At 64.7% G+C, this 114244-nt stretch carries 114 protein-coding genes and 2 pseudogenes (2 of these 116 only partly in view); 28 read left to right on the plus strand and 88 right to left on the minus strand.

Translation table 11 applies throughout. The features are described from left to right. The 3 genes in view from ACFYOW_RS15105 to ACFYOW_RS15115 are tightly spaced (each overlapping or abutting the next) and all read left to right on the plus strand, a layout consistent with a single transcriptional unit that may run on beyond the window. Nucleotides 1-323, plus strand: the 3' portion of a protein-coding gene (locus ACFYOW_RS15105; RefSeq protein WP_387288162.1) for a hypothetical protein. 262 nt of this gene lie to the left of the window's left edge; the window shows 323 of its 585 coding nt (coding positions 263-585); the start codon falls outside the window, past its left edge; it ends in the stop codon at nt 321-323. After that, entirely contained in the window at nt 320-979 is a 660-nt protein-coding gene (locus ACFYOW_RS15110) for a cytochrome c oxidase subunit 3 (protein ID WP_387288164.1), read from the plus strand. Before ACFYOW_RS15105 ends, ACFYOW_RS15110 begins: the two co-directional genes overlap by 4 nt. Further along, nucleotides 976-1251 (plus strand): cytochrome C oxidase subunit IV family protein, encoded by a 276-nt coding sequence (locus ACFYOW_RS15115; protein WP_387288166.1) that lies wholly within the window; start codon nt 976-978, stop codon nt 1249-1251. Before ACFYOW_RS15110 ends, ACFYOW_RS15115 begins: the two co-directional genes overlap by 4 nt. A gap of 237 nt (nt 1252-1488) precedes the next feature. Here the strand turns inward: ACFYOW_RS15115 and ACFYOW_RS15120 are convergent, their stop codons facing one another. The 16 genes from ACFYOW_RS15120 to ACFYOW_RS15195 all read right to left on the minus strand — a co-directional run bounded on the left by ACFYOW_RS15120 (nt 1489) and on the right by ACFYOW_RS15195 (nt 17203). Next, nucleotides 1489-1806: an alcohol dehydrogenase catalytic domain-containing protein gene (locus ACFYOW_RS15120; protein WP_387288168.1), complete on the minus strand. Its 318-nt coding sequence runs from the start codon at nt 1804-1806 to the stop codon at nt 1489-1491. A 10-nt stretch (nt 1807-1816) separates the two neighbouring features. Next, entirely contained in the window at nt 1817-2788 is a 972-nt protein-coding gene (locus ACFYOW_RS15125) for a hypothetical protein (protein WP_387288170.1), read from the minus strand. Then, a complete protein-coding gene (locus tag ACFYOW_RS15130) occupies nt 2785-3834 on the minus strand; it encodes a phosphotransferase family protein (protein WP_387288172.1) in 1050 nt (349 codons plus the stop codon). Before ACFYOW_RS15130 ends, ACFYOW_RS15125 begins: the two co-directional genes overlap by 4 nt. 2 nt (nt 3835-3836) lie before the next feature. After that, entirely contained in the window at nt 3837-5072 is a 1236-nt protein-coding gene (locus ACFYOW_RS15135; protein WP_387288174.1) for an enoyl-CoA hydratase-related protein, read from the minus strand. A gap of 92 nt (nt 5073-5164) precedes the next feature. Further along, nucleotides 5165-6160: a lytic murein transglycosylase gene (locus ACFYOW_RS15140; RefSeq protein WP_387288175.1), complete on the minus strand. Its 996-nt coding sequence runs from the start codon at nt 6158-6160 to the stop codon at nt 5165-5167. A gap of 67 nt (nt 6161-6227) precedes the next feature. After that, nucleotides 6228-7253 (minus strand): ABC transporter ATP-binding protein, encoded by a 1026-nt coding sequence (locus tag ACFYOW_RS15145; protein WP_387288177.1) that lies wholly within the window; start codon nt 7251-7253, stop codon nt 6228-6230. Between the two features lie 24 nt (nt 7254-7277). Continuing rightward, nucleotides 7278-7934, minus strand: a complete 657-nt coding sequence (locus ACFYOW_RS15150; RefSeq protein ID WP_387288179.1) for a hypothetical protein — start codon at nt 7932-7934, stop codon at nt 7278-7280. Continuing rightward, complete coding sequence (locus tag ACFYOW_RS15155; RefSeq protein ID WP_387288181.1) at nt 7931-8518, minus strand: hypothetical protein; 588 nt, start codon at nt 8516-8518, stop codon at nt 7931-7933. Before ACFYOW_RS15155 ends, ACFYOW_RS15150 begins: the two co-directional genes overlap by 4 nt. Beyond that, nucleotides 8494-9951, minus strand: a complete 1458-nt coding sequence (locus tag ACFYOW_RS15160; RefSeq protein WP_387288183.1) for an MCE family protein — start codon at nt 9949-9951, stop codon at nt 8494-8496. The genes ACFYOW_RS15155 and ACFYOW_RS15160 overlap by 25 nt, the downstream gene beginning before the upstream one ends. Continuing rightward, nucleotides 9951-11078 carry an MCE family protein gene (locus ACFYOW_RS15165; protein WP_387288184.1) on the minus strand — a complete coding sequence of 376 codons (1128 nt, stop codon included), beginning with the start codon at nt 11076-11078 and terminating at the stop codon, nt 9951-9953. Before ACFYOW_RS15165 ends, ACFYOW_RS15160 begins: the two co-directional genes overlap by 1 nt. Beyond that, nucleotides 11075-12286 (minus strand): MCE family protein, encoded by a 1212-nt coding sequence (locus tag ACFYOW_RS15170; protein ID WP_387288186.1) that lies wholly within the window; start codon nt 12284-12286, stop codon nt 11075-11077. Before ACFYOW_RS15170 ends, ACFYOW_RS15165 begins: the two co-directional genes overlap by 4 nt. After that, on the minus strand, nt 12283-13287 hold the full coding sequence (locus tag ACFYOW_RS15175; protein ID WP_387288188.1) for an MCE family protein: 1005 nt from the start codon (nt 13285-13287) through the stop codon (nt 12283-12285). Before ACFYOW_RS15175 ends, ACFYOW_RS15170 begins: the two co-directional genes overlap by 4 nt. A gap of 26 nt (nt 13288-13313) precedes the next feature. After that, complete coding sequence (locus ACFYOW_RS15180; RefSeq protein WP_387288190.1) at nt 13314-14336, minus strand: MCE family protein; 1023 nt, start codon at nt 14334-14336, stop codon at nt 13314-13316. Further along, a complete protein-coding gene (locus tag ACFYOW_RS15185; RefSeq protein ID WP_387288192.1) occupies nt 14333-15502 on the minus strand; it encodes an MCE family protein in 1170 nt (389 codons plus the stop codon). Before ACFYOW_RS15185 ends, ACFYOW_RS15180 begins: the two co-directional genes overlap by 4 nt. Then, entirely contained in the window at nt 15499-16383 is an 885-nt protein-coding gene (locus ACFYOW_RS15190) for an MlaE family ABC transporter permease (RefSeq protein ID WP_387288194.1), read from the minus strand. The genes ACFYOW_RS15185 and ACFYOW_RS15190 overlap by 4 nt, the downstream gene beginning before the upstream one ends. A gap of 13 nt (nt 16384-16396) precedes the next feature. Beyond that, entirely contained in the window at nt 16397-17203 is an 807-nt protein-coding gene (locus tag ACFYOW_RS15195; RefSeq protein ID WP_387288195.1) for an MlaE family ABC transporter permease, read from the minus strand. A gap of 244 nt (nt 17204-17447) precedes the next feature. Between ACFYOW_RS15195 and ACFYOW_RS15200 the strand changes: the two genes are divergently transcribed. Then, on the plus strand, nt 17448-18521 hold the full coding sequence (locus tag ACFYOW_RS15200; RefSeq protein ID WP_387288197.1) for an MBL fold metallo-hydrolase: 1074 nt from the start codon (nt 17448-17450) through the stop codon (nt 18519-18521). Here ACFYOW_RS15200 and ACFYOW_RS15205 read toward each other — a convergent pair. Further along, nucleotides 18511-19548 (minus strand): NAD(P)H-dependent flavin oxidoreductase, encoded by a 1038-nt coding sequence (locus ACFYOW_RS15205; protein WP_387288199.1) that lies wholly within the window; start codon nt 19546-19548, stop codon nt 18511-18513. The genes ACFYOW_RS15200 and ACFYOW_RS15205 overlap by 11 nt on opposite strands. Nucleotides 19549-19714: 166 nt before the next feature. Between ACFYOW_RS15205 and ACFYOW_RS15210 the strand changes: the two genes are divergently transcribed. Then, complete coding sequence (locus ACFYOW_RS15210) at nt 19715-19846, plus strand: hypothetical protein (protein ID WP_387288201.1); 132 nt, start codon at nt 19715-19717, stop codon at nt 19844-19846. 41 nt (nt 19847-19887) lie between these two features. Here the strand turns inward: ACFYOW_RS15210 and ACFYOW_RS15215 are convergent, their stop codons facing one another. Next, nucleotides 19888-20058, minus strand: coding sequence for a hypothetical protein (locus ACFYOW_RS15215; protein ID WP_387288203.1), 171 nt, complete (start codon nt 20056-20058; stop codon nt 19888-19890). Between ACFYOW_RS15215 and ACFYOW_RS15220 the strand changes: the two genes are divergently transcribed. Then, nucleotides 20014-20673, plus strand: a complete 660-nt coding sequence (locus ACFYOW_RS15220) for a roadblock/LC7 domain-containing protein (protein ID WP_387288822.1) — start codon at nt 20014-20016, stop codon at nt 20671-20673. The genes ACFYOW_RS15215 and ACFYOW_RS15220 overlap by 45 nt on opposite strands. 17 nt (nt 20674-20690) lie before the next feature. On the opposite strand, the gene ACFYOW_RS15225 is transcribed toward ACFYOW_RS15220, so the two are convergent. Next, on the minus strand, nt 20691-21530 hold the full coding sequence (locus ACFYOW_RS15225) for an alpha/beta fold hydrolase (RefSeq protein WP_387288205.1): 840 nt from the start codon (nt 21528-21530) through the stop codon (nt 20691-20693). 157 nt (nt 21531-21687) lie between these two features. Between ACFYOW_RS15225 and ACFYOW_RS15230 the strand changes: the two genes are divergently transcribed. Then, nucleotides 21688-22407, plus strand: a complete 720-nt coding sequence (locus tag ACFYOW_RS15230) for a TetR/AcrR family transcriptional regulator (protein WP_387288207.1) — start codon at nt 21688-21690, stop codon at nt 22405-22407. A gap of 18 nt (nt 22408-22425) precedes the next feature. Here the strand turns inward: ACFYOW_RS15230 and ACFYOW_RS15235 are convergent, their stop codons facing one another. Next, a complete protein-coding gene (locus ACFYOW_RS15235; RefSeq protein WP_387288209.1) occupies nt 22426-22617 on the minus strand; it encodes a ferredoxin in 192 nt (63 codons plus the stop codon). Nucleotides 22618-22765: 148 nt separating this feature from the next. On the opposite strand from ACFYOW_RS15235, the gene ACFYOW_RS15240 reads away from it, so the two are divergent. From ACFYOW_RS15240 to ACFYOW_RS15250, 3 genes are all read left to right on the plus strand, one after another. Continuing rightward, complete coding sequence (locus tag ACFYOW_RS15240; protein WP_387288211.1) at nt 22766-23377, plus strand: TetR/AcrR family transcriptional regulator; 612 nt, start codon at nt 22766-22768, stop codon at nt 23375-23377. A gap of 73 nt (nt 23378-23450) precedes the next feature. After that, nucleotides 23451-24602, plus strand: coding sequence for an acetyl-CoA C-acetyltransferase (locus ACFYOW_RS15245; protein ID WP_387288213.1), 1152 nt, complete (start codon nt 23451-23453; stop codon nt 24600-24602). Nucleotide 24603: 1 nt separating this feature from the next. After that, nucleotides 24604-25752 (plus strand): acyl-CoA dehydrogenase family protein, encoded by a 1149-nt coding sequence (locus ACFYOW_RS15250; RefSeq protein WP_387288214.1) that lies wholly within the window; start codon nt 24604-24606, stop codon nt 25750-25752. A gap of 148 nt (nt 25753-25900) precedes the next feature. Here ACFYOW_RS15250 and ACFYOW_RS15255 read toward each other — a convergent pair whose 3' ends face one another. From ACFYOW_RS15255 to ACFYOW_RS15275, 5 genes are all read right to left on the minus strand, one after another. Continuing rightward, on the minus strand, nt 25901-27064 hold the full coding sequence (locus tag ACFYOW_RS15255; protein WP_387288216.1) for a CaiB/BaiF CoA transferase family protein: 1164 nt from the start codon (nt 27062-27064) through the stop codon (nt 25901-25903). A gap of 278 nt (nt 27065-27342) precedes the next feature. Further along, complete coding sequence (locus ACFYOW_RS15260; protein WP_387288218.1) at nt 27343-28716, minus strand: aldehyde dehydrogenase family protein; 1374 nt, start codon at nt 28714-28716, stop codon at nt 27343-27345. Further along, nucleotides 28713-29978, minus strand: coding sequence for a cytochrome P450 (locus tag ACFYOW_RS15265; protein ID WP_387288220.1), 1266 nt, complete (start codon nt 29976-29978; stop codon nt 28713-28715). The genes ACFYOW_RS15260 and ACFYOW_RS15265 overlap by 4 nt, the downstream gene beginning before the upstream one ends. Nucleotides 29979-30010: 32 nt before the next feature. After that, nucleotides 30011-31555 carry an acyl-CoA synthetase gene (locus ACFYOW_RS15270; RefSeq protein WP_387288222.1) on the minus strand — a complete coding sequence of 515 codons (1545 nt, stop codon included), beginning with the start codon at nt 31553-31555 and terminating at the stop codon, nt 30011-30013. Nucleotides 31556-31594: 39 nt separating this feature from the next. Continuing rightward, nucleotides 31595-31999, minus strand: a complete 405-nt coding sequence (locus tag ACFYOW_RS15275) for an SCP2 sterol-binding domain-containing protein (RefSeq protein WP_387288224.1) — start codon at nt 31997-31999, stop codon at nt 31595-31597. Between the two features lie 246 nt (nt 32000-32245). On the opposite strand from ACFYOW_RS15275, the gene ACFYOW_RS15280 reads away from it, so the two are divergent. Further along, on the plus strand, nt 32246-32806 hold the full coding sequence (locus ACFYOW_RS15280; protein ID WP_387288226.1) for a TetR/AcrR family transcriptional regulator: 561 nt from the start codon (nt 32246-32248) through the stop codon (nt 32804-32806). Here the strand turns inward: ACFYOW_RS15280 and ACFYOW_RS15285 are convergent. Further along, nucleotides 32774-33754, minus strand: coding sequence for a MaoC family dehydratase (locus ACFYOW_RS15285; protein ID WP_387288227.1), 981 nt, complete (start codon nt 33752-33754; stop codon nt 32774-32776). The genes ACFYOW_RS15280 and ACFYOW_RS15285 overlap by 33 nt on opposite strands. Beyond that, nucleotides 33751-34629 carry an HpcH/HpaI aldolase/citrate lyase family protein gene (locus ACFYOW_RS15290; protein WP_387288229.1) on the minus strand — a complete coding sequence of 293 codons (879 nt, stop codon included), beginning with the start codon at nt 34627-34629 and terminating at the stop codon, nt 33751-33753. The genes ACFYOW_RS15285 and ACFYOW_RS15290 overlap by 4 nt, the downstream gene beginning before the upstream one ends. Nucleotides 34630-34704: 75 nt before the next feature. Between ACFYOW_RS15290 and ACFYOW_RS15295 the strand changes: the two genes are divergently transcribed. Next, entirely contained in the window at nt 34705-35862 is a 1158-nt protein-coding gene (locus tag ACFYOW_RS15295) for an acyl-CoA dehydrogenase family protein (RefSeq protein ID WP_387288231.1), read from the plus strand. A 71-nt stretch (nt 35863-35933) separates the two neighbouring features. On the opposite strand, the gene ACFYOW_RS15300 is transcribed toward ACFYOW_RS15295, so the two are convergent. The 4 genes from ACFYOW_RS15300 to ACFYOW_RS15315 form a co-directional block, all read right to left on the minus strand. Then, complete coding sequence (locus tag ACFYOW_RS15300) at nt 35934-37385, minus strand: wax ester/triacylglycerol synthase family O-acyltransferase (protein ID WP_387288233.1); 1452 nt, start codon at nt 37383-37385, stop codon at nt 35934-35936. Between the two features lie 256 nt (nt 37386-37641). After that, nucleotides 37642-38529, minus strand: a complete 888-nt coding sequence (locus ACFYOW_RS15305) for an SDR family oxidoreductase (protein WP_387288235.1) — start codon at nt 38527-38529, stop codon at nt 37642-37644. Nucleotides 38530-38682: 153 nt separating this feature from the next. Beyond that, nucleotides 38683-38916: a hypothetical protein gene (locus ACFYOW_RS15310; protein WP_387288236.1), complete on the minus strand. Its 234-nt coding sequence runs from the start codon at nt 38914-38916 to the stop codon at nt 38683-38685. 57 nt (nt 38917-38973) lie between these two features. Further along, nucleotides 38974-40212: an NAD(P)/FAD-dependent oxidoreductase gene (locus ACFYOW_RS15315; RefSeq protein WP_387288237.1), complete on the minus strand. Its 1239-nt coding sequence runs from the start codon at nt 40210-40212 to the stop codon at nt 38974-38976. A gap of 198 nt (nt 40213-40410) precedes the next feature. Here ACFYOW_RS15315 and ACFYOW_RS15320 point away from each other — a divergent pair. Continuing rightward, nucleotides 40411-40638 (plus strand): annotated as a pseudogene (locus ACFYOW_RS15320) (hypothetical protein); the annotation flags it as partial. 107 nt (nt 40639-40745) lie between these two features. Here the strand turns inward: ACFYOW_RS15320 and ACFYOW_RS15325 are convergent. Continuing rightward, nucleotides 40746-43067, minus strand: a complete 2322-nt coding sequence (locus ACFYOW_RS15325; protein ID WP_387288238.1) for an ATP-binding protein — start codon at nt 43065-43067, stop codon at nt 40746-40748. A gap of 180 nt (nt 43068-43247) precedes the next feature. On the opposite strand from ACFYOW_RS15325, the gene ACFYOW_RS15330 reads away from it, so the two are divergent. Next, nucleotides 43248-44345: a phosphotransferase family protein gene (locus ACFYOW_RS15330; protein WP_387288240.1), complete on the plus strand. Its 1098-nt coding sequence runs from the start codon at nt 43248-43250 to the stop codon at nt 44343-44345. A 28-nt stretch (nt 44346-44373) separates the two neighbouring features. After that, entirely contained in the window at nt 44374-45498 is a 1125-nt protein-coding gene (locus ACFYOW_RS15335; RefSeq protein ID WP_387288242.1) for a hypothetical protein, read from the plus strand. Between the two features lie 154 nt (nt 45499-45652). On the opposite strand, the gene ACFYOW_RS15340 is transcribed toward ACFYOW_RS15335, so the two are convergent. The 18 genes from ACFYOW_RS15340 to ACFYOW_RS15425 all read right to left on the minus strand — a co-directional run bounded on the left by ACFYOW_RS15340 (nt 45653) and on the right by ACFYOW_RS15425 (nt 64035). Then, nucleotides 45653-46960 carry a phytoene desaturase family protein gene (locus ACFYOW_RS15340; RefSeq protein ID WP_387288244.1) on the minus strand — a complete coding sequence of 436 codons (1308 nt, stop codon included), beginning with the start codon at nt 46958-46960 and terminating at the stop codon, nt 45653-45655. A gap of 16 nt (nt 46961-46976) precedes the next feature. Further along, nucleotides 46977-47840, minus strand: coding sequence for an SDR family NAD(P)-dependent oxidoreductase (locus ACFYOW_RS15345; protein ID WP_387288245.1), 864 nt, complete (start codon nt 47838-47840; stop codon nt 46977-46979). 34 nt (nt 47841-47874) lie between these two features. After that, complete coding sequence (locus ACFYOW_RS15350; protein ID WP_387288247.1) at nt 47875-49035, minus strand: acyl-CoA dehydrogenase family protein; 1161 nt, start codon at nt 49033-49035, stop codon at nt 47875-47877. A 9-nt stretch (nt 49036-49044) separates the two neighbouring features. Continuing rightward, nucleotides 49045-49821 carry an enoyl-CoA hydratase/isomerase family protein gene (locus ACFYOW_RS15355; protein ID WP_387288249.1) on the minus strand — a complete coding sequence of 259 codons (777 nt, stop codon included), beginning with the start codon at nt 49819-49821 and terminating at the stop codon, nt 49045-49047. Between the two features lie 99 nt (nt 49822-49920). After that, on the minus strand, nt 49921-51114 hold the full coding sequence (locus ACFYOW_RS15360) for an acetyl-CoA acetyltransferase (protein ID WP_387288251.1): 1194 nt from the start codon (nt 51112-51114) through the stop codon (nt 49921-49923). Beyond that, nucleotides 51111-52472, minus strand: coding sequence for an OB-fold domain-containing protein (locus ACFYOW_RS15365; RefSeq protein ID WP_387288252.1), 1362 nt, complete (start codon nt 52470-52472; stop codon nt 51111-51113). The genes ACFYOW_RS15360 and ACFYOW_RS15365 overlap by 4 nt, the downstream gene beginning before the upstream one ends. Then, a complete protein-coding gene (locus ACFYOW_RS15370; RefSeq protein WP_387288253.1) occupies nt 52472-53668 on the minus strand; it encodes an acetyl-CoA C-acetyltransferase in 1197 nt (398 codons plus the stop codon). Before ACFYOW_RS15370 ends, ACFYOW_RS15365 begins: the two co-directional genes overlap by 1 nt. 69 nt (nt 53669-53737) lie before the next feature. Further along, nucleotides 53738-54994 carry an acetyl-CoA hydrolase/transferase family protein gene (locus ACFYOW_RS15375; protein ID WP_387288255.1) on the minus strand — a complete coding sequence of 419 codons (1257 nt, stop codon included), beginning with the start codon at nt 54992-54994 and terminating at the stop codon, nt 53738-53740. Between the two features lies 1 nt (nt 54995). Beyond that, on the minus strand, nt 54996-55238 hold the full coding sequence (locus ACFYOW_RS15380; RefSeq protein WP_387288257.1) for a hypothetical protein: 243 nt from the start codon (nt 55236-55238) through the stop codon (nt 54996-54998). A gap of 11 nt (nt 55239-55249) precedes the next feature. Next, on the minus strand, nt 55250-55786 hold the full coding sequence (locus tag ACFYOW_RS15385; protein ID WP_387288259.1) for an aromatic-ring-hydroxylating dioxygenase subunit beta: 537 nt from the start codon (nt 55784-55786) through the stop codon (nt 55250-55252). Then, on the minus strand, nt 55786-57018 hold the full coding sequence (locus ACFYOW_RS15390; RefSeq protein ID WP_387288824.1) for a Rieske 2Fe-2S domain-containing protein: 1233 nt from the start codon (nt 57016-57018) through the stop codon (nt 55786-55788). Before ACFYOW_RS15390 ends, ACFYOW_RS15385 begins: the two co-directional genes overlap by 1 nt. Before the next feature lie 104 nt (nt 57019-57122). Beyond that, nucleotides 57123-58829 (minus strand): class I adenylate-forming enzyme family protein, encoded by a 1707-nt coding sequence (locus ACFYOW_RS15395; protein WP_387288261.1) that lies wholly within the window; start codon nt 58827-58829, stop codon nt 57123-57125. Nucleotides 58830-58834: 5 nt separating this feature from the next. Then, on the minus strand, nt 58835-60457 hold the full coding sequence (locus ACFYOW_RS15400; RefSeq protein WP_387288263.1) for a class I adenylate-forming enzyme family protein: 1623 nt from the start codon (nt 60455-60457) through the stop codon (nt 58835-58837). A 15-nt stretch (nt 60458-60472) separates the two neighbouring features. After that, nucleotides 60473-61255: an enoyl-CoA hydratase/isomerase family protein gene (locus ACFYOW_RS15405; protein ID WP_387288265.1), complete on the minus strand. Its 783-nt coding sequence runs from the start codon at nt 61253-61255 to the stop codon at nt 60473-60475. 2 nt (nt 61256-61257) lie between these two features. Further along, nucleotides 61258-62049, minus strand: a complete 792-nt coding sequence (locus ACFYOW_RS15410; RefSeq protein WP_387288266.1) for an enoyl-CoA hydratase/isomerase family protein — start codon at nt 62047-62049, stop codon at nt 61258-61260. Continuing rightward, nucleotides 62046-62849: an enoyl-CoA hydratase/isomerase family protein gene (locus ACFYOW_RS15415; RefSeq protein ID WP_387288268.1), complete on the minus strand. Its 804-nt coding sequence runs from the start codon at nt 62847-62849 to the stop codon at nt 62046-62048. Before ACFYOW_RS15415 ends, ACFYOW_RS15410 begins: the two co-directional genes overlap by 4 nt. After that, complete coding sequence (gene fabG / locus ACFYOW_RS15420) at nt 62846-63586, minus strand: 3-oxoacyl-ACP reductase FabG (protein WP_387288269.1); 741 nt, start codon at nt 63584-63586, stop codon at nt 62846-62848. The genes ACFYOW_RS15415 and fabG overlap by 4 nt, the downstream gene beginning before the upstream one ends. After that, nucleotides 63583-64035: a MaoC family dehydratase gene (locus ACFYOW_RS15425; protein ID WP_387288270.1), complete on the minus strand. Its 453-nt coding sequence runs from the start codon at nt 64033-64035 to the stop codon at nt 63583-63585. Before ACFYOW_RS15425 ends, fabG begins: the two co-directional genes overlap by 4 nt. A gap of 120 nt (nt 64036-64155) precedes the next feature. On the opposite strand from ACFYOW_RS15425, the gene ACFYOW_RS15430 reads away from it, so the two are divergent. The 4 genes from ACFYOW_RS15430 (at nt 64156) to ACFYOW_RS15445 (ending at nt 68035) form a co-directional block, all read left to right on the plus strand. Further along, nucleotides 64156-64767, plus strand: coding sequence for a TetR/AcrR family transcriptional regulator (locus ACFYOW_RS15430; protein ID WP_387288272.1), 612 nt, complete (start codon nt 64156-64158; stop codon nt 64765-64767). Between the two features lie 77 nt (nt 64768-64844). Beyond that, nucleotides 64845-65642 (plus strand): SDR family NAD(P)-dependent oxidoreductase, encoded by a 798-nt coding sequence (locus tag ACFYOW_RS15435; RefSeq protein ID WP_387288273.1) that lies wholly within the window; start codon nt 64845-64847, stop codon nt 65640-65642. A gap of 64 nt (nt 65643-65706) precedes the next feature. Then, on the plus strand, nt 65707-66858 hold the full coding sequence (locus ACFYOW_RS15440; protein ID WP_387288275.1) for an acetyl-CoA C-acetyltransferase: 1152 nt from the start codon (nt 65707-65709) through the stop codon (nt 66856-66858). A gap of 1 nt (nt 66859) precedes the next feature. Beyond that, nucleotides 66860-68035: an acyl-CoA dehydrogenase family protein gene (locus tag ACFYOW_RS15445; protein WP_387288276.1), complete on the plus strand. Its 1176-nt coding sequence runs from the start codon at nt 66860-66862 to the stop codon at nt 68033-68035. Between the two features lie 117 nt (nt 68036-68152). Here ACFYOW_RS15445 and ACFYOW_RS15450 read toward each other — a convergent pair whose 3' ends face one another. Beyond that, on the minus strand, nt 68153-68284 hold the full coding sequence (locus tag ACFYOW_RS15450) for a hypothetical protein (protein WP_387288278.1): 132 nt from the start codon (nt 68282-68284) through the stop codon (nt 68153-68155). A gap of 170 nt (nt 68285-68454) precedes the next feature. Further along, nucleotides 68455-69081 (minus strand): TetR/AcrR family transcriptional regulator, encoded by a 627-nt coding sequence (locus ACFYOW_RS15455; RefSeq protein WP_387288280.1) that lies wholly within the window; start codon nt 69079-69081, stop codon nt 68455-68457. 233 nt (nt 69082-69314) lie between these two features. Between ACFYOW_RS15455 and ACFYOW_RS15460 the strand changes: the two genes are divergently transcribed. From ACFYOW_RS15460 to ACFYOW_RS15485, 6 genes are all read left to right on the plus strand, one after another. Further along, the gene (locus ACFYOW_RS15460; protein WP_387288826.1) at nt 69315-70334 is read left to right on the plus strand and encodes an NAD(P)/FAD-dependent oxidoreductase; all 1020 of its coding nucleotides are present in this window, start codon (nt 69315-69317) and stop codon (nt 70332-70334) included. A 116-nt stretch (nt 70335-70450) separates the two neighbouring features. Next, the gene (locus ACFYOW_RS15465) at nt 70451-71950 is read left to right on the plus strand and encodes an MFS transporter (protein WP_387288282.1); all 1500 of its coding nucleotides are present in this window, start codon (nt 70451-70453) and stop codon (nt 71948-71950) included. Between the two features lie 1020 nt (nt 71951-72970). After that, a complete protein-coding gene (locus ACFYOW_RS15470; RefSeq protein WP_387288283.1) occupies nt 72971-73864 on the plus strand; it encodes an alpha/beta fold hydrolase in 894 nt (297 codons plus the stop codon). Continuing rightward, nucleotides 73861-75093, plus strand: a complete 1233-nt coding sequence (locus tag ACFYOW_RS15475; RefSeq protein WP_387288284.1) for a DUF445 domain-containing protein — start codon at nt 73861-73863, stop codon at nt 75091-75093. Before ACFYOW_RS15470 ends, ACFYOW_RS15475 begins: the two co-directional genes overlap by 4 nt. A 178-nt stretch (nt 75094-75271) precedes the next feature. Beyond that, a complete protein-coding gene (locus tag ACFYOW_RS15480; RefSeq protein ID WP_387288286.1) occupies nt 75272-75619 on the plus strand; it encodes a hypothetical protein in 348 nt (115 codons plus the stop codon). 102 nt (nt 75620-75721) lie between these two features. Next, the gene (locus ACFYOW_RS15485; protein ID WP_387288287.1) at nt 75722-76183 is read left to right on the plus strand and encodes an SDR family NAD(P)-dependent oxidoreductase; all 462 of its coding nucleotides are present in this window, start codon (nt 75722-75724) and stop codon (nt 76181-76183) included. Between the two features lie 17 nt (nt 76184-76200). On the opposite strand, the gene ACFYOW_RS15490 is transcribed toward ACFYOW_RS15485, so the two are convergent. From ACFYOW_RS15490 to ACFYOW_RS15530, 9 genes are all read right to left on the minus strand, one after another. Beyond that, the gene (locus ACFYOW_RS15490) at nt 76201-76905 is read right to left on the minus strand and encodes an acyl-CoA thioesterase domain-containing protein (RefSeq protein ID WP_387288289.1); all 705 of its coding nucleotides are present in this window, start codon (nt 76903-76905) and stop codon (nt 76201-76203) included. A 236-nt stretch (nt 76906-77141) separates the two neighbouring features. Then, nucleotides 77142-77903 (minus strand): enoyl-CoA hydratase/isomerase family protein, encoded by a 762-nt coding sequence (locus tag ACFYOW_RS15495; protein ID WP_387288291.1) that lies wholly within the window; start codon nt 77901-77903, stop codon nt 77142-77144. Nucleotides 77904-78059: 156 nt separating this feature from the next. After that, nucleotides 78060-79664, minus strand: coding sequence for a class I adenylate-forming enzyme family protein (locus tag ACFYOW_RS15500; protein ID WP_387288293.1), 1605 nt, complete (start codon nt 79662-79664; stop codon nt 78060-78062). Next, entirely contained in the window at nt 79661-80494 is an 834-nt protein-coding gene (locus ACFYOW_RS15505) for an enoyl-CoA hydratase/isomerase family protein (RefSeq protein ID WP_387288295.1), read from the minus strand. The genes ACFYOW_RS15500 and ACFYOW_RS15505 overlap by 4 nt, the downstream gene beginning before the upstream one ends. Nucleotides 80495-80534: 40 nt before the next feature. Continuing rightward, nucleotides 80535-81038, minus strand: a complete 504-nt coding sequence (locus tag ACFYOW_RS15510; protein ID WP_387288297.1) for an ester cyclase — start codon at nt 81036-81038, stop codon at nt 80535-80537. Between the two features lie 44 nt (nt 81039-81082). Then, entirely contained in the window at nt 81083-82240 is a 1158-nt protein-coding gene (locus tag ACFYOW_RS15515) for an acyl-CoA dehydrogenase family protein (protein WP_387288299.1), read from the minus strand. Further along, complete coding sequence (locus ACFYOW_RS15520) at nt 82237-83130, minus strand: SDR family oxidoreductase (protein WP_387288301.1); 894 nt, start codon at nt 83128-83130, stop codon at nt 82237-82239. Before ACFYOW_RS15520 ends, ACFYOW_RS15515 begins: the two co-directional genes overlap by 4 nt. Further along, a complete protein-coding gene (locus tag ACFYOW_RS15525; RefSeq protein WP_387288302.1) occupies nt 83127-85301 on the minus strand; it encodes a 3-hydroxyacyl-CoA dehydrogenase NAD-binding domain-containing protein in 2175 nt (724 codons plus the stop codon). The genes ACFYOW_RS15520 and ACFYOW_RS15525 overlap by 4 nt, the downstream gene beginning before the upstream one ends. Nucleotides 85302-85354: 53 nt before the next feature. Then, nucleotides 85355-86584 (minus strand): acetyl-CoA C-acetyltransferase, encoded by a 1230-nt coding sequence (locus ACFYOW_RS15530; RefSeq protein ID WP_387288304.1) that lies wholly within the window; start codon nt 86582-86584, stop codon nt 85355-85357. Between the two features lie 158 nt (nt 86585-86742). Here ACFYOW_RS15530 and ACFYOW_RS15535 point away from each other — a divergent pair, with 158 nt between their 5' ends. Further along, a complete protein-coding gene (locus tag ACFYOW_RS15535) occupies nt 86743-87999 on the plus strand; it encodes a TetR/AcrR family transcriptional regulator (RefSeq protein ID WP_387288306.1) in 1257 nt (418 codons plus the stop codon). A 534-nt stretch (nt 88000-88533) separates the two neighbouring features. On the opposite strand, the gene ACFYOW_RS15540 is transcribed toward ACFYOW_RS15535, so the two are convergent. The 11 genes from ACFYOW_RS15540 to ACFYOW_RS15590 all read right to left on the minus strand — a co-directional run bounded on the left by ACFYOW_RS15540 (nt 88534) and on the right by ACFYOW_RS15590 (nt 99059). Beyond that, nucleotides 88534-89541: an ABC transporter ATP-binding protein gene (locus tag ACFYOW_RS15540; protein WP_387288308.1), complete on the minus strand. Its 1008-nt coding sequence runs from the start codon at nt 89539-89541 to the stop codon at nt 88534-88536. Nucleotides 89542-89652: 111 nt separating this feature from the next. After that, a complete protein-coding gene (locus tag ACFYOW_RS15545) occupies nt 89653-90117 on the minus strand; it encodes a hypothetical protein (RefSeq protein WP_387288310.1) in 465 nt (154 codons plus the stop codon). Nucleotides 90118-90378: 261 nt separating this feature from the next. Next, nucleotides 90379-91344 (minus strand): MlaD family protein, encoded by a 966-nt coding sequence (locus tag ACFYOW_RS15550; protein ID WP_387288312.1) that lies wholly within the window; start codon nt 91342-91344, stop codon nt 90379-90381. Next, nucleotides 91341-92360: an MlaD family protein gene (locus tag ACFYOW_RS15555; protein WP_387288314.1), complete on the minus strand. Its 1020-nt coding sequence runs from the start codon at nt 92358-92360 to the stop codon at nt 91341-91343. The genes ACFYOW_RS15550 and ACFYOW_RS15555 overlap by 4 nt, the downstream gene beginning before the upstream one ends. Then, nucleotides 92357-93418: an MlaD family protein gene (locus tag ACFYOW_RS15560; RefSeq protein ID WP_387288315.1), complete on the minus strand. Its 1062-nt coding sequence runs from the start codon at nt 93416-93418 to the stop codon at nt 92357-92359. The genes ACFYOW_RS15555 and ACFYOW_RS15560 overlap by 4 nt, the downstream gene beginning before the upstream one ends. Nucleotides 93419-93462: 44 nt before the next feature. Continuing rightward, nucleotides 93463-94404, minus strand: coding sequence for an MlaD family protein (locus ACFYOW_RS15565; protein ID WP_387288317.1), 942 nt, complete (start codon nt 94402-94404; stop codon nt 93463-93465). 47 nt (nt 94405-94451) lie between these two features. After that, nucleotides 94452-95429 (minus strand): MlaD family protein, encoded by a 978-nt coding sequence (locus tag ACFYOW_RS15570; protein WP_387288319.1) that lies wholly within the window; start codon nt 95427-95429, stop codon nt 94452-94454. 35 nt (nt 95430-95464) lie between these two features. After that, nucleotides 95465-96451 carry an MlaD family protein gene (locus ACFYOW_RS15575; RefSeq protein WP_387288321.1) on the minus strand — a complete coding sequence of 329 codons (987 nt, stop codon included), beginning with the start codon at nt 96449-96451 and terminating at the stop codon, nt 95465-95467. Nucleotides 96452-96526: 75 nt separating this feature from the next. Further along, entirely contained in the window at nt 96527-97387 is an 861-nt protein-coding gene (locus ACFYOW_RS15580) for an MlaE family ABC transporter permease (protein WP_387288323.1), read from the minus strand. Nucleotides 97388-97390: 3 nt separating this feature from the next. Continuing rightward, nucleotides 97391-98272, minus strand: a complete 882-nt coding sequence (locus ACFYOW_RS15585; RefSeq protein ID WP_387288324.1) for an MlaE family ABC transporter permease — start codon at nt 98270-98272, stop codon at nt 97391-97393. Between the two features lie 610 nt (nt 98273-98882). Then, nucleotides 98883-99059 (minus strand): hypothetical protein, encoded by a 177-nt coding sequence (locus tag ACFYOW_RS15590; protein WP_387288326.1) that lies wholly within the window; start codon nt 99057-99059, stop codon nt 98883-98885. Between the two features lie 108 nt (nt 99060-99167). Between ACFYOW_RS15590 and ACFYOW_RS15595 the strand changes: the two genes are divergently transcribed. Continuing rightward, nucleotides 99168-99713, plus strand: coding sequence for a TetR/AcrR family transcriptional regulator (locus ACFYOW_RS15595; protein ID WP_387288328.1), 546 nt, complete (start codon nt 99168-99170; stop codon nt 99711-99713). 39 nt (nt 99714-99752) lie between these two features. Here the strand turns inward: ACFYOW_RS15595 and ACFYOW_RS15600 are convergent, their stop codons facing one another. From ACFYOW_RS15600 to ACFYOW_RS15635, 8 genes are all read right to left on the minus strand, one after another. After that, on the minus strand, nt 99753-100958 hold the full coding sequence (locus ACFYOW_RS15600) for an NAD(P)/FAD-dependent oxidoreductase (protein WP_387288330.1): 1206 nt from the start codon (nt 100956-100958) through the stop codon (nt 99753-99755). Beyond that, a complete protein-coding gene (locus tag ACFYOW_RS15605; protein WP_387288332.1) occupies nt 100955-101146 on the minus strand; it encodes a ferredoxin in 192 nt (63 codons plus the stop codon). Before ACFYOW_RS15605 ends, ACFYOW_RS15600 begins: the two co-directional genes overlap by 4 nt. A 53-nt stretch (nt 101147-101199) precedes the next feature. After that, entirely contained in the window at nt 101200-102591 is a 1392-nt protein-coding gene (locus tag ACFYOW_RS15610) for an aldehyde dehydrogenase family protein (RefSeq protein ID WP_387288334.1), read from the minus strand. Between the two features lie 7 nt (nt 102592-102598). Continuing rightward, complete coding sequence (locus tag ACFYOW_RS15615; RefSeq protein WP_387288336.1) at nt 102599-103387, minus strand: coniferyl-alcohol dehydrogenase; 789 nt, start codon at nt 103385-103387, stop codon at nt 102599-102601. A gap of 23 nt (nt 103388-103410) precedes the next feature. Further along, on the minus strand, nt 103411-104667 hold the full coding sequence (locus ACFYOW_RS15620) for a cytochrome P450 (protein WP_387288338.1): 1257 nt from the start codon (nt 104665-104667) through the stop codon (nt 103411-103413). After that, nucleotides 104664-106205 carry an acyl-CoA synthetase gene (locus tag ACFYOW_RS15625; protein ID WP_387288340.1) on the minus strand — a complete coding sequence of 514 codons (1542 nt, stop codon included), beginning with the start codon at nt 106203-106205 and terminating at the stop codon, nt 104664-104666. Before ACFYOW_RS15625 ends, ACFYOW_RS15620 begins: the two co-directional genes overlap by 4 nt. 13 nt (nt 106206-106218) lie before the next feature. After that, entirely contained in the window at nt 106219-106620 is a 402-nt protein-coding gene (locus ACFYOW_RS15630) for an SCP2 sterol-binding domain-containing protein (RefSeq protein WP_387288342.1), read from the minus strand. 1000 nt (nt 106621-107620) lie between these two features. Then, a complete protein-coding gene (locus ACFYOW_RS15635) occupies nt 107621-107959 on the minus strand; it encodes a hypothetical protein (RefSeq protein WP_387288344.1) in 339 nt (112 codons plus the stop codon). Here ACFYOW_RS15635 and ACFYOW_RS15640 point away from each other — a divergent pair. Then, a pseudogene (locus ACFYOW_RS15640) lies at nt 107865-108068 on the plus strand (integrase core domain-containing protein); the annotation flags it as partial. The gene ACFYOW_RS15635 and the pseudogene ACFYOW_RS15640 overlap by 95 nt on opposite strands. Nucleotides 108069-108078: 10 nt before the next feature. Here the strand turns inward: ACFYOW_RS15640 and ACFYOW_RS15645 are convergent. The 8 genes from ACFYOW_RS15645 to ACFYOW_RS15680 all read right to left on the minus strand — a co-directional run. Continuing rightward, on the minus strand, nt 108079-109008 hold the full coding sequence (locus ACFYOW_RS15645; protein ID WP_387288346.1) for a VOC family protein: 930 nt from the start codon (nt 109006-109008) through the stop codon (nt 108079-108081). A 3-nt stretch (nt 109009-109011) separates the two neighbouring features. Beyond that, complete coding sequence (locus tag ACFYOW_RS15650; RefSeq protein ID WP_387288348.1) at nt 109012-109872, minus strand: fumarylacetoacetate hydrolase family protein; 861 nt, start codon at nt 109870-109872, stop codon at nt 109012-109014. 1 nt (nt 109873) lies between these two features. After that, entirely contained in the window at nt 109874-111514 is a 1641-nt protein-coding gene (locus tag ACFYOW_RS15655) for a bifunctional 3-(3-hydroxy-phenyl)propionate/3-hydroxycinnamic acid hydroxylase (RefSeq protein ID WP_387288349.1), read from the minus strand. 31 nt (nt 111515-111545) lie between these two features. Next, the gene (locus ACFYOW_RS15660) at nt 111546-112007 is read right to left on the minus strand and encodes an anthrone oxygenase family protein (protein WP_387288351.1); all 462 of its coding nucleotides are present in this window, start codon (nt 112005-112007) and stop codon (nt 111546-111548) included. 2 nt (nt 112008-112009) lie between these two features. Further along, a complete protein-coding gene (locus ACFYOW_RS15665; protein ID WP_387288353.1) occupies nt 112010-112222 on the minus strand; it encodes a hypothetical protein in 213 nt (70 codons plus the stop codon). 91 nt (nt 112223-112313) lie between these two features. Continuing rightward, nucleotides 112314-112871 (minus strand): hypothetical protein, encoded by a 558-nt coding sequence (locus ACFYOW_RS15670; protein WP_387288355.1) that lies wholly within the window; start codon nt 112869-112871, stop codon nt 112314-112316. A 4-nt stretch (nt 112872-112875) separates the two neighbouring features. Further along, entirely contained in the window at nt 112876-113613 is a 738-nt protein-coding gene (locus ACFYOW_RS15675) for a hypothetical protein (protein WP_387288357.1), read from the minus strand. A gap of 262 nt (nt 113614-113875) precedes the next feature. Beyond that, on the minus strand, nt 113876-114244 hold the 3' portion of the coding sequence (locus tag ACFYOW_RS15680; RefSeq protein ID WP_387288358.1) for a pyridoxamine 5'-phosphate oxidase family protein. 180 nt of this gene lie beyond the right edge of the window; the window shows 369 of its 549 coding nt (coding positions 181-549); its start codon lies off the right edge, out of view — the gene reads right to left on this strand; the stop codon is at nt 113876-113878.

The following is a 114244-nucleotide window of genomic DNA, read 5'->3' on the forward strand; positions in this document are numbered from 1 at the left end:
TCACCTGGATGATCCTGTTCACGCCGATCATGCCGTTCATCATTCAAAACGTCGCGATCGGCACCGCGGTGCTGAGCGATAAGCACGCCATTTTCCCGCGCTGGAGCGGCTATCTCAATCTGTGGGTCGCCTTCGCGTTTGTTCCCGACGTGCTCGCGTACTTCTTCCTGTCCGGCCCCTTCGCATGGAACGGCATCTTCGTGTTCTGGCTGGCTCTCGGCGCGTACGGCGCGTTCCTCGTCGGGATGTGTTTCGCTGTCCGCCAAGCGAATTCCTCGCTCGACGTTGCGGCCCTCGGCGAACCGGCGCAGGCAACCGCGTGACAGCGGCAGGATCCTTCGCCGCTGTCGAGCTCCCCGCGTTTGTCTGGGACGAGAGCGAACCGGGGTCGGCGGTCGATACCCCGGAACAACCCGGCAATGGCGATACACCGGGCGAGCTGGGACTGTGGGTTTTCATCCTCGGCGACATGACGTTGTTCGGTCTCTTCTTCGCCGTCTTCCTGTGGGAGAACCGACGCGATCGGCTGGCCTTCGCCGAGTCGGCCGCGCACCTTCATCGCTCGATCGGCGCCGTCAATACTCTTGTGCTCCTGCTGAGTTCCTACCTCGTCGTCATCGCATTGCACGCGCACCGACGGGGATCGACGTCGAAAGCACGCGCCGTGCTGGTCGCTGTTCTGGGGTGCGCCATGGTGTTCGCCGCATTGAAGGTCGTCGAGTACAGCGCGGCGATCACGTCGGGCCACGTCGTCACCAGCAACATGTTCTGGACGTTCTACTTCGTATTGACCGGAATTCATCTACTGCATGTGCTGATAGGCGCGGTTCTGGTGACGCTGTGGCGCAAGAAGTGCCGCTCCGACCGGAGCGCGACCAGCGCCGGTCGGTTCTCCGAGATCGCCGCCGTGTACTGGCACATGGTCGACCTGCTGTGGGTCGTGATCTTCACACTCCTCTACGTGGGATGTTTCGCATGAACGCACTCGATATCCCAAGTAGGACGACGTGGGTTTGGATCGGCCTGGTCACCGCTACCTGTGTTACGTGGTGGTTCGGCGTCGATCACCCACTCGCGTCTATAGGCGTCGAGTTCGCGTCCGCGAGCGCGGTGACCATCGCGTTCGCCAAGGCGTTCTTCATCGGATCGGAATTCATGGAGCTGCGATCGGCGCCCCGGGCGCTGCGGCGGGCGTTCGAGTGCTGGGTCGTCGTGGTCGGCGCAGCCGCCGTAATCCTGTCGGTTTTCTGAACCACGCATGTGATCGCGCGGGCGGCGGCTAACGCCACTTGTTCCGCCGCTCCCGCCGATGCGACATCACCCCTACCATTGTCACCGTACCGGCCACGATGAGGAAGTAGGGCCGCGTACAGGGCGAGCAGTATCGTCATCTCGGGACAGGTAATTCGATGACTGCTTTCCCGATGATCGATCCCTGTTCGAGCGCGGTCAATGCAACGGCCTCGCCGAAATCGAGTTCGGGCGGCTTCACGGTAACCATCTCGGGAGCGGCGGCAACGTATTCCGCGTACCCGCCCAATCCGGGCGGAAGGCCACCACCTCATCGCCCTGGGATACGGCACCTCCGGCAGGTGCGGAGACAACGACACCGGACACTTCCACGCCAGGGACGAACGGCGGCGACGCGCGCAACTGGTATTTCCCTTGCGTCATCAGCAGATCGGGGAAGTTGACGCCCACCGCACGGACGGCGACGAGGACCTTGTCATGGACGACGGGCACCGGCAATGCGGTGACGTGCAGGGCCGACCGACCCGTCAGATCCGTCGCCTGCACGGCCGCCATGAGTGGAACCTCAGACACCGAGACCCACGGGTGAGTCCTTCACGATCTGATCCAGATATTCGCTCATACCGAACAGTTCGGTACCGTCGTCGGTGATCCAGCGAGTCTGGTTTTCGAGAATTCGGGTCAACTGCTCGGTGCCCGAGGCGTCCCGTTTGCGGTGCCGCAGCGGCACCGTGGCACCGACATCGCCGATCATGCGCCAGCTCCTGCCGTCCGCGGCGACGAGCTCTGCCCGAATGCGGCGCGGCGTGTGGTCCTCACCCCGTTCCGTACTGACGCGCACGTCGGTGCAGCAGTGCACATCTCGGCCATCCCAGACGAATCCGCCCATCACCGGCTCGCCGTCTTCGACTCCGAAGAACGCTCCCATGAACCCGAACTGCGGACTCGATCCGTGCAGCCAGCGATAGAACCAAGGCGCTTGCCATGACCGCGGGCCCCACGAGTGATCGCGCAATCCCGCGCCGGCGATCTCGAACACGGTGCCGTCCACGGTGATCGATCCCGCGACGGCCATAATCTGCTCGTAGTGGTTCGGCGCGAAAGCGGGACCGTCGCCATCGAAGTTCTGCGCATAGGGTTCGCTGAGTCGAGTGAAGGTCAGATCCACAGCACACTCGACCAGCGGCGTGCTGGCGAGTCTGCGTGGGTCGGAAAGGATTTCGGGCACATCGAGAAGGTTCACCTCCCCGCGAAAGGTGGCGTGGAGTGTGGTGAACGGCTCCTCGACGTGGAACTCGAGACCGGCGCCCGACATCTTCTCGTTCGTCGTCGCCTCGGGCCGCGCGAATCCGAAGGCCACGCTCCCATCAGGCAGGTAGAGGCATATCGTCCGCTCGCCGCGGCCCTCGTTCGGGCGGTTGGCCAATCTCACGAATCCGCTGATCCGATTTCCCGGCGAGTGAAAATGGAAGTACATGGATTCATTGAAGTTGGGCTCGGTCCCGACCGGATGCGTGTAATCGTCTTCGGGCTTCATTGGTAATCTCCTTGGCCTTTCCGGTGCCTGCCGGGGCGCCCGCCGTGGATCAATGCGGCCGCCTCCTCGAGCAGATAGCCGATGGTCGAATCCAGCTCGACGAGGTCGAGCGAACCGTGTTCGCCCATGGCTCCCGATCGGCGTCGCAGCAGAACGCCTTGCAGCAATGTCGCCGCCCGCCAATGCGTGAAAGCGCGATAGTAGTCAATCGAATCCACATTCAGACCGGTTGCCGCACAATACATCTCGATCAGTTCCGCCCGATTCGGGAAGCCACCGGCGCGCGTCGGGCTCGGCATGATGATCTGCGGTTCGTCGGGACCGCGCCAGTCGTCGAGCAGCCAGGCCAGATCCGCCAGCGGATCACCCAGAGTCGCCAGTTCCCAGTCGAGTACCGCAGTGATCCGGGCGAAGTCGACGAGCAGGTTCGACAGCCGATAATCGCCGTGCGTGATCACCGTCCGCTGCTGCCGGGGCACCCGGTCCGCGAGCAATGACCGGACGTACTGCCAGATCCGATCGTGCGCGGTCTGCTCACCCCACTGTGTCCAGTTCCGGACCGCCCGTCGCATCTGCCGCGGCAGATATCCGGTGTCGGGTCCGAGGTCGTCGAGACCGACGGCCGCTGGTTCGAGCGAGTGCAGGTGCGCGAACACCTCGATCACCTGCCGTCCCAGCGCCGAACGCTGCTGCGGGCTCAGTTCCGCCGCATCGGACTCCGACTCCAGCGGCGCACCGGCCATCCGGGTCATGACGTAGAACGGGCTCGTATCGTCCGTACCGATCACCGTTGGGAGCGGAATACCCGTGTCGGCCAGTGCGTTCAGGATCCGCGCCTCACGTAGCACATCGTGCGCGGTCGGGTCGTGTCCGCCCGGCGGCGGCTCGCGCAGCACCCAGCCGGCTCCCGACTCGTCGCTGATCAAGCTCGTTATGTTCGACTGGCCGAAGCCGATGCGCTCGATCCGCAGCGCGCCGCTCACGTCGGCGCGCTCCGCCAGCCATTTCTGAAGCTGTTCTGCCCGTCCGGCTTTCGTGTTCAGCACCGCTACCTGCCCTCGAAGATCGGCTTGGATTTCGTGATGAAACTGCGTACCGCCCGGGCTGCATCCACCGTCGCCGCAGTGCGAGCCAGTGCGTCGATTTCGGCGGTCAGCTGTTCGGACAGCGTCGAGGATTCGGAATTCCGGAGCAGGGTACGGACTTCCGCGTAGGCACGCGTCGGTCCAGAGGCCAGGGTTTCGGCCCGGTTCAGCGCGATCTCCTCGAGCTGTTCAGGGTCGACGACCTCGGAGATCAAGCCCCACTCGCGGGCTTCGCGCGCATCGAGGACGCGGCCCTGATACAGCGCCTGCGCCCGGCGCATCCCGACCAGGCGGGGCAGGTACCACGAGGTGCCGCCGTCACCGGACAGTCCCAGCGCCGAGAATCCCGTCGCGAACTTCGTTCCCTCCGCAGCGAGCGCGATATCGGCGCAGTAGACCATGCCGAGCCCACCACCGCCAACGGAGCCATGAACGGCGGTCACGACCGGCGCCGGCAGCTCAGCGAAGATCCGGAGGGCTTCGTGGTACGGCGTCACCATCCGCCGCAGAGTTGTCGACAGTTCCTCCGGTTCGGTGTCGGCGAAGACCGTGATGTCTCCCCCAACAGTGAAAGTCGGGCCATTGCCCAGTATCACCAGAGCCCGGAGGTCCGATCGCGCGGCGCAACGTTGCGCGGCCTCATACAGATCGTCGGCCATCGTTTGGTCGATCGCATTGCGCTGGTATGGCCGGTTCAGCCGGAGAACGGCCATCCCGTGCGTCACCGAGAGCTCGACCGCGCGCAGACCACTGTCCGGGGTCAGGGCCTCACACCATCGCTCACTGTCGGTGAGTTGGATCAGCCCGCTGATCCGTCCCTGCGTAAATGTCAGAATGTGGATGAATTCCGCGTCCAGTTTGCCGTGCCCGACCCGTGCGTTGCCGGTGTAGCGGCCGGTGATCGCGAGGCGCCCATCGTCGAGCCAGTTGAATCGCGTCGGCACCGCCCGAGCCGTGTAGTGCTTGGCGATGCGACCCCAGAAATCCCGTCGCATCGCGTCGGGCCCGCGATAGACACCGCCGAGTTCGAATGGGAGCCCCTCGGTGGTCCGTCCTTCGAATCGAGGGTGCAGAAGGGCGACCAATCGCTCCCGATCCCCCGCCGCCAAGGCGTTGTACAAGTCGGCCGCCAACTCCTTGGCCGCGTCCCGTTCGCGCTCCGGCAACGGAGACGTCGAACCATCGCTTTCAGCGTTCATCGTCGAACCCAGCTCTCAGCAAATTTCTTCTAATATAGATTTAAAACCGTAGGTCATGTCGGGTTACCCGGTCAAGCGGCCACCCGTGTCCGTCAGCGTTGATCGGCCGGTGGTGGGCACAGGATGCCACAGGGAATCGGCGGCAGACCGGGGATGATGATCATCGGCTGTTGTTGAACCGGAGGTCCGGGCTCCGACGGAGTTTCCGGCTCGGCTGGCTGGGATTCCGGCGCGGGCTGGGTAGCGTCCGGTTGCGGTTGGTCGGCGTCGGATTGCGGGGACGGCAGTGGAGCCGGTACGGCCGACGGCAGTGGTATACCGCCACCTCCCCCGTAGAAGGCGGACCAGCGCAACACATCCGAGGCATAGGACATCGAGTTGTTGTAACGCAGGACGGCGTGTAACTCCAGGTCCGGATCGCGCAGGTCCGTGCCGCCCGCGCACAGATATCGCCCTGCGGCCAGGGCCGCGTCGAATACATTGTTCGGATCGGCGTATCCGTCACCGTCACCGTCGCTGCCCCAGGCGGCCCACGTGCTCGGCAGGAATTGCATCGGGCCGACGGCCCTGACAAATCCGCCCCGCCCATCGGCGATGGTTTCGTTGCCGGGCAGCCTGCCATCGAGCGCGGGTCCGAGAATGGGCCTGACAGTGGTTCCGTGCGCGTCGACATCGCCGCCGCTGGCATGGCCCGATTCAATTCGTCCGATTCCGGCCAGTAGATTCCACGGCAGGCCGCAATTCGGTTCGGAGCGAGCGAGATTCAGCTCGGCATTGCGATATGCCGCGAGTACTGTCTCCGGGATTCCCCGCACAGTAGGCAGATTCGGTTCCGCCGCCATTTCGGCGGCGATCGACGGCCTGGACATGAGTTCGCTGGAGTCCGAGGTGGGCGCCGCATGCGGGCGGATCGGCCGAGACACCGCGGGCACAATTCCCACGCTCGGGCTCGGCTCGGTCTGCTTCCCTGCGGCCGAATCCCCCAGTGCAAGTAGTTCGGTTCTATGCGGAGGGCTCACCATCGACGAGGTGGACATGAATACGCCGACAATGCTCAACGCGGCGAGGGTGACGCGGTGCAAAGCCATCGCAGCTCACCTGGTCTCGGCCTTGTGTTCACAGCGCGGCGAGGCGGCGCGATAGTGCGGGTTCGGTTCACTGCACATAGCCGACTCCTTCGAGCACGGCGGTCGGCGAATCGGAAACCTGATCAATATCCGCCAGAATCGCTTCCTGCGCGACCGGCGGCAGAGTGTGCAGGATCGAGCGGACGCGCTCCTTGCGGCGAATCACGGCCTGGCGCACCGGCATACCGGGAGTGGCCTGCATCTGCGGAATAATCCCCTCGACCTCTTCGGCGCCACCATGATGGTGTCCGGCGTCCACGAGCGCCTGCTCGCGCGCCATCTGCGCCTCGTCCTTCTCCTCCGACATACCGATCGGACCGATCATCCGGCCGTTGAGGAACTGTTTGACCACCGGCTCCTCCGAGGTCAACAACACCTCGCGGGGACCGAACATCACCAGCGAGCGACGGAACAGCATCCCGATGTTGTCGGGCACGGTGCGCGCCAGGTTGATGTTGTGGGTCACGATCAGGATCGTCGCGTCGATCTGAGCGTTGATGTCGATCAACAGCTGCGACAGATACGAGGTACGGACCGGGTCCAGACCGGAGTCGGGCTCGTCGACCAGGATGATCTGCGGATCCAGCACCAGCGCCCGGGCCAGACCGGCACGCTTGCGCATACCACCGGAGATCTCACCGGGCAGCTTGCCCTCCGCACCGAGCAGACCAGTCAGCTCGAGCTTCTCCATCACGATCTTCTTGATGTCGGATTCGGACTTCTTGGTGTGCTCGCGCAACGGGAACGCCACATTGTCGAACAGGTTCATCGAGCCGAACAGCGCGCCGTCCTGGAACAGCACACCGAACAGCTTGCGGATTTCGTAGAGCTCCTTATTGGAGCAGGTGGTGATATCGGTGCCGTCGATGAAGATCGAACCGCGCTCCGGACGCAGCAGACCGATCAGCGACTTCAAAAACACCGACTTACCGGTACCGGAAGGGCCGAGCAGCGCGCTGACCTCACCCGAGGGCAGCGTCAGAGTGACATCCTGCCAAATCCGTTGCGAACCGAAGGACTTGGTGATGCCTTCGGTCCTGACCTCCACGCCCATAATGAACTCCTTTTCGGGTGAATGTCAGACAGGTGTGATGTCGGCGATCAGCCAAGTTCCCCCGGTATCGCTCATGGTCACCCGTACGCGGCTGCCGTCCAGGCGTGGCCCCTGATACTTGCTGCTGGTGGTCTCCTGGTTGACGAACAGCAGCAGCGTGACCTTGTCGGCGTCGGCCGTGACCACTGAGGAGCCGACCACGGTCGCCTTCGTGATGATCGAATCGCGGTGTGCCGCAGGAATGATCACACTCGAACCGAGCTGGCCGAAGTCGTCACGGAATTTTCCGGTCAGATTTCCCGCGGCCGCCGGAAAATCCTTGTCTATCGTGTTGAAGTCGTACGAGAGCACCTTCGGGACGCGCGATTGCGCGGAGTCGCGTGCCGCCCGCGTCGCCGCGGCGGTGGCGTTGTGATCTGCCGCGCTGAGGGCAAACACAATTGTGGTCGCTGTCGCGGCGCTCAGTAGCAGCCCGAGCACTACCAGGGTCGCGATCGCCGAACGGCGACTCAGCGTCGACAGCCGATGGATGCGGCGGTCAACACCGAGCCCGCCGCGCACGCGAGCCCAACGGGTCGGCGATTCTTCGTGCGGCTCATGGTTTTCCGCACGAGAGGCGGAGACCTCCGCATCCGTTTCCTCGACGTTTTCGATGTCGGCGATGGCGGTGTCGGTGGTCATGCGACGAACTCCACGTTCGAGACGAGCCAATGGTCGTCGGAGTGGTCGAGGGTCATCTTCATGCGGTAAACCCGCTGCTGGCCCTCAGGGGCTTCGGTGTTCTTGACCGTCGAGGTAACCGCGGTCAGCACGGTGGCATGCGCGTCGTCGATATCGACGAGGCCGGATTCTTTGACCTCGCCGGTGGATTGAACCTTGCCGTTTTCCAGCACACTGGCGAAGTTCCCCGAGATTTTCTGCCACTGGTCGCGGAACGAACCGGTCGAGTCGGCCGCGATGGCCTCGAGATTCTGTTTGGCCGAGGAATGATCCAGCGTGACCAATTGCACGGCAATACGGTTGGCCGCAGCCAGCGCCGCGTGATCGCGTGCATCGTTTCGGCTGTTGGCGCGGACATCGAGCCCCAGCGCCCCGCTCACGGCGGCCAGTACGAGCACCGCCACGACCAGCAGCATGATCGTCCACGCGAGCCATGGCCGCGACGGCCGGCCCGGCGAGTCCGCGAGATCGGGGTCGATCTCCCCCGCGAGCGGAGCGTGGACCTCGTCTCTCTCGGTTTCTACTTGATCAGCAGTGATTGCCATCCCTGGTTCTCCTCTCGGTGGGCGGCGCTGCGGGCCGACAGCCCGAGGACATAGGTGAGACCGTCAGGGCCTCGGAAGGTGCCATCGCCTTCGGCATAGGGCACAGCCAGACCCGCCGGTGCGGCGTTGCGTTGTGCTGCAGCGCGCGCGGTGGGCGATGCGGGCGACTGCGGGGTCGCATGCTTCGGGGCGGGGGCAACCGGAACCGGATCCCCCGGATGCGCAAGCATTTCCGGCCATGTGGACGGCACGCCCTTCGGGCAGTCGGCGACATCCTCGGTGCGGACCGCCGGGTCCGTGGCGCAGGGTGTGTTGCGTGCACCGCGGATGACCTTCGGCTCGTCCGGGGCGATCTTGCAGTAGGTGTCCGGCGGGACCTCGGCCGGACCGGTGTCGGACGGATCGCGGCGCTGAGTGTTCTGATATCCCTGGGTGCACGGTGGCGGGTTGAGGGTGTTGCCGAGTTTCACGTCCAGCGGCCCGGCCGGTCCTGGCCGGGTGTCGTTGTACCGGAATCCCCCGTTCACAAAGCTGTAGGTTGTGGCCGCGGCAAGAGCCGGATACACGACCAGGATCTGGCGCAGGCCCGGCACATTCACCCGCAATACCTGACCGACTGTCTGCAGGTCTGCCAGCATGGCCGGCAGCGGTGTGCTCAGATCGGTCAGCGTGCCCGCGACGGTGTCGGCGGCCGAGGGACCTTGATCCAGCACACCGCGCAGGTCGCCGTCGCTGTGTGCGAGCTGGTCTGTGAACGAACCGAGATCGTGTACCGCAGAACGAAGTTCGGTCCGCACCGCATTGCCGGTGTGCAGCAACGGTTCCGCGTCGTTGATCAGGGTCTGGGTCGGGCCGATATCGGCCTGTGCCAGATCGAGCAAGGCGGCCGAGGACTCGATCAGTGAGGCCAACGCGGGTCCGGTGCCGTTGACCGCTTGGAACGTTTCGTCGAGCGTGGTGTGCAGTGAGTCGGTGGAAATCCCGGCCAGCAGTGTTTGCGTCTTGCCGAGTACCTCGCTGGTCGGGATCGGCACCGATGTTCGCGACCGGGGAATCTGCGATCCGTCGGCGAGGTAGGGTCCCCGCTCGTCGGCCGGGACGAGGTCGACGTACTGTTCACCGACCGCCGAGGTGCTCTTGATCGCCGCGGTGGCCGCGGCCGGGATATGCCGGCCGTTGCGCAGTTGCATCCTGACCCGCACGGCGCCGTTGTTCAGATCCACCCCGGTGACCCGGCCGACCTCGACGCCCCGGTAGGTCACCGTGGCCTTTTCATAGATTCCGCCAGCGTCCGCGAAATCGGCTGTCACCGTGTAGGTTCCGATACCGGTGACTCGCTGGATCCCGATGTAGTGGACCGCGCTGTACACCAGGCTGACGACGGCGAGCACCGAGAATGCGATCAGCTGGCCCTTGACCAGGCGTGTCTTCATCACCGGCCTCCGTTCTGGTCGGTGTTCGCGGCCGGCGGCTGACCGGCGGTATCACTCTGTGTCGGTGCGACGAGCGGGTTCACCGCACGGTTGGACATCGGAACGAGGTCCTTGAACGGAATGCTCCCGATGACCTTGTCCCTGATCGTCTCGGCACTGAGGTCCAGGGTGAGGAAAATGTTGATGTAGTCGCCCTTGATGGCTTTGTCGATGGTTCCGACCGGGAAGGGGAAGGTCGCGGCGACCTGCAAGGCGCCGGCGAGATCGGAACCGGAGGCCGCCAATTGGCTCAAAACCGGTTGGAGATTGTGCAGATCGGCGGTGAGGTCATCCCCACTCGCATGCAGCACCTGCGAGGCTTGCTGACCGAACACGCCGACCCGATCGAGCATGGTGACCAACTGCGTCTTCTGCTCGTCGAGGATGTGCAGCGCCGGCTGAATCTGCTCGATGCCGGTACGGAGAGTGTCCTTCTGCCGCGCGAGTTCCCCCGAGAACGCGTCGAGGCTGTCGATGGCGCGCACGATGTCATTGCGCTGGGAGTCGAGCCCGTCGACAAACGTGGCCAGGAGGCTGAACGACCGATTGATGGCGTCCTGATGACCGCCGAGTCCCTTGTTCAGCTCGGTCATGATGGTCTGAATCTGTTGCAGCCCACTGCCATTGAGCACGAGGGACAGGGCGGCCAGCACATCTTCGGTCGCCGGGTACTCCGAACTCGCAGACAGCGGAATCACATCACCATCGCGCAGCACCGTGCTGTCGCCCTTGTCGTGGGGAGTGGTGAGTTCCAGATACTGGGCGCCGAGCACACTGGTCTGCGCCAGTCGGGCCGCCACGGTGGAAGACAGGCGCACACCCTTGTCGATAGCGAGGGTGGCCACGGCGACGTCGTTGCGCACGGCGATCGAGGTGATCGTGCCGACGTTGACGTTGTCGGCCTTCACGAACGAATTCGCCACCAGGTTCTGGGTGTCTCGCAGTTCGACCCGAACCGTGTAAGAACCGTCGTGAATCACATTGCCCGGCAGGGGAATCGAATTGGCGCCGTCGAATCGGCAACCGGCTGTCAGCAATGCGCTCAGTAGCAGGACACTGCCCGCGCGCGTCGTGGTGGAGAGTTTCATCGTCCGCCTCCCGGGACGAGCAGGTCGGTCAGGCCGGGGATGAGCGGCAACCCAGGCGGCAATCCGGGCGGCCCGACAGGCTGGCCGAGCACGGGTGTGAGCGCCCCGCTGCCCATCGCCGCGCGGGCGGCCGCACCGAACAGGTCCCCGAAATGCGCACTGGCACGTGAGCATTCCGCCACGGGCGCGTTCACGGTTGTCAGCAGTGCGCAGATCAGCGAGACCGGGTCCGGGAAGTCCGGGATGGCGAGACCGCCGGTGAGCGTTCGCGAATCCGGATCGTAGATGTTGTAGAAGTTGTCGAGTGCGGTCGGCGCGAGATGCAGGATCGCGGCGAGGTCGTCCTCGCGGTTCACCAGCAGTTGCGTGATGTTCGTCAGCGCTGCGACATTCTTGGTCAGCGCGTCGCGGTTGTCGGCGACGAAGGTACGGACCTCCGGCAGCATCGCCTGCATGGACTGCAGTGCCGCCGCCACCTGGGTGCGGTTGTCGTTCAACAGATTCGATACGCCGGCCAGCTGATCGACGAATGCCTGGACCTGGTCCTCGTTGGCGGCGAGTGCCGAGACGACGATCTGCAGATTGCGAACGGTCGCGAACAGATCCGGCCCGCCATCGGAGAGGGTCCGCATCGCTTGCGACAGGTTCTGCACCGTCTGGTTGAGCGTCGCCCCGTTGCCCTGCAACGCTTTCGCCGCCGAGTCGGTGAACCTCGACAGCGTGCCCGTTGGGTCGCCTTCCTTGGGCCCGAGCTGGTTCGCCAGATCGGTGACCTGGCGCTTGATCTGGTCGTATTCGATCGGCACCGCGGTTCGCTCGAGCGGGATCACCGAGCCGTCGGCGAGCGCGGGTTCGCCACCGGACTTCGGCGTGAGCTGAACGTATCGGCCCGACACCAAGGTCGGCGCGACGATCACGGCGTGGGTGCCGGCGGCGACGGGATGGGAGGCGTCGAAATGCATCTCGACCCGCACCCGGTCACCGGCGGGGGTGACCTCGTCGACATCACCCACCGGGACACCGCGAAGTGTCACTCTGTCACCTGGGTACAGCCCCACCGAGTTCGTGAAGTAGGCGGTGACCCGCACAGTCGAGCTGCGTGTCACCCACCACGTCGCGGCGGTACTCACCAGCGCCACCACGATCAGACCGGCGAGGATCCGTCCAGGCCAGGGAATGCGGGACACGCCCGCACGCAAGGATTTCATCGGTGGCTGCCCTCTCCAGGACTTCCCGGCTGCTGGCCATTGAGGTTCGCCGGCATGATGTTCTGCAGCAACACACCGAAGAACGGCCCGCTGGCTACCGATTCACCGAGCTGGGTGACATACGGGCGCAGTCCGAGAATCGCGGAATTGATGTTGTCGTAATTCGTATTGAGCAGACTCACGACCTTGTCCAGTTCGGCGAGCATCGGTGCGGTGGTCGCGTTGTTGTCTCGCACTACGCCGTGCAGCTCGTCGCTGACGGCCCGGACATTGGCCAGGAGTATCCGAATGACCTCCGCCCGGTCGTTGAGCGCTGCGAACAGCGACCCGCCGTTGGTCATCAACGCGATGAGGTTCTGATTGCGTTGGGCGAGAATGCCGGTGACCGAGTTCGCGTGGCCGAGCAGATCGCGCAGCGCACCGTCGCGGCTGCCGATCGTCGCGGACAAGCGCGACACGCCATCCAGTGAGGACTTCATGTTGTCCGGCAACGTATCGAGCACCTTCGAGAGGCTGTCGACGGCGCCTGCCAACTGTTTCTTGTCCGTGCCTTGCAAGCGGTCGGTGAGCTCGTTCAGCGACTCGTTGAGGTCGAATCCGGATGTGGTGTGGTCCAGCGGAATTCGCTTGACGGTACGGCCGGCGCCGTCGGGTCGCAGTTCGACGAATCGGCGCCCGAGCGCGGTCTCCACCTTGATCGCAGCCGTCGTACGACCGCCGAGGGACTGCCCGTGGGTGTCGATCTTCAAGGCGATGTCGACATGGTCACCGTTGAGCCGGATGGAATCGACACTGCCGACCTTGATACCCGAGATTTGCACCGCGTCATTGGTATTCAGTCCGCTGGCGTCGGCGAACTCGGCCACGATGGTGCTTCGCCCCGGCCACCACGGGAGCTTGTCGTAGTTGAACACCAGCACGAGCAGCACGACCAGTACACCGGTGCAGACGAATCCCAGTCGGATGGGGTTGCTCTCGGAGAATGTCTTTGTCTTCTTCACTGGGGTATTTTTCGATCGGGTCTTTGTCATTTGGTTTGGCACCTGTCGGCGGGAGCGACGAACATCGGCGTGTCCTGGTATCCCCCACCGATGGCGGGGTATCGGATCGCGAGGCCACATACGAACCAGTTGATGAAGCTGCCGTAGCTGCCGACTCGGGTGATCAGTGGATAGATCGTGGGCAACTTCCCCAGCACCAGCGACAGCGTCCCGGAGTCGGCGTTGAGGTTGCCCGCCAACTGCTTCAGTCCGTCGATATCGCCGGCAAGGGCGGGCCTGTTGTCCACCAGCAGCTTCGTGATTTCCGCTGTGCCGGCGTCGATTCGGTCCAGCCCGGTTGTGATGGTGGCGCGATCGTTGTCGAGCCCGGTCACCAGCGACTGCAGGTCGACGACAAGATGGTCGAACTTGTCGCCCGTGTCGTGGATGGCTCCGAGCGCGACGTTCAGATTCTGGATCGTCTCGCCGACCACCTGATCCCGGTCAGCGAGGGTGTTGCCCAGTTCTCCCACCTGCCGGATGAAGTCGGCGATGCTCTGCTGCTGACCGTTGAGTACCGCGATCAAAGACCCGGAGAGCTTGTTGGCCTGATCGGGGTCGAGCCCTTGCAGCAATGGCTTGAAACCGTTGACCAGACTGTCGATATCGAGTGCGGGTTTCGTCTGCGACACCGGAATCGGGTCGCTTTCCGACCGTCGGCCTGAGCCGTCCGGCTGCGCCGTGACCTCGAGGTAACGATCGCCGATGAGGTTCTTGTACCGGATCGCGGCGGTGGAACTGCGCAGGACCTCGATGTCCCGATCGACGGTGAACGCGATCTTCACCTGCTTGTCGGATGCGAACTCGACCGACTTCACTTTGCCGACGGGCACGCCCGCGACCTTGACGTCGTCGTTGGCCTTCATGCCCGATGCCGAGGTGAAATAGGCACTGTAGCTGCGAGTGGGCACGAAGCGAAGGTCGCCGACAACGACGACGAGCATCGCCGAGACGACCGAGGTGATCACAAGGAAGATCGTCAGCTTCAGTCCTGCGTGGCGGGCGGTCATCGGGTGAGTCCGTAGATCAGCGGGGCGAAGGGATTGCCGAGCAGGTCCTCGGGCGATCGGACCGGGCCGTATACCGTAGTGCCGGTGTTGAAATCGGTATGCGGGACCGGTGCGCCGCCGGGTCCGGAATAGGGATACCCGTAGCAGCTGGGCGGGTTGTCGGCACCGTTCACGGGAAGGTCCTTCGCGTAGGTGTACGGCGGGTCACCCATCAAGATGGTGCCCAGGGCGTTCAGGCCCGGCCGCTGACCGGCGAACCCGTTGTCCAAGTACTTTCGCGCCTCGTTGAGCGCGGACAGGAAACATGGGAACGCCGGTGATTGTTCGGCGAGTACGCGGGTCGTCGGTTCCAGCGCTTGCACCGCGCCGATGAGCGGGGTCGCCGAGGAGTCGAGCAACGAGCTGCCGCTGTTGCCGAAGTTCGTGAACGACAGCAGGAAAGCGCTCAGGCTCGCCTGCTTCTCGATGATCGTGGAACTGGTGGTCGATAGGTTGCGCATCGTGGTCATCAGGTCGGGAGTTGTCGCGGCGAAGGTGTCCAGGTTGTCCGCGAACAGGGGAAGATCACGCTGCAAGGTCGGGATCGAATCGTTGAACTGCCCGAGATAGCGGTCCAGGGCCACCATGAGATCGCCGAAACGACCACCGTGCCCGTTCAGCGCCGTCTCCACGGCCGTCAGAGTGGCGTTCACCTTCTGCGGCTCAACGGTTTTCAGGACAGTGAGCAGCGTCTGGAAGGTGTCGTTGATCTCGACGGTCACTTTCGAGCCATCGATCACCGATCCGGCCGACAATGTGGCGGCGGCCGGCTGCTCGGGCGGCAGCAGTGTGACGAACTTACGGCCGAACAGCGTGGTGGGCGCGATCTCCGCGCCGACATTGATCGGGAGAGCACGCGCCCGGTCCGGGTCCAAATCGAGGGTCAGTTTCGCCCGGTTGTTGTCGAGATCGATCGCACTGACTCGTCCGATGACGACGCCCTGCACCTTGACGTCCGATCCGGGCGCCATCATCAGGCCCGCTCGATCGGAATAGAGGTATACCCGTGTGGCGGAGACGAATGTTCCGCTACAGGAAGCCACCGCACCGGAAACGGCCAGTACGAAAACGAACAGAGCGCTCAGGCCCAGGGTCAGTGCGCGGCGACGGGAGACGTCGAGTTTCATCCGGACACCCGCACCGTCGCGTGAATACCGCCGTACACGGCGATGCCGATGATCAGGTCGATGATCATGATCGAGATGAGCGAGGCGCGCACCGCGCGACCCACCGCGACCCCGACACCCGCCGGTCCCCCGGATGCGTGGTAGCCGTGATAGCAGTGCACAGACATGATCACCAACGCGAACGCCAGCACCTTGACCAGCGACCACACCACATCGCTGGGCACCAGGAACACATTGAAGTAGTGCGAATAGGTGCCGGCCGATTGGCCCGACAGCACGACGCTGACGAACTGAGTGGAGGCGTATCCCATGAACACTGCGATCGCGTACAGCGGCACGATGGCGATGAGTCCCGCGAGGATACGGGTGGTGACCAGGTACGGCACGGCGGGCACCGACATCACCTCGAGGGCATCGATCTCCTCGCTCACCCGCATGGCGCCCAGCTGGGCGGTGAAACCTGCGCCGACGGTCGCGGTCAGCGCCACGCCGGCCACGACAGGAATGGCTTCGCGGGTATTGAAGAATGCCGAGATGAATCCTGACAGGGCCTCGATCCCGACTCGGCCGAGGGAATTACTACCCTGCTGTCCGACCTCGTATCCGGCTGCGGCAGTGAGGAACCCGACGATCACGATGGTTCCGCCGATGACGGCCAACGCGCCGGTGCCCAAACTGACCTCGGCGACCAGCCGAATCACCTCGCCGCGGTAGCGGCGAAGTGTGCGCGGGATCCAGCCGATGCCGTGCAGATGAAACGACAGCTGGTCACCGAGTCCCGCAACGCCGTCGACCGGTCTCGACGCGACATTGAACAGCTTGCGCCCCAGAGGTTTACGACGCACAGCGTCTGAAACTCCATACTCACTGGTTGTAGTCATATGGTTGATCCGTTCACTTCAGTGACAGCGTGGTGATGATCGAGTTCGCGAGGAACAGCAGCACGAAGCTGAAGACGACGGTTTGATTCACCGCGTCTCCCACTCCCTTCGGGCCCCCCTTCGCGTTGAGCCCCAGATGGCAGGCCACCAACGCCGCCAATAGCCCGAACACACCGGCCTTCAACTCGCTGACCAGCAAATCCGGGATGCCGGTCAGGATCGGAATCGCCGTGATGAACTGTCCGGGAGTCGCGCCCTGCAGGAAGACCGCGTACAGATAGCCGCCGGTCAAGCCGACCGCGGTGACCATCCCGTTGAGGAAAAGCGCCACCATCGTGGAGGCGAGCACCCGCGGAACGACCAAACGCTGCAGTGGATCGATCCCGAGCACTCGCATGGCGTCGATCTCTTCACGAATGGTGCGCGATCCGAGATCGGCGCAGATGGCGGTCGCTCCGCAACCGGCAACCACCAGAACCGTTGCGACCGGTCCGATCTCGCGGATGACCGCCATGCCCGCACCGGCACCAGACAGGTCGATGGCGCCCACTTCGTTGAGCAGCACGTTGATCTGGAAGATCACCATGACACAGAAGGGAATGGCGATCAGCAGGGTCGGCACGATCGACACGCTGGCGATGAACCACGACTGCTCGATGAATTCCCGGAATTGGAAGGGGCGCCGCGGGATCATCAGCAGCGTGTCGAGCGCGGTTCCGAAGAATTGCCCGACCGCGCGCGGCACGATTGCGGCCTTCTTCGCGGCGCTGTCCCAGCGATCCGGCGACGACCCCTCTATGGGTACAGCGCTGTCCACCATGAATCGAGCCTTCCGCGTCACTTCTGGTCAACTGAACAGAAGTTTTATCTATGTTCGATTAGATTCTGCGACCGAAGCTTTCCCGCGAACCTTGCACGAAGGGTGGTACGCGAAAGTCGTGTCGCGTAAACCAGGGCGGGCACCGAGTGTGCCCCGGATCACATCGGTGATCGTAGCATAAGTCAGCTTATCCGCAAGTGCCGCAGGTCACCGAGTTGCGGAATAATTTTTAATCTATAATAGATTGAAGCTGAAGCCTCACCGCGCGGAGAAAGAGGTGCACGTGCCGCTGATTACCGATCAACCCGAGGACTGGACAGAGCCCGGCGCTCACAAGATCGCGCCCGGAGTCCACCGGATCCCACTCCCCCTCCCCCTCGACGGTCTCGGAACCGTCAACGCGTATGTCCTGGAAGGCCCCGACGGGCTGGTCGTCATCGACCCCGGTTGGTTCTCACCGAAGACCGAGATCGCGATGACCGCAGCGTTGCGCGGTCTCGGCTATCGGCTCGACGACATCGCCACCTGCCTTGCCACCCACCACCATTGGGATCATTACTCGCAGGCGTACGCATGGCGCAGTACGGTCGGGTGCGATCTGATGGTCGGCGCGGGAGAACGACACAGCATTCTCGGTTTCGGCACCGACGCCGGGCGCTTCCCCAACCACGCCTCGATCCTGACCCGCTGTGGCGCACCGCAACTCGCCCAGGAACTCGCCTCCTCCCCCGTACCGGACGAAGAGGCAGGAATCGCATTCGGCCCGCCCGACCGGTGGCTCGAACACGGTGACCGAATCCGGTTGTCCGAGGGCGATATCGAGGTGGTCGCGACTCCCGGACACACCCGGGGTCATGTGGTCTTCCACCACGCCGGCAGCGGTTTACTGTTCTCCGGCGACCATATTCTTCCGCACATCACGCCATCGATAGGATTCGAATGGGCACCCGAAGCCCATCCGCTCCGCTCCTACATCCGTTCGCTCGAGCTCGTGCACGAGCTGCCGGATACGGCCCTGTTGCCTTCCCACGGTCCTGTCGCCGACAGCAGCCATCACCGCGTCGAGGAACTGCTGTACCACCACGAGCACCGACTGGACGAGATCTGCAACGAGGTCGCTGCCGGCTCGTCGACCGCCTACGACGTCGCGCGCGCTTTGCGGTGGACCAGACGAGGACGGCAACTCGGTGACCTTCCGATCGACCACCAGCTCTCCGCCATCACCGAGATTCACGCGCACCTCGATGTGCTGACGATGCTCGGCCGGGTGAGTTACACCGACCGCAACGAGGTGCGGACCTACGCGCTCAGCGCGTAGTCGGTGCCCGGTTCGGCGGACATGTCGTCATGTCCGCCGCGCCATCGGCTCGAGCATTCACCCATGCGGCCGCGGTGATGCCGTCCACGGCCAGATCGTATTCGGCACGCATGCGCGCCACGATCGCCGCGGCGCTCTCGACGCGGTCGACCACACCGATACCCTGACCGGAGCCCCAAACTTGGCTCCACGCTTTCGGTTTCGACCCGTCGGTCGCCGCGCCGAATCGCGCGCCCAGCTCGGCAGGCAGATTGTCCGGGTCCAGTCCGGCGTCGGAAATGCTGCTGCGCAGGAAGTTGCCGTGCACTCCGGTGAAGTAGTTGGAGTACACGATGTCGGATGCCGAGCTTTCCACGATGCATTGCTTGTACTCCGGTGCGGCGTTCGCCTCGCGGGCCGCGATGAACGCCGAACCGACATATGCCAGATCGGCCCCCGCGGCCTGGGCGGCCAGTACCGAACGCCCATGCGCGATCGCTCCCGACAGCAGCAGCGGACCATCGAACCAACGGCGGATCTCTTGGATGAGCGCGAACGGCGACAACGCACCGGCATGGCCACCGGCCCCGGCCGCGACAGCGACCAGGCCGTCGGCGCCCTTTTCGATCGCCTTACGCGCGAAACGATCGTTGATCACGTCGTGCAGGACGACACCGCCGTAGGAATGCACCGCTTCGTTCACGTCTTCACGCGCTCCGAGCGATGTCAGGACCAGCGGCACTCGATGGCGCACACACTGCTCGAGGTCGTCGTCGATGCGGGCATTTGTTTTGTGAACGATCAGGTTGACCGCGAACGGCGCTGCTTTTCGCCCATCGCCGGACGCGGCGTCGCTCTCGGCCAAGCGCTCGGTGATCTCGGCGAGCCAGTCGTCGAGCATGCTCACCGGCCGGGCGTTGAGCGCCGGAAATGATCCGATAATCCCCGCGGCGGACTGCGCTACCACGAGATCGGGGCTCGACACGATGAACATGGGTGCGGCGACGACGGGCAGCACGAGTCGCGAGCAGAGGATATCGGGAAGCATGGCGACCAGCCTTCGTCGTGCGTCCTGGCCATGCACATGAGCCAAGACCATGGTCTTTAATACATATTAGATTAAATGTAGCGCCTCGGACAACCCAGCAGCTACGCATCGGCCCAAGGTACCCACCCTTGGGTAGTCTAATCTAAAGTCAAAACAATAGGAGAGAATGCGCTACGTTGGCGCCGTGTTCAAGGCCAAGATCGGCATTCGAGGCCGCATCCTTTCCATCGCACTGGCACCCTGTCTCGCGCTGCTGGTCACCTGGCGACGCGGGCGCGACGCAACGCCGAGAATCTGATCATCCTCGGCGGCGGCACACCGGGACGCCAATGGCGCACCTCAGGTTTCCGCGTACTTCAACAGTGTCGTCGGCCTGTTCATCGACAGCACCGAGCTCATCGCGCGTGCGGCGCCGAGCGCCTCGCCGGTGTCCGCCACGCCGTTGTACTTTCCACAGACGGCCTGCTGCTCGGTCGCTCGACGGACATGTCCGTCGAAGACGCCGAGCATTTCGCCGCCATGTCATCGGCGGTGCACAGTCTGGCACGCAGCGCGGGGCACCGATTCGATGGCGGCGGCGTCCGGCAGAGCGTGATCGAGCTCGACCGCGCTGTCCTCTTCGTCACCTCCGCCGGATCGAACGCCTGCCTCGCACTGCTCGCCAACGACACCGCCAATCTGGGCATGGTCGCCTACGAGATGAATCAGACCGTGCAGCGTGTCGGCACGTTCCTGTCGGCGGCCCCCGCCAGGCCGACCCGGGCCCGCAAGTCGAGCGGATACGGTAATGACCTGGAATGCACCGCGATTCGACCACGATGCGGGTCCGCTGGTGCGCCTCTATGCCGTGACCCACTTGGCGCCGTCGTCCTGGCCGACACCCGGCGCCTCGAGAGCTCCTTCGCCGCGGTCGACTACTTCGAAAACCGCCGCACGCCTTTCGTTGTCGGCATCAACTGCTTCGACGGCGCCCCGCGATACAGCACTGAGGAAGTCCGGGCGGCGTTGGATCTCGACGATCGGGTCCCGGTCCGGCTTTGCGACGTCCGCGCGCGTGACTCCGCCAAAGACGTTCTGGTGGAGTTGCTCGAGCATCTGATTTCCGTGCAGGCAACCCGCACATGAGACCAGGGAGGGCGGGCCTACGCGGAGCGGCGGGTCCGCCCACACGCCGAATCGACGAATTGCCTGATTTCAGTGGCGATCAGGTCGGAAGCCTCCAGCATCGGTACATGCCCGACCTCCGGCAAAGTCTTCGCCGTGATCGCCGGCATCTCCGCGAGGATCGTCCGGCCGTATCGCGCCGGCGGGATCACGCGATCACGTTCGCAGAACAACACTGTCGCGGGGACATCGACACGCCGCATGGCATCGACGGCGGTAGCAGTGGGATCGTTGGTGACGCTGGCGAAGCAGCGACAGTGCGCCGGGGCCTCGATCGTGACCGCGGCCAGGTCCGCCGATACCAGGTCGGGACGGTGCGCGAAGGACCGAAGTATCGTACGCCGGGCAATATTCGGCACCATCGGATGCGACGCGAAACGCAGACCCGGTGCGAAACGGGAGAAACTACGGAACTTGCGGTGAACCGTCTCCGCCGCAGCATCACTCGGCTGCCACAGCCCGGCCGGCGCCACCGCGGTCACCGAGCGGGCGCGGCCGCGGGCCGCGAGTTCGAGGGCCAGCCAACCGCCGAGCGAGTTCCCGGCGATATGCGCATCGACCCAGCCTGCGGCATCCATGCATGCTTCGAGAAAATCGACGAAATCGGCTATCCGGAGCAGCCGATCCACTTCCGGTCCGCCCCAATGACCGGGTAGTGTCGGCGCCAGCATGTCGAAGTCGGCGCCCAGCTCGTCGATCACTCCGCTCCACGACTGCCAGTTGAGTGTGAACCCGTGAATCAACAGCAGAGGTTCACCCGAGCCTCGCCGGTACGCCGCGGAAGGAACCGCTACTGAACGCTTCGTCGCGCCGCCCATTGTGCATCCCTATGGATCGGAAGCCCGGGTCCCGATTTGGGACAGGCCGTCACAATCTTATAATACAGATTTAAAACTCCCACCGAATCGGACACGCCGAGACCGTTACGGGCGCATCGCGGAGGATGCAGCGATAAGGCTGCCCTATAGTTGAACGGTGGCTAGAAAACCGAAGACGCAGCAAGTTGCGGAGGACGCGGCGTCCGAGACCAAGTCGGCGAAGACTCGTCAGCGCATCCTGGACGCCGCCGCGCACGTGCTGAGCATGAAGGGCTACGCGGGAACGCGGCTCAGCGATGTCGCCGAGTACGCCGAACTCCAGGCACCCGCGATCTACTATTACTTCCCGTCTCGCGAAGAGCTCATCGAGGAAGTGATGTGGAGCGGGATCGCCCACATGGTCAAGCACCTGCAGTCGGTTCTCGATGAAATCCCGAGCGACGTCTCGCCGCTCGAGCGGCTGATGATCGCGATAGAAGCCCATCTGCGCCACGAGCTCGAGCTGTCCGACTACGCGACGGCGGCGATCCGCAACAGCGGCCAGGTCCCCGAACATCTGCGCGCGCGCCAGCTCGCCGAAGAGGCGAACTACGGTTCCATCTGGCGGAAACTGATCAAGGACGCTGCCGCCGAGGGCCAGATCAGAAGCGACCTGGACCTGCACGTCACCCAGATGCTCATCATGGGGTCATTGAACTGGACGGCGGAATGGTGGACGCCACGCCGAGGATCGCTCGAAACCGTCATTCGCACAGCGCAATCGTTGATTCGCACCGGCATCGCATCGGCCGATGCCGCAGGCGAACCGCTATCGCCGCCGCGGCGCCGCCGGGCGCCGCGGAAGCCGACAACCAAGGCCGTGGCCGGGTCCGCCTGAGTACATCGCCCGGACGGATCAGCGAATGATCCGCAGCGCCTCGGTCGGGCATCCCTGCACGGCATCCTCGACGGCGGCGAGCTCGTCGTCGGCGATGTCCTCCTTGAGCTGGATGAGTTCGCCGCTGTCGACGACCTCGAAGAACAACGGGGCAAGCGACTCACAGATGCCCAGACCTGTGCACTTGCTCCGATCGACGACGACCTTCATCACTGCCTCCTCTGTCGGGATTGGGACCGAGGTTTCCGCCACGCACAGGCGCCGGTTTCAACTTCGGATGCTATCTTTTGAATCGAAGATAAATTAGATTACCCCCTCGGTCAATAGAGGAGGAGCCATCAGCACCACCACATCACCGATGAACGCGACCCGAGAGCGCATCCTTACGGCGGCCGCCCACATTCTCAGCCGGCGGGGCGTCGCGGGAACCCGGCTCGCCGACATCGCCGCGCATGCCGAACTGCGCGCACCCGCCGTCTACTACTACTTCCGGTCACGCGACGAGCTGGTCGCCGAGGTGATGAGGGAAGGGCAACGTCGAGTGCGCGAGCACGTCCAGGCGGCGATCACCTCAGCGCCCCCCGGAAGCCCGGTGATCACGCTGATCGACGCCGCCGTGGCGGCACACCTGGAGATCGAACTGGGCTTGTCCGACTTCGCCTCCGCCGTCACCCGCAATGCCGGCCAGTTGCCACCCGAGATCGTGGAGTCGCTGCGCCTGGAAAGCGCGGCGTATCACGCGATCTGGCGCAACCTGCTGGAGCGGCTCGCGGAGGCCGGGCAGTTGCGCCCCGGACTCGATATCGGCATCGCCCGGATGCTCGTCGTGGGCGCCCTGAACTGGACCGCGGAATGGTGGAATCCGGACCGGGACTCGCTCGACAATCTGGTCGCCACCGCGCAATCCATCGTGCGCAACAGTCTGAGCGCGGGGCACGCGAATCCGCCGCGACCGGACGGCCTGCCCTAGGCAGAGGCTGTTCGACACTGTACAAATTTTAGTCTACATTCAATTAATCTGGATCACACGGTAGGAGACTTCCATGCCCGAGGCGTACATCATCGATGCCGTTCGCACCGCGGTAGGCAAACGTGGCGGCGGATTCGCCAACTCGCACCCGGCCGACATGGCCGCCCACACCATCAGCACCGTCGTCGGCCGGCACGACTTCGATCCCGCCGACATCGACGACGTTATCCTCGGCTGTCTGGACAACATCGGGTCGCAGGCCGGCGACATCGCCCGGACCGCGGCGCTCGCGGCGGGTCTGCCGGAGTCGGTCCCGGGCGTCACCATCGACCGGCAGTGCGGGTCGGCGCAGCAGGCCGTGCATTTCGCGGCGCAGGCGGTCATGAGCGGCACCAGCGACCTGATCGTGGCCGGCGGCATCCAGAAGATGAGCCAGTTCCCGATCCTGAGTGCTTTCGTGGCCGGCGAGCCGTACGGTGCGACCGACCCCTGGACCGGTTCGCAGGCTTGGCGGGCTCGTTACGGCACCGAGGAGATCTCTCAGTTCCGTGGCGCGGAGATGATGGCCGAACGCTGGAATCTGAGCCGGGAGACCATGGAGGTATTCGCCTTCGAGAGCCACCGCCGCGCGCTGCACGCCATCTCCGAGGGGTATTTCACCCGTGAGATCACGGAGTTCGCCGGTGTCACCGTCGATGAGGGTCCGCGCGCGGACACCTCTCTCGAGAAGATGTCGACCCTCGCGACGCTGACCGAAGGCAGCCGGCTCACCGCCGCGGTCGCCAGCCAGATCTCCGACGGCGCCGCGGCGCTGCTGGTCGCCTCGGAGTCGGCGGTGGAGCGGTACGGATTCACACCCCGCGCTCGGATTCACCACATGTCGGTGCGTGGCGCCGATCCGGTCATGATGCTCAGTGCCCCGATTCCGGCCACTCAGCACGCGCTGAAGCGGGCGGGCCTGTCCATCGGCGATATCGACGTCGTCGAGATCAACGAAGCGTTCGCTCCGGTCGTGCTGGCCTGGATCGCCGAAACCGGAGCCGACCCCGCCGTCGTCAACCCCAACGGCGGTGCGATCGCCCTCGGCCATCCGATCGGTTGCACGGGCGCGCGCCTCATGACCACGCTGCTGCACGAGCTCGAGCGCACCGGCGGGCGCTACGGCCTGCAGACCATGTGCGAAGGCGGTGGCCAGGCCAACGTCACCATCATCGAAAGGCTCTGACGTGCGCCGGGCTCTGTACGACGCCGACCACGAGGCCTACCGGGAAACGGTGCGCACCTTCCTGGAGCGGGAGGTCGCACCGTACAAGGACAAGTGGGACGAGGATCGGTGGATCGATCGAGCCGTCTACAAGAAGGCGGCAGCGGCCGGGCTGTACGGACTCGAGATCGGTGAGCAGTACGGCGGTTCGGACGTGCACGACTACCGGTATCGAATGGTGGTCTGCGAGGAAGTATCTCGCATCAACGCCTTGTCCTTCAATCTCACGATCAGCCTGCAGGACGATCTCGTCCTGCACTACCTGCTCGATCTCACCGACGGCGAGCAGAAGCAGCGCTGGCTGCCCGGGTTCGCCGCCGGCGAGATCATCGGAGCGCTGGCCATGACCGAGCCCGGCGCGGGCAGCGATCTGCGCGGAATGCGCACCACCGCGGTCCGTGACCGCGATGAATGGATCGTCAACGGGCAGAAGACGTTCATCTCCAGCGGGATCATGGCCGATCTAGCGGTGGTTGCCGCCCGGACGGATCCGAACGCCGGTTCACGGGGATTCAGTCTGTTCGTCATCGAGCGTGATACTCCCGGCTTCGAACGCGGGCGCAAACTCGACAAGATCGGATTGCCGGGCCAGGACACCGCCGAGCTGTTCTTCGAGAACGCTCGCGTCCCGCACGCGAATCTGCTCGGAGAAGAAGGAAAAGGACTGCAGTACCTGATGAGTCACCTGCCCCGGGAACGCCTCGGCGTCGCCGCGAAGGCGCTGGGGACGACACGGGCGATCCTGGATCAGACCATCGAATACTGCAAGCAGCGGCGCGCGTTCGGGCAACCGATCGCCGACTTCCAGCATGTCCGATTCGAGCTGGCCGAGATGCAGACCGAGGTCGACCTCGTCGAGGCGTACATCGACAAGTCGGTGCTGGCCTATAACGCGGGCGAGCTCGATGCGGTCGACGCCGCCAAGGGTAAGTGGTACGTCAGTGAGCTGCAGAAGCGAGTGATCGACCGCTGCCTGCAACTGCACGGCGGATACGGCTACATGACCGAATACCCGGTCGCCAAGGCTTACATCGACACTCGGATCCAGACCATCTACGGCGGGACCACCGAGATCATGAAGGAACTCATCGGCAGAGACATCGTCCGCTGAGACCGATGGCAAGCTCCGAGGGCCCCGAACCATCGATGGTTCGGGGCCCTCGGCGAATTATCGGCCGGTGACGCTGGCGGCCATCGCGGCCCGGACGTGCGCCGATTCCTCTCGAAAACCACACGATCCGGGCCGCTCGGATTCGTGGTCAACTGATGACGCCGCGCTCGTGGAGTGCCTCCACCTCGGCGATTCCCCACTCGGTCAGGACGGCCCGGGTGTGTTCACCGGGTGACGGTGGCGGATTGCCGAGCGCGGTCCGTGACAGCGAAAACCGCGGTGCCGGTGCGGATTGCATTGTGCCGCCGTGGTTCAGAATCGATCCGCGTGCCTCGACGTGGGGGTGCGACGCCGCCTCTCGAAGGCTGACGACAGGCGCTACGCACGCGTCCGACCCGTCGAAGATCTCGCACCACTGCGCCATGGTCCGGGTCGCGAAGGCGCCGGAGATCTTGTCACGGATGACCGGCCACGCACTGCGATCGTGCTGCCGGCGTGGATCTTCATCGATACCCAGTCGTGCCAGCAGTTCAGCGTAGAACTTGCCCTCGATCGCTCCCACCGCCATGTGACGGCCATCGGCGGTCTCGTAGGTGGCGTAGTACGGCGCCCCGCCGTCCAGCATATTGGCGCCGCGCCGGTCGGACCATGCCCCGGCGTTGAGGAAGGCATGGATGCCGGTCAGCAGGTGGGCGGCTCCATCCACGATCGCCGCATCCACCACCTGGCCCATTCCGGTCCGCTCCGCAACCCGCAGCGCGGCCAGGACGCCCACGACGAGATACATTCCGCCGCCGCCGAAATCGCCGACCAGGTTGAGCGGAACCTGTGGTGCGCCATGCGCGTCACCGATCGCATGCAGAGCACCCGTGATCGCGATGTAATCGATGTCATGTCCCGCATTTTGCGCGAGCGGGCCGGTTTGACCCCATCCGGTCACCCGCCCGTAGACCAACCGAGGGTTCCGCCGCCGGCAGACGTCGGGTCCCAGCCCGAGCCGCTCGGCGACCCCGGGCCGGTATCCTTCTACCAGTACGTCCGCGCGCTCGAGCAGCCGCATCACGACCTCTACCCCGTCGGGTCGCTTAAGGTCCACGAGCACCGATCGCTTGCCGCGGTTGAGGAGATCCTCCTCCGGCATACCAGGAAACACGCTGGCGCCCCCCGGCCGATCGATACGGACCACATTGGCGCCGAGATCAGCGAGCAACATCGTCGCGAACGGGCCCGGGCCCAGCCCGGCGAGCTCTATCACGCGGACACCGGTCAGCGGACCGGAAGCTGCTGCCGCGTCGGCGTTACCGACAGTCATTGAGATTCCTTAGGTTTCGTCTGCCCGGCTGACAAGTGCCCCGGGACCGGCGCGGGTTGGGTGGCGCGGGTCCCGGGGCACGTCTTCGAGCCGTGTCTCAGGGGGCTCGACTGTGCGGCTGGGGTTCGGCTTATGCGGACCGGCTAGCCCGGTTAGCACAAGCCGGGGGCGCTCCAGGAACCGACCGGTATCCGTGCGAGAGACTCGGGTCCCATGGGTGCGCCGACCTTGCTGTCGTCGGGAATTCGCCAGCAAAGAGTCTTCTCACACCGACCGCATCAGAAGATCTTCCGGAGGACCTTCATCGCGAAGTCGCTGTAGGGCGGGTAGATCAGACGTAGGTCCGGCCAAAACGACTTCTTCAGAACGGGCTTGCGATGACTCAGCGCCTCGAAGCCCCAGCGGCCGTGGTACGCGCCGATGCCACTGCCGCCGATGCCGCCGAAAGGAAGCTGTGGCACGAGGTAGTGCATCGCGACGTGGTTGATCACCACTCCACCGGCCGGGATTTCATCGACTAGGCGCCGTTGGTCGGCGGCCGATTTGCTGAAGAAGTACGCCGCGAGCGGTTTCGGCCTGCTGTTCACGAAAGCAACGGCGTCGCCGAGACTTTCGTAGGACATGACGGGCAGGATCGGCCCGAAGATCTCCTCTGTCATGAGGGGCTCACCCGGATCGGGATCCACTACCACCGTCGGCTCGATCGACAGGGTCGAACGAGTGGTCATTCCTCCGAGGGCGATGTTCCCCTTCGTCGCCTCGAGGTATCCCGCGAGACGATCGAATTGCCGCTCATTGACGATTCGGCGACCGTCGGTGGACTGACCGCGCTCGAAGTCGCCGATCACCGTGACGATCTTGTCCACCAATCGATCCCGGATCCGGCTGTCGGCGAGAACGTAGTCCGGCGCGATGCAGATCTGCCCGGAGTTCATGCACTTGACCCAGGCCACTCGCCGCGCAACGACGTCCAGGTCGGCATCGGCTGTGACGATCACCGGGCTCTTACCGCCGAGTTCCAGGGTGACCGGCGTCAGCGTCGGGGCCGCCGCGGCCATGATCTTCTTGCCGACCTCCGTGCCACCGGTGAAGATGGCGTGGTCGAACCCCTGCGTCAGCAACTCCTGGGTCACCGCCGCATCACCCTCGACAACCGCGACCGCATCCGCATCGAAATACAGCGGTACCAGCCGCGCGAGCAGTGCCGACGTGGCGGGCGCCAGTTCCGATGGCTTGATCACGGCACAGTTGCCCGCCGCCAACGCCGCGATCAGTGGTCCCAACGTCAGAACGATCGGATAGTTCCAGGGCCCGATGATCAGGACAACCCCGAGCGGTTCGTACTGGATCCAGGCCGAGCCCGGGTACTGCACCAGCGGCAACGGCTGCCGCTGACGTTTCATCCAGCCGCGAAGGTGCTTGATCGCGTAGGCGGCCTCGCCACGGGTAGCGGCGAGGTCACCGAACCATGCCTCCTGTGCACTGCGACCGAGATCTTCGGCGAGCGCTCCCGCGATCTCGGTCTCCCGCTCGTCGAGCAGCCTGACCACATTCCGCAGTTGGCCGAGCCGCCACTCCACATCGCGGGTCCGGCCGGAGGCGAACCCGCGGCGCATCCGCTCCGTGCGGGCAGCGATATCGCCGGCACTCATCGCAGTGTCGCCGGCAGGTGCTTGACCGCGTGAACGAAGTTGCCGACCAGGTAGGACGGCTCCCCCACCTGGAGATCCGGCACCCGGTGCAGCAGTTGGTCGAAGATCTCGCGCAGCTGGATCTTCGCCACGAAGTTGCCCATGCAGTAGTGCGGACCGCCGCCACCGAAACCGACGTGCGGATTCGGCGATCGCAGGATGTCGAAGACGTGCGGGTCGGCGAAGACGGTCTCGTCACGGTTGCCGGAAGAGAAGATGGTGGCGACCCACTCGCCCTTCTTGATCTCCTGTCCGCCCAGCACGGTGTCCTGAGTCGCGGTCCGGCGGAAGGTCATCACCGGCGTTACCCAGCGCACCAATTCCTCTGTGGCCGTGCCGATCCGGCTGTCGAAGTCCTCGAGCAGAAGCGCCTTCTGCTCAGGGAAGTCCAACAACGCCTTGATGCCGAGGGAGATGGTGTTCCGGGTCGTGTCGTTGCCCGCGACCGACAGCAGGACGAAGAACGAGGCGATCTCGTCGTCGGTCAGGCGGACGCCGTCGACCTCGGCCTGCACCAGGTTGGTCATCAGGTCCGCCGCCGGGTTCTTGCGGCGTTCCTGCGCGAACTCGATACCCATCATCAGCAGGCCGACAAGGGAGTCATTGAGTAGTTCGACAGGAGCGCGGCCCGCCGCGACATCCTCGTCCGCCCAGGCGACCATGGCATCGGCCATGTGCGCAGCCTCGTCGCGTTGCGAGGCGGGCAGGCCGAGCATCTCGTAGATCGTCCACATCGGCAGCCGCTTGGACACCTGGTGCACGAAGTCGAATTCACCACTGCCGACCTCGAACAGGTCGTCCACGATCACACGAGCCTGGTTCTTGATCTGATCGTGGATCTTGGCCACCTGCTTGGGCGTGAACGCCGAGCTGATCAGCTTGCGCAGCACCGGGTGGCGGGGTGCGTCCATCGCGAGAAACGACGACGCGGCCTCGAGAATGTCGGACGGCACCTCCTCGAGCTGGATGCCCAAGCCCGAACAGAACACGTCGGGCTGCTTGCTCACCTCGGAGATCAGGCGATGGCTGGTGACTGCCCAGACACCCTCGTTCTCCGGGGGCATCAGCGCGCCCTCGATCGGCGGATGCCAGCTGACCGGCCGTTCGGCCCGCAGCACACGGAAGGTTCTGTCACGCTCATCGGCCGTCTGAGACCAGAACGACAGTGGCGAGATGCTCAGCGGGTCGTATGCCCGCACAGTGGATTCGGTTGCTGTGGTCATGTCAGCTATTCCTTTGAAAAGATTGCGCGTCATCAGTTCTGGGTTGCCGCGGCGCTGTACAGCTGCTCCAGCTCGCGCTTGACCAGCTTGCCGGTGGCGGTCCGGGGCAGGGAATCGACGAAGTCCACAGTCTTGGGCGCCTTGAACCGCGCGACCCGGTCACGTGCGTACTCGATGATCTCCGCTGCGAGCTCGTCGGTCGGCGCCACCGCGGGGTTGAGCTGGACGACGGCCTTGACCTGCTGACCCATCTCGGAATCCGGCACTCCGATCACCGCGACATCGAAGATCGCGGGATGCAGAGTCAGCACGTTCTCCACCTCCTGTGGATAGATGTTCACACCGCCCGAGATGATGACGAACGATTTGCGGTCGGTCAGGAAGAGGTACCCGTCCTCGTCCACGTACCCGAGGTCACCGACCGCGGTCCAGGTCGGATGCTCCGGATGCTGTGCGGCCGCGGTCTTCTCAGGAGCCTTGTGGTAGGTGAAGGGCAGCGTCTCACGCTCGAAGTACACCGTGCCGACTTCGCCCGGCGGCAATTCCTTGCCTTCGTCGTCGCAGATGCGCACCGGCCCGAGGATGCTGCGCCCCACCGATCCGGCCTTGTTCTCCCAGTCGGACGTTGTGATGACGGTCAGCCCGTTGCCCTCGGTAGAGCCGTAGTACTCGACGAGAATCGGCCCCCACCAAGCGATCATGGCGCGCTTGACATCGGGCGGGCAGGGCGCGGCCGCGTGTACGGCCAAGCGCAGAGTCGAGATGTCGTAGCGCTCGCGGACCTCGGCCGGCAACTGGAGCAACCGCACGAACATGGTCGGGACCACCTGGGTGACCGTCACCCGGTACTTCTCGATGGCGCGCAGCATGTCCTCGGCACCGAACTTCTCCATCATGACGACGGTCCCGCCATAGGCGTGCACCGCTCCGCACCAACGCAGCGGGGCGGCGTGGTACACCGGCGCGGGCGAGAGGTAGACGTCGGATTCGGTGACGCCGAACAGTTTTCCGATCGCCATGGTCAGCGGATCGCCCGGCTGGTCCACCGAGATCGGCAGCAGGGGCGGCTTGATGCCCTTGGGCCGCCCCGTGGTACCCGAGGAATACAGCATGTCCGAGCCGCGCGGCTGATCCGGGAGCCGCTCACCGGCACCCGCGATCTCGGCGGTGTACGAGCTGTAGCCCGCCACGTCTCCGCCGAAGGCCAGCCAGTGCTGGACTCGCGGTGCCAGGTCGCGCACCGCGCCGGCGAGTTCCGCGATGCCCGCCGAGGCGACCACGACCTTCGCGTCGCAGTCATCGATGATGTACGACGCCTCCGATGGCGTGAGGCGCCAGTTGATCGCGGTCACGTATAGCCCGGAACGCATTGCAGCCCAATAGATTTCGAAACACTCGGGCTCGTTTCCGGACAACAGCGCGACGACGTCGCCCGGTCGCAGTCCGAGGTCATGGAGCACGCGCGCGAACTGCGCCGAGTGCTCGTCCAGCTCACGGTAGGTGATCGTCCTACCGGAACCGGCCATGACCACCGCGGGCTTGTCGGGAGTCGACAGGGCGTGGACGCCTGGGAACATAGTGCGGTACCTCTTCGCTAGATCTTGCGTGCCGCCGGCTCAGACCAGTAGGTCCGCACGATCGTCCTGCTTCAGGCTGTCGACGTAGACGGGGTAGAGCTTGCTGCCCAATGGCGCCAGCTTGAGCATGCTGGCGACGTTCCCCCCGATCTTGATCTTGCCCTTGGCCATCGCGAGCGGCAGATTGACCTTTCCTTGCCAGTAGGCGTTGCCCGTGTCGGCGGTCATCCGCATAGTCGCGGTGCACCTGGCGAAGTGCTCCTGCCCGAGTTCCACCACACCTGCGGGTGCGTCGATGACCAGGAAGGCATCCGGCTCGGAGAACTCGAAGCCGAGTACCACACCGGTGCCCGCCAGCTTCGGACCGATCTCCGGATCAGCGAACGCCGACTCGAAGATCCCGCCGATGTACTTGCGCACCTCGCCCGCATCCTTGAAGGCCATGTCGGTTCCTCTCCCACGGGGCTCCGCCCCTGTGTTTACATAATATATCTTTGATTAAATTTTCTTTTTCGACTTTGGACCGGCAACCTTTGATCAGGATCCTGGATACGTGGATGGCACGAGTCCTGTGGCGCGCTTCACAGGCAATGTCAGTATCGTAAGCATAAGTCGACTTATGCACAAGGGGCGGGGCAAACTTGCTGTACACGAGGTCGTCAACGACCGAAGCCACCATGACGGAGATCCATGGCCATCAAGCAGGACTACTTCGACACCGCGTTCGAGCTGCTCTCGGAGCAGGGGTACAGCGCGCTCAAACAGGCGTCGCTGTGCAAGCGGCTGCGAGTGACGACAGGGTCCTTCTATCACTATTTCGGCAACTGGCACGACTTCACGTCGCAGCTGCTGGAGCACTGGCGCACGGCCCGGACGACCGAGCTGGTGACGCTGGCGCAACAGCACCAGGATCCGGTCGACCAACTCGATGCTCTCCTGCAGTTCGCACTGGAACTCCCCCATCGCGCGGAAGCCGCGATCCGGGTGTGGAGCAAGGTCGACCCGGAAGTCCGGGTGATCCAGGACGCCGTGGACTCCCAGCGCAAGGGCGTGGTCGTCCACGCCGCCCGAGCGATCCTGAAGGACGAGCAGGATGCGCTGAACCACGCGCGCTGGGGGCTCTATCTCCTCGCCGGATACCAGGAGCTGGACGCCGGCGAGGATCCCGCGGCACTCGAATGGGTGTTGCGCCGCCTGCTGGACGAACTCAAGGAAAAGTCACGCGAACAGCGCCACGTAGCGCCAATCTAGGACGGGGCGTTCGCGTTCGGATTCATGGTCGTCCGCGAACACCTCCGAGCGCAGGTGCACCAGATGGCCTCCGGTGCCGGTCGGAGCCACCTCTTCCACCGTGATCGCACTGCGCAGTGTGTCGCCCTCGTGCACGGGCCCGACATGGTCACAGCCGTGCCATCCCACCACCGTGGCCAGTTTCGGGAAGGCCCGAGAAGCTTGCGACAGAGCGATACCGATGGTGTGGCCGCCGTAGACCAGACGGCGGCCACCGCCAGCCTGTTCATCATGGTGCACCCGCGCGATGTTGAGACTGATCCTGGCGAGTTGCGGCGCGGTGTCGACGACGTCGCCACCGATCACATCGACGCGCCGGCCGGCCTGCGGAACCGAGTCGCGCGCGGCCATCGCCAGCGGTTCGAGGTTCCAATCACGCACGGCCGCAACCCAATTCGAATCCAATCTGGAGCCGATGCCGTCGAGATCGTCGGCGCGGCCGGTGTCGATGTCCGCGCGCAAGGGCAGCATGGCGCAGCGCCAGAAGTCCAGCACGTCTCGCCCGTGTTGATCCGCGGTGCGAATCCGCAAGGCCACCAGTCCAGTCGGGGCGCGATCGGGCCGGCGGCGATTCTGCCGTAGCCCTTCGACCGTCGTCGTTGTGGTGAGGGTGTCCCCGATATGAGGCGTACGCCGGAAGACCAGCCCGCGATAGAACAGGTTGGCTTTGACATGGTGCGTAACGAGTGTGGACTGCCCGATCGCTACGTCCCATACCAGCGCGGGATGTGCCAGTGCGGGCGAGCCGGTCACCAGTGCCGACAGGCCGTGGTCGAGTGGAAGGCGCAGGCGGTCGCCGATGATGGCCAGGTGCACGGCCGCGAGGCCGTCCGACAACGTGACCGACGGCGCCGTGTCGAATACTTGCCCCGGTTCGAGTTCCTCGAAGTACGGTCCTTCCGCGATCATGCCGAGACCCCGATCTTGAGCAGCGTGCGGCGAGCGGCCACCGCGACGGCCTCGTCGATCATCTGACCGTCGAGCTCCACCGCACCGCGGCCGCTGTTGTGCGCCGCTGTCAGCGCATGAACCACGCGCTGCGCGAACTGGACCTGCTCGGCGGACGGCTCGAAGGCGTGGGTGATCGCGTCCAGCTGCCGCGGATGGATCGCCCATTTGGCATCGAAGCCGATGCGCGCGGCATGATTCACCGCGGCACGGAAACCATCATCGAGCCCGACTCCGAGATAAGGGCCGTCCACCGCATCGAGTCGGTTGGTGCGAGCGGCCGTGATCATCTTGTCCTGCACCGCGATCCAGAGCGCGGGCTCGAGCCCGGCCGCCCTCCCCAGCGACGCGGCGAGATCGGCGTAACCGGTGATCAGCGCCGACAGTCGCGGCGTTGCCGAGGCGATCTGCTCGATCCGGCTCAGCCCGTCCGCGGTTTCGATGAGCGCCTCCACGGCGAGGGGTTCGGCGCGTTCACCGCCGGCCTCGATGCCGCCGAGCAGCCGATCGACGAATTCGAGGTCCCCCGGTGCCTCGACCTTGGGCAGTACGATCGCGCCCGCCGGAACCGAGGACCTGACCACCGCGTCGATGTCGAGATGACACCAGCGTGTCCGGGGCGCGTTGACCCGCACCGCGATCGAGGGCAGCGCGGCAAATTCGTCCCATGCGATCGACCCCAGCAGAGCGCGTGCACGGTCCTTGTCCGTGGGCGGTACGGCGTCCTCGAGGTCGATGACCACCTGGTCCGCACCAGACCCGAGCGCTTTGCGGATCTTGTGCTCGTCGCCACCGGGCACGCAGAGGACCGACCTCCGCGGTGGGCGTCCAGTCATCAAACACCACCTTTCATGTTTTTAATCTATGTTAAAGTATATCGATAGATTTCGGAGCCCAGCGAGGAGTCAACGGTGAGCGAGCTGTCCGCCGAGGAACAGCAGGTAGTGGCGACGGTGCGCGAATGGGTCGACCGCGAGGTCCGGCCCGTTGCTCGCGACCTCGAGCACGCCAATGAGTACCCGGAAAAACTGATCGAGCAGATGAAGCAGCTCGGCATCTACGGCCTGGCCATCCCGGAGCCCTACGGCGAAGCGCCGGTGTCCATGCCGTGCTACGTCGGGGTGACCGAGGAGCTGGCGCGCGGCTGGATGAGCCTGGCCGGTGCGATGGGCGGCCACACCGTCGTGTCGAAGCTGATCCTCACCTTCGGTACCGAGGAGCAGAAGCAGCGGTATCTGCCGAAGATGGCCACCGGCGAGATCCGGGCGACCATGGCACTGACCGAACCCGGCGGCGGCTCGGATCTGCAGGCCATGACCACTGTCGCCAAGCGCGACGCGGACGGCTACACGATCAACGGTGCGAAGACCTGGATCAGCAATGCGCGCAGGTCGCAGTTGATCGCGCTGCTGTGCAAGACCGATCCGGCCGCCGAACCGCGGCATCGGGGCATCAGCATCCTGCTGGTCGAGCACGGCCCCGGGCTGACCGTGTCCCGTGACCTGCCCAAGCTGGGCTACAAGGGCGTCGAAAGCTGCGAGCTGCTCTTCGACGGCTACCGCGCACCCGCGGACGCGGTGCTGGGCGGGGTCGAGGGCAAGGGCTTCTCCCAGATGATGAAGGGTCTGGAAACCGGCCGCATCCAGGTCGCTTCGCGGGCCCTCGGTGTCGCGCAAGCGGCGTTCGACGACGCGTTCACCTACGCGCAGCAGCGCGAGAGCTTCGGGGTGCCGATCTGGCAGCACCAGGCCATCGGCACCTACCTGGCCGAGATGGCGACCAAGCTCACCGCCGCCCGCCAGCTGGTTCTGCACGCCGCCCGGCGCTTCGACGCGGGCGAACGCTGCGATATGGAAGCGGGTATGGCGAAGTACTACGCCTCCGAGATCGCGATGGAGATCGCGCTCAACGCCGTGCGGATTCACGGTGGCTACGGCTACTCGACCGAGTACGACGTCGAGCGCTATTTCCGCGACGCGCCCCTGATGATCGTGGGCGAGGGCACGAACGAGATCCAGCGCAACGTGATCACGTCGCAGCTCGTCGCCCGCGGCGGCCTCACCCGATAGACACGGGCAAAGGCAGCCGGTGCCCGGGATTCGAATCGCGGGCACCGACCGCTGTGCGACCACGCCGTCGGCTACGCGGAAGTCTCCTGCGGGACGGCGGGTTCGGCAGCCGGATCGATGCCGAGCGCTCCCTCGAGTTCCGTGAGCGCCGCACCGGTGTACACCGCCAGCCGTTGCACATGCGGCAGCGACCGGCTGCATGCGGTGTAGCTGATGACCGCCTGACCGGCATAACTCGCCATCGTCACGTTCAGCGCCTGTCCGTGAAACAGCACTGACGGGCCGTAGATCCCTTCGACCCGTGCGCCGTTGAAATACAGCCGCTCGGTCGGACCGGGCACATTCGAGATGACCAGATTCGCCGCCGGGCGCCCGTAACCGCCGAGCCCGGCGATCAGTAGCGCCATCTGCGGTGCCGATAGCATCATCGTGAACGGCATGACCGCTGACGACGGCAGCGTCCGGTGGAATCCCTTGGCCGCCATCGTCGATCGATGTACCGCGCGCAACCGGACCAGCGGATCGGCTATTTCGGAGTGCAGTCGCGCATAGACGAAGGCCAGCGCGTTTCCCATCGACCCGGGGTTCAGATCCCGGACATTGACCGGGATCTGGCCGACGATAGGACCGTTCGGCACCGCCTCCAATTCTTGCAGGTACCGTTGCAGCGCCCCGCTGAAGGCGGCCATGAAGATATCGTTGACGGTGACGTCCGCGGCCTTGGCCGCGCGCTTGAACCGCGTCAGCTCGTAGTGCTGGGTGGCGAATCTGCGCTGATCACCGATCCGGTGATTGAACAGGGTCGTCGCCGCCTGGAACGGCAGCGTCAGATCGCCGGTGCGATCCCTGCGTACGGCCATCGCCATCCCCACCAGCGCCCGCAGCGCCACCACCGTGGAACCCATTGCGCGGCCGAAACTTCGGAGGGCTCCGAATTTCGCCCAGGCCGAGATGGTCGTCACGGTCGATACGGTGGCGATGGGCTGGCGCGCGGGGCCGTTGCCCCGTATTCCCGCACTCCACGGCGGTAACAGTCCCTGGGCGTCCGGGTCCGTGGTGAAGATGCGGCCGAGCAGGCGCGCGGCGGCGACGCCATCCAGCTGTCCATGGTGGAACTTCAGATAGATGGCAAATCGGCCGTGCTCGAGCCCCTCGATCACATGGCATTCCCACAGCGGCCGACGTCTGTCCAATGGCCGCGAATGCAGGTGCGAGACAAGCACACCCAACTCTCGTTCACCACCCGGGCTGGGCAGCGCGATGTGGCGGAGGTGATAGTCGAGATCTATGTCCTCGTCGGACACTGTCTGCCACAACGGGATCGGCTTCGTGCGCAACACGACGTTGAAGGGGGACGCGAAGCCCTTACTGGCCCGCCACTGTTCTACCAGCTCGCGCACATAGGTCGAAGACGCCCCGTCGGGCGGCGAGAGGATGACGAGCGGACCGAAATGCGCTGGCGCGTCACCTTTTTCCACGAAGAACCAGGCGGCATCAAAAAGGTTCAGGAAGGTTTTCGTCATCTACCTGTTCTCAATCGTTTGGAACGGACGGATGGCGTTCGCCGTTGAATGCCGTTGTGGTGGAACCGCGGATTCGACTCCCGATCCCCCAACAGAATCTAATATACTTTAAAATTGGCGATTTCATGCGCAGAACACACCTCGTGTGGCGCGCTGCACAGCGACCGCAACGAACAGCGAGCACACAGCAATGCCACCATGCGAAAAAGGGCGACCCCGGTCGGGGCCGCCCTTTTTCGCGCATAACTGCGGGACGCTACGAGTTCTGGCGCTCTTTCGCCGGAGCCGCCTTCGGGACATCTGGTGCGCTGTTGATCCGCGCGTCGTATCCGCTGCGCGCCGTCTTGTCCACCGTCAGGAACGTGGTGTCCGCCTGGAGCAGATGGTTCATGAAGTCGCGGAGCTTGCGACCGAAGACCGGCTGCAGGCGCGCCACCGGCCCGAGCATTGCGGGCAGGTAGACATCGGGCTTGCGAGTCGCGATCGCACCGACGATGCCCTCGGCGACCTCCTCCGGTTCGAGATTGCGTACGAACTTCGTTCCGGTCGTCCCGGCGATCAGTTCGGTATTGGTGAAGGACGGCAGGATGCAGGTGAACGACACACCGGATTTCGCGAACTCCACGCGGGCGGTCTCGGTCATCGAGATTACCGCCGCCTTGCTGGCGCCGTAGCTCAGGCCGCCGGGGACCGGTGCTGTACCGGCCATGGACGCGACATTGACGATATGTCCTCGACCGCGCGCGATCATGCCCGGAAGCGCCGCCCGCATACCGGTCATCGGACCGGCCACGTTGATCTCCAATACCCGCTTCGACAGCGAGGTCGACTCCTCGAGGAAGGGGCCGATCGGCATGATTCCGGCGTTGTTGATCAAGACGTCCAGCGGACCGAAGCGTTCCTGCGCCTTGGCAAGGAACTCGACGAACGACTGCTCGTCGGTGATGTCGAGACGGACGGGCTCGACATCGGGTCCGATCTCCGCCGCCGCGCGCACGACGGCGTCACCGTCGATGTCACCGATCACGACCTTGGCTCCGCGCCGGTGCAGCGCCTTCGCGGTCGCGAGGCCAATGCCCCGCGCCGCGCCGGTGATCGCCACGACGCGACCCTCGATCCGGCGGGTCAGTTGCGATTCGTTCATTCCCTACCTGCTTCGTTGGAGGTCGTCGACAGTGAGTTCGACGGTTCGAGTTGTGCCACTACGCCTGGTACGTCGCCGCCATGTTCGGTCAGCCCTGGAAATCAGTATATTGGAACATAGATTAAATTCTAGCCCGAATAATGACACCGGCTCTCATCCGTAGCGCCAGAGACGGCGGCAGGGCAGCGGGCTCAGCCCCCACCGCACCTTCCCGTCCACCAAGACCTGATAGCCCCGCCGGATCATGGCCGCGGCGAAGTGGCGCGCTTCCGAGGCCGGGGCCGCGTATTCCAGCTGGACATCGCCGAGACAGTCGAAGCGGACCTCGACCCGGAGGAGCTGCTGAAGCACAGGGGAGACCCGCGATGCCCGATATGTGCTTTCCATGACGCCAACTACTGCCGCGTCGGCCGAGGGCTCAGACCGTGCACTGCCCGAGGCCGATCACACCGGGGAGACCGAGCTGGTGCGGCGTGTGGCGGCGAACGCGAGTGCCTCGTCCCAACTCGCCTTCCGCATCAGGAGGCCGCGGTACTTCATGATCACGTTCTGGCCGTTGACCGCGAGGACGCCCCCGAGCCTGTCGCCTTCGCGATACAGCGCGATCCAACGGCCGCCGGCGTCCGGATCACCGTCCACGATCGTGATCTCGTCGGCCGTCGGGACACCGACGAACTGGATCCGGCTGTCATACCAGTCGGACCAGAAATAGGGCACGGTCTGGTACGGCTTGGCCGATTCGGGGTCGAGTGCGTTGCGAGCGGCCAGTGCGCCCTGCTCGGCGGCACTCGTCCAGTGCTCCAACCGCATCAGCCGGTCGAACAGCGGGTTGTGCCAGCGGGCCACGTCACCCGCGGCGTAGACCCGATCGACGCCCGTCCACAGCGTCTCGTCGCAGACCACGCCGTTGTCGAGGCGCAGCCCGGAGCCCTCGAGCCAGCCGGTCGCGGGAATCGCACCGATGCCGACGACGACCAGGTCGGCTTCGATGGCGCTGCCGTCGGTCAACAGGACCCGCTCGACCCGGCCATCCCCCTCCAGTCCGCTCACGCCCACGCCGCAGCGCAGGTTGGTGCCGTTCCGCTCATGGAGGGCGGCGACTGCCGCGCCCATGCGCTCACCCACCGCCCGGACCAGCGGAGTGGGCAGAGCTTCCAGAATGGTCACACCGAGGCCACGCTTGCGGGCGCCCGCAGCGACCTCCGAGCCGATGAAACCCGCCCCGACGACGACGGTGCGTGCCCCCGAATCGAGCGCTCGCCGAATCGCGATCGCGTCATCGAGAGTCCGCAGGGTATGCACACCATCCATGCCCGCCGAGCCCGGCAGAGCGCGGGCGTCGGCGCCCGTCGCGATCACGAGCGCATCGTAGGCTACGGCCCGGTCACCGACCAGGACACGCTTGCCGTCGGTGTCCAACCCAGTCGCCGGCGCGCCGAGCACGAGTTCGACACCGAGTTCGTCCCGCAAGACGTCCTCGGTGCGAAAGTGCGTCGACGCCGGACCCTCTCCGACCGGCAGTTGCTCGAGGTACGCCTTCGACAGCGGCGGCCGGTCGTACGGCAGATGTTCTTCACTGCCGATCAGCGTGATGCCGCCCTCGAAGCCTGTCTTGCGGGCGGCTTCCGCCGCCCGCAAGCCGGCGAGGGATGCTCCGACCACTACAAGGTTTTCTTGGGACAACTCGCTCACCTTCCACTCAGTGCTACTTAATTGAGATTAAATTAGAATGCGCGGGCACGTCAACACGCCGACGACAGTCAGGGCGGATCCGAGCGCGGCCGCCGAGGACTGCGGGACGATTGCCCACGGTCGTATCCTTGATCCACGATCGCAGTCAGTGTCGAGGACGAGTCATGACCGTCGACGATCCGGCGAGTACACGTCGCCGGTGGTTTCGAGACCGGCACCGGCGAAGTGACCGGATCTCCGGCCTTCACCGCGCCCGAAGTGCTGGCCGGACGCACATCGACGGTTCGGTCGGATATCTACAGTCTCGGTGCCACGCTGTTCACAGCGCTGACCGGCCACGCCGCGCTCGAACGTCTCGACGGCGAGGATGTGGTCGCGCAATTCGTCCGGCTCGGGCGCGCAGGTCCACCGGACATCCCCGGCACGGCTCGTTGTCCGCCATTCGACATCGTCGAGGTCGCCGCAGAATCGCAGCACTTCGTGTCGCTCACGGCCCAGTGCCGCTGCCAGTTCGCGTGGATCCATCACCGCTGTCCTGTCTCGTGTAGCCACCGGGCGATGCGGGTCCTGGAGTCCACACCCAATTTCATGAGAATTTGCTGCACGTGCGTTTCGGCCGTTCGCCGGGAGATCACCAGGGCTTCCGCGATCTCGCGGTTGGTGAAGCCTTCCGCGACCAGACTCGCGACCTCGTATTCGCGTGCTGTGAGCGGAGAGGTCGACGTCTGTCGCCGATCCGGCGTCGTGTCCCCGCCGCCCTGGGGCCGGCGGCGCCGGATTCCCTCGGCGAGAGCGAGTGTCTCGTGCAGGGTCCGGGTGCGGCCGTCGGTATAGGCCTGATCGAAAGCCTTGGGGGACAGTCGTTCCCGCACCAGGGTCTCACACCGGGACCGATTGCGCTGCAGGCCCTCGAGCGCCCGGGTCGACGTCGCCATCGGCTCCCACAAACGGTCGGCGGCGCCGAGAAATGTCGCCGCCAGCTCACAACTGTCACCAGTGGCATGCATCCATCCAAGCGATTCGAGGCACAGGGCAAACCCCAGTCGATCGTCGGAGCCCGCCTTCATCGCCAGGCTGCGCACGGTGAGCGCGATCGCCGGCGACAAAGTGCCGCCCTGCCACACGATCAGCGCCTCCGCCCACAGAAGATATGAGCAGAACCACCGTTCGCCGCGCTCGATCAGCAACGCCGTCGCCTGCTGCTGCAGTATGGCGGCGTCGCCGGCATCGGCCCCGAGGGCCGCCGCCACGACCAGCAACAGCAAGGTCTCCACCCATCGCGCATCCGCGCCGGCGTCGCCGAAAGACCGTGCGGCGCACCGCAACAGGCGAGAACTCTCGTCCAGGCTCGACCGGTACAGCGCGCACAGGCCGGCAGCTTGATCTCGCAGCGCGCCGAGGAAGGTATCCGTGCCCGCGGCCAGGGTCAGCTCGTCGAGCAGTTGCGTCGAAACCTCGACGTCACCCTGCATCAATGCCAGCCAGATCGCCGAATGCAGGGCCTCGCAGCGGCCGCCCGCCGATGCCCGCGTCGCGAGCATGGTGCGCAGCCAATGTCGCCCGGTATTGAACAAACCACCTGCCAGCCAATAGAAATGGAGATCCGCGGCCATCCGCAATCCCCGCTCGGGCGTACCGGGATCGGCCAGGGTCGACAAGGCAGCCTCCAGGTTGGCATGGTCGCGACGAAGCCGCTCCATCCGATCGAACTGATCCGGCCCCAGCCAATCCGCCCGGGAGCGCGCGGCGAGTTCGGCGAACCAGAGGCTGTGGCGCTGGATCACCGCGCTGGATTCCCCGCGACCGGCCAGCACTTCGACCCCGAATTCCCGAACCATCTCGAGCATCCGGAACCGCGCGGCGCCGCCAGCGTCCTGAGTGATGACGATCGATTTGTCCACCAGAGCGGTCAGCACGTCCAGCACGTCGCCGGCCTCCGCCGGGAGCACACAGATACCCTCGACGGCATCCAATTCGAATCCGTCGGCGAAGACAGACAATTGAGCCCACAGTGACTGCTCGGCGTCGCTGCAGAGCTGGAAGCTCCATTCCAGCGAGGCGCGAAGAGTCTGTTGCCGGCTCGGAGCCGTGCGGTGGCCGTCTGTCAGAAGCCGGAGGCGATCACCCAGGCGCGCCCGGATCACCGCGGGCGGCAGCGCCCGCAGCCGCACCGCCGCGAGTTCGAGAGCAAGCGGAATTCCCTCGAGTTGCCGGCAGATATCCATCACCGCCGCGCGATTGTCGTCGGTGATCGTGAACCCTGGCACGACCGATCGAGCTCGGTCGCTGAACAGGATGACGGCGTCCCAGCGCAGGAGATCGTCACACGCCGTGAGTTCGGACGGGATCGGCAACGGGCGCAATTCGTGCAATGCCTCGCCCGTCACCTTCAGCGGCTCGCGGCTGGTGGCCAGTACGCGCAAGGAGGCGCTGCTGCCCAGCAGTTCGTCGGTCAGCCGGGCCGCCGCGGCCGCGACCTGTTCGCAATTGTCGAGTATCAGCAGCAGATGCTTGTCTTCGAGGAACCCGCACAGCGCCGCGGTCGCCGCGACGCCCGGAGGCACCATCAGTCCCAGCGCATCGGCCACGGCTTCGGGCAGCCGTGCGCCGTCTCGAACGTGCGCCAGTTCCACAAACACCACGCCCGCGGCGTAGGCCCGCGACAGATCCTCCGCCACGCGCCGAGCCAGCCTGGTTTTGCCCACTCCCCCGGCCCCGACGATCGTCACCAGACTTGACGAGGCGAACAGCTGTTTGATCTCCGCACGTTCCCGTCGCCGTCCGACGAAGCTCGTCCGGTCAGTGCCGACCCGGGTGCGGCGCACCCCGTTCACCTGTGGTTCCATCCCGGCTCCATGCTTCCAGAAGCTCGCCCGCCGCGCCTCATTTTTTCGAATTTCGAATTGAAAACGCTCGGGCCGTGACGCCGGCTACGTATGGGGTCACGTATATCTACCGATCCGTCCGTGTGATGGGCGTCGCATCCTCGATGAGTCCGATTCCCTTCTCCGAGGAGCATCATTTCGATGTCACCACTTGTCAGCTCGATCGAAGACGTCACACCCGAATGGCTCACCGCGACACTGCGGGCGGGCGGAGTTCTCGACCACGGCGGGTCGATCGAAGCGCTCGACACCATGCGCGTGGGCTCGGGCCAGCTCGGTTCGGCATTCCTCGTGCGTCCGAAGTACACCGGAACCGCGCCCGGTGCGCCCGACGAATTCGTCGTCAAACTGCCCGCCACCGACCCGGCCAGCCGGGCCTACGCCCGTTCGGTCGGCTGTTACGAGCGCGAGGTTCGGTTCTACCAGCAACTCGCCTCGGACCTGCCGGTGCGCGTCCCGCGCTGTTACCACGCCGAAGTCAGCGAGGACAAGGACAGTTTCTGCCTGCTACTGGAGAGCCTGGCGCCGACCACGTCCTTCGACCAGCTGACGGGCTGTGACCTGGACAGCGCCCGCACCGCACTCGGGGCGGCTGCCGGGCTGCACGCCGGCACCTGGCGTAATCCGGCGCTCCGAGACATCGACTGGCTCTCCAGCGGGCTGGACGTGTGGCAGCAGTTCGGTGCGGCCGCACCGCAGGCGCAGCAGGTATTTCGTGATCGGTACGGCAGCATGCTCGACGATGCCGCCCACGAGGTCGCCGCTCGTCTCGAGCAGGGCTACGCCGCGCGTTGGGCCGACACCTTGCGAGAGCCACGCTGCCTGTGGCACTGCGACTTCCGGCTCGACAACCTGCTGTTCCACGGCAAGGCCGGTCAAGTGCCGATCACCGTTGTCGACTGGCAGAGCGTCACCCTCGCTCCCGGCCCCATCGATGCCAGCTACTTCATCGGTGCGAGCCTGGACATCGATGTCCGCCGCGATTCGGAGATCGCGTTGCTGCGGCACTACCACCAGAGCCTGAATGCCTATGGGGTGCAGGACTATTCGTGGGAGCAATGCTACGACGAATATCGCATCAACACCCTGTGCGGATTTTTGGTGGCCATGGTCGCCTCGATCGGTGTGGTCCGCTCCGACCATGCGGACCGGCTGTTCACGACCATGGCCAACCGCCATGCCGCCCACATCCTGGACAACAACGCGTTCGAGTACCTCGACGCACTCGCGGGCGCGTGAACAGCGCCACGATTCGAAAGTCACCGCCATGCTGACACCTTTGGACGAATACCCGATCCACCAGACCGCGCTGCCGTTGGCGCAGCCGGGAGGCGGCCATCCGGACTTCTATGATCGCTACTGGTTCAATGGATTTCGGGACGATCTCTACTTCGCCGTCGCGTTGGGCGTCTATCCCAACAAGGGCATCATCGACGCCGCGTTCTCTGTCGTCCACGCCGGCTTCCAGCGGTCGGTGTTCGCCTCCGGGCGTTTGCCTCTCGACCAGCGGGAACTGCGGATCGGCCCGATAACCATCGAGATCCTGGATCCCTTCCGCATCAACCGGATCACCGTGGATGCCGCCGAATTCGGATTGGAAGCCGAGCTCACGTACCATGCGCGCACCGCCGTGCTCGAAGAAGCCCGGCAAACGCGTTATCAGGGCACCCGATTGTGGATGGACAGCACTCGCGGTACACAATTCGGACGCTGGTCCGGAGCGCTGACAATCGCGGGTGAACCCGTCGACATCGAAACCGGATCGTCGACCATGTTAGGGGTCAAGGACCGAAGCTGGGGTGTTCGAGCGGTCTCGGGCGCAGCGGGGGCGGCTCCCGCCCTCGAACCGCCACAGGTGTTCTTCCTCTGGGCACCTTTGCATTTCGACGATTGCGCGTTGCATGGGCTGGCTTTCGAGGATGCCGAGGGCAGGCCGTGGGCGGAGACCGCGGCGCTGGTGCCGGTCATCGACGGCGATGCTCCCACCTGGGGGCCCGGTTGCGGAATCGACCATCTCCGATCGATGCGGCACAAGATCGATTGGGCTCCGGGGTTGCGGCGTTCCCGCCACGCCACGCTCGAATTCACGCGGGCCTCAGGCGAACTCGAAATCGTCGACCTGGAACCGACGCTGACCTTCCGGATGCGTGGCGCGGGATATACCCATCCGGTGTGGGGACACGGCCGCTGGCATGACGAGCTCGTGGTGGACGGGGAAACGCACCGCATCGATGAACTCGACAGCTTGGACCCGAGCTGTCTGCACGTTCAACAGGTCGTGCGTGCGCGGTGGGGGGCGCGCACCGGCATCGGGGTCCTCGAGCAGGCTGTCCTCGGTCCGCACGCGCCCAGCGGATTCACCGGTTACACCGATGGCGGGGCCGAGGCGTGAAATGCACCGAGAGGCCGTGGGCGCACGGATCACACCCTTCCCACGGCCTCTCAGCTTGTACCGTGATCGTTCACTGTTGGCCCGCGCCGATCACGGTAGTCCCTCCCCGCGCCGCCGTCCGGGTCCGGCGGCGGCACGAAGGGAGAGGGCCTGGTTACGCTGTCGCAAGCGGGAACTGGTCGCGAATCTTGTCCACAACGATCTTGGCGGTCTCAGCGCACGCGGTGGTACCGCCGTTGGCGTACTCTTTCACCGCGTCGCCCACGTTCCACAGATTCTGGATCGGGGTGTCGTGCGGCAGGTCGTAGCCGGCGACCGCGCGCTGCGGCGGCCAGCCGTCGCGGGTGACATTGATCGAGAGGATGCGGGCCTCGTCGAAGCCGTCCACCTCGTCGCGCAGATCCTGCAGCAGCAGCTCGGTTTCGGCCTGCTCGTCGAAATCACCGACGGCCGGCTTCGGCACGGCGGTGCCCTGGTACAGGTGCCAGCCCTCGGGGGCCATCTCCGGGCACAGCGCGGTGAAGTTCGCGATGTAGCACAGGCGGCGGCTCTGGGCGAAGCTCGTCAGGCCGGGAGCCTTGACCAGCGGGCGCCGGCTGGCGAAGTTCACTGAGATCATGGCGCACGGGCGGTTGGCCTGGTCGACCTGCGCGACGTACTCGCCGGGCAGGTTGTCCCGGCCGACCAGGTCCAGGGTGGCGAACGGACCGATGTCGCTGACGGTGAAACGGCTTGTCACCTCGACGGTTTCCTCGCCGCGCTTGATCACCGCACCGGTGATCTTGCCGTCGGTCAGGGACAGCGAGGTCACCTCGCTGTCGAGCCAGACCGCGCCGCCGTTGCTCTCGACGACTTCGGCGAGCGACTTCCACACGCCGATGCTGCCCTCCGGGCAGAAACCGAACTTCTTGAAAGCGCTCTTACGGGTGAAGTAGGTGAGGAACACCCGCGCGGGCAGCTCCTCGGAACCGACGGCGAACACCGATCCGCACATATTGCGGAAGATGCCGTGCACCGACGCGTTCTTCGTGTACTTGGCCACCCAGTCGGCGGTGGACAGCTCGTCCTCGGGCAGGCCGCTGTCGTTGCGCGCGGCGCCCAGACCCTGCACCAGCTTCGCGCCCTGACGGGTCAACTTGGACAGCAGGAAACCCCAGCCGCCACCGGTGACATCCACATCCTTGCCGCCGATGCGGTAGAGGATGGGCGGTTCCGGCTTGCGGATATCGAACTTCGCGCCGACCTCGTCGAAGGTCTCCTCGGTGATGCCGCCCAGTTCGATGACGATGGCGCCGTTGTTCACCTTGAAGCCGTCGATGTCATCGGTCGAGGCCCGGCCTCCGACCTTGTCGAGCCGCTCGACGACGAGCGTGCGGTAACCCGCGTGCGACAGGCGTGCGGCCGCGAGCAGTCCGCCCGCACCCGCGCCGATTACCAGTGCGTCCCAATTGTTTTCGGTCATGATCAGCTCCCTTGATTCAGCCGAGCGGGTTGGCGCCGGGTTCAGCGTCCGCCATGTCGGTGATCTGCTTCCATTGGGCAGCGACCTCGTCGATGCTCGGCGGGGTCGCGAAGACCGCGCCCTTGTTCTGGAACTGCTGGACCCGGTAGACCTGGCCGCCACCGGCGACGATCACCGTCGCGGTGTCCTCGCATTCATCGCTGACCAGGTAGCCCACCACACCAGCGACTTGCGCGGGCGGCAGCTTGTCGAGCATTTCCTTGGGCGCGACGTCCTCGGTCATGCGGGTCGCGGCCAGCGGCGCGATAGCGTTCGCGCGGATGTTGTTACGGCCGCCCTCGATGGCGAGCGTGTTGATCAGGCCGACCAGACCGAGCTTGGCGGCGCCGTAGTTGGCCTGGCCGAAGTTGCCGAAGATCCCACTGGTGGACGCCGCGACGACGATACGGCCGTGGTTCTGCTCGCGGAAATAGGGCCAGGCCGCGCGGGTGACGTAGTAGCCACCCCACAGGTGCACCCGCTGGACCGACTCCCAGTTGTCGGCGGTCATCTTCGCGAAGGAGCCGTCGCGCAGGATGCCGGCGTTGTGGATGACGCCGTGCACCGTCCCGAAGTTGTCGACGGCGGTCTTGATCAAATTGGCCGCGCCCTCTTCGGTCGCGATGTTGTCGTAGTTCGCCACCGCGGTTCCGTTGGCATCGCGGATCTCCTGCACCACGGCGTCGGCCATCGAGGTGCCGGAGCCGGAGCCGTCCCGGGCACCGCCGAGGTCGTTCACCACGACCAGGGCGCCCTCCTTGGCGAGCAGCAGCGCATATTCGCGGCCGAGTCCGCCACCGGCACCGGTGACGACGACCACACGATCAGTTACTCCGGGCATTAGTTCTGTCTCCCTTGACTTTCCAGAGTTGATGTCAGTACGACGCGGGCAGCTTCAGGCTGGTCTGCGCGACAAAATTGAGGACCATCTCGCGGCTCACCGGAGCGGTCTTGAGCAGGCGCGCGGAGAACCACAACTCCGCAAGGCCGTATTCGAGGGCCAGACCGTTGCCGCCATGGGTCTGGATCGCCTGGTCCAATGCCTCGAGGGAGGCGTCGGCCGCGGCGAACTTCGCGATGTTGGCCGCTTCGGCGGCGGGCAGTCCCGCGTCGAACAGCTCGGCGGCGCGGTAGGCCGCGATGCGCGCGAGCTCGACCGCGATGTGCGCCTCGGCGAGCGGGTGCGAAACCCCTTGGTGCGCACCGATCGGCACCGACCACACCTCGCGATTCTGGGCATAGGCGACGGCCTTGGTGATGGCGTAGCGGCCGATACCGGTGCTGATGCCGGAGGCGAGAATACGTTCCGGATTCAGTCCGGCGAACACCTGACGCAGGCCGTTGCCCGCGGTGCCGATCAGTGCCTCGGGACCGACCCGGACCTCGTCGAAGAAGACGGTGAACTGGTGGTCGGGCGAGACCACCGCGGTCGGGAGCGGCTGCAGGGTCAGACCGGGCGTGTCGGTGGGCACCACGAACATCGATAACGGGGAACGCGAGGTACCGACGAATTCCGGGTCCCGGGTGATCAGCAGAATCGCATCGCATTCATCGATGGCCGAGATGAAGTACTTGCCGCCGGAGATCACCCAGTCCTCGCCGTCGCGGCGGGCAGTGGTGCTGACGTTGTGGCTATTGGACCCGGCATCGGGCTCGGTCAGGCCGAATGCCATCTTGCGGGTGCCGTCGGCCAGACCCGGCAGCCAGTCGGCCTTCATCCGGTCCGAGCCGTGCGCGGCCACAATCGAACCGCAGATCGCCGGCGAGACGACCGCGAGCAGCAGCGGAAAACCCTGCGCCGCTAGCTCTTCGATGACGATGAGCATCTCCGACAGGCCCGCGCCGCCGCCCCCGTACTCCTCGGGCAGATGCACCCCGAGCAACCCCGCTTGGCCGAGATCGCGCCACAGCTCGTCGACTTTGGCTCCCGACCGGGAGCGCTCCAGGAAATACTCCTGACCGTACTTGGCAGCCAGCTTGGCGACACTCTCGCGAAGCAGCGCCCGTTCGTCAGTATCGATGATGAAGGCAGACAACGATTTATCTCACTTTCCGGTGAAGGCGGGCGGCCGCTTGGCAAGGAAGCTCTCGATGGCGCCGCAGGCATCGGCCGTGTGCGCGATGCGTCGCAGCGCAGCGGTCTCCTCCGACAGTGCGTGGTCGAGAGTGGTGGTCCACGAGTTGTGCAGGAGGCGACGCATTTCGCCGTAGCCACGGGTGGCGCCGGCGGCGAGCTTGCGCACCGTCGCCTCGGCTTCCGTCGCGACCTGGTCGGCAGGCACGACCCGGGTGATCAACCCCCAGTCGGCGGCCGTGTCGGCGTCGATCACGCGGTCCTCGAACAGCATTTCGCTGGCTCGCCGAATACCGATGAATTTGGGCAGGTACCAGGTGTTCCCGGAGTCCGCGGTGATGCCGATGCGGCCGAAGCCGGTGGCGAACTTGGTGCCCGCCGCGGCGATCGTCACATCGGCGGGGTACAACAGGCCCAGCGCACCCCCCGCGCACGCCCCGTGGACCGCCGTCACGATCGGAACGCTCACCCGGGCGAGCAACCGGATCGCCTCGTGCATGAGCAGCGCCATACGGCTGAGCAGATCGGGCAAGTCCGCCGCGCCCTCGGAGAATGCCCCGATATCACCACCGACGCTGAACACCGGACCGTTCCCGGTGATCAGCACCGCCCGCAGGCTGTCGTCGTTGGCGATCCGGATCGCCACCTCCAGCAAGTGCTCGCCCATCTGCTTGTCGAGGGCATTGCGGACTTCGGGTCGATCCAGGCGCACGTAGGCGATGTCGTCGACGACTTCGTAGGCGATCAACGGCCCACCTCCTTTTCGAATTTAATGTAAATTAGGAAATAGTTTTACGTCAAGTGCCGATGCGGAAAGCTCGATGTTCCCGCCCCTGCCGTCCTGCGGTCAGCCCAGTTCCGAACCGACCACGGAAACGAAGGACACACAGGCGCCCGGCCGGCCACCGAGGTTGTGGGTGAGGGCCATCCGGGGATTCGCGACCTGCCGCCCGCCCGCCTCGCCGCGGAATTGCAGCCAGCACTCATAGAGCATGCGCAGTCCGCTGGCGCCGACCGGATGGCCGAAGGATTTCAGACCGCCGTCGGGATTGACCGGCAACCTGCCGTCGAGATCGAAATCGCCTGCGACGCTGTCCTTCCACGCCTGTCCTCGATCAGTGAACCCGAAATCCTCCATCAGCACGAGTTCCGTCGGCGTGAAGCAGTCGTGCACCTCGGCGAAGGAGATCTCGGTACGGGGATCGGTGATCCCGGCTTGGGTGTAGGCATCCTGCGCGCTGGCCACCACCTCGGGAAAGGTGGTGAAGTCGTAGTCCGGATCCACGGCTCCGCGTCCCGGCCCCGCGGTGAGCGAGAGCCCCTTCACGTACAGCGGTGTGTCGGTGTACTTCAGGGCGTCCTCGGCGCGGACGATCACCGCGCAGGCCGCACCGTCGGATACACCCGAGCAGTCGAAGATGCCCAGACGTCCGGCAACCAGCGCAGCGCCCGCGATCTTTTCCTTCGCGACCTCGGATCGGAACTGCGCCTTGGGATTCAAGGCGCCGTTGTGATGGTTTTTCCACGCGACGTGAGTCATGGCATCCCGCATGAGTGCCGGGTCCACGCCGTACTTGGCACAGTATGCCGGATCCAGCAGTGAGAAGGCCGCGGGTGCGGTCAGGGACAGCTCCGATGCGGTGCCGTCGCTGGGCGGGTCGCCGCGCAGCAGGCCGGAGAATCCGGAGTCCTTGAGTTTTTCCACGCCGATGGCGACGACGCGGTCGTAGGCACCGGAGGCGACGGCATAGCAGGCATTGCGGAAGGCTTCCGAGCCACTCGCGCAGTAGTTCTCGACGCGGGTGACCGGCGTGTGCTGCAGGCCCAGCGGCTTGCTCGCGGTCAGACCGCTCTGCCCCGTGCCCAGCGTGCCGAGCCAATAGGCGTCGATCTCGGCGCGATCGAGCCGGGGATTGCCGTCGAAGCAGTCGGCCATGGCTTCGACGAGCAGATCGTCGGCGGAGCTTTCCCAGCGCTCGCCGAAGCGGGTGCAGCCCATGGCGACGATGGCGACCTTGTCACGAATTCCATTGCTGCTCATAGCAGTTGCGCCTTCCAGAAGTAGTTGTGCACACCCTCGGCACTGTGCAGGCGACGGAAGGCGGTGCGCACCCTGGACCCCACCGCCAGACGATCCGCGGCGCCGTCGGCGACCTCGAGGGCGTATCGCCCGCCACCGTCGAAATCGACGACCGCCTCGACGACCGGCGGAGCCGGCGAGTACGCCAGGCGATCGACGGTGAAGGTGGTGACCGTGCCCTCGTTGTGGGCCATGGACACCTCGGTCATGGCGTCGATCGCACCGCAGCGCTTACAGACTCGCGCGGGTGGCAGGTGCACGAGTCCGCAGGATTCGCACGCGCTGCCGGTGAACGCGAACTTCCACCTCGTCGCGCGCGCCGACGGCGGTGCGGCCACCCGATCGGGCTCCGGCCGGCGAGGCGGTTCCCGATCCAGCAAGCCACGCCAGTTCAGGTAGGTCGGGTAGGGCACGGGCCTGCCCTGCTCGAGCTGCGCTGCCACCGAAATCGGCTGTCGCGCTTGCCTTATGCGTTCGGTGACCGCCAGCACCAGAGCATCGCAGCCATCGGCCGCGGAGACCACGAGCACTGTCTCCCCCGGTGCGGCCTGATCCAGGACCGCCGCGAGGGCGAGGCCGACGTCGGCGGTGCCGGCGTGGCCGATGGGCGAATTCCGAGTGGACTGCTTACCGACCACCGCCTTCGCGGCCCGCTTGGCGAAGGTGGTGTTCGGCGAGACCAGCACGACGTGATCAGTCTCCTCGAGCCCTGCCTGCGCCAGGGCAGCCGCCGCCGCGCGGTGCACGAGCGGCAGGTACCGCTCGATGCCGAAGCGTTCTTCCCACTGTTCACCGGTAGCGGACCGCGGGTCACGCCAGCGGTCCAGGAACTCCTCGGTGACCGATGAGGTGGCAACGACTTCAGCGATGGGCTGGGCACCGAACAGGAAGGCCGCGGCCCCGTCCCCGCCGCCCCGCTCGTCGGCGGATCCGGGGCGGCCGACGCGCATGTCGGCGAGCACCGCGAGGCCACCCGCCTCCCCCGCGGCGAGCAGCGCCGCGATACCGCTGCGCGCGGAACCCGCGAGATCGGCGGCGAACGTGTCGCCGGGCAGCCCGAGGGCGGCATGGATCGCCGTGGCGTTGGCCTTGTCGGCGTACGCGGGGGTGGTGGTGGCGAAGTACAGCGCCCTGGGTGCGCCCCCCGGTGTGAGCGCGATCGTCGCGGCCGCGACGCCCATCGTGGTGCTGTCCTCATCGAAGGCTGCCGCGACCCGAACGCCCTTGCCCGCATTGGTGTTCAAGGTTGCGCCGATATCGGCGAGCGACACCCGGTGCGCGGGCAGATATGTGCCGTACGAGGTGATTCCGTAGTTCATCAGGCTCCTTCGAACAGTGCGGCCATGCCTTGGCCGCCGCCGATGCACATCGTCTCGAGGGCGTATCGCCCACCGCGCCTGCGCAATTCGTGCAGCACGGTGGTAAGGATGCGCACGCCGGTGGCACCGATCGGGTGGCCGAGCGAGATGCCGGAGCCGTTGACATTGAGCCGGTCGTGGTCGTCGAAGCCCCAGCCCTTCAGCACCGCGAGCACCTGCACGGCGAAGGCTTCGTTCAGTTCGACGAGGTCGATGTCGTCGAACCGGTGGCCGGTGCGCTGGAACAGTTTCTCCACCGCGGGCACCGGGCCGATGCCCATCTCGGAGGGCTCGCAGCCCGCGGCCGCCCAGCCGACGAGGAACCCGAGGGGTTCGAGGCCGAGTTCGTCGAGCTTGTCCTCGGCCACGACCAGGCAGGCCGCAGCGGCGTCGTTCTGCTGGCTCGAGTTTCCGGCGGTGACCGTACCGTCAGGCATGAGGGTCCGCAGCCCTGCGAGGGAATCCCGCGTCGAGTCGGGACGGATGCCCTCGTCGCGACCGAATTCGATCGGGTCGCCCTTGCGCTGCGGAACCGGTACAGGGACCACCTCCTCCGCGAACTTGCCGGATTCCCAGGCCGCGGCGGCCTTTCGGTGACTGGCGGCGGCGAATTCGTCGGCGGCCTCGCGGGTGATGGAATAGCGACGCGCCAGGTTCTCGGCGGTTTCGATCATGCCGCTGATGTGGCCGAACCGTTCGACCGGTTGGGAGCGTTCCCGGCCGCGGTCGAGGCGGTCATAGAAGGTGACGTTGCCCGCCCGGGAGCCCCACCGCATGTCCTGGGTGTAGTACTCGATGTTGCTCATGCTCTCGACACCGCCGGCGAGCACGACGTCGGCGGCTCCGGTTTGCACCATCATGGCGGCGGTCACGACAGCTTGCAGCCCTCCGCCGCAACGGCGATCGGTCTGGAAGCCGGGTACCTCGATGGGCAGCCCGGCCGCTAGCGCGGCCCAGCGGCCGATGCAAGGCGCTTCGGAATTGGCATAGGACTGCGCGAAGGATACGTCGTCGATCCGTGCCGGATCTATTCCGGAGCGCTCGACGACGGCCTTGATGATGTGGGCGGCCAGGTTCTCGGCCGGGACAGGGCGCAGCGTACCGCCGAAGGTTCCGACGGGAGTGCGCAGCGGGCTGACGATCGCCGCTCTCTTCATGATTCCACCTCTATGCTGACTTTCACTGTGCCGCTGTAGTTTTCGTCGTGCAGGGCGATCCCGTCATGGTCACCACCGGCTCGCCATCGCACGCAGGACATCACGCTGATCGGGATGCGCGATCGCGATCATTCGCTCGCGTCGCTCGGACAGTGGCAGGCCGCGCAGGTCGGCGATGCCGAATTCGGTGACCACGACGCCCACGTCACTGCGCGCGATGGTGACGGGGCCGGACAGCCTGTCCACGATCCGGCTCCGTGTTCCCACGGTGGCCGGGAGCGCGATGATCGGCAGGCCGCCGTCCGACCGTGCGGCGGCGCGCAGGAATTCCCCGCCGCCGCCGACCGCGCCCACATATCGGCCACCGGCCACCTCGGCATTGACCTGTCCGGTCAGATCGACTTCGATCGCCGAATTGATGGCCACGAAACGGTGTTGCGTCGCAAGGCGTTCCGGATCATGGGTATACGCGATCGGCCGCAGTGACACTGTGGGATTGCGATGCACGTGGTCGAACAACCGCCGGGTGCCGATCAGCACCGCCGCCACGGAGACGCCGCGATCGGTGGTCTTGTGAGCATTCGTCACCACGCCTTTGTCGATGAGTTCGACCGCGGCATCGGAGAGGATGCCGGAGTGGATGCCGAGGTCGTTGCGCACGCCGAGCGAAGCGAGCACCGCCTCGGGTACCGAACCGATCCCGAATTGCAATGTCGCGCCGTCGGGCACGATGCTCCCGACGTGTGCTCCGATGGCCGACATCTCCGGTGTCGGTGGAGCGGCGGGGCTTTCGGCCACCGGCCGGGATGTTCTGACCACGATGTCGATGTCACTGTCGGTCAGATGCCGTGTACCGGCGGTGGCGGGCACCTGGTCATTGACCTCGACGACGACGATTCGCGCGCTGTCGATGGCGGCGGTGAGGTAGTCGTCGGCCAGTCCCAGGCTGTATCGCCCCCGTGCGTCCGGTGGTGCGCACTGCACCAGCACCACGTCGGCGCGGGAGACGAATTCCGGCAGGGTCGAGTAGGGGCCAGGGTAGATCTCCAGCACTCCGGCCGCGGCCAGTGCCCGATTGCTGCCGGTGCCGCAGTAGCTGACGAACCGGATGTGGTCGGCGTGTTCGGTTTTCACCGTCGCGAGTGCGGGAATGCCGATGAAGCAGGTGATGCCGCCCAGAGCGGCTCGCTGTTCGAGCAGCCCCTCGGTCAGCGTCGCGGGTTCCGCGCAGGACTGACCCCAGACCACGAAGTCACCGGGCCGGATGAGATCGCGGAAGTCCAGGTTCGGTGGACGGACCGCTGCCGGCGGCATCGCCTCCGGCATATCAGTCCTCCCGCCAGCGATCGGCGGACGGGTCGAGCAACCGCTCCATGTGCCCGTCGGCCAGCCACACGATCGTCTCCAGCTCGAGGGCATCCAGGAATCGGACGCGGCCGGACTTCAAGTCCTCCAACCGCAAACGGGGACTATTCGCGGTCTCATCGATACCGACCCGCACCTGAGCGAATTCACTGTGCACGACGCCGAATTCACGACCGGCGCCGATACCCGATCCTGGTGTGTCCATCTGCCAACCTCTCAGATCAGGAAGCCCATGCTGGGCACGGCATCGGCGCTGTTGACGAGCAGCACGGTCTTGCGGACCAACTTCAGCTCGCCGTCCACCCGGCGCACCACGTAGGTGTAACGGCCCGCCCAGGTGTGGATGCCGCGCGGCTTCGACTCGTAGAGCACGAAATTCGCGCCCACACTGATGTCGTCACCCTCGATGCCCAGCAGTTCGATGTTCGAGATCGTGCGACGCAGGTTCGACGGTGGCGACTGCGCGTACCGCTTACCGGTGCGCAACTGCTGCAACCGGGTGGAGATCCGGCGGCGATTGTCGTACATGATCGATACGCGTCGCTCGGGGTCGTAGCCGCCGCCGTCCACGGGCACCCAGTACAGCGCGTCGTCGGTCCACAGGGCCTCCCACGCGTCGTACTCGTGTTCGTCGGCGAGGCGGGCCTCACGGTAGATGAACTGCTCGAGCTCGCGCAGATCGATATCGGGCCCACCCGTCGCCCGGCCGCCACCCCTCACGGAATCGCTCCGCGATGCGGTATTCGTAGTCATCACGCCTCCATCAGGCTCTTGTAGTGCTGCCAGAAGGCACGCATCGCGGTTTCATCGGTGGCTCCGCCGATGCGGAACCCGTTGTCGTCCACCGATTCCCGGGCCAGGCCACGGCGCAGGTCGAGCCATTCGGGCAGCAACTGCTCCACACCGACCTGGTTGCGCTCGTACATCTCGGTGTCGTCGGCCAGCAGCATGCCCGCCGGTCCGACCGATCCGATGGATTGCGACAACATGCGCTTGTTCAGCTCGTCCGCGCCATCCAGCTGCACGGAGGTGGAGAACTGAATGCATTCATTGGCCGAGATCGGCTGGATGTTGAACACCTGGATCTCGGCGATGAACAGGTTCGGGAAGATCATCACGTGGGGTGCGCCCTCGATCATGATCTCCTCGGCCGCTTCGCCGTGCGCCTCCCGCATCTTGGCGACGTACTCCGGCACCCGATCCGCGGTGGTACCGAACCAGCGCATCGGCTCGGCGAACTTGCGGAACTCCGGGCGCAGGTCGTTCTCGCTGTGCCCGTTGCCAAGGGCACGGGTGACGGCGGTGGACGAGTCGCTGTAGAGCGGGCCGATCGTGGAGCCGGTCACCGAGAAGATGGATCCGTGCACGAACTGCGGGTGGTAGCCGTCGGTCTCGTTCTCCGCCAGCAACTTCCAGTTCGCGTGGGTCCGGTGCCGTAGCCAGCCGTTGTCCAGGCGCACCTTGCCGGTCGGGGACAACCGCGCCAGCCTGTCGATCTCACCGGCGGCCGCGCCCAGGTGTTCCAGCAGCGGCGGCACGTCGGGGTTGAAACTGCCGAAGACGAATCCGTGATAGCTCTCCACCCGGGGCACCACGCCGAGACCGAGGTTCAGCTTGTTCTTACCGCCGTAGCCCTTGTTGTAGGGGTAGCCCAGCATGTCCCCGGTATTACTGTAGGTCCAGCCGTGATACGGGCAGCGGAACGAGCTGGAATTGCCACGCGGTTCGTCGCAGACCAGGTTGCCGCGATGGGCGCACCGGTTGGTGACCAGGTGCACTTCCCCGGCGCGGTCGCGGGTCATGATGATGTCCTGCGGCCCGATGTTCTTGCGCACGTAATCGTTGGGCTCGGGTACCTCGGTTTCGTGGCCGACGAAGACCCAGCCGCCGTACCAGATGCGCTCGAGCTCGTCGGCGAATACGGCGGGATCGGTGTAGAGCGTGCCGTGCACGCGTTCGGGCTCGATGAGCCGCGAATAGTCCACTCGCGGCGCCTGATTCACGACCGGACCGGATTCGCAGGCGGCGTCCGGATCGCAGATCCCGTGGTCGTCCGGTTCGCGCGCGGCGTCCGGAGGCGTGGTGACCGTCATAGTTGTTGCTCCAATCGTGCTTTCGCGTAACTCACGAGGCGGTACTTCTGCACCTTTCCCGTCGGGGTGGTGGGCAGTTCGGCCGCCGCGAGGAACAGAACGTGTTTCGGAACCTTGAACCGGGCCAGGTTCTCCTTGCAGATCTCGATCACCTGCTCGGCGGTGATCTCGGTGCCGGGCGCGCGCACCACGCACGCACAGCCCGCCTCACCCCAGCGCTCGTCGGGGACTCCGATCAGGTACGCCTGGCTGATCTCCGGGCTGGCTGTGAGCAGATCCTCGATCTCCTTCGGCATCACCAGTTCGCCGCCGCTCTTGTAGAGCTCCTTGCTTCGACCGGTGAGCTCCAGATAGCCGTTCGGCATGACCCGGCCGAGATCGCCGGAAAACACCCAGCCGTCCCGCAGGCCCGCGGAGGTCTCCTCCGGCTTGCCCCAGAACCCGAGCATGCTCGTCGGGCCCCGAGAAACCAGTTCGCCCTCCGCACCGTCGGGCAGCGGCGCCGCGGTGATCGGGTCGACGGTGCGATAGAGCACCAGCGCGCCGTCGTCGATTCCGGCCGCCCCGGCGGATTTGGGCGCGCCGGCAGTGGCCGCGGTCAAGTGCAGCGGGTCTTCGGGCCGGGTCAGGGTCATCGCGCCGCCGCACTCGGTCATGCCGTAACCGGTGACGATCTCGGTCGCGCCGAGTTCATCGCGGACGCGTTCCCACAGCCAGATCGGCGCGGGTGCGGCGCCGGACAGCACCGCCGACAGCGACGACAGGTCGTAACGGCGCCGATCCGGATGCTCCAGCAGCGCCACCGTCATCGTGGGGACACACAGAATGTCGTCGGCGCGGTGCCGCTCGATGCCCGCCAGGTATTTCGTGGCGTCGAAGGCGGGCAGCAGGATCACCGCACCGCCGACCATCATCGCGGCGATCAAGCCTTCGACATATCCGAACATGTGATAGCAAGGCAGTGAGAACAGAATCCGGCGACCGTCGGCGAAGGCGCGGGTGAGCGCGGACGCGTAGCCGGTGCGCAGCACGGCGTCATGGGTGATCAGCACCCCTTTGGGAGACCCGGTCGTGCCCGAGGTGTAGAGGATGTCCCCCACACCCATGGGATCGACCTGGATACCCCCGGCCGCGCCGGGATACCGCTCACCGACCTGGCCGAGCTCGGTCACCGTGCGGACACCGGCGCGCTCGCGCCCATCGGTGGGCAGCTGAATCACGGTGTGCAGCTTGGGGAGCCGGGTGTAGTCGCGATCGAGCGATTCCCACCCGGGAGCGATCTCATCGAGCATCGCGAGGTAGTCGAGGCCCGCGAAACCCGTCATGGTGATCAGTACCCGGCACTCGGACTGATCGAGTACGTAGCCGAGTTCGTCGGCGCGGTACAGGAAGTTCAAGGGCACCGCGACGGCACCGGCGAGGGCGATGGCGAACTTCACCGGCACGAACTCCGGGTAGTTCGCCATCAGGACCCCGACGTGGTCGCCAGGGCGAACGCCGAGGGTGACCAGCCCGTCGGCCAGCCGGGTTGCCAGCTCGGCGGTCTCCCGATAGGTGAGCGTGCGGTCATCGGTCATGACCAATGGGCGTTCACCGAACTCGTCGGCGCACCGCAGCAACCACTCACCTAGCGATCGTGGTTGCCAGGTCGGGAATCGTTCGGTCAGCCGGTTGCGCCGGAGGTCGAAATCAGTGGAGCTCACGGTTTTCACCCGATCTCTTCGACGTCGCCATTGCGGATCGCCTCATGTAGCCGGAACTTCTGCACCTTGCCCGACGGAGTGACGGGTAGCGTTTCGGCGACGAACCAGCGTCGCGGTGTCTTGAACGGCGCGAGTGTGCTGCTGAGCTGCTGCTTCACCGAATCCAGCAGATCGGAGCGACGTTCGCCGCGGACTACGAGCACCGCGGCGACGGTCTCACCCCATTTCTCGTGCGGGATGCCGACGACCGCGGCCTGCTGGATCGAATCGTGTTCGACCAACCGGGATTCCACCTCCGCGGGGGCGATGTTCTCGCCGCCACTGATGATCATGTCCTTGAGTCGTCCGGTGACGGTGACGTATCCGCGGGCATCCATCGAGCCGAGATCGCCGGTATGCAGCCAGCCTTCGGCGTCGACGGCCGCAGCGGTTGCGGCAGGATCGCGGTAGTACCCGATCATCTGCTGATAGCCGCGGGCGCAGATCTCACCGACCACGCCCAGTGGTGCGACTCCCGTACCGCCGCCGCCCGCGATCTTCACCTCGACCTGAGGGATCGGACGCCCGACGGTGGTCAGTTGATCGGCGAGCGCGTCGTCGCGGCGGGTGAGAGTGATGACCGGGGCCAGTTCGGTCTGGCCGAATAAGTTGTGCACTGCGGCGCCGAAGACATTCGCCGCGCCCTCGATCATCACCTGCGGCACGTTCGCCGCTCCACCGATGACGCTCGTGAGTCGCGGTGCGGCCGAGTCGTTTCCGCGGGCCATCTCCAGCAGGGCGCCGAGGATCGTCGGCACGTAGAATAGGATGTCGGCCTTCTCCGCGGCCGCCCATGAGAGAACCCGGGCAGGTTCGAAGCTGTCCACGAGCAGCACCGTGCCCGACGCCCAGACGGGGCCCAGTGTTCCGATGACGCACGCGGCGGTGTGGAACATCGGCAGCGGGTTCACGAAGACAGAGCCCGATGACACCGCTGCGGCGGCCATGGTCATCTTCGCGACATTGACCAGCGAACGATGGCGCAGCAGCACACCTTTCGGATTCCCGGTGGTGCCCGAGGTGTATTGCAGCATCGCCGGATCGCCAGGATCGACGTCCGGTAGCGCGCCCGACGCGGTCGCCTCCCAGAGTGTGGTGTCCGACAGGCTGATGCACCGGCGAACGCTCGGAACGCGATGGATCGCGGCGGCGGCGACCGCCGCCATGTCATAGCCTCGATGCTCGTCGGCGTGCAGCAGCACCGCCGCGCCCGAGTGTTCGAGGGTATAGACCAACTCGCCTTCCCGGAATGCGGGGTTCAGGGCGACGAGCACCCGCCCGGCCAGTGCGGCGCCGAATTCGATAACGGGCCATTCGACGTGGTTCGGCGCCCACAGGGCGACGAACTCGCCGGGTTCGGTGAGTTCGGTCAGGGCCGCCGCCACTCGCAGTGCCGCAGCGTAGAGCTCACCGTAGGTGAGCCGGCGCAGCGCGGAACCGAGATGCGGTGTCCCGACCAGAGCCACCGCATCCGGGTGGGTGCGGGCTCTATCGGCGAGGAGTGAACCGACCGAGTGCTCCGAGAGGGACACACTGTCGTCGGCTGGCCAGTAGGAGTCACTCAGGTTGTCTTCTGCCACGGCTGTCATAGGCATGTGCTTCCGCTACTTCCCGCGAAATACGGGAGTTCTCTTCTCATGGAACGCCGAGACGCCCTCGGCGAAATCTTCGGAGTCGAACAGCTTCACCTGGTTGTCGACTTCCTTGTCCAGCACGGCCATCGGATCGTTCGGCCACCGCACGAACATCTCCTTCAGCGCGGCGACGGCCAGCGGCGGTGCGATGGACATGCGCTCGGCATCGGCGAGTGCCGCGGCCAGGGCGCCGCCGGATTCCACGGCTGCATCGGCAAGACCGATCTCCGCGGCCTCGGCACCGGTGAGGCGGGTCGGAAGCAACATGAGCTCTCGGGCCTTGGCCGGGCCCACCCGCGCTGGCAGTGAGGCGAAGATCCCCATATCGCCGGCGAGACCGACACCGGTGAACGCGGTGCTGAACACGGCGTCCGCCGCGGCGACGACCCGATCACAGGCCAGGGCCAGCGAGACACCCGCACCGAATGCCGCGCCTTCCACCGCCGCGATAACCGGTTTGCCGCCCCGCCAGATGGCGCGGACCACGCGCTGAGCCGCCTCGGCCCGGGGCCTGGCCTCGACCTCGTCCATGCGACGCATGGTCGAGATGTCACCGCCCGCACAGAATCCCGAGCCGGCGCCGGTCAACACGATCACGCGCACGCTCGAATCGGCCATGGCCTGCTCGAGCTGCTCGGCCAGGGCGTAGCGCAGGGGCAGGTCGATGGCATTTCGCCGCTGCGGCCGGTTCAGCGTGATGATGCGGATCAGTCCGCGATCCTCGGACAGAACGGGTAATTCATTGTCGGACACCGTCATTCACCTCGAAACTTCGGCTCGCGACGCTCGATGACCGCCGCCAGGCCCTCCCGGGAATCCGCCGTGCCGGACAGTTCCGACACGGTGCGTGCCTCCTCGGGCAGCCGGTCTGCCAGCGTCGCGCCCACGCCACCCCAGAGCAGGCGCTTGGTGGCGCCGATGGCCTTCGGCGCGGTAGTGACGAATTGCCGTGCGTAGTCGAGGGATTCGGTTTCGAGGTCGGTACCGGGCACCACTTTGGTCAGCAGGCCGATTTCCATCGCCTCGGCGGCGTCGAGTACCGGGTTGGTGAGCAGAATGTGCATGGCCTTGCGCAGGCCGACCAGCTGGGTCAGGGTCACCGATACACCGGCGTCCGGCGCCATGCCCACGCGCACCGCGCCGGACATGAACTTGGCCGTATCGGCGGCGATGACGAAATCCGCGGCGCACACCAGACCGAATCCGCCGCCCCCGGCGGCGAAGCCGTGTACCGAGGCGATGACCGGGACGTTGAGCTGGGTGAGGGCCGAAACCGCGATCTGCAGCCAAGCCGTCGCCTCGCGCAGGTAATCGGGCAACTGCTCGCCCTTGGAGGCGAACACCCGCACATTGCCACCGGCACAGAAGTTCTTGCCCGCGCCCGACAGCACGACCGCACGCACGCGCGGTTCCCCGTGTACGCGCAGGATGGCCGAGTGGAGTGCCTGCAGGAACGGGACATCCATCCCGTTGGAGGTCTCCGGGCTGTTCAACAGCATCCGGGCGATTCCGTCGTCGTCGATGTCGACGCGGACCAAATCGTTCATCGGTTGAAACTCCCCGTGGTGAACGAGCCTATTCCGGCTCCTGCTGACGTACCGGTGAGGTGATCGAGGACCGCCTCGAACTCGAGGCTCAAGCCGTCGGTCAGCGATGCGCTCAGACCCTGATAGACGAGGCGTTTGGTGATCGCCAGTGCGCCGGGGTCCTTCGTGGACAGCTTTTCCGCGAAAGCCCGGACTCCGGGATCGAATTCGGACGCGGAGTACTTCTTGTACGCCAGCCCCCATTCGACCGCTTCGTCGGCGCTGAGGCGGTCACCGGTGAGGATGTGCGCCAGCGCGCGCTGGCGCCCCACCAGGCGTGCGAGCCGCTGTGTGCTCCCGCCTCCGGGGACCTGGCCGTACTTCGAGTGGATGTCCGCGAGCACCGCGTTCTCGTGGACGAGGACGATATCGGCGGCTTGGGCCAACTCGAACCCACCGGCAGTGGCGTACCCCTCGACCGCGCAGATGACCGGGACCGGCAGCTCGGCAATCGAATCGCAGGCGGCGCGGAAGTTGGCGAACAGCGGAGCCATGGCGTCGCGGCCCGCTTCGCGCAGCCTCTCCAGCTCATGGAAATCGCCGCCGGCACAGAAGTTTCCGCCGCTGCCGCGGATGACGATCACCTTGGCGCGCGCCGCGGCCTCGGTCAGTGCGAGGTGTAGCCGGGCGCCCAATTCGATGGTGATGGCGTTCATGCGATCGGGCCGGTTCAAGGTGATGGTTCCGACGCCGTCGATCACCTCGGTCAGCACGACCTCCGCTGTCGACTCGGAGTCGGCCAGGAGTTTGGAGTCGCTCACATCAACCGACCTCCCCCGACCTCGAGCACCGCACCGGTCATATAGCTGGACAGATCCGATGCGAGGAACAGCGCGGCACCGGCCACTTCGCCCGGTTCGCCGGCCCGCTTCATCGGAATCGCGCCCTCACGCTCGGCGAAGATCTCCGGTGGCATGGCCTCGGTCATGGCGGTGCGGATGAGGCCGGGCTGGATGGCGTTGACGCGAACGTTCTTGTGCGCCAGTTCCTTCGCACTCGCCTTGGTCATGCCGACGATGCCCGCCTTGGCGGCGCTGTAGTTGGTCTGACCCGGATTTCCGGATTTGCCCGACAGCGACGACATGTTGATGATCGACCCGCTGCCCGCGTCGCGCATGACCGCGGACGCGGCTCGCAGTCCGAGCCAGGTGCCGCGCAGATGCACCGCGATCACGGTGTCGAAGTCCGCGACGGTCATCTTGCGCAGCGACGCGTCGCGGGTGACACCGGCGTTGTTGACGAACACATCCAGCCCACCGGTGCGGCGCACCGTCTCGTCGACGAGCGTTTGCACCGAATTCTCATCGGTCACATCGCAACTGAGACCGATCGCTTGCGCGCCCACCGACTCGGCAGCCCGCTGAGCGCCCTGCTCGTTCAAGTCGGCCAGCACAACCGCGGCTCCGTGTTCATGGAACAACCTCGCGATGGCCAGACCGATGCCGCCGGCAGCGCCCGTGACGACCGCCGTCTTTCCGCTGAGCAGCACGCCGGTCATGCGATGAACCGCGCGATCGACTCGGCGACACACGCCGGCTTGGCGGAGCCCTCGACCTCGATGCTGGTGATCATCTTCGCCTGGATGCCACCGGGCACCTCGTTGACGGAGTCGATGGTGGTCGTGGCCCGCACCCGCGAGTTCACCGGCACCGGCGAGATGAAGCGCACCTTGTCGAAGCCGTAATTGACCGCCATGGAGAGCCTTTCGATGCTATAGAGCTGGTGGTTCAGCACAGGCAGCAACGACAGGGTGAGCAGTCCGTGGGCAATGGTGCCCTGGTAAGGCCCGTCGGCGGCCCGCTCCGGATCCACGTGGATCCACTGGTGGTCGCCGGTCGCATCCGCGAAGGTGTCGATCCGTTTCTGATCGATCTCGAGCCACTCGGTGGTCCCCAGGGACGTCCCCGCGGCGGCGGCGAACTCCTCGATGGTAGCGAAAACTCGCACGTCAGCACTCCTCACTAGACTTTGAATTTAATATAGATTTGAATAGAGCATAGGTCAATCCCGCGGGACACCGACCGCCCGTCGCACTAACGCCCACCAGCGCAGATCGGAGACACCGACATGGCACAACCGGTCACCGATGAGGACCAGGAGTCCAAGTCGGCCCGCACAAGGAAACGGATACTCGACGCCGCGGCGTACGTCCTCAGCCGCAAGGGCTACGCAGGCACGAGGCTGTCCGACGTCGCCGAACTCGCCAAGCTCCAGACGCCGGCCATCTACTACTACTTCCCCTCTCGCGACGATCTCATCGAAGAGGTGATGTGGTCGGGCATCGCCGATATGCGCGAGCACGTCTCGGAAATCCTCGGGGCGATGCCGGACTCCACTCCGATCGAACGGATCCTGGCCGCCGTCGAGGCTCACCTGCGCCACGAACTGGAGATCTCCGACTACACGACCGCATCCATCCGCAATGCCGCACAGGTGCCGGCGAAGATCCGCGCCCGGCAGCTGGCCGAGGAGTCCGCGTACGGCAAGGTCTGGAAGAAGCTGTTCCAGGAGGCTTCGGAGGCGGGCGTGCTGCCGGATCACCTCGATCTCCGCACCGCGCGCATGCTGACACTCGGCGCCCTGAATTGGGCCTCCGAGTGGTGGACGCCCGAGGCCGGTCCACTCGATGCCGTCGTCCACACCGCGCAGGCCATAGTCCGCGGGGGACTCTGCGGCTAAGCCACGGCCCCACTGCTAGTAGTTTAATTGAATATAAATTAGACTAACTTCGGTTCTGAACGAAGGAGTTGAACCGCATGGATCTGCAGCTGCGCAATGCCCGTGTTCTAATCACCGGCGGCGCCTCGAACATCGGGCGCGGTATCGTGCACGGCTTCGCCCGCGAGGGCGCGCGCATCGTGCTCAGTGACATCGACGCCGAGCAGGCCGACAAGGTGCGCGCCGAAGCCCTCGAACTCGGTGCCGCCGCAGTCGAAGTCGCGGCGGGCGACCTCACCGTCGACGGCGTCGCGCAAGCAGCGGTCGATCGCGCGGTTGGTCACTGGAATGGGCTCGACGCCCTGGTCAACAACGCCGGATGGAGCGTACCGGGCTTCATCGCCGAGGACACCGACCGCGCGAAATGGCAGCGCACCGTCGAGATCAACCTCTACACCGCCATCGCGACGACCCAGGCCGCCATCCCTGTCATGCGGGAAGCCGGTCAGGGCTCGATCGTATTCATCTCCAGCGACGCCGCCTTCGGGCAGATCCGCCAGGGGGTGTACGGGGCGACCAAGGCCGCACTGATCGCCTTGGCGCGCACCACCGCTCGTGAACACGGCCGCCACGGCATCCGTTCGAACGTGGTGTGCCCGGGCCTGGTCATCCCGGAAGGACCGGACGCCGTCGGCAAGGACAGCCTGTGGGCCGCGGGCGAAGATTCGGTGTTCAACGAGAAGCAGATCGAGTTCCTGCGCAAGGACATTCCGCTGCGCCGCCTCACCACCGCCAACGACATCGCCAATGCGGTGCTGTGGGTCTCGTCCGAACCCGCGGCACGTCAGGTAACCGGCCAGGTGTTCTCGGTCAGCGGCGGCTACACCATGCCGTGATCACCGTCCCCGAGGCCAAATCGGCCGCGGTTCCACTCTCTCACAACAGTATTCGGAGGAGTTCATGCCCGAGGCATACATCATCGACGCCGTGCGCACACCAGTCGGACGCCGTAAGGGCGGCTTCACCGACGCGCACCCGGCCGATATGGCCGCACACGTCATTCGAGCGCTTGCCGATCGCGGCGGCTTCGATCCCGCCGCGATCGACGACGTCGTGCTCGGCTGTATCGACCAGATCGGTTCCCAGGCGGGCGATATCGCGCGCACGGCGGCGCTCGCGGCCGGGCTGCCGGAGAGCGTGCCCGGTGTGACCATCGACCGTCAGTGCGGATCGTCGCAGCAGGCCGTGCATTTCGCCGCCATGGGTGTGATGAGCGGTGCACAGGATCTGGTGCTCGCCGGCGGCGTGCAGAAGATGACGCAGTACCCGATCCTGTCGGCGTTCGCCGCCGGCGCCCAGGCGTGTGGCGGTCCCGAGGATCCGTGGACCGGCTCCCAGGGCTGGGAGGCTCGATACACCACCGAGATCTCACAGTTCAAATCCGCTGAGATGATCGCCGAGAAGTGGGGCATCACCCGCGAGGAGATGGAGATCTTCGCGCTCGAAAGCCACACCCGAGCCATCACGGCGCGCGCCGAAGGCCGCTTCGACCGCGAGATCCTGGCCTACGGCGATATCGGTCAGGACGAGGGTCCGCGGGACACGAGCCTGGAGAAGATGGCCGCACTCGACACCCTCGTCCCCGGCGGCCGTCTGACCGCGGCGGTGTCCAGTCAGGTCTCCGACGGCGCCTCGGCGATGCTCATCGCCTCCGAAGCCGCTGTGAAAGCGCACGGCCTGACCCCGCGGGCCCGCATTCACCACATCTCGGTGCGTGGTGCGGATCCGGTGATGATGCTGCACGCTCCCATTCCCGCCACGCAGTACGCGCTCGAGAAGACCGGCATGAGGCTCGAGGACATCGACCTGGTGGAGATCAACGAGGCCTTCGCCTCCGTCGCCATCGCGTGGGAACGGGACCTGAAGGCCGACCACGCCAAGGTCAATGTCAACGGTGGAGCCATCGCGCTGGGCCATCCCATCGGTGCGACCGGAACACGCCTCATGACCACCCTGCTGCACGAGCTCGAGCGCACCGGCGGCCGCTACGGCCTGCAGACCATGTGCGAGGGCGGCGGCCAGGCCAACGTCACCATCATCGAGCGGATCTGATATGGACACAACAGCATTCGACCTCTCCCCCGTTCAGGCCGACATCCAGGCCAAGGCGCGGGCCTTCGGCGAGAAGTGGGCGCCGCTGGCGACCCAGATCGATCGTGAGGACGCCGCGCCGATCGCCGAGATGGTCCGGGACACCGTGGACATGGGACTGGCCGGCATCACCATTCCCGTCGAGTACGGCGGAAAGGGGCTCAGCGCTATCGAATTCGCCTTGGCGGTCGAGGCTTCCTGTCGTGCCATGAAGTCGTGGATGGCCGGCGACATCCTCTTCGCGACGACCTGCACCGGGCCCTCGGTGATCATGATGTCGGACAACACCGCGGCCCATGCCAAGTACCTGCCGCGGATCGCGGCCGGCGAGCTCACCGCCTCCATCGCACTGTCCGAACCCAAATACGGCTCGGCGATCACCGATATCGAGACCACCGCCGCTTTCGACGGCGACGAGATCGTGCTCAATGGCAGCAAACGATTCATCACCGGCGCACCGGATTACGACCTCTACATCACCTTCGTGCGGCTGAACGACACGCCGGGTATGAAGGGGATCGGCGCCGTTGTCGTCGAGAAGGGAACCCCCGGCTTCACGCTCGGCAACGGGCCCGAGTACATGGGCTCTCGCGGTTCGAAGCACGGCGACCTCCACTTCACCGAATGCCGGATTCCCAAAGAGAACCTGCTGATGGGTGATGGCTCCTTTCCCATCCTCATGCAGGCGTTCAACATGGAACGGCTCTACATCTCGGCCCTGTGCCTCGGCCTCGCCGAGGGCGCCTTCGACGAGGCGATCTCCTATTCCAACGAGCGGACGCAGTTCGGCCGGCCCGTCAACGAATTCCAGTCGATCTATCACCTGATCGCGGAAATGTGGACTCAAATCGAATCGGTCCGCTACCTGACCTACAAGGCGGCGATGACGGCCGAGAAGGGGAAGTTCCCGCGGGCTTTGGACGTCTCCGTGGCCAAGTTGCACGCCGCCGACATGGGACGCGACGTGTGCTGGAAAGCCATGCAGATCCTCGGCGGGAACGGCTTGGTCACCGGATTCCCGCCCGAGCGTTGCTTCCGCGACGTGATCGTCTCGTCCATCGCGGGTGGCACGATGCAGGTGCTGAAGAACACCATAGCCGCCCAGATTCTCGAGAAGAAGCTCGACCAGCGTCGCTGACCGTGAGTACGCGTGTGGCCGCTCCACCATGGTGGAGCGGCCACACGCATTCGTACAACAGGTGATTCGGCGTCGGCGCCCGCACCCGCCGTCAGCGGACACAGGGCGCCGAGGCGATCATGAGACAGCGAGCGCGTTCAACGAGTCCAGGTCGACAACGGTCTGCGTGAGCCGCTCGATCGCCCAGAGCGTGTAGTCGCGCGGCTGCAGCCGGTTTCGATCCTTGGGTTCTTCTGATCTGACGGTCATAGGGCGGGGTCGATGCGGAGCTCGGCGGCGACAGCGGATAAGGATATTCCCGCACCCAGTGCGCCGGAGTTTGCACTGATGTCCTTCCTTAGGCCCGCGGCCAGGAAGGCGACGGCGTCGACCGCATCGACGAGCACGTTGAGCGTGACGAAAGTTCTGCCGTGTCCTTCTCAGCGGTAGTGCCGGCGAGGCAACAATGCGAACGCGCTCTCCGCAATCGAGGTCAGGCGGGCGGGACTGTGGCCGTGCGCGCCTACGACATCGATCCCGCGGACGATGGTCAGCAGAAGGTACGCAAGGTCGTCGGGATCCGCGTCGGGGTCGATGTCGCCGTTGCGCTGCGCTGCTCGCACACACTCGGCCACCGCCGTCGCGACCGCGGAGAAGCAGGCTTTGGCCATGCGTTCCAGCTCGGGGTCGGAGGCGCCGAGCTCCAGGGCCATCTTGGCGGCGAAGCAGGCCGCCGCCGCCCGGTCAGGGGCGGGGGGTACGTCGTCGGCGAGTGGCACCCCGTTGACGGCGCGGAGCAAGAACCCGTGCAGTCGTTCCAGGGCGCCCTCGTCCGGTCCGGCGAGTGCCTGCGGGACAGCCTGCCCCAGCCGGGCGGAGTACGCGGCCATCGCCTGCAGCAGCACGCCGTGCTTGCCACCGTCGAACGCGGCATAGAGGCTGCCGCGGCCCAGCCCTGTGGCGGCGCTGATGTCGTCGACGCTCGTCCCGCTGTAGCCCGTGGTGCGGAACTGCCGCTCGGCGGCATGGAGAACGTGGTCGCGGTCGAAGCTTCGTGGTCTCGCCATACCCAGAAGGTAGCGCCGATCTGCCGTACTTGACAACTCAGTACAGAACTATCTAGATTTCTGACTGTTCAGTACACAACCATCCTGAGCTCACCGGACAAGCTGCCTGCACCTCGAACAGCCCAAGACGGTCGCCGACCACATCCTGGGCTTTCTGAACAGCTGACCCCCTCCAACCACCCAGAACTCGAAGGGTTGACCGAACCATGACTGATAAGGAAAGGCAGGAGGCCATGAATGTGACGACTCCTCCGTACGCGAGCGACGCACTGGCCGAGGGGACCGTCGATGCGGTGGTGATCGGCGGGGGCGCCGCGGGGCTGAACGGTGCACTGATCCTCGCCCGCTCCCGCCGCTCGGTCGTCGTGATCGACAGCGGCTCCCCGCGCAACGCACCCGCGGAGGCCATGCACGGTTTCATCGTCTTGGACGGCACCCCGCCGTCCGAGATCCTTCGGCGGGGCCGGGAGCAGGTGCGCCAGTACGGCGGACGCGTCGTCCACGGCGAGGTGGTCTCGGCCGAGTCTGCCGCCCCGTCGGCGGACGGGGACCTGCGGTTCACCGTCACCCTGGCCGACGGCCGCAGCATCACCGCTCGCCGAATCCTGGTGGCCACCGGCCTCACGGATGTGCTGCCGGAGGTGCCCGGGCTCGCCGAGCACTGGGGGCACAGTGTCGTGAACTGCCCGTACTGCCACGGCTGGGAGGTGCGCGATGAGCCCATCGGCGTCCTCGCCACCGGCCTGGCCTCCATCGGCCACGCGTTTCTGTTCCGTCAGCTGACCGAGGACCTGACCTACTTCACCCACGGCACTGACCTGGACGAGGACAGCCGCGCCCGCTTCGCCGCCCGCGGCATCCGCATCATCGACACCCCGGTCACCGAGGTCGTCAACGACGAAGACGGTGCCCTCGCCGGGGTGCGCCTGGCCGACGGCCAGGTCGTGGCCCGCCGCGTCCTCGCGGTCGCCGCGCCGATGCAGGCCCGCACCCAGGGCCTGGAAGGTCTGAGCCTGCCGGTGCGGGACCTGCCGAACATGGGCCGCGGGTTCGCCTCCAGCATCGCCGGCGCCACCGAGGTGCCGGGTGTGTGGGTGGCCGGCAACGCCACCGATCTGGTCGCCCAGGTCGGCCCCTCCGCAGCGGCCGGCGCACTGGCCGGCGTCGACATCAACAAGCATCTGGCCACCGCGGACACCGACGCGGCCCTCCAGGGGATCGCCGAGGGTAGCCCAAAAGCGGCCACACGATGATCTTGAAGCCCTGAGATCGCAGCCCGTCACCGGCTCGCCTCACCTTCATGGTGAGAGAACCGATCTGTTTCCAGACGGATTTCAGTCATGCCCAGTAACAGCAAGCAAGGGGAAAAATGAGTACCAGCATCGACCGCGGGGCGCCCGCCTCCGGAAAGAAAAAGTCGGGCCTTCGCGGCTCGCATGCCGTGCGCTGGTGGGCACTGGTCGTACTAGGCCTGGCTCAGCTCATGGTCATGCTCGATGCGACCGTCGTGAACATCGCGCTGCCCGAGGCGCAGCAAGACCTCGGCTTCAGCGACGGCAGCCGGCAGTGGGTCATCACGGGTTATGCCCTGGCGTTCGGCAGCCTGCTGCTGCTCGGCGGCCGACTCGGTGACCTGTTGGGCCGACGTACCCTCTTCGTGATCGGCTTGGCGGGTTTCGGGGCCGCATCCGTTCTCGGCGGCTCGGCCTCCAGCTTCGAGATCCTCGTCGCGGCGCGCGTGGCCCAAGGCCTCTTCGCCGCGGTGCTCGCACCCGCGGCACTCTCACTGCTCAGCGTGACCTTCACCGAACCGTCAGAAAGGGCGAAGGCCTTCGGTGTCTTCAGTGCGTTGGGTGGTGCGGGCGGCGCGATCGGGCTGCTGGTCGGCGGCATGCTCACCGAATGGGCGTCGTGGCGCTGGGTGATGTACGTGAACGTGGCCTTCGCGGTCCCCGCCCTGATCGGTGCATTGCTGCTGCTGGCCAAGCCCGTGATCACCGAGAAACCCAAACTCGACATTCCGGGCATCCTCGTGGTGAGCGCCGGACTGTTCGCGATCGTCTACGGGTTCGCGCACGTGGAGTCCACCAGTTGGACCAACCCTGTCACCCTCGGCTCCATGATCGTCGGCGCGGTGCTGCTCGTGGCGTTCGTGTTGCTGGAGACCAAGGTCGCGCATCCGCTGCTGCCGCTGCGCGTCGTGCTGGACCGCACCCGCGGTGGTTCGTTCGTGGCAGTGTTCGTCATCGGCATGGGGATGTTCTCGATCTTCCTGTTCCTGACCTACTACTTTGCGGCCACCCTCGGCTACTCGCCGATCAAGACCGGTCTGGCGTACCTGCCGCTGGTCACGGGCGTCGTCGCTACGTCGACCACGATGCCTTCGCTGGTGCTGCCCAGGGTCGGCCCGAAGATCGTCGTCAGCGTCAGCTTCCTGGTCGCCGCAGCCGGTATGGCCCTGCTGACCCGGCTCGAGTTGGACAGCACCTACGCCACCCACATCATGCCCGGCATGATCCTGCTGGGTCTCGGCATCGGCGGGGCGATGACCACCGCGTTCCAGGGGGCGACCTCAGGCCTGCACCACGATGACGCGGGCGTCGCCTCGGCGCTGATCAACACCGGTCAGCAAATCGGCGGCTCCATCAGTACCGCACTCCTGACCACCGTTGCCACGACGGCCACGACCGACTACCTGACTTCGCACACGCCCAGCGCGCTGGCCGCGGCGCAGGCCGGGGTCGAGGGCTACACGGCCACCCTGGCGTGGGGCTCCGGATTCTTCGTGGTCGGTGCGGTGATCGCGGCGTTCCTGATTCCGAATCGGGCTCTGGAGCCGTCCGAGGGTGAGCCCGTGATGGCCCACTGAGCCTGGATCCAGGCTAGAGATGCCCTGCTACCTGCGATGACTGTTGTTCTCAGGACACGAATCAGCGCAGGAAAGCAGGGCATCTCTAGGGTGGTGGCCGGCCTCTACCGAACGGACGCCTCCTGCCGGCCTTTGCCGTGTGCGACAGCCCGACCCCACCCTGGAAACCGATCGCACGGTGAGCGTGACATTCGACGTGGTGACGCAGCACGACACCGTTCACCGACCCCTTCACCTCCTCGGCGCTGCCCGCCGGGCGGCGGGATCGGTCTGCGCCTGCCAGCGCATCAGCGCATCCGCCGACGGGCGCGCATACCGGGCCAGCGACCGCACCGAGGTGTGCCCGCTCATCCGCATCAGCATCGGTGTCGAGGCCCCATCCTCGGCAGCATGGGTCAACCGGCTGTGCTTGCCGCTGATAATGGGCCATTGTCTGCGGTAACTCCTTAGCGCGACTTTCTCGGATTTGGGTAGAGCATCGTGTCCAATTGCACCGAAAGCCGTTGCCGCACATTCAATCTTGCAGATTATTCGAATCGCCGACGCGTTGCTGCCGCCGTCGGGCCCGTGACGGTCTCGTGGGTCACTCGCTGGCCCCGGTGATCCGGCGGCCTTCGGCGATCAGTCCGGCGAGTCGCTCGGGCGTCAGCGGGGCCAGCCGGTATGGGCGGATGTCGCAAGGGGGGAGGCCCTGGAACCACACCGGGGCCGTCCTCGACCGATGTCCCGAAGGGGAGCGAGACCCCGACCTCCACGGCATCCGACCACGGGCCACCGACATGCCCCGGACCAGGAAGAACGACTAGGCGCGACTTTCACGTCACAGTCCCATATGCCGCCCCGGTGGCGAATTACGCATTGGATTCCCAGTCGCCAGGACCACCATCCGGGTCGACGCCCGGCAACATCGTCCTCCACGACACCTGTGTGATATTTTCGAATTGAACATAAATTAATAAGCGGCTCGCTACCCGCACCCCAATGCGAATAGCTGCAGTACCGACAGGAACGAGGGCGCCGATGGCATCGAGCGACGCACCCAGCACATCCACCTTCACCTCCCGCGATGGGCTCGAGATAGTCACCTACCGGTGGACGCCGAAGCGCGCGCCGCGCGGCCTCGTGCAACTGACCCACGGCATGGGCGAACACGTCCTGCGGTACCACGAGCTGGCGCTCGCGCTCAATGACATGGGCTACCTCGTGGCCGGACAGGACCACCGCGGCCACGGCACCACCGCCGGGTCCGAGGTGTCGTTCGGCAATATCGGCGCCGCCGGATGGACCGAGTTGGTCAATGACATCCACATATTGAACGGCGTACTACGCAAAGAACATCCTGATCTGCCGTTGGCGCTCATCGCGCATAGCATGGGCTCGTTCGCCGCGCAGCAGTGCTTGCTCGAGCACAGCGACGAGGTCGACGCCGTCGTGCTGACCGGCACGGCGCTGGCGGACCTCATCGAGCCCACGCTGGATCTGGACAAGCCATTCGACCTAGCTGCTTTCAACGCCCCGTTCGCTCCGGCCCGCACCGACTGCGACTGGTTGTCCCGGGACGAATCCCAGGTGGATGCCTACCTTGCCGATCCGCGATGCGGGTTCGGGTTGGACATAGCAGCCATGAAGGCACTGTTCGCTGCGAGCCGTGCAGTCGCCGATCCACAGCGAATGGCGGCGGTGCGCACCGACCTTCCGATCTATGTGGCTGTCGGTGATCAAGACCCCGTGAACGGCCAGTTGGCCTCGGTTCATCCACTGATTGACCGGTATCGAGCGGCCGGACTGACCGAACTCACCCTCATGACATACCCTGGCGCGCGCCACGAGCTGTTCAACGAGACCAACCGTGGCGAGGTGATCGCCGACATGCTCTCCTGGTTGGACCGCATCGGCTTCCACCCCCAGACGTGAGCGATTCGGTGCCGATCCTTCAGGACGTCGCGAACAACTGGACCACCTACGCCATGATGCCGCTCGTAGCCGCGGTAATCGGATACGTCACCAAACTGGTAGCAGTCGAAATGATGTTCCGGCCGATCGAGTTCGTCGGCGTACCACCGTATCTCGGCTGGCAGGGGGTCATCCCGCGGAACGCGGCGCGGATGGCCGCATCCGCGGTGGACCTGATGTTGGGCAACCTCCTCGATCCGGAGGAGATCATCGCGCGCATCGACCTCGGCGAGCTGGCAGGCCGGATCGCCGACCCGATGCACACGCTGGTCGCACAACTGACCAGGGAACTGATGAACAGCGTGCAGCCGACCCTGTGGCAGGCACTGCCGGAAACCGTGCAGAACCGCGTCATCGCACACGTCGAGGACGCGGTTCCCGCGATGCTCGACACCTTCATGACAGACCTGCGCACCAACGTGCGCGCGGTGCTGGACATCAGGATGATGTGCGTCAACGCGCTCACCGAAGATAAGAACTTGCTCGTGAAGATGATTCGCACCATCGGTGGCAACGAGATGCGGTTCATCGTCAGAGTCGGAATACCCTTCGGCTTCACCCTCGGCCTGGTTCAAGCCGGTGCCTGGGCCGCCACCCACTCGCCGCTCATCATGCCGCTGTTCGGGGCGATCACCGGCCTGATCACCGACTGGCTGGCCTTGCAGATGATCTTCCGCCCGATTACACCCACACGATATCTCGGCATCTTCACCTGGCAAGGCTTGTTCATCAAACGGCGCGACGAGGTGGCCCGGGACTACACGCGGCTGGTGTCCGAGGAAATCCTGACTCCCACCAATGTTTTCGGAGAGCTCGTCGCCGGACCGAACTCCGACCGGTTCCTCTCCATGCTGCATCAACAGATCCAACGAGCGATCGACGCACAGACCGGAGCCGCGAAACCGCTACTGCGACTCGCGACGGGAACACCATATGCCGAGCTCGAGCTCATCGCTTCGGATATAGCGGTACGTCGAATGCTCGAACGGACCGACGAGTTCGCAAGCTACGCCGCCGAAGCGATGAACCTTCCAGAATTCTTGGAGGACAAGATGAAACTGATGACGAACGCGGAGTTCGAAGGCCTTCTCCGTCCCGCGCTCAAACAGGACGAATGGAAGCTGATCACCGTCGGCGCCCTGCTCGGACTGATCATCGGCGAGCTACAACTACACCTGCTGCTCACGTAGTCGCCTGCCGCACCCACTAACGGACAGTGTCCGGGGTACCGCACCGAGCAGCTCGGCCACCGCGTCAGTCGCAGCCCACTACGACTCATGTTGCCGGGCTATCTCGGCATACATCCGCATCGCGCAGCTCGACCGGGTACTTCTTCCTCTACGGCGACTCCATCCTCTCCGACAGCTGATGAAGTCCCCCGCCCCACCAGATGCTTCTATATTTGTCAAGCCGGACTGGGTTTTTGGTGGGCGCACGCACGACGGCGCCGTGCGAATCAGCGGCCGCGCCAAGGACATCATCGTGCGAGGCGGCGAGAACATCCCGGTCGTCGAGATCGAGAACGCCCTGTTCACCCATCCCGATATCGAGGAGGTGGCGGTTGTGGGTTACGCCGACGACCGGCTCGGTGAACGCGCGTGTGCCGTCGTCGTCCCTCTCGGCGAACCACCAACGCTCTCTGACGTGACCCGCCCACCTTGCCGCACAGGGTATGGCGAAGCAGTACTGGCCGGAACGTTTGGAGATACGCGCTGAGCTGCCCCGAACGCCGGCGGGCAAGATCCAGAAGTTTCGGCTCCGCGAAGACCTGCAGCGAGACATCGGCCGTAGCGTGTTCGACGCGCCCGCCTGACGACCGTGGCATCACCGACACATTCGGGTGCGGGGCTGCACGGCAATATCGGGCAGGTCAACTACGCCGCGGCCAAAGGCGGGATCATCTCCCTTGCAAAGAGTCTCGCGTTCGAGGGCAAGCGCTATGGGATACGGGTCAATGCCGTGGCGCCGATGGCACTGACCGACATGACCGTCGACGTATTCGACGACGGTCCGCTGACGCAACTCGGTACCGACGCGGTCTCGCCGTATGTGCTGGCCCTCGCCCACGACAGCTGCCCGCTCAGCGGGGAGGTTATCGAAACCGGCGGCGGGTGGGCCGCCACGGTGCGCTGGGAACGGGCCGCGGGCGTGCGCCTGCCGTCAGGCGCGACAAGCGCAGACGTCGCGGCGCGGTGGAACCGGACCACCGACTACGGCGTCGGCTCCGACACCCCCTGGATCACCGACTCGCTGCGCGCGGCCTGTGACGGCACAGCGTGATAGCGACGCCCAGGGCGCTACCTGGCCCGTCGGTACAGGGTCGCCTCGACCCGCGTCCCGATCTCCCCTTCCGCCGTTAACATACTGGCTTCGACGGTCACGAACCGTCGCCCTGCCCGCCGCGGAGTCACGCGAAATACCAGCGGCGTCTTGGTCGCTGGGAGTGGTCGCACGAAATCCACTCCGACACTGACGATGTCGCTCTGCACGCGATCGCCGGTACGCGCTACGTGTTCGATGGCGGCGCACAGCGCGGCAGCCTGGACTCCTCCGTGGACGACGCCCGACGGATTCGCGGTGCGGGGCCCGGCGGGAAGCATCCCGGTGTGGGGATCGGGGTCGAAGCGCAGCTCGAGCAGATCGATCAACGAACCGGCTTCGATGTGCTGCGGATCGGCCTCGTAGGGTACCGGCAGGAAGGAGTCGCTTGCGACGAAATTTCCCGTCGCCGTGCCCAATACCATGCCGCTGGGGCTGCGCAGTTCGGCAGTGCTCACGAGCATGGCGCCGGTGGCGAAGCAACGCCGTGCCACACCGCGCACCGTCTCTGCGTCGCTCAGTCTGTCCGGATGGACGTGCAGGTCGATACGTCGGGTGACGCAGCTGTGCGGTGCGAGGTCGCCCAACGCGCTGCGCGCCAGGATCAGATCGATCAGCGGCATCAGCCAGCCAGGATTGCCGGCCGGAACCGGCTTGACGCATTCAGCTGCGCTGCAAGGCATTGCGTCACCGACGAACCGGACGCCGAACAGTTCGTCCGGCGGGCCGGTTGGCCCGCAGATTCCATGGTTGTTGCGAGCACACCGGGCAAAGTCGTCGGAGAACGTGCGCTGCGAGGGGTCTGAGTGCAACGCTGGTGACATGGATGCGAGTCCTCGAGAATAGTGGCGGATAGCTCGCCGCGGGCATCCCGTTCTGGGGAGTCTGGATGCCCGCGGCGACTAGCGGCGCAGTGGTGTCACCGGTTGCGATGAATGCGGGCGAAGGCGGTCCCGACACGGTCGACGACATCGGGGTGCCACACGATCTCGCGGTAGGCCATGGTCTCGAACGACAGCGCGGAGATCGGATCCATGGCCGGAGACCGCAGGATCATCTCCTTGTTGAACATCGCGGACTTGGTGGTCGTCTCGGCGATGCTGGTGGCGACACGCGTGCCTTCATCGACAACGGAGCCGGTAGGGACGAGCCGGTCCACCAGCCCGATCCGGAGTGCTTCGTCGGCGTCGATGAGATCGCCGCCGAGGGTGAGGAGTTTGGCTTGACTCAGGCCGACGATCTTCCACAGCGGCGAGAAATAGGGAGTGAGCCCGAATTTCACCTGCGGAAACCCGAACCGGCCGTTCTGCGCACCGATGCGGATGTCACAGAAGACGGCGATATCGCAGCCGCCGCCGAGTGTGGGGCCCGCACACGCGGCGATGGTCGGCTTCGGGTAGTCGAGCAATGCGCCGTAGACCCGCAAACAGGCATCACCGTAGGCTTTGCGGGTCTCGGGGGTGAAGCCCGACTGCAGGTCGAGGTCGAGGCCGGCGCAGAATACGTCCTCGCCGCCGGTGAGCACCACAGCTGCGACGTTGTCGTCGTGTCGCCAGGCGTCGAGTTGGTCACCCATGGCGCCGAACAGTTCCAGACTGAGAGCGTTGCGCCGCTCGGGGCGGTTGAAGGTGATGGTTCCGACGCCGCCGGAAACAGTGGCGTGGATGGCATGGTCGGTCATGTCATGTCTCCTCATGTGAATATCGCTGCGGAGTGCAGGTTTACGTGGTCAGGCGCCCTTGATGAGCATGCCGAGGGGTGTGCGGGGCAGTTCGTCGACGAACTCCACCGCTGCCAACCGGTCCTGCCGGGAGTTCGTGGCCGTGGTCGGCACGTTTCATCGGGTGATACACACCCCTTCGGGGCTGACGTGCAGCTCCTGTTTGCGAATCTTGCCGCTGGCCGTGCTCGGCAGCTGGTCGACGACCTCCCAGTACGTCGGGATCTTCTGGCGCGCCAGGCGCACTTCCTCGAGGTGCTCGATGAACGTCCTCGGCCCGTTCCAGGGCACGCCGGCACGCAGGACCAGCCAAGCGCCGACCCCCTCCCCGAGCCTGTCGTCCGGGATCGCGGTCACGGCAACGGCGTCGACGTCGGGATGGGAGCTGAGCGCCGCCTCGATATCGAGGGTCGAGAACTTTTCCCCGCCCCGGTTGATGATGTCTTTGAGGCGACCGGTCATGCGGACCCAGCCCTCGTCGTCGACAATTCCCACGTCACCGGGGTAGAACCAGCCCTCGTCGTCGATCTGAGCGGCAGTCAGACCGGGGTCGGTGTAGGCGGTGAGCAACTGCGGCCCATGAATCCGTAGCTCGCCTTCCTCGCCGGCGGGCAGGGGCTGCCGGTCGTGGTCGACCGCTTCGATCCGCATGTCGGGCAGAACTCGCCCGTCCCATTCGGCCCGCCGGTACAGCGGAGCGTCCTTGGGAGCCGCCGCGCAGACTCCCGCGGTCTCGGTCATGCCGTAGCAGCGCATCGCCTCGACGCCGACAGCTTCGGCGCGAGTGATCGCGGACGGTGGAATGGTGGCCCCGGCGCAGGCGTACAGGCTGAGTCGGTGGCGCGGCCCAGCACCGGCTTCATAGCGGTGAACGAGATCGCTGAGAAATACCGTCGCTCCCATGGCGATGGTCGCGCGTTCGCGTTCGATGACATCAACAGCTTCGTCGGGTCGCCACGCAGGCATCACGACCGAACGTGCGCCGAGGAAGGCGGGGAACACGACGCCCGCGATGAATCCGCCGAGGTGCGACAGTGGTGTGGCAACGAGGATTACGCTGTCCGGCCCTGCCCGCAGGGCGCTCTGGAAGTTTCGCAGATGCGCGATCAGTGCCCTGCTCGTAAGCAGGACGCCCTTGGGCGCCGAGGTGGTTCCCGAGGTGTAGAGCAACAGCGCGGGTTCCTCCGGATCCCGCGGCTCAGGCAGATCCGCGGATCGTCGATCGGCGCTCCCCTGCTCCGCGGGCACCATCGCCGGTGGCCGACTCCAGCCGTCGCGGTGATCGCCGACGAGGTACCGAACCTTTGGCATGTGCCCGAGATCATCGAGGAGGGCGTCGATCTCGGCCGCCGGGTCACGATCGGACCATGCTTCCCCGACAGCGATGGCCGCGGGCAGACAGTCGGAGATGATCTGCCGGACTTCGTGTTCGCGGTATATCGGCACCACCGGGGTGTTGATCGCGCCGATACGGAACGCCGCCATTTGCAGCACCAGTGCCTCGAGACAGTTCGGCAATTGCACCATGACGCGGTCGCCGGGCCGGACACCGTGGGCCACGAGGTCGGCGGCGACATCCTCGACCCAGGCATGGAATGTGCCGTAGGTGACGCGGTGATCTTCGAAACAGAACAGTTCTCGATCGTGGTTGCCTGCGGCTTGGTCACCGAGCATGTCGCCGATGCGCAGCCCGCTCCACCCGCGGTGATGTGTCGAGGTCATCGCGATACCTCATCGGTGGAGACAGCATCGGTGGCCGGTGTAGGGCGCAGGCGTTCGGTGGCTTTGCTCGTTCCTGCCCGGAGTCGATCGAGTCCTTCGGCGATGCGCCGGGTGAACAGGCCCCGCTGCAGCAGGTCCGATGTCACTCGCAGTTCGTATGCGGTGGCTGCGACGTGGTCCATGTTGTCCGCACGCAGCGCGACCTCCTTGAGTACCGTGGTCAGCTCGCTGCCGGCTTCGGCGATTTCCTTGGCCAGACGCAGCGCGTTGGCGCGGACCGTGCCCGTGGGCACGATCTCGTCGACCAGGCCGACGCGCAGCGCCTCGGTGGCGGTGATGGGGTCTCCTGTGAACAACATCCGCCGCGCGCGCTGGGCACCGACGCGGTGCGCGATGCCGTGGTAGAAGCCGTTCATCGCGTACTTGACCTGGGTGGATCCGAAGGCCGCGTTCTCGGAGGCGATCGTGATGTCGCACATATTGGCCAGGTCCATGCCATATCCGGGGGCGACTCCGGCGACCGCGGCGATGGTGGGCTTGCGGTAGTCGTAAAGAGTGGTCATGAGCTTGTGCGCGAGATCGTTGAATCGGATGCGCTCGTCGCCGCTGGTGCTCTGGAGGACGTCGAGGGCCCAGCCGGCGCAGAAGTAGTCCTCGTTGCCGACCAGCAGGACGGCAGCGACATCGTCGTCGTACGCCCACCCTTCGAGGGCGGCGATGATCTCGTTGTGCAGTTCCCAACCGAGGGCGTTGCGCTTCTCGGGGTGGTTGAGCTGGATGATGCCGACGCCGTCTTCGACGGTCGTGATCAGATACTGGAGGCCGGTCATCGAGGTACTTCCTCCCGTTCAAGGGGCTGGGGCGGCAGGGTCACGGACGGTGGGCGATGGACATCAGATAGGCGCCGCCGTTCTTGTCACCGCGCGGAGGAAGTGCGCCGAGCTGGCGGAGCATCCCGACGATGTCGAACGCCGCGGTGTAGTGGGATAGAAGGCCTTCGTCGAAGGCGAGGAAGATGTCGCAGCCGGTGGTCGCGAACGTCTTGTCCGTGGCGCCGAATTGCTCTGGCGCTCCGCCACTCTGGTGGAACATGAACAGGCCGCGGCCGTCGGCGGGTGCGCTGAAGGTCTGCACCTCCTCGAAGTGCACGTCCGGCATCGCCTTCCAGATGGCGTCGACGTAGGCGCGCACCGCTTCGCGGCCGCGCAGCGGCGTCGGCCAGAACACCTGCTCGTCCCACAGGATGTCCGGATGCAGAAGCTCGAGCACCTGGTCGGTGTCGTGGGAGTTCCATGCGTCGAGCCATCGCCGGCCGAAGGATCGAATGAACGCCTCGGTGACCGGCAGGTGCTCGATGGGCTCGGTGGTTGTCATTTCGCTCCTCGGCAACGAAGGGGTCGGGGCTGGGTTTGCCGCGCTCACAAGCCCATGTCCTTGCTGATGATTTCCTTCATGATTTCGCTGGTGCCGCCGTAGATCGTCTGAATCCGGGCGTCGGCGAAGGCTCGGCAGACGGGGTGTTCGCGCATGTAGCCATATCCGCCGTGCAGCTGCAGGCACCGGTCCGCGACCCTGACCTGCAATTCGGAGCACCAGTACTTGGCCTTCGCGGCCCGCGCCGCGGTCAGCTCCCCACGGGTGTGCAGGTCAACGCAGTCATCGACGAATACCCGGGCGATGTCGATCTCGGTCTGCAGCTCGGCGAGCAGGAACCGGCTGTGCTGGAAACTCCCGACCGATTGGCCGAAGGCGCGTCGCTCGGTGACGTAGTCCACCGTGCGACTGAGCACGCCCTCGGCCGCCCCGACCGCGGTAACCGCGAGCGACAGCCGTTCCTGTGGGAGGTTGCGCACCAGGTAGAAAAAGCCCTGGCCCTCCTCCCCGAGGCGGTTGGCGGCGGGGACGCGGACGTTGTCGAAATGCAGTTCACTGGTGTCCTGGCCGTGCATCCCGAGCTTGTCGAGGTTGCGGCCGCGTTCGAAGCCCGGCATGCCGCGTTCGATGACGAGCAGGGTCAGTCCGCGGTGCCGGTCCGGGGAGGTCCGCACCGCGACGACCACCAGGTCGGCGTTCTGGCCGTTGGAGATGAACGTCTTCGAGCCGTTCACGACGTAGGTGTCGCCCTCGCGCACGGCGGTCGTCGCGATACCGGACAGATCACTGCCCGCGCCGGGCTCGGTCATCGCGATCGCGCTGATCAGATCCCCAGAGACCAGGCCGGGCAGCCAGCGTTGCTTCTGGTCGTCGTCGGTGAGGTCGAGCAGATAGGGGCCGACCACGTCGTTCTGCAGCGCCAGGGAGAGCCCGGCCGAGGCGAAACCGGCCCGGGCGAACTCTTCGTCGATCACCGCGGAGAACCGCCAGTCGTCGATGCCTGGACCGCCGAATCGCTCCGGTGTCGCGTGCATCAGCAAGCCCAGCTCACCGGCGCCGGTGAACAGGGACCGGTCGATGATGCCGGCGGTCTCCCATTGCGCGTCGTTCGGCGCGACCTGGGTCTTGATGAAACCCTGGACGGTCCGGCGGAACTGCTCGTGATCGTCTGTGTACACGGTGCGCGGGCCGCGGTCGCTCATTCCTCGGCTCCTTCGAGGAAGAGGTCGATCTTCAGCTGCGACTCGGCGGCATCGCCGTAGCGGTAGACAGCGAGGTCAGTCGCACCCGCCCAGGTCAGCACCTCGTCGTCGATCAGGGTACGGCCGGTGACCGCTCCGGCGGGGCGGGTCAGGATCGCGTGCGCGGCATCGGCCATGATCTGCGGCTTGCGCGAAACCGCCATCGCGGCGTCGCCACCCACGATGTTCTGGACCGCATCGGTCGCGATCGTCGTCCGCGGCCACAAGCAGTTGGCCGAGAGCGGGACAGGGTGATCCTGTGCGCCGAAGCCGGTTGTCAGGATGGTCATCGCGTACTTGCTGAGGGTGTAGGGAGCGTGGGCCCCGAGCCAATACGGTGCGAGGTTGATCGGCGGGGACAGTGTGAGCACCTGCGCGGCATCCGATCGGTGCAGGTGCGGGAGTGCGGCACTGATCATCAGAAACGTGCCGCGCGCGTTGATATCCTGCATCAGGTCGTAGCGCTTCGGCGGCACCTTCCCGATCGGCGCCAGAACGATGGCGGATGCGTTGTTGACCAGAACATCGATCCCGCCGAAGGTGTCCACTGCGGCCTCGACCGCGCGGGTCACGTCCTCCTCGCGACGGACGTCGCCGACGACCGCCAGGCCGCGGCCGCCCGCCGCTTCGATCTGCTCCACCGCGGTATGCACTGTCCCCGACAGCCGAGGGTCGGGGCTGTCGGTCTTGGCGAGAATGACGACGTTGGCGCCGTCCTGAGCAGCCCGGGTAGCGATCGCCAACCCGATACCGCGGCTGCCGCCCGACATCAGCACGGTCCGGCCCTCGAGGGAGCGGGCCGGTTCCGTCCAGATCGCCGTGTCGTGCATGGGGGAAGTGAGATTGCTCATCGGTAATCACCGCCGTTCTCCGCCAAGGCGACCAACGACGCCGGCGGTTGGAAGCGCGACCCGTATCGGTCTGCGAGCTCGCGTGCACGGTGCACGAAACCCGCTGGGCCGCCGCTGTATTGGTTGATGTACTGGAGGACACCGCCGGTCCAGGCCGGGAATCCGATACCGAGGATCGAGCCGACGTTGGCGTCGGCCACCGACCGCAGCACCCCGGAGTCGAGGCAGCGCACAGAGTCGAGGGCCTCGGCGAACAGCATCCGCTCCTGCATGTCGAGCAGAGGGACATCCGTGCTCGTGCCGCCGAAAGCGTCCTTCAGGCCGGGCCATAGCCCCGTCCGGCGCCCGTCGGCGTAGTCGTAGAACCCGGCGCCGGTGGACCGTCCCTTGCGGTCGAAGTCGGCGATCATTCGGTCCAGCACGGCCCATCCGGGGTGAACCGGGGACTCGACGCCGTTGGCCCGCAATCCCTCTCGGGTCTCCTCCCGGATCCGCTGCATCAACGTCAAGGTGAGTTCGTCGACGAGTGCGAGCGCGCCGACCGGGTAGCCGACCTGGGTCGCTGCCTGCTCGACCGATGCCGCGGGGACTCCTTCGCCGACCAGGGCGATGGCCTCGTTGACGAATTCCAGGATGACGCGGCTGGTGAAGAATCCTCGACTGTCGTTGACGACGATGGGGGTCTTGTCGATCTGCTGGGCGATGTCGATGGCCTTGGCGAGAGTGGCGTCGCTCGTCTTCTCACCGACCACGATCTCGAGCAGCGCCATCTTGTCGACCGGGGAGAAGAAGTGCAGGCCGATGAACTGATCCGGTGCAGCCAAGCCCGCGGCCAGGTCTGTGATCGGCAATGTGGAGGTGTTGGATGCGATCACCGCACCTGGGGCCAGGTGGGGAATTGCTTCCGCGATAACGCGCCGCTTGAGATCGGGGTTCTCGTACACGGCTTCGATGAGCAGATCGGCCCCCGACGCGTCCGCGGGGTCGGCGGATGGCCGGATGCGCGCGAGTACCTGGTCACGGTCGGATACCGTAAGTCGGCCCTTTGCCACCGCCGTGTCGAGGATCTTGGCGCTGTAGCCCTTTCCGCGCTCGGCGGCGTCGACGCTGACGTCTTGGAGCACGACATCGAGTCCGGCCTGCGCACAGACGTACGCGATTCCGGCGCCCATCATCCCGGCGCCGATGATCACGGCTTTCGCGGCGCGGTGCCGGTCGTAGCCCGATGGTCGGCTCGCGCCGCGCCTGATGGCCTGCATGTCGAAGAAACTCGATCCGATGATGTTTGCCGAGATCTGGCCGCAGATCAGATCGGTGCAGTACCGCGACTCGATGGTCTGGGCGTTCTCGAAGTCGACCTGTGCCCCTTCGACGGCGGCGGCGAGCAGATGGTTCGCCGCGGGGTTCGGTGCGCCGTGCGAGCGCTTCCGCAGAGTTGCGGGCAGCATCGGCAGTACCGCGGCCAGGTCCGCCGAGGCCGGGGTGCCGCCAGGGATCACATAGCCGGGGCGGTCCCACGGCTGGGATGCGTCCGGGTTGTCCGCAATCCACCGGCGTGCGGCAGTGGCGAGATCGGCGACACTGGGGACGAGTTGGTCGATAAGCCCTGCGCCCAGCGCCTGTTCAGGGCCGAATCTGGTTCCGGGCAGCAGAATGTCGTCAAGGGCCGTCCGGATTCCGAACATGCGGACGGTGCGGGTGGTTCCTCCAGCTCCGGGCAGCAGTCCGAGGGTGACCTCGGGTAGGCCGACGATGACCTCTGGGGAGTCGACGGCGATGCGGTGGTGGCACGCAAGGGCGATCTCGAGCCCGCCACCGAGCGCGGCGCCGTTGATCACCGCGACGACCGGCCGGCCCAGGGTCTCGAGTTTCCGTAAGGCCGCCTTGATGGTGTCGAGCATTCGGCGGACTGTGGGGGCGTCAGCAGCGGTGGCGCGCTTCATCATGGCGAGGTCGCCCCCGGCGAAGAAGGTCTTCTTCGCCGAGGCGATGACGACACCGGTGATCTCCTCGCGGACGGTAGTCAAGTGGTCGACGAGTGTCGGCAGCTGCTCGGTAAACCGTGCGCTCATCGTGTTCGCCGACTGCGTCGGGTCGTCCATGGTGATGGTCACGATGCCGTCGTCGTCGACGTCCCACCGGAACATGTCGTGGTCGAATGGGTAGGTCATCCGAATGGTCTCCTACTGCTTGGGGATTCGGTATTGCGGTGGCCGGCCAACGGTTAGACGCGTTCGATGAGGGTGGCGACCCCCATGCCGCCGCCGATGCAGAGCGTCACGACCGCGCGGCGTGCATCCCGGCGTTCGAGCTCGTCGAGCATCGTGCCGACGAGCATCGCGCCGGTCGCCCCCAGCGGATGACCCATCGCGATGGCACCGCCGACGACGTTGACCTTCTCCTCGGGGATGCGGAGGTCCTTCGCGTATTTGAGGGGCACGGCGGCGAATGCCTCGTTGATCTCGAACAGGTCGATCTCGTCGACGGTCAGTCCGACTCTGTCGAGCAGCTTCCGGGTCGCGGGGATCGGTCCGGTGAGCATGATTGTCGGGTCCGCGCCTGAGGTGGCGGTCGCGACGATCCGCGCTCTGGGTGTGAGTCCGAGGGAGGAGCCGACGCTTTCGTCCCCGATCAGCACCAGCGCCGCACCGTCGACGATGCCGGACGAGTTGCCGGCGTGGTGGACGTGGTCGATGCGCTCGACCCAGTGGTATCGCTGCAGCGCCACCGCGTCGAAGCCGCCGTGTTGACCGACGGTCGCGAACGCGGGCTTCAGACCTGCAAGAGATTCGGTCGTGCTCTGTGGCCGCATGTACTCGTCGTAATCGAGAATCGTCTCGCCGTTGCGGTCCCGGACCGGCACAACGGATTTCGCGAAGTAGCCGCCCGACCAGGCTGTGGCCGCACGCTGCTGTGACCGAACCGCATACGCGTCGACAACGTCGCGGCTGAAGCCTTCCATCGTGGCGATGAGATCGGCGCTGACACCCTGCGGGATGAACGAGGTCGCGAGGTTGGTCTCCGGGTCGTTCATCCAGGCTCCACCGTCCGCACCGAGCGGCACGCGCGACATCGACTCCACACCGCCGGCGATGATGAGGCGGTCCCACCCCGAGCGCACCTTCTGCGCCGCGGTGTTGACCGCCTCGAGGCCGGAACCGCAGAAGCGATTGAGCTGTACCCCACCGACCGTGTCGGGCAATCCGGCGGCCATCGCAGCGGTCCGCGGCAGCACCGACCCCTGATCACCGACCGGAGACACGATCCCCAGAACGAGATCGTCGATCATGTGCGGATCGAGTTCGGGATGCCGGCTACGCAGCTCATCGATGAGGCCGACGACCAGTGAGACCGGCTTGACCGAGTACAGCGCCCCCGTGTTCTTGCCCCGGCCGCGGGGCGTCCGGATGGCGTCGTAGATGAATGCTTCGGACGTGGGTACAGAGACCGACATCGCCGTGTGCCCTCCTGGTGAAGTGTCGCGAGTCTCGAGCTCGCCTCGCATCGGACTCTATTCTAGTTAATATTCACTAGGCAAGCCCCGGGTAGAGTCGGGCCCGGCTCTCAGCACTCGAAACCGAGGCAGCCGGAGGAAGCAGAGGACGAACAGTGGTGACGGGCGAAGCAGTCGAAGAGGACGTAGCGGCGCGCCCCCGAAGTCGGATGAGCGCAGCAGCGCGGCGGCAGCAGCTCGCCGTCGCGGCGGCCAAGCAGTTTCACCATCTCGGGTTCCACCGGGTCACCCTCGCCGCCGTGGCCGCCGATGTCGGCGTGACGGCACCCGCGGTGTATCGGCACTTCCGGAACAAGCAGACCTTGCTGGTAGGCGCGATCGACAGTGGCCTGACCCTGGTAGAAGCGGCCGTCACGCAGCCACCCGATGCGTCCTGGGACGACCGGCTGGAGCGCCTTGCGACCGCGGCCGCCGACCGCCGCGATCTCTGGGCTCTGCTGCAGCGAGAGATGCGTCACCTCCCCCCAGCGGACCGGGAGCCACTCGAGACCCGATTCACGGCTGTGACCACGGAACTGCGGCGCCAACTCGGTACGGTACGAGCGGACCTGCCGACGGCTGACTCGAGGCTGCTAATTACTGCCGTTCTTGCGGTGTTTTCGAGCCAATCGGCCTACCCGGCGCGCAGCCCGAGATCGGAGCGACGTCGGGTTCTCCGCGCCGCGGCCGCAGCTCTCTCGCGGATCGAGTGGCCCCCCATTCCATCGCCCGCCGCACCGGCAGTCGACGGCGCCCGGCCCGGCTTCGGCCAGAGTGAACCGTCTGTCGCGGCGGTTGGCCGCAACGACGCGGTACCAGCGGCCCGACGCGAGGAAGTACTCATGACAGCGATCCGGTTGTTTCACGAGCACGGTTACGCCGCAATGAGTCTCGACGATATCGGCGCCGCAATAGGCATGGCAGGCCCGAGCATCCTCTACCACTTCCCGGCGAAGGCCGATCTATTGATCGAGGCATTCAGCCGCGCCAGCGCCTCTCTGTCGGCAGCCCGCGACGAGTTGAGCACCGTGACCTTGGATGATCTGGTCGCGATCTACGTCGGCCTGGGCGTACGCGAGCGACTTCTGTTCGGGGTATACGTCCTCGAGGCCGTCAGCCTTCCTGAGGAGGCGGGCCAGGCGATCCGCCGAGCCCTCGACGCCGACATCGACGCATGGACCGAGGCCCTCGTCGAAGCACGGCCCGATCTCACCGACATCGAGGCCACCATCCTGGTCCACGCAGCCCGGGCGGTCGTCAATGACGTGGTCAGGATCGGCCACCTCCACGAACGCCCGACGATCGCTGCAGAGCTCATGACCATGGTCCGAGCGGTACTCTGGACCGATCTTGCAACCACACCCGCTGGCGCTTGATCGGGCGGCCGGTCCGGACTCGAACTCCGAACGAAGATCTCCACATCAAGGTCGAGTTGGCGATGCTCATAGGTATCGGGTCATAGCCAGGTTGTGAAGATTCGGTGAGAGCAGTCAACCCTGGAGTCCCCGGGGGCCTGCGAGCACAGGAATCACCCCGCTCTCTGTTCAGCGGCCGTTTCCGGTGTTCATCAGGGCCGTTCGGAGCAGGCTCTCCGACGCGCGCGGCGCGACTGGGCGACGTACACATCTTGATGACAGTCGATCCGAACCCCGAAGCGACCGTGGAACGGCCAATTCGAGATCAGTTCTGTAGGGCGGGTGAGCCTTTCGGGTTTCACAGATTCATCGACGGAGTGACTGCTGGACCCGACGAGTGGGCGGACCGGATCAACGTTGCCGCCGCGCCGGCATCACCACAGCCAGCGTTCTCGTGGACCACCCTGCGTTGAACCGGTAGCACGGGCTGACGTGGCGGCACAGCTTTCCTTTCCTCCGACAACTGCACCTGTGGGCGGTGGTGACCGCCTTCGACTACGCGTACTCGGTGATCGCGGCAGATTCGCCCTTCTTCAGCTCGGCGATGATGGCTTGCTGCGCGACCGGAGGCAGGGTGTGCAATATGTGGCGGACGCGCTCGCGCCGTCGCCGCACCGCTTGGCGGACAGGCATCCCGGGCTGGGTGCGCATCTGCGGCGGGATGCCCTCGACCTCGTCGATACCGGAGTCGTAGTGGCCAGCGTCGGCGAGCGCCTGCTCGCGAGCCATCTGCGCCTCGTCCTTCTCCTCGGTCATACCGATCGGACCGACCATGCGGCCGTTGAGGAACTGCTTGACGACCGGCTCCTCCGAGGTGAGCAGCACCTCGCGCGGGCCGAACGTCACCAACTGGCGGCGGAACAACATTCCAATGTTGTCGGGGACAGTCCGTGCGAGGCTGATGTTGTGGGTCACGATCAGGATGGTGGCGTCGATCTGAGCGTTGATGTCCAGGAGGAGCTGGCTGATGTAGGTGGTACGCACCGGGTCCAGACCGGAGTCCGGCTCATCGACCAGGATGATCTGCGGGTCGAGCACCAGCGCACGCGCCAGGCCAGCACGCTTGCGCATACCACCGGAGATCTCACCGGGCAGCTTGCCCTCCGCGCCCAGCAGACCAGTCAGCTCGAGCTTCTCCATCACGATCTTCTTGATCTCGGACTCGGACTTCTTGGTGTGCTCGCGCAACGGGAACGCCACATTGTCGAACAGATTCATCGAGCCGAACAGCGCCCCGTCCTGGAACAGCACACCGAACAACTTGCGGATCTCGTAGAGCTCCTTATTGGAGCAGGTGGTGATATCGGTGCCGTCGATGTAGATCGAACCGCGCTCCGGGCGCAGCAGACCGATCAGCGACTTCAGAAACACCGACTTACCAGTACCGGAGGGGCCGAGCAGAGCGCTGACTTCCCCCGTGGGCAGAGTCAGAGTGACATCCTGCCAAATCCGCTGGGACCCGAAAGATTTCGTAACACCTTCGGTCCTGACCTCTATGCCCATCACGATATCCTTCCAATTTGTCGAACCGGGACACGCCTTGCTACCGGTCGGCGCAGCTGCCCACCGGCACTGAGACATGGTCGGGTGCAATCGCTTTCGGCCGTCTTCCGGTCACTTCGGACCGATTGGAGCCATTCCACCGACATCGGTGATGAGCCAATTCTTCGCGCGGTCCATGGTTACCGTGTAAGCGGCGGTGGACTGAACACCGTCCGGCGCCTGCGCGTTCTTCGTCGTGACGTTCACGAATGCGACAACTGTATAGCTGTCACCATTGTGCGACTTCACCTGCGCTGCAATCGGTTGCGCCGTCGAAGTCCAGCTCAGCGGGGTTATCACCTGCTCCATCGACGTCGCTGCCTCAGAAAGTTTCGCGCTCAGATCCGGCGACGTGTTCACGACGAGTTTCTTGTGCCACGCCGCGAGGTCCTTGTAATCCATGGTGGCCGCGCCGGTCGCATAGGTGAGCGCGCTCTGTTCCGCCTGCTGTGCGGTTTGTGCCGCGTTTTTCAGTTCAGCCAGATCACGATTCTTGTCCGCGAGTTGATATCCGAGGAGGCCGGTCGCTGTCGCCAAGGCCAGGATCAGAACTCCCGCTGCGGCACCGATGGCCAGGCCACGCCGCCACACAGGTTTGTCGTCCTCGCGTTCTGCGTTCGCGAACTCTGCTTGTCTGCGTCCGTCTCGTTTCGATTCCGCGGGCGACGGCAAATCGACGGACCGCCCTGTTGTCGTTGTGTCGGCCTCGTCCGCGTCGCTGTGGTTGGTCGCTCGTGACTTGCTGTCGGCGGTTGATGTGGGCATTTCTTGACCTCACCTTCTCTGGTCGGGTTTGATTCAGTTGGGCCCGGGCGCGCCAACGTTTACTACGAGTCCGTCGCCAGTGCCCGAAACCGACATCGCAATTCGCATGAGCTGGCCCAGATCGACGGTTCGTAGTTGTGACGTCACGGCTGAGATCGCCGGCAACGACGCATCACCGATTACCTTGATGTTCGGGGCTGCTTTGTCGAGGAAGCCCTGGAGCCGCTCGAGGAACGGCCCGGCTCCGTTGGTCAATTCGGTCGGCAGGTTGTCGGTTCGGACGAACTGAGTGCACCAGTCGAGGAAGACCTTGATTTGTTCGCCGAGATCCCGGACAGGGTCCCCGGACTCCGCCAGCGAACCACTCAGGTCAGCGCCGCGGGCAAGCAAATCCTGGAACTTGTCGAGCAATGCTGTGAACGGCGTGCGGGTCGACAGAATCGTGGTCTGCAGGAGAACTCCGGCTCGGTTGAGATTGGCGAGCACATTCTGATCGACCACCAGCCCCTGGTTCATTTCGGCGACGATCTGGTCGACTTTATCGGTGCGAACCTGTTCGAGGACCTTGACTAGGCGTTGCGAGAGTTCGTCGAAGCTGGTCGGTACCGACACCGACTGCGCGGTGAGCACCGCTCCTGCGGGCAGCCCGGGGCCCGAATCACTGCTCGGTGGAACCACATTCAGATATGCCTCGCCCAGGACCGAGAGACTGTCGACCCGGAATTGGGATCGGACCGGGATCGTATAGGAATCCTTGTAGTTCCAGCCGATGGTGACGCCGGTCAGCGAGGTGTGCACGTCGGTGACTCGCCCGATCGGCACACCTCGATACAGAACTCGAGAGCCCACGACGAGTCCGTTGCTGTGTGAGATCTTCAATTGCGCGGTACGGACTCCTAGTTTGTCGGTAACCGGAAGTCCCACCGACACCATGTATGCCAGCGATGCGGCGACAACCATGATCATCGCCCCGATGGAAGTGATATTGCGCACGTTCATCGAATTGCCCCCAGCATGCGCAGGATCGTCTCGGCATTTGCGAGGATGTCGTTGCCCGCCGGCGAGGTTGCGGAAACGATTGTGATATCAGGCCGCCGGATGAACGGAAACAGGTTGTCGTCCAGGAATTTCTGCAGGAGCTCCTCATTACTGCCGACCGCATCGATACCATCGCGCACAGTGGATATCGATCCATCGGCGGAGTGAAGTAGCGGCAGCAGCCAGTATCCGCCCTCGAATACACTGCCGACACTGGGCAGAACCACCCCGACCTGCTGGAGCCCGAGCGAGAGCTGGCTCCAGTAGTGCATACCGTCCGCCGACAACATCTTGCCGAGTTCGTCGGCCCGGCTGTTGATCGCCCCTGCCGTGGCATTCATCGCGTCGATCATCACGTCGACGCTCGTTGTGTGCGCGGCGACGTCGCGCGTGTCGACCGACACGATCGACGAGACACGCTGAGTCTGTTCGAGAACCGGAAAGCTCTTGTTGATCATGCGCATCGCGTCTTGCGCACTCCGGATACTCCCGCCGTTGACGAAGTTCGCCAGGACGGCAAGCGTGTTCTCCAATGGCGGAGGCGATGTGGTCTGATTCAGCGGAAGGAGTTTGGTGCCGGCGCTGTGCGCGGTTTCCGTGTCGGCCGACCCCGACGACTGGATGGATACGAAGGAGTCGCCGAGGACCGTGGCTTGGCGAATCGATGCGTGCGCGTCGGGGGCGATCGAGATCTTCTTGTCGAAGCCGACGACGACGTCCGCGCTGGAGCTACTCAGTTTCACCGTGTCGACGTGCCCCACCTTGACGCCGTTCACAGTCACGTCCGCACCGTCCGTCAGGTTCAGTATTGTCGCGAATTGAATGGTCAGTTTCTGACCCGAACCGGCGGACTGGACTTCGGTGGCCAGGGTGCCCGGATTCAGGGAACAGCCGGTCGCAACCGTGGCGACCAATCCGCACAGCAGTGGCACCACCCGCCATTGGAGGTGCGTCAGATTTCGCCCGCCGTTCGTCATCGGACACCTCCGATCGCCAGCACCGCGTCGAGACGAACTGCGATCGCCGCCGGATCGTTCGGCGCGACATGACAAGTCGCAGAGACGGCCTGATTGACCGCGGCGCACACCTGGGTCGGGTTGCCTACCTTGACTTGGATCATGACCGGCGCGGTCTGAAACGCTGGGCCGTGTCCTGGCTGTGACACGAGCGTGGCAACCGAGGCCAGCGAGGGAAGAACATTCAGTCCGTTCTGCAGCTCCGGAACGTGTGTCGCGGCGATCTGAATACCCTCGGCGACTACATCGGCCGCGGCCCAGAGTTCCTGCCCGTATTTGGTCTGCACATCGTTTATGGCGTCGATCAGCGGAATCAGTCCCTCCACCATATTGGATGCGCCGGGCCACAGCTTCGTGGTCGCAACGACGGATGCATCGGGAAGCTTGCGGACCACCGACTCGATATCCGACCACTGATTCAAAACCGACGTCGTCAGCGGCGCCATGGAAACGATGATCGTCCCGATATCGGTGATCAGCTTGTCCGGATCAGCAGCCGCCGCCGACGCGGTCCGAACCAGCGTCGCGGCCGACGGACCCACCCCTTGAACGCTTCGGGCCATAGAGTCGACAGCTTCTTCGATGGTCTGCGAGTTACCCTGTGGTGCCAGCTGTTTCAGGAAGTCGGCTGCCGAACCGGCAACTTCCGAGATGCTCTTCGGCGTGTACGCGTTTTCGACTTTGATGCAGTTCGCCGGCGTCAGTTTCGCGGCCGACGGCTGCTCGGGCGCAACGAGTTCTAGCGACCTGTCGGCGAGTACGGATTTCGACCGGGTGACCGCCCGTACGTCGGCCGAGACCGAGCGGCCCTGCTTCAGGGAAAATTCGACTTTGACAGCATCGGCCTGCGGCGTGATCGACGAGATCGTGCCGATGGGATACCCCATCTGGGTGACCTCGTTTCCCACATAGAGACCTATCGAGTCCGGAAGCATCGTGCAGTAACCTTCTGTGGCGCTCGACTTTTCGTCATCGGATTTGATGTACACCGCAATCCCGCAAACGGTCGCGGCAATCACGACTGCTACTCCCACCGAGGTGAGCACCTTCTTACGACGTCGCATCAGCAAGCCCTTCCCGCGACTGGCAAGCAGATTGCCGAACCATCGATCGTCTCGCCCGCCGCAGCGTTGCCACTCGAGAGTTGCGGCCCGGCCAGCTCTTTCAGCCGTTGCTGCAGAGGAGTCAGATTGTTTATCAGGTCGTTCATTCCGTCACGAAGTTGGCCGGCACCCAACCGGACGCGTTCGACCAACTGGGCAATATCGGTTTCGTGGTTCACATAGAACTTCGACACGGCACCGATCCGGAGGAGAACCTCACCGAGTTGACGGAACGCTTCGGAGAATCCAGCTCGATAGGTGTAGTACGTCGACAGCACGACATTGATTTTGTTTGCGAGCATGAATACGAACTCGCGGCTCGCGTTGAAAGTGGACGAATATTCGCTGACCAAACCCAGGGTCGACTGCACTTGTTGTTTCTGTCGATCGAGTACCGTGGCCAAGGTTTGCATCCCGGAAACGACATTCCGCAGTGCTTCCGGGTTCTCACCGAGACCACTGTTGATCTGCTCCAGAATTTTGTCGATGGGCACTCCGTTCACCTGGCCGGTCACCCGCGGAAGCTGCTGCAGTATGTCGGCGATGGTGTAGGGCACTGTCACGCGTTCGATCGGCACCGATATGTGATGGGCGTTCCCCGCGCGACCGAGCGGCACAAGGGTGACGAAGTACCCTCCCACCGCGGTCAGCAGCCGAACGTCGACGCGTGTCCGATCACCCAGCTCGACCGACGATTTGACGGACAAATCCACTGTCACTTGCCGGCCGTCGAACCTCAAACGATCGACCTTTCCCACCGACACGCCCGCGATGCGCACATCTTCTCCCCCGCGTAGCGACACGGCATCGCGCGTAGTGAACGTCACGGTCTGCCGATTGGGCGGCATGACATAGAAATATGTGGTGATCACCGTGACGACGGCGACCAGCCCGAGTGCCATCACGCCGACAACCGGTTCGCTGAGTGGCCGACGCTTCTTCAGTCCCGCTATGCGTTGCATACGACCACACTGCTTCCGCCCATCAGAACCCTCACTGTCGCGGGCAACTGCGCAGCTCCGTGGCTGCATTGCGCAGAGCCCAATTGCGGGGATGTCACCGGTGTCGCCAATCCGGTCATGATCGTGGGAAACAGACCCAGCGCCGACTGCAGGTTGGCCACGGTCGGAAAGGCATCGTTGAGAATTTTGTCGACATCTGTCGACGGCTCGATCCCCAAACCTGACAGGATGTGATTGAACGTACCCATCAGGGGAGGTCCGAACTTGGCTGCCTTGGGAAACTCGTCGAGCACTGTCATCGCGGAGTCGATCGGTCGTTCGATGTCCCTGAGGAATTCGATGATCTGCGGCGACTTTCCGCCCAGTGTCTCGGCAATACGACTGAGGTTGGCCACGAGCGTCGAAATCACCGCGGCGCGGTCGGTGGTGTATCGGGACAGCTTGTCGACGCTGTCGAGCATCGGCGCGAGACCGCTGCCGTCGCCCTGAACCAGGGTGAGTGCGTTCCGCGTGAACTCGTTGATTTCGTTGGGCTGCAAGGTTTCCAGAGCGGGCTGCAAGCCGTTGAACAGGGTCGTGATGTCGAATGAGGGGACTGTGCGGTCCAGTCCGATGTGTCGTGTGGGCGCTCCGGCATCACCGCTACCGGTGATGTCTATGAACCGCACTCCGGACAGGTTCGCGTATTTGATCGCAAGTTTGCTTTCAACTGTCAACTTCTGTGTTTCGTTCACCGTGAAATCGACACGCGCGAAAGAACTGTCCCCGGCCTGGTGAAGATCGACAGCCTCCACCTTTCCGACTCGGACCCCTCGGATTCGTACGTCCGCATTGGGTCTCAGCCCCGACGCGTCGCTGAAGTCGGCGCTGTACTGGACCGGACGTTCGCCGGTGGGGTTCTTGATTGCGTTCTGAATGAGTACGAACAGCAGCGAGGCCACGACGCCTGCGGCGATGAGGCGCAACGCTGGACCGACCAGTCTGACCGGGATGTATTTCGTCACCTGGGCCTCGATTCGGATGCGGCACTGAGTCCGACTACTGGTGTTTGCAGCACCGGCAGCAGATCGAGATCGAGCTTGACCTTCAGAGTTCGGGCACCATCCGGGCCCGGGTCGAAAGCTCCGTCGAGGTTGCTGATAAGGGTGCGGAGAGTGACGGGGGTGAGTACGCCCTCCCCCATCGCGGGCAGCAGATCCGCCGCGCTCTTGACAATCTCGACGGTCGATTCCAGATTCGATCTGTTGGAGGTCAGCAGGGTGCCGACGAGGGTGAAGAACTGGTTGGCGATTGCTTCGAGCGCTTTCGCGTACCGGTTCTGAATATCGTCGCCCGCTGGACGTAGCTCACTGTTGTAAACGTGAAAGCCCGCGTCGATCACTCCGAGAGTGAACGGAGGCAGCGCTCCGGCAATGTCGTTGTACCGGTCGATGAGGTAGTCAGGCATCGATCGTTGTGTCTGTTCCACTGTTTCGGCCACGACCACCCCGGTGTGGACCAGCGGTTGCAGCGACGCGGAATAGTCCAACGAGCGTCGTATGGCGTCCATCATCGGTGGCAGTAGCGCACCGTTGACGAATTCGGAGCCGGTGTCGATCATCGTTCCCATCGTGAAATCGCCGCCTGCCGGCCGCCAGATTCGCGCGCCGCTGAGCAAGATGGGTTGAGTGTCGTTGCCGGCGTCGACGATATTGACGGCGCTGACTCCGAAGTAGTTCTGCGGCCGGAAATCGAACCCGAAATTCTGCCGGAGCCCGGTGACGCTGTTTTTGTCCAGATCGAGGGTCATCGCCGCGCCCGAACGACCGATTGCCAAGTCATCGACACGACCCACCGGGACGCCGTTGAGGATGACGGGTGTCCCGGTCTCGACTCCGATACCGACCGCGGGCGTGTCGATGGTGAAAGTCAATCGACCGGACGGCTGCCCGGGCAGCACTGTTCGCAGCGAAACGACCACCATGACTACGGCCACGACAGCAGCCACGCTGCCCACCCCGACTCGGCGAAGCAGTCTGCTCTGCTTGACTTCCGAGCCGATGAGAAATCCTGAGTACACGATTCACCCCTTGAAGATCAGGTCGGGGTGCAGACCCCACAGGACAACGGTCATGGCGAGGTTCAGCACGATCGTCATTACCAGGCTCGCTCGGATCGCCCGCCCCGCTGCCCGGCCGACACCCTCGGGCCCGCCGCTGGCGAAGAAGCCGTAATAGCAGTGGATGATCGTGATTACACCGCAGAACACGACCGCTTTCGTCAACGAGTAGGCGACCTCGACAGGGTCCAGGAACTGGCTGAAATAGTGGTCGTAGGTGCCGGCGGGCGCATTACGGAATGTCTTCACGAAAAGGCTGCAGGTAAGGAAGCCGATTGCGAGGGACAGCAGATAGCCCGGGATGACGCACAGCATGCCTCCGATGAGACGTGTTCCGACCACAAAGGGAATCGACCGGATACCCAATGTCTCGGTCGCGTCGATTTCTTCGGAGATCCGCATCGAGCCGATCTCCGCGGTCATCCGGCATCCGATCTGGGCGGCGAAACCGATCCCGGTCATAATCGGGCCGATCTCCCTGATATTGAAGAATGCCCCGATGACGCCCGTCAGTGGACCGAATCCGATCAAGTTCAGGCTGTTGTATGCCTCGATCGCCACCGATATGCCGATCGCGACGCCGAGAACCATCAGAAGGGAGATCACACCGCCGTCGACGACGATCGACCCGCGTCCCCATGCCATGGAATTCATGGTCTTCATCGTCTGTTTTCGGTAATGCCGGAAAGTGATCGGAAGATAGAGAATCGTCTGCGCGGTGAACAGCACCCACCGGCCGGTCCCCTCGCTTGCCGTTTGCAGGCCACGGTTCGGCCCCTGGAGGAGTCCCGTCGCCCAATTGTGATATGCGCTCGGTGTACCCACGACTCAGCCCACCTGACTGGGAAAGAACATGGACTGGAGCTGCGTGGTGACCAGGTTGGTGATAAAGATCGCCACGAATCCCAGCACCACAGACGCATTGACAGCATCTGCGACGCCGCGCGGTCCACCTTTGGCCCCCAGTCCTCGCAGGCTGGCGATCACGACTACGAGCATTCCGAATATCATCGATTTCGCGATGGCGAAATAGAGATCCGTACTTGACGCGAAAGCGCCGAACGATTGCCAGAAACTTCCCGGGATCACGCCATTCACAGTGATCGCCAACGTATATCCCGCTATCACTGCCGAGGCGACGATGACCACACAGAGAATGGGCGAGACAATCAAGATCGCGATAAACCGCGGTAGCACCAGACGCTGTATCGGATCGACTCCCATGACCCGCATAGCATCGATCTCTTCCCTGATCGAGCGCGCACCGAGATCGGCGGCTATCGCCGAGGCGGCCGCGCCACCGAGAAGCAATCCCGCCGCGATCGGCGCGCCCTGTTGAATCACCGCAATTCCGCTGGCCGCGCCGGCCAGCGACTTGGCGCCCACCTGGTTGACGATCGCACCGACCTGTACCGAGATTTCCGTTCCGAACGGGAGCGCGATCAAAATTGCCGGGAATACGGTGACCGTGAGCAGGAACCAAGCCTGTTGCAGCATCTCGAGAAGCGGAAGTTTCAGCTGGAGGGTCGATGTGACCGCATATCTGACCACACCGCCGAACAGGAGAACCGCACGGCCGAACGTCGCCATCGACTGCTTCGGAACGGTGTGCAGATAGTTCCCGGCTCGACGCCCGGCTAAGGATAAACCGGACCATGAAGGGCCTCCCTGGAACCGCCGCGTACGGATCGATTCGGGCACGGTCGTCACAGGCCCGCCCCGTCCTTGGAAGACCGCTTCGGGTCGCGCATCTCGGACAGCGGGTACTGCATCACAACCTCCACGAGCGTGATATTCGGGGCAGCGGGCACACAGGCATAATCCGAACGTTTAGTCCGGCACCTGCCAAGAATTAAGGGAGCACCGCGGCGACTGGAGTTCGCGACAAGGGTGCTCGCATTCACAAACCTGCTGATCCGATCGAGGCCGTTAGCTGTGAGGCCTCTAACTGGACTGCGACGGGATAACATCCGCGCTCTTGCATGATGGATCTTATGTTATCGGATGCGCTGTGACAAGCATCTCGTGCAGCACCGTTCGCGAATTGCGCCACAAACCGGCAGACGGTGGGAACTTCGCCTCTACCGCCGAGCCGCAATTTTGCACGTAGTACCACTTCAGGCCTCTGAGAACGGGTCGGGCCGAGAATGTGACCCACAAACGCTCCAAATTTTCCCGTCGAGAGCCGACAGGGAGCGTGGCCCACTTGCTGAACTCGATCCGGCCGTTCATAATGACTACTATGTTTATCTGGCGATACGCTATGGGCTTGGACCATCTTTGACAGCGCTGCCGACGCCCGGACCAGCATCGGCTGCGCCTACGCGTCGGGGCCGAGGACGCCGTCGGGCACCGGCATCGCGAGCATCATGATCTCCCCCGTAGAGTACGAGCGCCCCGGATGCATTAGTCGTAGGTGTTCCTGCACGGCCGGCACCAGATCGTCATCCGCTGCGACGATCATGGTTCCACAAGGGCAGTTCAGTTGATACGCCATTTAGACCTCCTTACCGAGCTCCGACTTCATACTGTCTAATAGTCAAGAAAATGGACGTTTGTTTAGGCCGATTTGTGGCTCGACGATGCGGCAACCGAGGGAGACTCGATGGCGATGGTGAACCGGCAGGACTATTTCGATGCCGCGCTCGAGATGCTCGCAAAGTCGGGGTATGGCAACCTGCGTCTCACCAGCTTGTGCAAGTCGCTCGGAGTGACGTCCGGCTCGTTCTACAACTGGTTCAAGGACTGGAACGACTTCGTCACCCAGTTCCTCGATTACTGGAAGGCCGCGCAGACCGAGAATGTGGCCGACGAGGCAACGAGAATCGTAGATCCGCTCGCACGCTTGGACCGTATGCGCACGTTGGCGCGGGAAACGCCCCATGCGGCCGAGGTCGCCATGCGCGCGTGGAGTTCGACCGACAAACGCGTCGCCGACGTGCAGTATCACGTCGACCAGTTGCGATTGGAATTGATCGAGCAAACAATGTCCGATCTGAATATCTCACAGCCGCTCGCACACCGGCTAGCCGAGCTCGCCTTGAGCATTGTGATCGGCCACCAACACCTGGATCCGGCCGAGTTGGACTGGTCGCTTGCCCAGTTCATCGGCTTGGTGAGGTTGCACGCGGGAACGCAGGACAACCTCTGACGGGGACGACGACCACTCGGCTGGTCCAGGTCGACGACTTCATGTCGCGGGCGTCAGTCTCTTGATTCGCCGCCTCTCCGCGAAGTCGATCGCGGCCGGCCACTTCATGATGTCGGAGCGGCCGTTGACCGTGAGAGCACCGACCAGTCGATCACCCAGCCTGTACAGGGCGATCCATCGATCACTGTGCGCCGGATCGCCTTCCACGATCGCGATGTTATCGGCTGGATCCGCGATGCCGACGAACTGGATACGGCTCCCGTACCAGTCCGACCAGAAGTACGGGACAGTGCTGTAAGGCCTGCCTCGGCCGGTGATCGCATTACGCGCTGCATGCGAACCCTGATCGGCCGCGGCAGTCCAGTTCTCCATGCGCTGGCGCAATCCAAACGCAGGATTGGGCCAGTTCGCCACATCGCCGGCCGCGTAGACCCCGGCCGCACCGGTAAACAGGGTTGCGTCACAGACGATTCCGTCGTCGATGTGCAGACCCGAGCCGTGCAGCCATTCGGTGGCTGGTTGCATCCCGATCCCGACAACCACAACATCCGCCGGCAGACGCCGACCGTCGTCCAACACCACGTGCTGAACGTGGCCGACTCCACCGACCTCGGCGACGCCGGTCCCGCAAACAAGTGCGGTGCCATTGCGTTCGTGCAGGAGCGCGACCGCTGACCCCAAGCTTCCCACCGCACGCGCAAGGGGCGTCCGCTGGGCTTCCACAATCGTCACGTTTGCGCCGATTCTGGTTGCGGCGGATGCTATCTCGGCCCCGATGAACCCTGCACCGACGACGACCACCTCGGCCCCCGTCGTGAGCTTGCGGCGAATACGCTCGGCGTCGTGCAGAGTCCGCAGCACGCATACGCCGTCGAGGCCCTGCGCATCGGGCAGGACCCTGGGATTTCCGCCGGTGGCGATGACCGCGGCGTCGTAGCCGATTTCCCGGCTGCCCACATACAGGTTGCGACCCACTGTATCCAGGGCCGTCGCCGCGGCGCCGAGACAGAGTTCGACGCCCAACTGGTCTGCGAGATATTCGCGTTCACAGAAGTAGGACACGGGCGCCGATCGGTCCTCGAGAAATGCCTTGGACAGAGGCGGTCGATCATAGGGCAGTGCATCCTCTGCCCCGACCAGGGTGATTCGACCCGCGAACCCGGACTTGCGTGCTGCTTCGACCGCCCGCAGACCGGCGAGCGAGGCGCCCACAACGACGAGTCGCTCTATCTCGACGTTGTTCATTTCTCGATCGACAGTGCGAAGGTTGGACAGCCGACGACTGCTTGCTCGATCATCTCGAGATCGCCGTCGGCGATATCCTCGATGAGGACTTCCAGATCACCGTCCTCGGTGACTTCGAAACAGTTCGGTGCAATGGATTCGCAGACGCCCAGCCCGGTGCACTTACCGTGATCCACCCTGATCTTCATCGTTTGCTCTCCTTTCTTCTACCGGACGCCGTGGCGTTTCCGGGTGTGCGCGATCAGAACATCCGCCGAAACAGTTTGAGAGCCCGTGCGCTGTAGGGCGGATAAACGAACAGCGGATCGGGCCGCTGTGTCCGCGACAGCACCGACTTGGCGTGGCTCAATGACTTGAAGCCCGTCTCTCCGTGATAGGCGCCGATTCCGCTGGCGCCCACACCGCCGAACGGTAGCCCCGGTACCACGCAGTGCATAGCCACGTGATTGATCACGGCCCCACCGGCCGGGATGCGGTCGACCAGATGACGGGCCCGTGATCGGGAGCCGGAGAACACGTAAGCAGCCAAGGGTTTCGGCCGGCTATTGACTAACGCGACCGCGTCATCCATTGATCGCACACCGATCACCGGCAGGATGGGACCGAAGATTTCTTCTTTCATCAGGGGCTCGTCGAGACCCGGGTTCACAATGATGGTCGGATCGATGGTCAGACTCTCCTCGTCGCAGCCGCCACCATAAACGACCTTCCCTGCCGTCTCGCGTAAACCTTTCGCCAACCGCTGGTGCTGTCGTTGATTCACAACACGCAACCCTGCCGTGGCATCGGCACGAAATTGGCAGGCTACTTCGACGAGCTTGTCGACCAGGCGATCACGAACCGCATCGGAGACCAGGATGTAGTCGGGTGCGATACATGTCTGCCCGGAGTTCAACAACTTCACCCAGAGGATCCGGCGGGCCGCGACATCCAGATCGGCATCGGAATCAATCAGGACGGGGCTCTTGCCGCCGAGCTCGAGAGTGACCGGGGTAAGGGTGGGAGCCGCACCGGCCATGATGTGACGACCGACTTCCGTGCCACCGGTGAACAATGCATGATCGAAACCCGCGGCCAGTAGATCCTGAGTGGTTTCGGCATCTCCCTCGACGACGCGTATTGCCTCGGCATCGAGATACTTCCCAACCAACTCGACCAGCAGCGACGAGGTGTGCGGTGCGTGCTCGGACGGCTTGATCACCGCACAGTTGCCCGCAGCCACCGCCGCGACCAGCGGTCCAAGGGTGAGATAGACCGGATAATTCCACGGTCCGATGATCAGGACCGTCCCCACGGGCTCATATTGCACCCACCCGCTGCCCGGAAGCTGGGTCAACGGGATACGGGCCCGCCTGCGGCGCATCCACCATCGCAGTCGTTTGCGTGCATATTCTGCCTCACCTCGCGTCGAGGCGATCTCGCCGAGCCAGGTTTCGACCGCGTTGCGGCCCAGGTCGGCTTCGAGTGCCTCGGCGATTCGCTCTTCCTCCTTCTCGACGAGATCGGCGATTCCATTCAGTTGCTCGAGCCGCCATCGGAGACTTTTCGTCCGGCCACTCGCATGAACCTCGCGCAGCTGTTCCCGGATCCGATGTCCGGCCGAAGGCGGGGTGGTTCCCGATGCTGTCGTCATCGCGTGCTCAGATCTCGGGCCGAGGAAAGAGCCCGGTCACCAAGGCCCCGGTAACTCCCCCGTCGACCGCGATCGCTTGTCCGTTGATCCATCCCGCTGACTCGGAAGCAAGGAACGCGATGACCTCGGCGATATCCTCGGGCGTGGCATGGCGGCCGACGAGATCTTTCACGCCATCGAGGGTTTCCTTGCCCATCGTCTCCTCGAAGTCACCGAGAATCGGCGTCTCCACCGGCCCCGGAAGGACCGCATTGATTCGTACCCCCTGCGCCGCCAGCCCGATACCCATCATCATCGCGTATACCGTTGTGACTTCTTTGGAGAAGTTGTAGGCGTTGCCCTCCGGGGTGTGTTCGGCAAACCAGCGCCGGCCTTCTTCGAAAGTATCGGTCGCCAACACGTCCTTGATCGCGTCCAGGCGGTCCGGCCAGCCGAACCCGGCAGAAGAGGAGACTATGACGACAGTTCCTCCCGAGAGCCTGTCCAGAAGCGATTCGGTGAGGTGACGAACGGCGAGGGCGTTGACCGCGAAAACCACATCTCCGGGCGCGGTTCCCGGAATACCTGCCACATTCAGCAGACCGTCGAAACTACCGTCCAACTGTGCGACCGCGGCATCGATGCTCGATTCGTCCGCGAGATCGACCTTGATGTGTCGGGTGACTTCCACGGCAGGATCGCGACGGTCCAGGCTGTACACCTCGGCTCCGCTATTGATCAATAGATCGGTCGTTGCGGCGCCGATGCCGGAGGCCGTGCCCGTGACGATAATTCGCTTTCCCTTGAAGTCTGACATTTCTTTCCTCACGTGTTATAAATTCAGCGCACCGTACAGGGCAACGATTTCACCGAGCGAATCAGGCATCCGGTCAGATATTCCGGTTCCCCCACCCTGAGGTTCGGGGCACGATGCAACAACTGGTCGAAGATCTCGCGGAGCTGAATTTTGGCAACAAAGTTACCCATACAGAAGTGCGGCCCTCGGCCGCCGAATGCGACGTGCGGATTGGGGTTCCTGGTGATGTCAAAGCTGTGCGGGTTATCGAATACTTTGGCATCGCGATTCCCGGAAGGGTATACCAGAACCACCCAGTCCCCTGCTTTCAAGCACTGTCCGGCAAGCTCCGTATCTTCGGTGACCGTGCGCCTGAAGGTCACTACCGGGGACGCGAAGCGCACAAATTCTTCGACAGCAGTGGCAATCCGGCCGTCGTAGTCCGTCAGCAGCAACTCGCGTTGCTCGGGAAACTCTTGGAATGCCATCATCGTCAGCGTCGTGGTATTCCGCGTCGTATCGTTGCCGGCTACGGACAGCAGCACGAAGAATGCGGCTATCTCATCGTCGGTGAGCCGCTGGCCGTCGACCTCGGCCTGTACGAGGGCGGACATGAGATCGGACTTGGGTGACGACCGCCGCCTAGCCGCGAAGTCCATCCCGATCATTAAAAGCTGGACCAACGCCTCGTTGAGCAACTCGAGCGGCGACCTCCCGCCCGCGACATCTTCATCGTTCCAAGCAACCATTTGCTCTGCGTAATAGGCAGCCTGCTCCCGCTGGTCCTCCTCGAGACCCAACATCTCATATACTGTCCACATCGGCAGCCTTTTCGATACCAGCTGGACGAAATCACCATCGGGAACCTCGAGCAAATCGTCGACTATGCGCCGAGCCTGATTCCTGATCTGCTCACGGATCTGTTCCACACGTTTAGGTGTGAACGCAGAGCTGACCATCTTTCGCAGGCGAGCATGCTTGGGATCGTCCATCCCCAGAAAGGACGATGCCGCTTCGAGCACGTCCTCGGGCAGCTCCTCCATGGTCACGCCCTGCGCGGAGCTGAAAATCTCCGGCCGCCTGCTGATGTGACAGATCATCTCGTGCGAAGTGGCCACCCACATCCCCGCGACGTCGGGGATGGTGAGCCCACCCTGCAGCGGCGCATGCCACGACAACGGGCGCTCGTTTCGCAGGATCTCGAAGGTCTTGTCACGTTCCTCCGCGGGCTGGGCCCAGAAACCCAATCCGGAAATATCCAACGGATCGTAAGGTCTGGGAGTCGCCAACTCGGCGGTCATACCTCGACCTCCTGATCAGAATCCTGCATAAGTTTGCGTTTCAAAATCTTTCCTGTCGCGGTCCGAGGGATCTCGTCGACGAATTCGATTTCGCGCGGCACCTTGAAGCCGGCCACCCTCTCACGAGCGCATGCGAGGATGTCCTCGACCAATTCGCTGCTGGGTTCCACGCCGTCTTTGAGCTGAATGACGGCCTTCACGCGCTGGCCCATTTCCGCATCCGGGACACCGATGACCGCGACGTCGAATATCTTGTCGTGCAATGTGAGAGCGTTCTCGACTTCTTGCGGATATATGTTCACTCCGCCGGAGATGACGACGAAATCCTGACGCTCTGCGAGATACAGGTAGCCCTCGTCGTCGAGGTACCCCAAGTCGCCCACCGTTGTCCATGTCGGGTGCGTAGGGTGGATCGCCTTGGCGGTCTTTTCCGGATCCCGGTGGTATGAGAACGGCACAACATCACGTTCGAAGTAGATGGTGCCGACCTTACCGGCCGGCAGCTCAACTCCGGACTCATCGCACGCATGCGCGGTTCCCAACCCTCGCCTGCCGACCGATCCCGGCCTTTCCAGCCATTCCTGGGTCGAAATCATGTAGAGGCCGTGCTGTTCGCTGGCACTGTAATACTCGAACAGGATCGGGCCCCACCAGTCGATCATCGCCTGCTTCACGTCAGGCGGGCACGGCGCGGCAGCGTGTACTGCCATCTGGAGCGATGAGAGGTCGTACCGGTGTCGTACCGACTCGTCCAGCTGAAGCATCCGGACAAACATGGTCGGCACGAACTGAGCCAGGGTCACCTGATACTTCGCGATGGCCGCCAGCGCATTCTCCGCATCGAACTTCGGCATCTGCACGACGGTTCCGCCGAGAGCCTGGACGGCGGCGGCCCATTTGAGCGGAGCCGCATGGTATGCGGGCGCCGGTTGCAGATAGATGTCGGTGTCGCCGATGCCGAAGAACTGCGCCATCATCGTGACGATCGGATCCCCGGGCTCGTCGACCTGAGTGGATGGCAGCGACGGGCGAATCCCTTTGGGGCGTCCCGTTGTTCCCGACGAATAGAGCATGTCCGAACCGCGCGGCTGGTCGGTCAGTCTCGGCGCGCTGGTTTCGATCACATCCCGATAGGGAACGTGGCCTTCCAAAGTGCCCCCCACGACCACGCGATGTTCGACTGCCGGGGTGAGCCCGGCGATAGCCAACGCGAGCTCCTCCAGCGCGGCCGATACGAACAGCGCCCGCGCCTGGCAATCGTCGACAATGTAGGCGACCTCCGCCGGCGCGAGGTGCGAATTGATCGGCGTGATGTACAGCCCGGACCGAATTGCCGCCCAATAGATGGCGAAGACTTCGTTGATATTGTCTGCCAGCATCGCGATCGTATCGCCGCGTCGGAGTCCACGCGCGTACAGTTCCGCAGCGATGGCTGCCGACTGATCGTCGAGCTCCCGATAGGACATGGCCGACCCGGAGTCGGACGCGATGACCGCGGGCTTGCCGGGGGTTTTCTGAGCAAAGATTCCTGGAAACATGTGTCGTACCGCCCTATACCAGCAGGTCGGTCCGACCGTCGACTTTGAGGCGTTCGACGTAGTTCGGCACCAGCTTCTTGGTCAACGGTGCCATCTTCAGCAGGGAGGCGATATTTCCCGACACCTTGACCTTGCCCTTCGCCATGGCCAGGGGGAGATTCACCTTTCCCTGCCAATAGGCATTCCCGGTATCGGCACTCATCTGCATCTCGGCAACATCACCGTCGTCCTCACCGACAGGCCGGATCTCTCCGGCACCCAAATCGATGATCAGGCTGACGTCCGGGTCGCTGTATGTGGTCCGTAACCGTGCACCCGTCGCGCGCAATTTCGGCCCCAGTTCGGGGTCGGCAAAGGCGTCCTCGAAGATCCCGCCCAGATATTTGACGACTTCGTCGGCGTTGGCAAAGCCCATTATTTTTACTCCTAGTTTCAACCGTGTAGCCCGTGGCTCGCCGTCACGAGGCCTTGCTGCGGTCGTCCACGTACCCGAGAACTCAGGTGTGACCCACATCTCGGTGACCTACGTCTCTAACATAGCAGTCATTATGTTCTGTGTCATCAACTGGTTCGATTGTTGCGGCAAAGCAGCCACCAACGGCAAGGTTTCGGGAGCGATCACACGGCGGCGACCGACCAGGCTTCGACCGCGTGACTTGCCAAAAGTACCATTCCAGCCTGGTGTTACAGACAGGATGACGACTCGAGACCGGCGCGGTGCCGCGCCAAGCTGGAACGGCCGACTCCGCCACAGGGGAATTCTGAGACCAGGTGCACAGAGGGAGCTCCGAGCTAGAATAGATAATCTAGATTATGTTTTTGCAGAGGCGTACCGGTTCTCACGCGGATGTTCGGCTCCGTGGATCGATCCCGGAGACCGAAACTGTCCAGCTGGACGACGCGACGTCAGCCTCGCGTCACACGAACCGGCCGATGCGGGTCGCAACGAATCCTCGGCTTTCCGCAACCTATGCGAGCAACCAGGTCCCCGACCGAAGGAATGTTGCCGATCAACCGTGGGCCTCACTTACGGCCCAATGCCCGCCTCCGTATCGCCGAGCTGGTAGACCGTTCGTCCGCACCCGCCGGAGACGAGATCTCTCATCTCCGGGAATGCGTCGCCATTGCCAACGCGGCCAGGGTGCCGATCGAGATCAGCGTGTCCATCGTCGCGGTGGCGTGACGGGCGTTGGCCCAGATAGACACCACGCTCCAACGAACGGCGGCAGGAACCGAACTCGGCATCCCTACGTCGGGCTCCATCTCTGGAAGAGCCTCTGCCTCATGACAATTAAGTTCACAGAAGCATCCCGACCACCGCCGAGCGAACCCCGGCGTATTTCAGCGCACCTCGATCGGCTTTGAAAGCGTCTGTGGCCGTTTCGAACCGCGCGCGCAGCAGCATAGAGCGGATGCTAGGCCAGGCTTTCACGTTCTGTCAGAAACTTGTCGAGCAGGTCGAACAGCACCTCGAGGATGCGGATTTCCTGCTCGCGGCTGAGCTCGGTGACGAAGTCCCAGTCGGGCAGCGCGATCTGCTCGATCACACCTGACCAGCCAAGGTTGCTCTCGCGACCCAGATGGTTGGTGAGAAGCCATTCACGGAAGCCGTCTAGTCCCTGTCCCCCGGAGCGGCAGGCGGCGTAGTCGTAGCCTCGAGGAAAGTACAAGACTGAGCTGATCAAACCCCGCGGCCCGTGGCGCAGCGTCGACCACGTCGAATTCGCCACCGCCGAATGGGTCGACTGGTTCAACCACCGCCGCCTCTACCAGCACTGCGGCGACATCCCCCCCGCCGAGATGGAAGCCGGCCACTACGCTCAGAAGCCAGCCCAGCAACCTGCTGAGCTGTCAGGCCAGTAAGTCTCCGGACTCACCGGGGCGATTCATTGTGGGTTCCGGTCATGAGTGCGGCCAGATCTTCTGGGTGCAGGAAGGACGGTGGGGGCGGCGGACCCCAGTTGAACAAACCCTTTGCGCCTTGGAGGGTTTCAGGGCTCCACAGTTGGTCGTCGACGATGCAGTCCATATCGGAGTAGTACTCGCTGAAATTGCCTGCGGGATCCTTGAGGTACCAGAAGAAATTGGAGCCTGCGTGGTGACGGCCCAGGCCCCACACGTGGCGCTCCGGGTTGTCCTCGAGCATCGCGAATGCTCCGCGGCCGACCTCGTCGATGTCCTCCACCTGCCAGGAGGTGTGGTGCAGAAAGCACACCGGGGCGGCCAGGACCAGGACATTGTGATGGTCGGTGGAGCAACGGAGAAACGCGCCGTGGTCCTTGATGTAGTCGCTTGCCTTGAAACCGAGCCCCTCGACGAAGAATCGCATGGTGGTTTCCAGGTCGGTGGTGCCCAGGACGGCGTGCCCCAGTTTGCGGGGCCGGACCCGGCCTGTGCGATCGATGAAAGCGGCTCGTTTTCCAGTTCTCTCGACACGGCCGGGCCCGTTGTAGGTAGTGGGCGGTGTATGAGGCTGGATGATGCGCGGAGTGACACTCATTTTGATCTGCGAGCCGGTGATCGGTTCGGTCGCGCGAAGCACGTTGGAGCGCAAGTAGACCGGTAGGCCGAGGCGTCCCAGTCGGGCAGCGGTGGCGTCGAGGTCGGCGGCGTCGTCCGCGGCGATGCCGAGCTCAACCAGGCGGCGATGGGCCGAGTGGACGATCTCGAGCTGGTCGCCGCCGTCCTGGGTCGCGAACCAGCCGTCACCGCGGGGCGTCAAACCGAAATCGGTGTAGTAGGCCTCGGTTTCGGCCGGATTGGGGACACCGATGGTGACGTGGGAAAGGCCGTGTAGTGCCATGACCTACTCCTCCGACTCGGCCACGAAGGTCTGGTGCAGTTCACCGATACCCTCGATCCAGCTGTCCAGGCGCTCACCGGGCTGAATGAACCGCTTGGGATCGCGGCCGACGCCGACGCCGGCGGGGGTGCCGGTGAAGATGATGTCGCCCGGGTAGAGGGTGGTGGTGTGCGAGAGCTTGGAGATGAGCTGGGGCAGGGAGAAGATCAGTTCGCGGGTGCGGCCCTTCTGCATCTGCTCGCCGTCGAGGGTGCAGCCCAGTTCGAGGTCATCACGGTTGCCGAGCTCATCGGTGGTGACCAGCCACGGACCCATCGGTGCGAAACCGGGGAACGACTTGCCGAGGCTGAATTGGGGTGCGGGACCGGCCAACTGGGAGGAACGTTCAGAGATGTCCTGCCCGGCGGTGAGCCCGGCGACGTAATCCCAGGCGTCGGCCTCGCTGACCTTGGCCGCGGCGCGGCCGATGACCGCCACCAACTCCACTTCCCAGTCGACGGTGCCACCGGTCGGGATGACGACCTCGGTGTCGGGGCCGCTGAAGCTACTGACGAACTTGGTGAAGACCGGCGGGATCTGGGTCGGCGATTCGAAACCGGATTCCGCGGCGTGCGCGCTGTAGTTCAGCCCGATCGCGAAGGTTTGGCGGGGTGTCGGGGACGGAGCGCCGAGCGCACGCCGATCGATCTCGACACCGTCGGTGTCCGAATGTTCCGCTGCATCGGCCCAGGCGCGGAACGCGTCCCAGTTCTCGTAGATCGGGGACAGTCCGGGTCCGAAACGGCCTTCGCTCGCGGTCGCGATATCGATGGCGCGCTGTCGGTGAACGAGAACCGCCCGGCCACCGAGGTTTGCGATACGCACGTCAATTGCTCCTAGTCTGTGTGGCCAGATCGGCCGATGGATGAACCTGTGCCCGCAGATGCCGGGAATATTGGAAGATGAGGCCGTCGACGGCTTGTGTGTCGTGTACGGCTCCGAAGATGTAGTGATCGGCGCGTACCAGTGCCGCGGTCGCACCGAATTGCGCGAACCAGGAATGCCATTCGTCATCGGCATCGATCAGCGTGGCGGCCGTGGTGATCGGCGTGACCGCGTTCGATGCGGGTGTGAACCGCGCGAGGACGATCAACCGAACCCCGAGGTCGGTGAGTTCGGCGCGGGCTTGCTCGCCGAGGGTTTCGGGAAGCTGTGCGTCAGTGGTGAGCAGCATGGCGGTGTTCGCGCTGACCAGGTCGTCGAGAAGGGCTGTCCTACCGTCGAGTTCGGCACGGAACTGGGGCGACAAAGTACCGCGCAGTCCGGGGAGGTCGATTCCCGTCGCCACGACGCCGGGCCCGAGTACCGGCTGAGCTGAAATCGGTAGCACCACAGCAGGATCGGCATTGCCCGCGATCATGCGAGCATCGCGTCGCGCGGCGGCTTCCTCGTCGAGCACGCAGATGACCTTGCCCAGCTCTACCGACATGGCGATCGCGTGCTGGATGTGGGTGAGTCGCTCGCTGGTGTAGGTGTCCAGCAGTGCTGGATCCGATTGCCCGCGCAGTACTCGATCGAGTTTCCAGCTCAGGTTGGCCGCGTCACGGATGCCCGAACACATGCCCTGACCGGCGAACGGTGGCATATTGTGTGCCGCATCGCCGACGAGGAAGAGCCGGCCTTCGTTCCAGTGGTCGGCCCATCGCGCCTGGAAGGTGTAGACCGCATGCCGTTCCAGGATAGTGTTCTCGGGGGTGCGGCCCCACGGCTCCATCAGTCGCCACGCGGTATCGCTGCGGTTGAGGTCGTCGAGCGATTCACCCGGTAGCCGCATGAACTCCCACCGGCGCCTCCCCGGACCACCGGAGACGATAGTGGTCGGCCGGACGGGATCGCAGAGCTGCCAGTTCTGCGGCGACCACACCAGGTCGTCCTGCGGAATGGTGTCCACGATCAGCCAGTCGAAGTAGAACCCGAGATCTTGCATCGATGTCGACATCTGTTCGCGGACAAAGCTGTTGGCTCCGTCCGCGCCGATCACATACCGGGCGCGGGTCTGTGCTGTGGCACCGTCCGCACCGGTGTGGGTGAGCACGACGTCCTGGTCGGGTACGGCGACGAGCCGGACCACCTCGCGGCCGCGCCGCACCGTGACCTCCGGCATGGCGGCGACCGCGTCGCCGAGCACCTGCTCGAGTTCGGGCTGGGAGAAGAAGTTCGCGACCGGCCATCCGGATGGGCCGAGCCCGGACCAGTCGATCCGCACCAGTGAATCGCCGTTGCGGTTGCGCCATTCGTAGTGGTCGGGAACCGGCGCGGAAATGGCCTCGATCTCGTCGCGCAGGCCCATGGCCTGGAACACTCGCCCGATTTCATGGTCGAAATGCACCGCACGTGGCAGCGGGTACAGCGAGGGCCAGCGCTCCAGCACGATCACCGAATGACCTGCCAGGCCCAGCATGCGCGCGGCCGCCAGCCCGACCGGACCGGCGCCGACCACCGCTATGTCGTATATCGGCTCCTGCACGAAAAACTCCCTTATCCGAAACACTTTGAGATCACAGCGCGGCGATGACCGCGGCGATGAGGAAGATGAGCGCCACAACCGCGACGCCGGTACGGGCGAAATGGAAACGCCGCCAGAACGCGCGGAGCCCCTCGGCGCCCTCGGGCGGCGTGCCCTCGGCGAGCCGGCGGAACTTCGAGTTGATCGGTTCACCGAACAGGATCGAACCGATCATGATCACCGCCAGGCAGAGCAGGCCGAGCCAGCCGAACAGTCGCGAGCTACCCGATGACTGGGTGGAGAACAGCACCGCGCCGAGGCCGGAGAGCGATACGAAGATGGGCATCATCGGATCGACGTGTTTCAACGTGCGCCGGAAGTCGGTCGCGTACTCGATCACCGACATTCGGTTCCACACTGCGAGCCGGTCGACGGCGATGACCCAGATTCCGCCTGTGGCGAGCCCACCGAACAGCAGCATCAACATCGCGCCCGCATGCCCGAGATTCGACATGATCAGTCCTCTTTTCCGGAGTGTTCGCTGTCCACGGCGATGTATTCGATCGACAGGATCGAGGTGCTGCGGTCGGCATCGACGAACGGTTCGTAGGCCGCACGCACCAGTTCGCGCAGGCCGGCCAAGGATTCGAAATCGGTGACCCAGGTTTCGACGATCGCGTCGCGGGTCCTCGTGCCTTTTCCGTAAACGGTCAGAATGTCCTTGAACAAGTGTCGAATTACTTTCTGTGGCAGGCGATTTTGTCGCGTGCTCGTACCGCTCCGCACTGGATGAGCGCGGAGCCGGAATTGGATCGGATGTTTATCCCGCGGCGGGGACGGCTTCGGAGATGAGTCCGGACCAGCCGAGAATGTCGAGGTCGATCGGTTCGGCTACGGTGCCGCACGTGCCGCAGGTGCGGGCCTCGAGGTCGGCGCTGAAACGGGCGCAGGCGGTCGCGTAGATGGGTGCGGCTTCGGCGTCGTTGTCGTGTTCCCATTCCAGACGGTGCAGTTCCTCGCCGCACGTATGGCAGAACCAGGCCGCGGCTACGAGTCCCGCTTCGAGCGCGACATAGCGCAGCATGACGCCTTCTTCGATGGGCTCGATACGGTGCGGGGTGCCGGCTGGGACGTAGACGTTGTCGCCGACCTGAGCGATGAAGTAGTTGACATTGCTGTTGCGCATACTGATTCGGGACGAGCCCGACATCTGGACGATAATGGTGTCCTTGGCGAAGATCTGATAGAACGGCTGGTCGACCCAATTCCTCGACAGCACCAGTTGGGGGTCGACATCGATCGGCAGGACCGCGAGGTCGGCGTAATTGCCCACTGTTGCACCGGTTTTGAAGGCTGACAGCATACGGCGGCGCGACATGTGACTATCCCTCTTCCTGCGCGGTCTTGCGCAGTGCGTGGTAGGCCGCGTTGGCGACCCGGGTTTGTTCGACCACTCGGCCCCAGCCCCATGGGTCGGCCGGGAATTCGGTGTTCACGTGCCCGCAATTGCCGCAGGTGCGACCGGCAGCGGAGTTGCGGATGGCCGCGAATTCATGGGATCCGACCATGGTGGAGAACTGCCGATAGACGTCGTCGGCTTTGCCGAATCGGGTCGGATCGAAATCCGGTGCGCCTTCGGGGCCGGCATCGTATTCGTGCCGAAGCATTTCCTTCTTGCAGCTCTGGCACTTGGCGACCATGGCTTCCTTCTGCCCGGCCTCCTCGGACTGCAGTTGGGTGACCGTCACCAGCACGAACGCTTCGGGGTTCTCCTGGTCGCGCAGAAAGGAATTCACGCCGTGGAACTTCTGCAGTGCCATGATCTGGCCGGTCTGCAGCATCGCGTCGTTCGCGCCGAAGATCACCGTCACCTCCGACACCGAGTTGGCGTGGAAGAAGTGGCCGTGATCCTTGCCCGGTTCCCCGTACATGAGCGCGCCGCACGGCACCATCGAGCCCGCATCGTCGTACGGGAAGATCGGGACCAGTTCGGCGCCGGCTTTCGCCATTCGCTCGTACACGCTGACTTTCAACGGTTCTCGCTGGCCCGTGGGCGGCGGGATTCGCTTTCCGGCGGTCATCTCGGGGATGGCTGCCGCGGCTTCGATGGCTTGGCTCACATGATTCTCCTTCGAACTGTGCCGTATGCGTGCCCGCCGATCCGGGGGTTGGGGCCGGCGGGCACGCACGGGCGTGCCGGACGCGAGGCGGTGACGCCGGGTGCGGGGCAGGGCTCCGATATGGCGTCCGGGCCGAGTGGCGGCTGAAGGCAACCACCTGGTTCTGTAGCATCATACGGAACAGTGACCCGCGTCACGAGACAACACTAGCAAGCGTTGCTACCGTCGGCAAGCGACCGTCGACACTTGCCGCAGCGGTCCGTCAGCCCCGACTCTTGTATGGCTCGAGCGTCGCGACGTGCTTACCGTCGGCGTCGAATCTGACCAGCGTGCGCCACTGGATGCGCACGCGATTGTCGTTCCACAGGGCCTCGACCGGGTCGATTCGGAAGAAGACCTGACTGCCGGCGCCGCCTGTTCGCTTGAAGTTCTGGTAGATACCAGCGTCTTTGAGCCACTCGAATTGCTCGTGGCTGACCTGGATCGCCCGGTCGATCTCGGCAGGTTCGGTTACCCGGGTGGCGATCCCATTGACTTGGATAGCGCGGAGTGCGGCCCGCCCCGCGAAGCCGTCTGCTGGAAGGTGATCCAGGGTGTAGCTGACTCGGTTGTCGCTCGAGAGGGCGGCGTA

It is taken from the genome of Nocardia sp. NPDC006982, from assembly GCF_042869435.1.
In the GTDB taxonomy this organism is placed as follows: Bacteria; Actinomycetota; Actinomycetes; order Mycobacteriales; family Mycobacteriaceae; genus Nocardia.

Coding starts and splice junctions, on each gene's coding strand:
- ACFYOW_RS15115 (WP_387288166.1), top strand. CDS start 976: ATGAACGCACTCGATATCCCAAGTAGGACGACGTGGGTTTGGATCGGC.
- ACFYOW_RS15120 (WP_387288168.1), bottom strand. CDS start 1,806: ATGGCGGCCGTGCAGGCGACGGATCTGACGGGTCGGTCGGCCCTGCAC.
- ACFYOW_RS15125 (WP_387288170.1), bottom strand. CDS start 2,788: ATGAAGCCCGAAGACGATTACACGCATCCGGTCGGGACCGAGCCCAAC.
- ACFYOW_RS15135 (WP_387288174.1), bottom strand. CDS start 5,072: ATGAACGCTGAAAGCGATGGTTCGACGTCTCCGTTGCCGGAGCGCGAA.
- ACFYOW_RS15140 (WP_387288175.1), bottom strand. CDS start 6,160: ATGGCTTTGCACCGCGTCACCCTCGCCGCGTTGAGCATTGTCGGCGTA.
- ACFYOW_RS15145 (WP_387288177.1), bottom strand. CDS start 7,253: ATGGGCGTGGAGGTCAGGACCGAAGGCATCACCAAGTCCTTCGGTTCG.
- ACFYOW_RS15150 (WP_387288179.1), bottom strand. CDS start 7,934: ATGACCACCGACACCGCCATCGCCGACATCGAAAACGTCGAGGAAACG.
- ACFYOW_RS15155 (WP_387288181.1), bottom strand. CDS start 8,518: ATGGCAATCACTGCTGATCAAGTAGAAACCGAGAGAGACGAGGTCCAC.
- ACFYOW_RS15160 (WP_387288183.1), bottom strand. CDS start 9,951: ATGAAGACACGCCTGGTCAAGGGCCAGCTGATCGCATTCTCGGTGCTC.
- ACFYOW_RS15165 (WP_387288184.1), bottom strand. CDS start 11,078: ATGAAACTCTCCACCACGACGCGCGCGGGCAGTGTCCTGCTACTGAGC.
- ACFYOW_RS15170 (WP_387288186.1), bottom strand. CDS start 12,286: ATGAAATCCTTGCGTGCGGGCGTGTCCCGCATTCCCTGGCCTGGACGG.
- ACFYOW_RS15180 (WP_387288190.1), bottom strand. CDS start 14,336: ATGACCGCCCGCCACGCAGGACTGAAGCTGACGATCTTCCTTGTGATC.
- ACFYOW_RS15185 (WP_387288192.1), bottom strand. CDS start 15,502: ATGAAACTCGACGTCTCCCGTCGCCGCGCACTGACCCTGGGCCTGAGC.
- ACFYOW_RS15190 (WP_387288194.1), bottom strand. CDS start 16,383: ATGACTACAACCAGTGAGTATGGAGTTTCAGACGCTGTGCGTCGTAAA.
- ACFYOW_RS15195 (WP_387288195.1), bottom strand. CDS start 17,203: ATGGTGGACAGCGCTGTACCCATAGAGGGGTCGTCGCCGGATCGCTGG.
- ACFYOW_RS15205 (WP_387288199.1), bottom strand. CDS start 19,548: ATGCTTCCCGATATCCTCTGCTCGCGACTCGTGCTGCCCGTCGTCGCC.
- ACFYOW_RS15210 (WP_387288201.1), top strand. CDS start 19,715: ATGCGCTACGTTGGCGCCGTGTTCAAGGCCAAGATCGGCATTCGAGGC.
- ACFYOW_RS15215 (WP_387288203.1), bottom strand. CDS start 20,058: ATGCTCGGCGTCTTCGACGGACATGTCCGTCGAGCGACCGAGCAGCAG.
- ACFYOW_RS15225 (WP_387288205.1), bottom strand. CDS start 21,530: ATGGGCGGCGCGACGAAGCGTTCAGTAGCGGTTCCTTCCGCGGCGTAC.
- ACFYOW_RS15235 (WP_387288209.1), bottom strand. CDS start 22,617: ATGAAGGTCGTCGTCGATCGGAGCAAGTGCACAGGTCTGGGCATCTGT.
- ACFYOW_RS15240 (WP_387288211.1), top strand. CDS start 22,766: ATGAACGCGACCCGAGAGCGCATCCTTACGGCGGCCGCCCACATTCTC.
- ACFYOW_RS15245 (WP_387288213.1), top strand. CDS start 23,451: ATGCCCGAGGCGTACATCATCGATGCCGTTCGCACCGCGGTAGGCAAA.
- ACFYOW_RS15255 (WP_387288216.1), bottom strand. CDS start 27,064: ATGACTGTCGGTAACGCCGACGCGGCAGCAGCTTCCGGTCCGCTGACC.
- ACFYOW_RS15260 (WP_387288218.1), bottom strand. CDS start 28,716: ATGAGTGCCGGCGATATCGCTGCCCGCACGGAGCGGATGCGCCGCGGG.
- ACFYOW_RS15265 (WP_387288220.1), bottom strand. CDS start 29,978: ATGACCACAGCAACCGAATCCACTGTGCGGGCATACGACCCGCTGAGC.
- ACFYOW_RS15270 (WP_387288222.1), bottom strand. CDS start 31,555: ATGTTCCCAGGCGTCCACGCCCTGTCGACTCCCGACAAGCCCGCGGTG.
- ACFYOW_RS15275 (WP_387288224.1), bottom strand. CDS start 31,999: ATGGCCTTCAAGGATGCGGGCGAGGTGCGCAAGTACATCGGCGGGATC.
- ACFYOW_RS15280 (WP_387288226.1), top strand. CDS start 32,246: ATGGCCATCAAGCAGGACTACTTCGACACCGCGTTCGAGCTGCTCTCG.
- ACFYOW_RS15285 (WP_387288227.1), bottom strand. CDS start 33,754: ATGATCGCGGAAGGACCGTACTTCGAGGAACTCGAACCGGGGCAAGTA.
- ACFYOW_RS15290 (WP_387288229.1), bottom strand. CDS start 34,629: ATGACTGGACGCCCACCGCGGAGGTCGGTCCTCTGCGTGCCCGGTGGC.
- ACFYOW_RS15300 (WP_387288233.1), bottom strand. CDS start 37,385: ATGACGAAAACCTTCCTGAACCTTTTTGATGCCGCCTGGTTCTTCGTG.
- ACFYOW_RS15305 (WP_387288235.1), bottom strand. CDS start 38,529: ATGAACGAATCGCAACTGACCCGCCGGATCGAGGGTCGCGTCGTGGCG.
- ACFYOW_RS15310 (WP_387288236.1), bottom strand. CDS start 38,916: ATGGAAAGCACATATCGGGCATCGCGGGTCTCCCCTGTGCTTCAGCAG.
- ACFYOW_RS15325 (WP_387288238.1), bottom strand. CDS start 43,067: ATGGAACCACAGGTGAACGGGGTGCGCCGCACCCGGGTCGGCACTGAC.
- ACFYOW_RS15330 (WP_387288240.1), top strand. CDS start 43,248: ATGTCACCACTTGTCAGCTCGATCGAAGACGTCACACCCGAATGGCTC.
- ACFYOW_RS15335 (WP_387288242.1), top strand. CDS start 44,374: ATGCTGACACCTTTGGACGAATACCCGATCCACCAGACCGCGCTGCCG.
- ACFYOW_RS15340 (WP_387288244.1), bottom strand. CDS start 46,960: ATGACCGAAAACAATTGGGACGCACTGGTAATCGGCGCGGGTGCGGGC.
- ACFYOW_RS15345 (WP_387288245.1), bottom strand. CDS start 47,840: ATGCCCGGAGTAACTGATCGTGTGGTCGTCGTCACCGGTGCCGGTGGC.
- ACFYOW_RS15360 (WP_387288251.1), bottom strand. CDS start 51,114: ATGAGCAGCAATGGAATTCGTGACAAGGTCGCCATCGTCGCCATGGGC.
- ACFYOW_RS15365 (WP_387288252.1), bottom strand. CDS start 52,472: ATGAACTACGGAATCACCTCGTACGGCACATATCTGCCCGCGCACCGG.
- ACFYOW_RS15370 (WP_387288253.1), bottom strand. CDS start 53,668: ATGAAGAGAGCGGCGATCGTCAGCCCGCTGCGCACTCCCGTCGGAACC.
- ACFYOW_RS15375 (WP_387288255.1), bottom strand. CDS start 54,994: ATGCCGGAGGCGATGCCGCCGGCAGCGGTCCGTCCACCGAACCTGGAC.
- ACFYOW_RS15380 (WP_387288257.1), bottom strand. CDS start 55,238: ATGGACACACCAGGATCGGGTATCGGCGCCGGTCGTGAATTCGGCGTC.
- ACFYOW_RS15385 (WP_387288259.1), bottom strand. CDS start 55,786: ATGACTACGAATACCGCATCGCGGAGCGATTCCGTGAGGGGTGGCGGC.
- ACFYOW_RS15400 (WP_387288263.1), bottom strand. CDS start 60,457: ATGACAGCCGTGGCAGAAGACAACCTGAGTGACTCCTACTGGCCAGCC.
- ACFYOW_RS15410 (WP_387288266.1), bottom strand. CDS start 62,049: ATGAACGATTTGGTCCGCGTCGACATCGACGACGACGGAATCGCCCGG.
- fabG (WP_387288269.1), bottom strand. CDS start 63,586: ATGACCGGCGTGCTGCTCAGCGGAAAGACGGCGGTCGTCACGGGCGCT.
- ACFYOW_RS15430 (WP_387288272.1), top strand. CDS start 64,156: ATGGCACAACCGGTCACCGATGAGGACCAGGAGTCCAAGTCGGCCCGC.
- ACFYOW_RS15435 (WP_387288273.1), top strand. CDS start 64,845: ATGGATCTGCAGCTGCGCAATGCCCGTGTTCTAATCACCGGCGGCGCC.
- ACFYOW_RS15440 (WP_387288275.1), top strand. CDS start 65,707: ATGCCCGAGGCATACATCATCGACGCCGTGCGCACACCAGTCGGACGC.
- ACFYOW_RS15445 (WP_387288276.1), top strand. CDS start 66,860: ATGGACACAACAGCATTCGACCTCTCCCCCGTTCAGGCCGACATCCAG.
- ACFYOW_RS15450 (WP_387288278.1), bottom strand. CDS start 68,284: ATGACCGTCAGATCAGAAGAACCCAAGGATCGAAACCGGCTGCAGCCG.
- ACFYOW_RS15455 (WP_387288280.1), bottom strand. CDS start 69,081: ATGGCGAGACCACGAAGCTTCGACCGCGACCACGTTCTCCATGCCGCC.
- ACFYOW_RS15460 (WP_387288826.1), top strand. CDS start 69,315: ATGAATGTGACGACTCCTCCGTACGCGAGCGACGCACTGGCCGAGGGG.
- ACFYOW_RS15465 (WP_387288282.1), top strand. CDS start 70,451: ATGAGTACCAGCATCGACCGCGGGGCGCCCGCCTCCGGAAAGAAAAAG.
- ACFYOW_RS15470 (WP_387288283.1), top strand. CDS start 72,971: ATGGCATCGAGCGACGCACCCAGCACATCCACCTTCACCTCCCGCGAT.
- ACFYOW_RS15480 (WP_387288286.1), top strand. CDS start 75,272: ATGAAGTCCCCCGCCCCACCAGATGCTTCTATATTTGTCAAGCCGGAC.
- ACFYOW_RS15490 (WP_387288289.1), bottom strand. CDS start 76,905: ATGCCTTGCAGCGCAGCTGAATGCGTCAAGCCGGTTCCGGCCGGCAAT.
- ACFYOW_RS15495 (WP_387288291.1), bottom strand. CDS start 77,903: ATGACCGACCATGCCATCCACGCCACTGTTTCCGGCGGCGTCGGAACC.
- ACFYOW_RS15500 (WP_387288293.1), bottom strand. CDS start 79,664: ATGACCTCGACACATCACCGCGGGTGGAGCGGGCTGCGCATCGGCGAC.
- ACFYOW_RS15505 (WP_387288295.1), bottom strand. CDS start 80,494: ATGACCGGCCTCCAGTATCTGATCACGACCGTCGAAGACGGCGTCGGC.
- ACFYOW_RS15510 (WP_387288297.1), bottom strand. CDS start 81,038: ATGACAACCACCGAGCCCATCGAGCACCTGCCGGTCACCGAGGCGTTC.
- ACFYOW_RS15515 (WP_387288299.1), bottom strand. CDS start 82,240: ATGAGCGACCGCGGCCCGCGCACCGTGTACACAGACGATCACGAGCAG.
- ACFYOW_RS15520 (WP_387288301.1), bottom strand. CDS start 83,130: ATGAGCAATCTCACTTCCCCCATGCACGACACGGCGATCTGGACGGAA.
- ACFYOW_RS15525 (WP_387288302.1), bottom strand. CDS start 85,301: ATGACCTACCCATTCGACCACGACATGTTCCGGTGGGACGTCGACGAC.
- ACFYOW_RS15530 (WP_387288304.1), bottom strand. CDS start 86,584: ATGTCGGTCTCTGTACCCACGTCCGAAGCATTCATCTACGACGCCATC.
- ACFYOW_RS15540 (WP_387288308.1), bottom strand. CDS start 89,541: ATGGGCATAGAGGTCAGGACCGAAGGTGTTACGAAATCTTTCGGGTCC.
- ACFYOW_RS15550 (WP_387288312.1), bottom strand. CDS start 91,344: ATGAACGTGCGCAATATCACTTCCATCGGGGCGATGATCATGGTTGTC.
- ACFYOW_RS15555 (WP_387288314.1), bottom strand. CDS start 92,360: ATGACGAACGGCGGGCGAAATCTGACGCACCTCCAATGGCGGGTGGTG.
- ACFYOW_RS15565 (WP_387288317.1), bottom strand. CDS start 94,404: ATGGCACTCGGGCTGGTCGCCGTCGTCACGGTGATCACCACATATTTC.
- ACFYOW_RS15590 (WP_387288326.1), bottom strand. CDS start 99,059: ATGGCGTATCAACTGAACTGCCCTTGTGGAACCATGATCGTCGCAGCG.
- ACFYOW_RS15595 (WP_387288328.1), top strand. CDS start 99,168: ATGGCGATGGTGAACCGGCAGGACTATTTCGATGCCGCGCTCGAGATG.
- ACFYOW_RS15600 (WP_387288330.1), bottom strand. CDS start 100,958: ATGAACAACGTCGAGATAGAGCGACTCGTCGTTGTGGGCGCCTCGCTC.
- ACFYOW_RS15605 (WP_387288332.1), bottom strand. CDS start 101,146: ATGAAGATCAGGGTGGATCACGGTAAGTGCACCGGGCTGGGCGTCTGC.
- ACFYOW_RS15610 (WP_387288334.1), bottom strand. CDS start 102,591: ATGACGACAGCATCGGGAACCACCCCGCCTTCGGCCGGACATCGGATC.
- ACFYOW_RS15615 (WP_387288336.1), bottom strand. CDS start 103,387: ATGTCAGACTTCAAGGGAAAGCGAATTATCGTCACGGGCACGGCCTCC.
- ACFYOW_RS15620 (WP_387288338.1), bottom strand. CDS start 104,667: ATGACCGCCGAGTTGGCGACTCCCAGACCTTACGATCCGTTGGATATT.
- ACFYOW_RS15625 (WP_387288340.1), bottom strand. CDS start 106,205: ATGTTTCCAGGAATCTTTGCTCAGAAAACCCCCGGCAAGCCCGCGGTC.
- ACFYOW_RS15630 (WP_387288342.1), bottom strand. CDS start 106,620: ATGGGCTTTGCCAACGCCGACGAAGTCGTCAAATATCTGGGCGGGATC.
- ACFYOW_RS15645 (WP_387288346.1), bottom strand. CDS start 109,008: ATGGCACTACACGGCCTTTCCCACGTCACCATCGGTGTCCCCAATCCG.
- ACFYOW_RS15660 (WP_387288351.1), bottom strand. CDS start 112,007: ATGTCGAATCTCGGGCATGCGGGCGCGATGTTGATGCTGCTGTTCGGT.
- ACFYOW_RS15670 (WP_387288355.1), bottom strand. CDS start 112,871: ATGTCGCGCCGCCGTATGCTGTCAGCCTTCAAAACCGGTGCAACAGTG.